Here is a 115,343-nt window from a genome sequence, read left to right on the forward strand (position 1 = left end):
CCATGGCAACGGGTTCGCGGTGAACCCCGGGGGCAAGAGCGCCAACCAGGCGGTGGCTGCCAGCAAGCTCGGCGGCAAGGTCAGCCTGATTGGCGCGGTGGGCGAGGACCCCAACGGCACCATGCTCCTGGACTCGACCGCCAGCGCCGGAGTGGACGTGTCCCGCGTCCGACGCTCCGATGCAGCTACCGGCGTCGCGGTCATTTCCGTCGACGCGCGCGGCGAGAACAGCATCATCATCTCCGCCGGAGCCAACGGGACGCTGCGGCCAGCGGACGTGGAGGCTGCTGCTTTCGCCGACGCTGCCGTCGTCTGCCTGTGCCTGGAAGTGGGGATGGATACCGTGGTGGCCGCCGCGCAGGCAGGGCACGACGCCGGAGCCACGGTTCTGCTGAACCTCTCACCGTACGCTGAGGTGCCCGAGGTTCTGGCCGGCCTGAGCGACGTTCTGCTAGTGAATGCGCACGAGGCCGCGATGTTCCTTGGCTCGGAGGCTGACATTCCCGATCCCGACGCCGAAGCTGAGGAATGGGAGCCGGTCCGGGCCCAGTTCGCGGACCGTGGACTGCAGCGTGTGCTCGTGACGCTGGGCGCGCAGGGCTCCGTGGTCTTGGACTCGCTCGCCCGTGGAGCGGAGGACCAGATCACGCGCATCTCCCCCACCAGGGTGGACGCCGTGGACACGACGGGCGCCGGAGATGCGTTCACCGGTGCTGTTGCTGCCCGGCTGGCCGCAGGTGATTCGCTGGCCGACGCGGCTGCGTTTGCCTCGGTGGCCGCCGCCCTGGCCGCAACGAAGAAGGGCACGCAGGCCGCATATGCGAGCCGCGAAGAAGTCGAGGCTGCGCGGGCGTCCTAAGCGGCACGGCACCCAACCAGGGGACAGCACGCGCTCTCATGAGCCTTCATTGGAGCGTGCACTGTCCCCTCTTTGGGTTCAGAGGACATACGGGCTGCCTTGGGTTAAGCGGACTTGCGGGCTGCGCGCTCCACGGCTTTGCGGGACAGCGCTCCGTGGCCGGCCATGAGGCGCGGCACCACGAGATAGACGGCCGTGGGGACAACGAATGCGGTCAGCACGAGCGCGCGCAGAACGGGATGCCAAGGCTCCATGATCGGGCCGAGCAGCAGCATTCCTACAGATACAAGCGGAAATATGGCGATCCAGGTAATGAGCGCCCGCATGTGAACGGAGGGCCCCTGCGGGCGGGCTGCGGCCGGGGCCACGGGGGCAGTTGTTTCGGCGGCGACTTCGGTCGTCATCAGATTCTCCAACCAGATAGTTGCAATTGACTTGAGATCACAATAGCCGGACCTTGGAACAATTACAACTACTTAGTTGGAAACTGCTAATATGACCCTATGGCATGGGACACGGAACGAACCAAGGCACTGCTGCTGGAAGCGGCAACCACCGAGTTCTGCACACGTGGACTGGCCGGCGCCCGCATCGACAGGATCGCGTCCGAGGCCGGCGTCAACAAAGAGCGGATCTACCAGTACTTCGGGAACAAGAACGGGCTGTTCGACGCCGTGATTGTCGCGGCGCTCAGCTCCCTCATGGACGAAGTACCCATCGAGGGCAACGGCCCCGAAGCCATGGCGGACTATGCGGGCCGGCTCTTCGACCATCACCAGGAAGACGCAACGGCCCCCCGTTTGCTGTTCTGGGAAGGCCTGGAACGGGGGTCCGACGTGGTTGGCCTGCCCAAACGCATGGCCAACTGCGCATCGAAGGTCAACAGCACCATCGCAGCCCTGCCCGGAATCTCCCGGGAAGACGCGGGAGACCTCCTCATCACCATCGTGAGCCTCTGCGATTCCGCACCGGTGTTGCCGGCCTTGGACGGACTCATGGCCGGCAATGACCCCGGCCGCATCCAAAGGCGACGCGCCGCCGTCGTGCGCACCGTCTATCTGGCCGCAGCAGCGCTGGCCGCCGAAGCCACAGCAGCCGCAACCGCCTGATCGAAGCGGTGCAGAACCTCCCCCTGTGACAGCTTTGACAGCAAAAGTGACTCACTTGTGAAGTTGCCCCTAGCCAAGAGGGGGTGCCATCAACCATGCTTGCTCCATGTACTCAACGACGAGCCCATACCGCATCATCACGGTCTGCACCGGAAACATCTGCCGGTCGCCCATGGCAGCGCTCATGCTGGCCGAAGCCTTCACTGCGGAAGGGCTCGGCAAGCTTGTAGTGGTGGATTCAGCGGGCACTACGGGCTACGAGGTCGGCCACCCCATCGACCCACGCGCCGCCCGCGTCCTGACAGCCCAGCACATCGCCTCCGAGGACCACGTGGCCCGGGAATGGCGGCACGAATGGTTCGCCGGGCGGGACCTGATCCTGGCCCTGGACGTTGACCACTTCGGCTGGCTCCAGGAAGGCGCCCCTGACCGCGCCTCACTGGAAAAGGTCCGCATGCTGCGAAGCTTCGACCCCCAAGTGGCCGACCGCAGCTCCCTGGACCTTGGCATCGAGGACCCCTGGTACGGCGGGCACACGGACTTCGACAACACCTGGACGCTCATCAAATCGGCCATCCCGGGAATCGTGGAACACGCCAAAGCAGCCATCGCCTCCGGAGACACCGAAGCAGGCCAGGAGCACCAGCAGGTAACCTCTATGACATGACCCCTGCACCCGTGATCATCGCTGTTGACGGCAGGTCCGGCGCAGGCAAAACCACACTGGCCGTCGAGCTGGCGGCCCGGCTTCGGCAACACCATAAAGTTTCGCTCTTCCACCTCGAGGACATCTATCCGGGGTGGAACGGCCTGCGCACCGGCATCGAGCGTTACGTGGCCACCGTGCTCACCCCGCTCAGCCAGGGAACGGCCGCAGAATGGGTCAGCTGGGACTGGGAACGGCACTACGACGGCGGGTTGAACGTCACGCTGCCCGCGGAAATCGTCATCGTGGAGGGCGTGGGATCCGCCGCCGACGCCGCCCGCCCCATGCTGGACGCCGTGGTGTGGGTGGAAGCGCCGGGTGACGATCGCCGTCGTCGAGCCCTGACGCGCGACGGAAGCACCTACGAACCCTACTGGGACACCTGGGCTGCGCAGGAAGAAGAGTGGCTCTCGGACGACTCCGTCATCGCCGAAGCCGACATCCACGTCCAAAATCCCGCCAACGGCAGCGCGCCGGACCACGTTCTCCAGGCACTCATGTACCTGCCGGCGCTGGCAGCCATCCTCTCCCCCGAACTGAGCGCACGGCGCGGGCTGCAGTTGCGGTCCGAGCGCCTGGAGGCGACGCCGGACGCCGCACGCCTTTTCGAAACCCTCTACGGGCAGTCGCGGAACGCCGTGTGGCTCGACTCGTCCAACGCGGCCGCAGTGGCCGGCCGCTCCCAAGCCGCGGCCCGCAGCCGCTTCAGCATCCTGGCCGACGACGGCGGCACTTTCGGCCAGACGGTATCGCACCGTTCCGGGGTCACCACCGTCACGGCAGGGTCAGCGTCTGTGACCACATCCGGCCCCTTCTTCCGGTGGCTGGACTCGGTCTGGGGCAGACGGGCGGTCCGCGCGCCCCGCGGATACGACGGCCAATTCACGCTCGGCTGGCTGGGATACCTGGGCTACGAACTCAAGCGCGAAACCGGCGGCAACGATGTCCGATCCGACACCCCGGACGCCGCACTCCTCTTCGCGGGCCGGGCCGTGGTGCTGGACCACCGCGAACAGACAGTATGGCTGCTGGCCCTGGACGCCCCCGACGCGGACGAGTGGCTGCGCGAGGCGCGGGCCGCCGTCGTCGGGTCTTCCGGTGCCGCTTCTCCAGGCGCGGATGCCGCCCCCACGGCAACCGTCCCCGAATTCGTCAGCCGCGATTCCGCCACCGACTACAAACGCAAAATCGCCGACTCCCAGCACCAAATCGGCGAGGGCAACTCCTACGAAATCTGCCTGACCACCACGCTGGAAGCACCCGCGGGGAACTTCGACGCGTGGACCAGCTACCTTGCACTGCGACGCCGGAACCCGGCCCCGTTCGCCAGTTACCTGCGGTTCGGGGAGCTGGAGGTCGCCAGCACCTCACCTGAGCGGTTCCTGCGGATCCTGTCCGACGGCGGCATGTGCGCCGAGCCGATCAAGGGCACCAGGGGCCGGTCTGCCGACCCTGACGCGGACGCAGCCCTGCGGCAGGACCTCGAGACATCGCTGAAGGACCGCGCCGAAAACATCATGATCGTGGACCTGCTCCGCAACGATCTCAGCCACTTCGCCATCCCCGGTTCGGTGACGGTGAGCAGGCTGTGCGCCATCGAAAGCTACGCGACCGTCCACCAGATGGTGAGCACCGTGGACGCACATCTGCGGCCAGGCGCTCCCCGGGCAGAAGCAGTAGCCGCCGCGTTCCCGGCAGGATCCATGACCGGGGCGCCCAAGATCAGCACGATGGACATCCTCGACCAACTCGAAGCAGGGCCGCGCGGCATCTACTCCGGCGCCATCGGCTACTTCTCCCTGAACGCCGCCACCGACCTCGCGGTGGTCATCCGCACCTTGGTGGCCAATCCCGACGGCGGCAGGGGGCGTACCCTCACGCTCGGCGTAGGCGGCGCCATCACCTCGGACTCCGTGGCCGACGACGAGTACGAGGAAATAAGGACCAAGGCCTTCGGGGTGCTCTCAACCCTCGGCGCCGGCTTCCCCGACTGAATCCCCGGTGAGGACTACTGGAGCGTTGCCGTCAATCTGGCCACGTTATCCACATACTTGGCCAACGGGGGCCGGTCCATCCAGTCGTCCAGCATAAGCTCACGGGATACCTCGCGGTACGTGGATTCCACGGCCCGCATGAGGTTCACGGTCTCGGAGCCCAGCAGCATCACCGAGACCTCCATGTTGAGGGAGAAGGAGCGCATGTCCATGTTGCTGGAACCAAGAACCGCCACCTCGTCATCAATGGTGAAATGCTTGGCATGGAGGACGTATGGCGCGCGGTAGAGATAGATGCGCACCCCTGCATTCAGCAGTGCCTCGTAGTAGGAGCGCTGGGCATGGTGCACCAGGAACTGGTCGCCCTTCTCCGAGACGAACAACTCCACGTCCACCCCCCGCTGGGCGGCAGTGGTGATGGCGTACAGCAAGGAATCATCGGGGACGAAGTACGGGCTGCAGATTGAAATCCGGTGCTGCGCCGAGTAGATCAACGTGTTGAAGAGCCGCAGGTTGTTCTCTGTCGCGAACCCCGGGCCGCTGGGCACAACCTGTGCGGTGACCTGGCCGGGGGACGGCAACGCCGGCAGGCGCAGCTGGTCCTCCAGGGACTCGTCCGTTTCGCTGAGCCAGTCCGTCGCGAAGACCACGTTGAGGGTGGGGACGATCGGGCCTTCAAGCCTGGACATGAGCTCAACCCATTTGCGTCCCACCTTGTGGTGCTTGGGGTTGTTGTAGGACGGCTCAATGAGGTTCTGCGAACCGGTGAAGGCCACCTGTCCGTCGATCACCATGATCTTGCGGTGGTTCCTCAAGTCCGGACGCCGCCATTGGCCGTGGATGGGCAGCAGGGGCAGCATGCGCTTCCACTGGATCTTGCCCGCTTTGAGCCTGCGGATCAGGCGGCGGTAGCCCTTGACGCGCAACGTTCCAATGTGGTCGAAGAGGAGCCGCACAGTGACGCCCCGCTCAGCCGCTTTCTCCAGCTCAGTCAGGAGCTCATCAGTCACGGAGTCACTGCTCATGATGTAGAACTCGGCGTTGATGTAGTTCTTGGCGTCCCTGACGGCCTCGGCCATGGCCTTAATGGACTCGTGGTAGCCGGGGATCAGCTCCACCTTGTTGCCATCCACCATGGGCAGCGAGCCCAGCCTGTGGTTAAGCTCCCCGGCCGACTTCACCCACTCGGGTCCGGAGTAGACGCTCACCGGATCCGAAAGATCGGAGGTCACGGCACGGACGCGGCGGTTGACTTCTTCCTGCTGCTCCCGCCTGCGCTTGGAAAGTTTGAAATTGCCAAACAACAGGAACAGGACGAAGCCCACGGATGGGATGAGGAACACAGCCAAAAGCCATGCCATGGCCGTCGTGGGACGGCGATTGCCGGGAATGATACCCAGCAGGACGATCCGCATGATGACTTCCGCGATGGCCCACGCACCCAGCAACCAGGTCCACTCCTGGCCAAACGGAAAAGGAAAGAGCACCTGACAAACCCCCACGGTTCATGGACAACAGTGACCACAGCCTATCCGGCAAAGTCATCAGCGGTGGCCCCGCACTAAGCTGGGAGCATGACTTCAGCAGCCCCCACGGTCCTCGTTTTCCTGGACCCCGCCTTCGAAAACGGCCGAATTGCCGATTCCAGCCAACCGCAGCTCATGGCCACGGACCTGGGAGCTACACGCGGAGATGGCGTGTTCGAATCACTCCTGGCTGTCCAGGGCCGGCCCCGGAAAGTCCAGGCACACCTGAACAGGCTGGCGGGTTCTGCAGCAGCTTTGGACCTGACGCTGCCCGATCAGGACGCCTGGCGGCGGGCCATCGAAACGGCCATCACGGAATTCCGCAGCACCCACCCTGCGCCCACGCCTGAGGAGGACGAGGTTGTGGTCAAACTCATCGTCACCCGCGGTGTTGAAGGTGCGGCGAGCCCCACGTGCTGGGTACAGGCTTCGCCCTCACCCGCGGGCAGTCGCCGGCAGCGCGAGACGGGCATCGACGTCGTGCTTCTGGACCGCGGCTTCGACACCGAAGCCGGCGAGCGCGCACCATGGCTGTTGCTCGGTGCCAAAACACTTTCCTATGCCGTCAACATGGCCGCACTGCGCTACGCGCATAAGCAAGGCGCCGACGACGCGATCTTCACCTCGACCGACGGCCGCGTCCTGGAAGGGCCGACGTCCACCGTGCTGCTGGCGCACCTTGAAGAAATGGATGACGGCGCTGGTTCCGTCAGGACTGTTCGCCGCCTGATTACACCGCAGCTGGACAGCGGCATCCTTCCGGGAACCTCGCAGGGCGCGCTGTTCGCTGCGGCCAAGGCCGCCGGCTGGGAACTTGGCTACGGTCCGCTGGAGCCGCAAGACTTGTTCGACGCCGACGCCGTGTGGCTCATCTCGAGTATTCGCTTGATCGCTCCGGTGAACCACATCAACGGCAAGGAAGTCGGCACACCCGCCATCCGAAAGCAGCTCACAGCCGAGCTGAACGAATTGTTCGCGGGTATCGAATAGCGGACCGCGCCGGGGCATACGCCAAGGATGCTCCGCTTGGAACCTAGCAGGTCGCAAGTAGAGTAATTGCTCGCATGACTCAATGATAAGGAACTCTTGGCCTCAGCCATGAGCAAATTGTGCGTCCAATCGCATTTCTTATCCTCCTTGAAATGGTCATTCGTCATGTGATGAATCTTGTTCTCGTGTTAGTTGGATCACGTCCGACTGCCACTACTTCAGACTTTGCTGGCTAACTTCCCGGAGGGAATATGGGACTCAGCTCCCCCACAAAAGCCGAAGCATCGGCAACCGAGGCGCAGTCCGCAACTGCCGCCTCACCATCAGGACTCCGCCGGTCCATGGAGGCCCGGCACCTGGTCATGATCGCCATGGGCGGTGTCATCGGTTCAGGCCTCTTCGTCAGTTCCGGCTACACCATCGCCACCGCCGGCCCCCTGGGCGCGGTGCTTGCCTTCCTGATCGGCGCTGTCGTGGTGTATCTCGTGATGGCCTGCCTCGGGGAACTCGCTGTAGCGTTTCCTGTTTCGGGCGCATTCCACATCTATGCCGCCCGCACCATCGGACCCGCCACGGGCTTTGCCACGGCGTGGCTGTACTGGCTCTGCTGGGCTGTGGCCCTTGGTTCTGAATTCACTGCGGCCGGGCTGCTCATGCAACGGTGGTTCCCGGGCGTGGATGTCTGGATCTGGTGTTTCGTTTTCGCAACAGTCCTCTTCACCCTGAACGCCATCTCATCTCGCGTCTTTGGGGAATCGGAGTTCTGGTTCGCGCTCATCAAGGTCGCCGCCGTCGTCGGCCTCATCATCCTGGGCGGCGCCGCGCTTACCGGATTCCACCCCCTTGCAACGGGCGACTACCCCACGTTTGGCGAGAACTTCAGCACCCCTGACGGGCTCTTCCCGAACGGCTTCACGGGAGTCTTTGTCACGTGCCTGGCCGTCTTCTATGCGTTCTCCGGTTCCGAACTGATCGGTGTTGCAGCTGGTGAGACCACCAACCCCGGCGCGAACATCCCCAAGGCAATGCGTACCACAGTGATCCGCCTGATGATCTTCTTCGTTGGTGCCATCACGGTGATCGCGGCAACCATCCCGTACGAAAAAGTCAGCGTGGACGAGAGCCCGTTCGTCACCGTCTTCTCCATGCTCGGCATCCCGTACGCGGCGGACATCATGAACTTCGTGATCATCACGGCGTTGCTTTCCGCCGGAAACTGCGGACTCTTCTCCTGTGCCCGCATGCTGTTCTCGCTGGCCGACGAAGGCCACGCACCCCAGGTCTTCAAGAAGCTCACCAAGCGCGGCATCCCGCTGGTTGCCCTCTGCGTGAGCATGCTCGGCGGTCTCGCCTCGCTGATCAGCAGCGTCGTTGCGCCGGCTACCGTTTACCTGGTGCTCGTTTCCGTGGCCGGCTTTGCGACGGTGGGTGTGTGGATGTCGATCGTGGCTTCACACTTCATCTACCGGAGGACGTTCGTGAGGAACGGTGGCGACGTCAACACTCTGCCGTACAAAGCGCCGCTGTTCCCGCTGGTGCCGATCCTCGCATTCGCCTTGTGCGTTGTGTCGTTGATCGGCATCGCGTTCGATCCCAACCAAGTGGCGGCCCTCCTGTTCGGAGTGCCCTTCGTGGGTGCCTGCTACGCGTTCTTCTACTTCAAGTACGGACGCCGCCGCTCGCTCAAAAAGGCCGTCAACTCCTAGCGCCGCGGTTTCCTGACCCTGTGGGGATGCAGATCAGCCCTTGGACAACTCTTTCGGTTGCCCAGGGGCTGATCTGTCGTGGAAGGTCGACGGCGGACCTCACCCCGCCTGCGCACAATCACTCTCCGCGGCTGATGGCCTTGGGTCTACTTCTTGTTTGCCCGCACCGGGTGCTCGCTCAGAATTGACAGCCTGTTGAAAGCGTTGATTCCAATCGCCGCCATGCAGAGGACACTGATCTGTTCGTCACTGTAGTGCTGACGCGCCACGGCAAACAGTTCCGGGCTGGGACGGGAGGTACTCATGCGGGTAATCTGCTCCGCGATCTCCATGGCGACGACCTCGCTGGGTTCGAACAACTGCACTTCCTTGTACACAGCCACCAATGACAGGCGCTGCTCCGTCTCGCCGTACTTCAGTGCCCGACGGTGGTGGAGATCCAAACAGAACGCGCACCCGTTGATCTGCGAACACAGGTAATTGATTAGTTCGAGGGTCCGGCGCGGGATCCCTAGCCGGTCAGCTTCGTCAACGAGTTGCTGCGAATAGTGGCTGAGCGTCGCGTAGAGGTCCGGTTGCTGCTTATCGAGATAACCGGCCAGCCGCGGTTTTGTTTCCTGTTCAGGCATGTTTGGAGCTTAACGCACCGCGCTCGGAGAGCTTAAGTGAGCAAGCGTCACAGCCAAGCACGCGGAACGTGAGCAAGCGTCACCGCCAAGCACGCGGGATGTGAGCAAGCGTCACAGCCAAGCACGCGGAACGTGAGCGAGCGTCACAGCCAAGCATGCGGAACGTGAGGGAGGGTCACTCCGGGGTGTCGGCGGCCAGGCGGATGCCGTTCTCGGCCAGCCATACGGGATTGTAGGCCTTGCTCAGGTAGTTGGTGCCGGCGTCGGGCGCTATGGCTACCACCACCGAACCGTGAGGCGCGGCGCGGGCCACGCGCACTGCTGCCGCGACAGCGAGACCGGACGACGGCCCCAGCGCGAGCCCTTCTTCGTCAAGAAGCCGATGGACCGTGCTGTAGACCTCGTCGTTGGGGATCCGGAGGAAGCGGTCAACGATGGAGCGGTCGAAGATCTTGGGCCATTCTGACTGCGGCCAGGAGTTGCCGACGCCGTCCACCAGGATTTCGCCGGGATGACCCCCGCTGTACGCGGATCCGTAGGGGTCGGCACCCACCACTTCAACGTGCCCTCCCGGCCTTGAGGCTGCCACCTGTTCCTTCAAGTAACGCCCGTTGCCGCTGATGGTGCCGCCCGTACCGATGCCGGCCACGAAATGCGTCACCAGCCCACCCGTCTGTTCCCAGATCTCCGGCCCCGTGGTCTCGTAATGTGCCAATGGATTGGCCGGATTGTCGAACTGCATGGGCCGCCAGGCGCCGGGTGTTTCGGCGGTAATCCGGGCGGCCACGGCTCGCGCGTTCTCCGGAGACTCGGACGGCGCGTTCCAATCCGTCAGGATCACCCGCGCGCCATAGTTGTGCAGCGCAGCGAGTTTTTCCTCGGAAATGGTGTCGCCCGTGACCACCACCACCGGGTGGCCCGTGAGGTGCCCGATCAGCGCCAGCCCGATCCCGGTGTTACCGGACGTGCTCTCCACAATGGTGGCCCCCGGCCTCAGCTCCCCCGAGCGCTCGGCCGCCCGCACCATACTTAGTGCCGTGCGGTCCTTGATGGAACCACCGGGGTTCTCGGACTCCAGCTTGACGTGGATGACACTGCCGAGCCCGCGGCTGAAGTTCTCCAGCTTGACCAGCGGAGTGTTCCCCACCTTTTCCAGGACCGAGGCGTCGAGACCATCAAGACCCCCGGGCAGTGCATGCAACCCATGCTTACGGGTGGCCGTGCTCATGGCGTCGCCTCCTCTGTTTCAGTGAAAAGCTGATCCACGGCTTCGCGCAGCACCGTCCGCGAGCGCTCCACCAGGTCCGGCGCCGACGGCCGGTCCGCCAACACATCAGCAAGCCGGCCCGCCACCAGCCCGGTCCCGTTGCCGAGCGGCTGTGCAGCTTCGGCTTCCAGCAGGAGGTAGGAAGCCGTGAGGGACTCGATGGCCAGGAGCTTCTCCGCGGCATCAATCGACTTCTCCAGCTGTTGCAAGGCCAGCGGAGCAAGCGTCGAGTGGTCCTCGATGTCGGCTGAGAGCGTGGGCGCGCCGAGGGTTGCCGGCGCTGCCAGGAATTTGAGTTCGGCCAACAGTCCGGCCGCGGAATACCAGAGCAGCCCGGGCAGCTCCTCCTGAATCAAGGCAGACGCCGCACCGGGCGCGGAGGACGCCGCTGCCAGGTGCCTCGCCCGGATGGCCCGCTGCGGTGGATACAGCTTGGCGATCCGCCGCTCGCTGGAAATCCCCACGTGCGCCAATCCCAACCGCAGGCTTTCGAAGGACAACGCCAGCTGCATGGGTTGGAAGTTCCCGCCGGACACCATCGTTCCCGACTCCACATCGACCAACGGGTTGTCTCCCCGGCCGTTCAGCTCCACTTCCAGGCCCGAACGCAACTGCGCCACCAAGAACCGGAACGCCCCGTGGGTCTGCGGTGCAGCCCGGAAGGACAACGCGTCCTGTACCGACGCTTCCCTGCGGACATCCTCCAGCCAGCCACCGCTGAGAAGCCGTCGAACAGCGGCGGCCGAGTCCCGCTGGCCGTCAACCGCCTTGGCCGCTTGGATGGCCGGCGAAAAGGGACTGAGGTTTCCGCCGCCGTCGTACCTTGCGATCGCCTCCAGCGACAATGAAAGCGCGACGTCGGCGAGCCGGGCCAGGTGCTGCAGGCGCACCAAGGCGAGGGCTCCCGCGCCCACGGAGTAGGCATTGGCGCTCACCAGGGCCAAGGCCTCTCCGGCAGCAGGTTGCAGGGCTTGCAGGCCGGCGTCCGCGAGGGCTTTGGCGCCGGGCACCAGCATGCCGGAGGCGTCGAACGCTTCCCCCTCGCCCAGGGCTACGGCAGCGACGGCGGCCAGCTGGGTCAGGTCGGAGGAACCCACGGACCCTTCGCGCGGGATGGCGGGGTAGACGCCGCGGTTGAGCAGTTCGGCATAGAACCCGGCGGTCCCGGCACGAACCCCGGAGCCGCCCCGGCTGAACCCGACAAGCCGGGCCAGGATCACTGCGCGCGCTGCGGCACGATCCAGATACGGGCCTACGCCGCTGTTGTGATACCTGATGACCTGCACCTGGTAGGCGAGGAGGGACTTCTCCTCCACAGCAGTGTCCCGGCCTGACCCTAGAAGGGTATTCAGGCCGTAGACCCGTTGACCGGAGGCGGCCGCCTCCTCGACGATCTCCCTTCCCCGTCCGATCAAATTCAACGCATCTTGGTTGAGTTCCACGTGAAACGTCGGATCCGCAGCCGCTTCCGCCACAGCCAACGCGGAAACGGGGCCCGTCCCGATGGTGAAAATGCCCATTAGAAATCCAGCAGGTTTTGGCGGAATCCGCCGTTGCCGTAACTCTTCCTCAACAGGCCGCGGCGGCGGAGTTCCGGGGTCAGCTTGTCCAGCACACCGTGCACTGTCACCGGATCAACGAAGCCGGAGAACAGGAAGCCGTCGCCCCCTACGGCCGCGCCGGTCTCCTCCAGGTAATCCGCAATTTCTCCCACCGTGCCGATGATCGAATCCCCGGCACCACCGCTGCGTGCCTGCAGGATTTCACGCAGAGTGGACCCGGGAGGGGCCGCCTTGGCGAAGTGCTCCAAGGTGCCCTGGTTGCTGTTGGTGCTCAACTCCGGAAGCGGGGCATCGAGGTCGAACTTTTTGAAGTCGATCACGGACAGGTAGGAGATGGAGTTGAGCTGGCTGTCGATGTCACGCTGCGTCAATTCCCGGCGCTGCGCCCGTAGCTCCTCGGCCTCGGCTGTGGAACCCACCACGGTGGGCTTCAGCACGAAAAGCACCTTCACGTCGTCGGGATTCCGGCCGGCTTTCGCCGCCTCGGCCCGGATCGAATCCCGGTAGGCCTTCATACCGTCAACGCCGCGGGCGAGCGCAATTGCCACATCCGCGTGACCGCCGGCAAACGCTTTGCCCCGGGGAGAGGCGCCCGCTTGGACAAGCACGGGTTCCTCGGGCAACGGTGCCGTGTTCAGCGGCCCACGGACCTTGAAGAAGTCCCCGTCGTGGTTGATCGGATGCACTTTGGTATGGTCCGCAAACACCCCGGCTGAAACGTCCTCAAGTACAGCGTCGGCCTCCCAGCTTCGCCAAAGCCGCCTGACGACGTCGACGAATTCCTCCGCTTTTTCGTACCGGAGGTCGTGTTCGATCTGCTGGTCCAAGCCGTAGTTCTGCGCGGCGAGATCGCTGCCCGAGGTGACCACATTCCATCCGAGCTGCCCCTCGGAGAAGTGCTGCAGGGTAGCGAGGAGCCGGGCCGCGGTGAAGGGCGGGTAGAAGGAAGCGCTGACCGTGGGAACGATCCCCAGGTGCTCCGTGGCGGAAAGCAAGTACGGGACCAACGCCAAAGGATCGTGTTTCGGCGCAAAGGAAGCATGGGCCAGCGAAACCTCGGCAGTACCGCCATAGGTGTCCGGGACGGTCAGGGAATCCTCGATGATGAACAGGTCCAGCCCGGACAGCTCGAACGCGCGCACGGCCTCCTGGTACAGGGCGGGCTTCTTCCAGTCGTACCCCAGGCTGTAGCCCGGAGTGCCCCAGCCCTGCACCCCGAAACCGTGCCCCACGAACCAACCAAAATGCAGCATGGGCTTGAGTGTAGAACTGCTCTGTCCGTTCACCGCGACCTGATTTCATACGAAGTTACAGGGGGTCGTACTGCGTCAATTATGCTCCCGGGACGTCTTAATTGGACCCGTACTCCAGTACCGTCCGGTTACGCAACATGACGACGGCCGCCGTGCGGGCCGTCGTCGTGAATGCTACGTTTTTCTTGAGTAATGAGAACCAGCGCAAAGCCCTGACTTGCTGGTCGGCAACCCTCTCTCCGGCGGGGTGCCTCAGGTGACTACTCGGCGTATCGACAACTCGAACTGCAAGCGTGACTGAGGAGCACCAGCAATGCCTGAACCCACTGAAGAAAAACTCTCTTACCGCCTGATAACAGGCCCGGATACCCGCGACTTTTGTGAGCGGATCACCAACGCCCTGGCGGATGGGTACGTACTGCACGGCAGCCCCGCCGCCACGTTCAACGGAACCGACGTGATCGTCGCGCAGGCCGTCGTCCTGCCCGCCGCGATTGCCAGCGCCGATGCCGCAGTCGCCAACGCCGTTGATGAACTGGATACCGACGACGAAGAAGCATTCGAGGGCCACGCATGAGCTACGCAGGTGACCTGACCCCGCAAGACGCGTGGGCCAAGCTTGAACAGGGCGCCATCCTGGTGGACGTCCGCACCGAGGGCGAATGGGCCCACATCGGAATCCCCGACACGAAAGCCACCGAGAACGATCCCCTGTTCATCCAGTGGAACCTCGCCGGCGGCATCCCGAACTCCCGCTTCATCGAGGACCTGCAACAACAGGCGCCCGAGGACGACGGCGTGGAGCTCGTCTTCATCTGCCGCTCCGGCCAGCGCTCCATCGCCGCCGCCATCGCCGCCACGCAGGCAGGCTTCACCGCCTACAACGTCCTTGAAGGCTTTGAGGGCGAACCCGACCGTTACGGCGAACGCACCGTCAATGGTTGGAAGAACCGTGGCCTGCCAACGAATCTGGGGACCGAGTAAGTGACTTTCAATCCTGACGCCGCCGGCTGGAGCCCCGACACCCAGGCCGTTCGCGGTGGACTTGACCGTACCAACTTCCAGGAAACGGCCGAACCCGTCTTCCTGAACTCCGGCTTCGTTTACGAATCCGCCGCCGCGGCAGAACGCGCCTTCACCGGCGAGGACGAACGCTTCGTCTACTCCCGCTACGGCAACCCGTCCGTGGCCACCTTCCAGGAGCGGCTGCGCCTCCTCGAAGGTACCGAGGCTTGCTTCGCGACGGCGTCCGGCATGTCCGCCGTGTTCACCGCACTGGGTGCCCTGCTGGCTGCCGGTGACCGCGTGGTTGCTGCCCGTTCCCTCTTCGGCTCCTGCTTCGTGATCCTCAACGAGATCCTTCCGCGCTGGGGCGTGGAGACGGTGTTTGTGGACGGACCGGACCTTGACCAGTGGCGTGAGGCTCTCTCCGAGCCGACCACCGCCGTCTTCTTCGAGTCACCGTCCAACCCGATGCAGGAAATCGTGGACATCCAGGCTGTCAGCGAACTGGCGCATGCCGCTGGGGCGACTGTCGTCGTCGACAACGTCTTTGCCACTCCCCTGCTGCAGCGCTGTGGCGAGCTGGGCGCCGACGTGATTGTGTACTCAGGCACCAAGCACATCGACGGCCAGGGACGCGTCCTCGGTGGCGCGATCCTGGGCACCAAGGAGTTCATCGATGGACCGGTGAAGCAGCTCATGCGCCACACGGGGCCATCGCTTTCGGCTTTCAACGCCTGGGTGTTGACCAAGGGCCTGGAAACCATCGGGCTCCGAGTCAACCACAGCTCGGCATCGGCCCTGAAGATCGCGGAATGGTTGGAGCAGCAACCCGCCATCAGCTGGGTCAAGTACCCCTTGCTGAAGTCGCACCCGCAGTACGAGCTCGCCGCGAAGCAGATGAAAGCCGGCGGCACAGTGCTCACGTTCGAGCTCTCGCCGTCCGCCGGCCGCTCCGCGAAAGAAGCCGCGTTCGCGCTGCTTGATGGATTGCGTGTCATCGACATCTCCAACAACCTTGGTGACTCCAAGTCGCTGATCACCCACCCTGCCACCACCACCCACCGGGCCATGGGTCCGGAGGGCCGGGCGGCGATCGGGCTGTCCGATGGCGTGGTGCGCTTGTCGGTGGGGCTGGAGGACGTGGACGATCTCATCCTGGATCTGGAGAAGGCCCTCAAACAGGTCTAACCTTGCTGGCATGAGGCATCCATACCGCCGGGCGGGGGCTGTCATCGTTGCGGGATCGGTGGTGTGGTTGGCCGGGATTTCACCGGGATCCCGCGTGTACCTCATGCACGACCCCGCAGAGCGCCTGCGTTTGCTGCTTGCCAGCGAGCGCGGATGGGTGATCGGCCACCACGCGGCCGCTGCAGGAACCGTCGCAGTCCCGGTGGGCTTCATGGCGTTCTCGAAAGCACAACCGGCAGGGACCTCCAAAGCGTGGGTGTCCGCGGCAGCAACAGCGCTGCTCGCGGGCGCACCATTCTTCGTCTACAGCTTGTCGCGGCGGGCCTCGGACCTTGAGCGTTTCGCTTATTTTCGGGGATCCAATGCACCGTTCCTCGCCTACTCATGGCTGCATGTGCTGGGCTTGGCTGCATTGGGCGGCAGCCTGCTGAAGTCCCCCGCCAAACGATGGGCGGGGATGACGGCAGCAGGGATGGCCGTGGTTTCCGGGACCGTCCTGGCGACCACCAAGGACATCCCGCCCCTGGTTTTCTACCTCACCGAAGGAGCCGTCGGAGCGTACCTGATGGCGTGGCCGGAACCCGGGGACATCGGGGATAGCGAGAACATCGGAGACATCGAGGGCTAAGGCCGCCGCACCCTGGTCAGCAGCGGGACCGGGTCCTTGAACGCGACCGGGTCCTTGAACGCGCCCGTCGCGGTGCCACGAACAGTCACCTTCGCAGCGTGCGAGACCACGGCGGCAAGGGCTTCGGAGCCGGGCGGGTTCGCGCCGTCGCGATGCCTGGCGCTGTATCGTGCCGCTGCGTCCCGTTGTTCGAGCGCTCCGTTGCCGCGCTCCAGAATTCCGGCAATGCCCGCCTTGACCAGCGCCAATTCACCTTGGTCATCCAGTACCGGGCTGAGATAGTCAACCAACGCCCACACGACATCAGCGGCAGGCTGGGGCCGGAAATCGCCGAAGTCCAGGAGGTCTCCCCGCAAACCGGAATTACTGGCCCTCCAACCCGCCATCCGCAGCAGGGCGGTCGGCACCGGGGTGGGATCAACGCCGTCGAGCATTTCCAAGGAGGCCGTCTCCACCAAAGCCCGCACCAGCACCGCGATCAGCGCCGCGTCCTCCGCGCGGAGGCAGACGTCGGCGACCCGGACCTCTACGGTGGGCTGGTTCCTGGCGATCCGGGCATCGAAGTAGATCATCCCCTCATCCAGGACTACACCGGTATCAAGCAAGCGCTGCACCACGCGTCGATAAGCCGTGAGCGAGCCAAAAAGCGATGACGGCCCGGACGTGGGCCACCGGTTCCATGCCTGCGTGCGGTAGCTGTCGAACCCGGTCGGAAGCCCGCGCCAGTAGGGCGAATTGGCCGAGAGCGCGGTGAGTACCGCGAGTTTGTCCCGGATGTGGTCCAGCACCACCACGCCTTCCTCCGGGGACTCCACTGAAGTGTGCACGTGGAAACCGCACGTCAACTGCTCGGTGGCGATGATGCCGAAGTGGTCCAGCATCGCGGCGTACCGGGGATCCGGGGTGGTGTGCGTGTTCGAGGCCAATGGTGAAGTGGCGATCGCTGCAACCCTTGCGCCGTGCCGCCGGGCAGCTTCATCGGCCATGGCGCGGCCCCGGCGAATCTGCTGCAGGAGTTCGGCATAGCTGTGACACGGCCTCGTTTGGGTTTCGATTTGCTCCAGCTTGAGCTCCTGGCTCAGTCCGGTCTCCGTGGCAGGTTCCTCGTAGCCGGCCAGAAGCGCGTCCGCGAGAGCCAAGGGCATGCCCGTCACCGGATCAACGATGAGCAGTTCTTCCTCGACCCCGAAAGTCCGCATGCTCCATTCTGCGTCACGGGTGGCCTCCAGAACACAGGGTGGGACTGGCAGTTTGGCCTGCGGCAAAGAGATTCTGCTGGATCATCGCCCTTGGAAACGGAGAGGACCCGCGGATTAGCCGGCCAAGCAAGCTGGCCGGGGCCGATGATCCAGCAGATTTGTCCACATAGGCGAAGTTTCCGGGCTGGGGAGGGACCAGTCCGTGGCTGACTGAAGGCATGAACGCATTCGAATTCTTGTCGTCAGTAGGTGGAGTAGCCAAGGTAGGGCTGCTTAAGGCCCACGGGCACACCCCGGCGGACCTAAGGAAGCTCGAGGGGGCCTATCAACCGCGGCACGGCATATGGGCTCTGCCCTCCGCAGATACGGAGTTTGTCTCTGCCCTCGTAAACAACGGACTTCTGACATGCGCAAGCGCAGCTGTCCGCTATGGCCTCTGGCTTAAAGACAAACCGGGAAGACTGCATCTGGCAACCAAGCACAACAGAGGCCGGGGGTTTATCCGGCACGGAGGTCTCAGGCTGGGCTCGGAGTCCTACGTTCCAGTTGCATCGCTGGAAGACACTGTCATTCACGCTCTCACGTGCCTGCCGGACGTCGACGCCATTGCCGTGGCCCAGTCCGCTATGAAAAACCGTGGAGTTCCCCGTGACGTCCTGGAGGGCGAGCTGCGGGCCAACTACTTCGGGAATGCGAGGAAACGACTGCGCAAGGCCGACGGTTTGTCTGAATCCGTCCCGGAGATCAGTGCCCGCCTGCTTTTTGAGGCGGCGGGACTCTCCTTTGAACGGCAGGTCCAAATCCCAGGAGTGGGCCGGGTGGACACCCTGATTGACGGCTGGCTGATTGTGGAGGTCAATGGCTATCAGTTCCACAGTTCACGGGAAGCCTGGAGAAAGGACATGGGCAGGTTGAACGCGGCGCAGGCAATGGGTTACCGCGTCCTGAGCTTCGCCCCCGAGCACATCTGGAACTCGCCGGAGCTGGTCTTGGGCCAGATCCGGGCGTGCCTTGGGCTCGGAAGGCCGCGGGGTAGGCGGTGACAGAGTATTTGCTGGATCATCGCCCGAAGCAGCAGCCGGAAGGCCCGTAATTCCGGGCTTTCCCGTTGCTGCGAGCTCCGATGATCCAGCAAAAATACGTCACCATCAGTCCTGGAAGTACTCCACCTTCGCGCCGATGGTGTTCAGTCGTTCGGCCAGGTCCTCGTAACCGCGCTCAATCACGTAGATGTTGCGCAGCTCGGAGGTACCCCTGGCCGCAAGCATCGCCAGGAGAAGGCAGGCAGCGGGGCGCAGGGCCGGAGGGCAACCAACTTCTGCCGCACGCCACTTCGTTGGTCCGTTGACGTAGATCCGGTGCGGGTCCAGGAGCTGAACCTGGGCGCCGAGCTTGTTGAGTTCTGTCAGGTAGATGGCCCGGTTTTCGTAGACCCAGTCATGGATCATGGTCTGTCCTTCGGCGTTGCCGGCAATCACGGCGAAGAAGGGCAGGTTGTCGATGTTCAGGCCCGGGAATGGCATGGGGTGGATCTTGTCCTGCGGCGCATGCAGCTCCGAGGGCTTGGTTGTCACGTCCACCAGGCGCGTGCGGCCGTTGCGGGCCATGTATTCGCCGGAGATCTCGAGCTTCTGGCCCATCTGCTCCAGTGTGGCCAGCTCGATCTCCATGAACTCGATGGGAACCCGGCGGATGGTGACTTCCGAGTTGGTCACGATTCCGGCAGTGATCAGGCTCATGGCTTCGATGGGATCTTCGGACGGGAAGTATTCAATGTCCACGTCGATGGCCGGCCGCCCGGCGATCTTCAACGTGGTGGTGCCCACACCCTGGATATCCACGCCAAGGCCCTGCAGATAGAAGCAGAGGTCCTGGACCATGTAGTTGGGGCTGGCGTTGCGGATGACCGTGGTGCCTTCGCGGTGCGCGGCTGCCATGATGGCGTTCTCCGTGACGGTGTCGCCGCGTTCGGTCAGTACGAACGAACGGTGGTGTCCGTCGGCGGCGGGCGCCGTGACGGAGTAGAAACCGGACTTCGCCTCAACCTCGAGGCCGAACTGGCGCAGCGCCTGCATGTGGGGCTCAACGGTGCGGGTTCCGAGATCGCATCCGCCGGCGTAGGGAAGAAGGTATTCACTGGTCTCGTCAAGGAGCGGTCCCAGCAGCATGATCACGCTGCGGGTCCGGCGGGCGGCGTCCACATCCATTGATTCGAGGTCAAGGACCTCGGGCCTGCGGATGCGCAGATCGCTTCCGTTAAGCCAGGTGCATTCCACGCCGATGGATGTCAGCACTTCGACGATCCTGTTGACCTCTTCGATACGTGCCAGGCGGCGCAGCGTGGTGGTGCCGCGGTTGATCAAGCTCGCGCACAGCAGGGCCACACCGGCGTTCTTGCTGCTGTTGACGTCCACCTCTCCGGAGAGCGTACGGCCGCCTTCCACCCGCAAGTGGGTCATTTGGGGTTTGCCCACCTTGACGATGGACCGTCCGAAGATCGCTTCGAGGCGTTCGATCATCCGGAGGCTCAGGTTCTGCTTGCCCTGTTCCATCCGGGCGATGGCGCTCTGGCTGGTTCCCAGCTCAGTAGCCAGCTGCCCCTGCGTCCAGCCCTTTTCGCCGCGGGCGTTGCGGAGCAGGAGGCCTACGTGTTCTGCGGTCGGTTGCGTCATAACCAAGAAATATCACAAGTGAGTTAGAAGTAGCTAGCAAAACACCGTTTAGGCGGCAAACGTCACACCCTACCCGTATTGTGCGATATATAGCCCGACGCCGGCACTCGCCTCATCGGGGCCGCTCACTGCGGCGGCGGGTTCAGTTCCCTATGCCCGCCAGTACCCCAAAGCGTCAATCCGATGCTTATCCACCCCGAGTTCCTTCTTCAGGTGCTTCACGATGGCACGGGTGCTGGATGCCTCGCATGCGACCCAGAAGAAGTCATCCGTCGCTGACACGGCCTGTGGTGCCAGCCCCGCGCAGACTTCCTCAACCAGTGAGGCGCCGTCGCGTTTGCGCGGAATCCAGGTGACGACGTCGTCGCCGGACGTTCGGACGGCGAGCGTGGTGTCGGCGTCGTGCTGGTATTCGAGCCAGGCGGTAACCGGTGTGCCGTGCGGTCCCCGCGCGTCCAGGAGCGAGTTGATGGCCGGAAGTGAGGCAGGATCGCCGACCACCCAGATGCGGCGCGGCGCGGGCTGCGGGAACGCGAAGGAGCTGCCTTGGACTGTGGCGTCGATGGTGTCGCCGGCCTGGACGGTGCGGGCCCAATCAGCTGCCACCCCGCGGTGCATGGCGAAGTCCATGCTGAACGTGCCAGCCTCCGGATCCGCGTTGACCAGGGTGTAGGCGCGCTGGTGGGCCTTGCCGGAGTCGTTGAACCAGAGGCGGATCCACATGGTCGGGTGCAGGCCGCTGGCCTTGAGGAGCCCGCCGTCGCGCACGTGCACGCGAAGGAAGTCGGGGGTGATTTCTTCCCGGGCGGTGACCTGCAGGGTGAAATCCTTGGCGCCCATGACTTTCAGGACGACACCTTCCCAATTGCGCTTCAAGCAGCACTCCTTCACGAATGGCCCACGATTTGTGCCCGGGGCCAAAGCCATTTATCTTGAACTTAAGTAAGCCTATCCTAAGCTCGAAAGCGGCCCGACATCATGACGCCTGCCCCGACGCAACAATCCGCCCCGGCAGGCGGCACCGGAACCTACCGCGACACCTGGGGAATCCCGCACCTGTGGGCTGACTCCGCGGACGAACTCGCTTTCCTGCAGGGCCGGAACGCCGCGACGGACCGGTCCTGGCAGATCGAACTGGAGCGCTGGCGTTCGGAAGGCCGTGTCGCTGAAATGCTGGGACCCGACGCCGTGGTCTGGGACCGGTTCGCCCGGCAGGCCCGGCTCAATGACACCGCGCGCCGCTGCTTCGACAAACTCCCCCACGAAACGCAACGCTGGTGCGGACAGTACGTTGCCGGCATCAACCAGGCCCTCGCCGACGGCCTTCGCCGCGGTCCCGAGTTCGACGAAGCCCGCTGCGCCCCTGAGCCCTGGCTTCCGTGGACACCGCTGGGAGTCTTCCTGGTGCACCACATCCTCTTCTCCACCTTTCCCAACAAGTTGTTCCGCGCCCATGTCGCGCGGACGCTCGGGGAAGATGCAGTGGACCTGTTCAGCATCGAAGCTCCAGTCTGGTCCGGCAGCAACGCCTGGGCCGCCCACGGTTCCACGACTGCGAGCGGCCTGCCCTTGATCGCCGGAGACCCGCACCGCCTTATGGAACTGCCCGGCGTGTACCAGCAGGTGCGGCTGGCCTGCCCCGAATTCGACGTCGCAGGCTTAGCGTTCCCCGGAGTGCCAGGGCTGCCGCACTTCGCCCACACAGGCCATGCCGCCTGGGCCGTCACGAATGCGATGGCCGACTACCAGGACCTCTTTCTGGAAGAACTCCGCCGGATCACCGACAGCAATGGCGAACGCATCGAGGCGCACGGAGCGGAAGGTTGGGAACCCGCCGTCGTCAGTACCGAGACCATCAGCGTCCGCGGTGGCGACGCGGTGACCGTTGAGGTGATCGAGACTGCCCGCGGCCCCGTCATTTCGGAAATGCCCGACGGCGGTGCGCTGAGCCTGCGTTTTCCCGCGCGGGTTGAGGGGCGGCTGGGTTTTGAGGCCCTCCTGCCGCTGTTGAGGAGCCGGAGCGTCGCTGACGTTGAAGCTGCATTCGATGCCTGGGTGGAGCCCGTCAACAGTGTGGTGGCGGCGGATTCATCCGGGGCCGTGAGGCATTTCGTCGCCGGACTGGTTCCGCAGCGCAACCCGGCGAACCGTCGGCTGCCCACACCGGCCTTGTCACCACGCCATGCCTGGGAAGGACCTTATGTTGCGCTGCCCCGCACCGAGGTCCGGCAGTTTGCCGTCAGCGCGAACGATCGGGCAGCCGGTGGTGGGGACGCCGTGGCTATGGAATTCGCCCCCTCATACCGGGCGCTGCGCATCCAACAATTGCTGGAGTCCGCGCCGGCAGGGACGCTGTCCGGCGACACCATGCAGGGAATCCATACCGACACGTTGCTCGGTCCGTGGCCGTTCTTCCGGAAGATCCTGGCTGCACTGGAGACAACCGGGCTGTCCGACGAGGCTAGGAAACTACGATCACAGTTGTTGGCGTGGGATGGCCGGATGGACGCCGGCAGCCATCCCGCGGCCGTTTTCGCTGCCTGGCGCGGTGCATTGGTCCAGCGCCTCGGACGGCACGCCGCTCTTGCTCCCCTGAACACCCCGAGCGGCTATTCCCCCTTGTTTGGCCCGTGGTTGTCCGTGGCATCGCGCATCGGCTTCGCACTGGAGACCCTGCTGGCCCGCGGCTCCGAACTTGGCATCGCCGTTTCCGTGGAGGCAGTGGCGGGGTTGGAAGCCACAGCATTGGAAGAAGCCCTGCTGGACGGCGCGTCCTGGGGTGACCGGCATACCTTGCTGGCAGTCCACCTGCTCCCCGAAACCCTTGCCGCTGCGGCGCCCACGGCCGCCCTCAGTGGAGACACCGGCTGCGTGCTGAGCACCGAAAGCCTCCCTGGAGTGGACGACCGAAGCTTCCGCGGACCTGTGGCCCGTTACGTCTGGGACCTGGACTGCCGGGAGAACAGCCGGTGGATTGTGCCTTTCGGCGCCGCCGGATCGCCCGGCCACAGCCACTTCGCGGACCAGCTCCCGCTCTGGAGCGAAGGCCGGATGGTCCCTGTAACCACGGACTGGTCCGCCCTGGCCAAAGACCCGAACTGACACCAGATACCCGCCTACCGAAGGAACACATGAGCACCGCCACCCAGGACTTCTCCGTCCGCACCACCGTCTACTCCGAGAACCTCGAAGGCTGGGGTGAATTGCGCCTTGTCCCGCTGGTCCCCAGCGAAGACATCGGGCTCATCTTCGAATGGGTCAAGCAACCCCGCGCCAGGTTCTGGGGCATGACGGAGAAGTCCCAAGAGGAAGTGCTGGAAATCTACGGGTTCCTTGACTCACTGGACACGCACCACGCTTTCCTGGCCCTCCTCGACGGCGAGCCCCTGGCCCTGTTCCAGACATACGAACCACTGCACGATCCCGTGGGCGAGGCCTACCCCGCCCGCGAGGCGGACATCGGGATGCATCTGCTGCTGGCACCGGCAACGCGCCCCATTCCGCACTTCACGCCCAGGCTCGGCACCTCCCTTATCAGGTACATGTTCTCGCTCCCGGGCAAGGACCGGATCATCGTGGAGCCAGACTCACGCAACGCCAAAGCCCTGCGCCGGCTTGAAGCGACGTGCTTCGAACTCGGCCCGATCATCCAGCTCGAGGAGAAGGAGGCCCAGCTCGGCTTCCTCACCCGCGCAGATTTCGACGAAATCCAGGAGCTACCGGCCCGCTAACGCCACACGAAGCTCCACGTTCCGGCGCCCAAAGCCGTGAGGACGGCGCCTCCGGCTATGGCCACGCCGCCAAGTACCACCCAGACGTCCATCAGCGAGTACGTGGACTCACGCGCCCACGTCCGTTGTCCCCCGCCGAAACCGCGGGCTTCCATGGTCACGGCCAACCGCGAAGCCCGCCGGACGGCCTGGACCAGCAGCCCGAAGCTCTGTCCGAGCGTCGCTTTGAGGCGCTGGATCGGGCTTCCCTGCGAGCCGACACCGCGGGCGCGCCGGGCCATGCCGATGGTCTGCCACTCCTCCGCCATGAGGCCCACCAGCCGCATGGCGGCAAGGGAACCGAGGACAAATCGGTGCGGCAGCTTTGCCTTCTGCGCAAGTGCATCCGCCAGGTCCGTCGGGTCGGTGCAGGACATCAGCAGGATCGCGGGGAGGGCGATCGCCAAACCGCGCAGCATGAAGCCGAGCCCCAGCTCAAGGGAACCTTCACTGATGGACCAGAGTCCGACGTCGAGCAGTACTGCGCCGCTGTCAGCGGCCACAATCGCGGTACTCCAGCCACCGATCGCCGCCGCTATGATCAGCGGCCAGGCACGCTGCCAGAGAAGGCGGAGGGTGAGGCCGGCCAAGGGGAAGAGCGCCAATTCCGCGATGAGAGCCGTGGACGCGGAAACCCAGTCGATGGACAGGGCCAGCACCAGGGAGATAAGGAAGACGGCCACGAACTTCGCCAACGGGTTTGCCCGGGTCAGGAGCGCGTGGTTGCCGCGCAGGTTCAGTGCGTCCCTCATGCCGCACCCGCTTCCTGAGGCGCCGTCTCACCTTGGGATACCGGCCCGAGCGGCAGTTCCGTCCCGCCCAGTACGGCACTGAATTCCTGGTCGTGGGTCACGGAAACCACGGCGGTACCGGCGTCCAGCAACTCCGAGAGGAACGAGGCCAGCTCGGCCCAGGTGTTGGCGTCCTGTCCGAAGGTGGGCTCATCGAGGACAAGTACCTTCGGGTGCGCCGCCAACACCGTAGCCACTGAAAGCCTGCGCTTCTCACCGCCGGACAGTGTGTAGGGATTGGCGTCCACCAGATGGGAGAGCCTCAGCCGCTCCACCAATTCGTCCACGCGTTCCCCGCCGTAGCCCAGGTGCCTGGGGCCGAACATGAGCTCATCCAGGACCTTGCCCGTGACGAACTGGTGCTCCGGTTCCTGGAAGACCGTGCCGATCCTGGAGATGAGCTGATCGGCCTTCCATTTGTACGGGTCGATGCCCGCCCCCTCCGAAAGGTCGACGCCGGCGCTCACCATGCCGTCCACCGGCGCCAGAAGGCCGGCCAACGTCAGCGCAAAAGTGGACTTCCCGGCACCATTGGGCCCGGTAATGGTCAACGCCTGCCCAGCACGGACCTGGGCGGTGATGTCCCTCTGCACCGGAACCGGAGGGATGGTTCGGAAGCCCTTGCGCCTGGGCTTTTCCCGGGACACGGCCAGGTCCTGCGCTGCGAGGAGGAGTTCGTTTGTCCCGGACGTCCGGGCGCGCGCCCTTGTGGCGGGAACGTAGCCGGGAACCCACACGCCCGCCGTCATCAGCATGGAGCGCGCCTGGGTGAGGACCTGCTCCGGCGGGCCATCCAGGAGGACTCCCGGGGTGCCTGACTGCGGGCCTGCGGTACCGGGCTGCAGGACCACGATCCTGTCCACCAGATCCTTCCACACGGACACCCTGTGCTCCACCACCACCAGCGTGGCGCCGGTCTTGTCCAGGCAGCGGGCCACGGCGTCGCGGACCTCGAGGACCCCTGCAGGATCGAGGTTGGCCGTGGGTTCGTCCAGCAGGATCAAGCCTGGCCGCATCGCCAAAATCCCGGCCAGCGCGAGGCGCTGCTTCTGTCCCCCGGAAAGTGCCGCCGTCGGGTGGTCCAATGCCAAACCGCCGCCTGATGCGGTACGCAAGCCGACGTCGTCGAGCGCTTCATGCACCCGGGACCAGATCTCCTCGCGCGGCACGGCAAGGTTCTCGGCGCCGAAGGCGACGTCGTCGCCCACCCGGGAGAGAACCACCTGCGTTTCGGGATCCTGCTGCATCAGCCCGGCGCGGCCACGCTGCTCGCGGGAAGTGACGCCGTCGATCAGCAGCGAACCGGTCTCATCAGAGTCGTCTTCCTCGTCACCCAGCACCCCGGCGAGGGCGTGCAGGAGCGTGGACTTGCCGGCCCCCGAAGGGCCCAGCAACAGGACGCGTTCCCCCGGTTCAATGCGGAGGTCAAGGCCCTGGATGGCAGGCTGGGCCCGGCCGGCATGCCGCCATCCCCACCCCTCGGCGGAGATGGCGGCAGGCCGGACCGTGCCGCTGTGTGTGGCAGGCATCAGTTGAAGACTGGCTCCGAAGCGGCCTTCCGCGACGCGAAGGAACTCAGGACACCCGTCGTGGCCAGACCGCGGGTGGCGATCCAGGACAGGCCGCCGGCGATCACTGCACCGGAGATGGTGGTGAAAGTGATGTACGTCAGCTTGTCGATGGCCTCGTAGGCGATATTCCAGCCCCAGGGCAGGAAGGAGTCGTTCAGGCCACAGAAGAGGCCCGCGCCTGCGCCCGCGAGGAGTGCGGTGGGCAGGTTGAACTTCTTGTAGCGGAACGCGGCGAAGATCAGCTCGGCGCCAAGGCCCTGCAGGACGCCGGAGATGAGCACCGTGGTGCCGTACTGCGAACCCATGATGAGCTCACCCGTGGCTGCGACGGCCTCGCAGAAAAGAGCTGCGCCGGGCTTTCGGATAATGAGCATGCCCAGGACTGCGGGGATCATCCAGCCACCGGCGATCAGGCCGGTCAGGGGCGGGTATGCCGCATTCATGGGGATGGATACCAGTGCCGCGCCCTGGGACCAGGCCCAGAAGATCACGCCGCCGGCGATGGCGATGAGGGCCGCCACCACGATGTCTACAACACGCCAGCTATAACTGGTCTTCTTCACGTTTACCGTGGTCATTTTTCTGCCTCCTGAGGTTACAGGAGGGGAAAGTGCTCCCCGGAATCCGCCTGGCTTGCGCCGTCCGGCTCCGGACACTCTGAGAAGCTCGACTCCCTTGCGCCGGTACTAACCGGATCAGGTTCGAGGGTCTGCGGCTGTCCGCACTCTCAGCGCCCTCGCGTCTCCTGCATCGCTGCAAGGTCCGACGGCGGCGCTCCCCTGTCGTTATCAAATCTGCCCTGATGGGCGGGTTCAGTTTACACCTCCGCGTACGGCCGGCTCTGGGCCGCGGTCACAATCCTGTTGCGAGGCCCACTCTGCACCCCATCCCCGCGCCTAAGCACGCACACCAGGCCCCACAACAACAGGAGTGCATTGCGAGGCCCACTCTGCGCCCCATCCCCGCGCCTAAACACGCACAGCAGGCCCCACAACAAACGAGGGTGCGTTGCGAGGCCCACTCTGCACCCCATCCCCGCGCCTAAACACGCACAGCAGGCCCCACAACGCACCTGCAAGAATGGCCTGATGACGGATCTTCCAGGCTCCCACGCACCCGTGGCCGAGCCACGCCTCGCTGCCAGCGTGATTCTGCTCCGCGACTCCCCCTCGGGGCTTGAGGCATTTGTCCAGCACAGAGTCAGCACCATGGACTTCGCGGCAGGAATGGTGGTCTTTCCGGGCGGCCGGGTGGACGCTGTGGATCAGTCCGGCTGGGACTACCCCGGGGAACTGTTGCGCAGCCATGCGTTGTCCTGGGCGCAGAGTTCGATTTCGGCGGACACAGCGTTGGCGGAGAGCAACGCGGGAATGGTGCTCACGGCAGCAATCCGCGAAGTCCAGGAAGAAGCCGGGCTGGGCATCGAGCCCGGAGACCTGCGCCCCTGGGCCAACTGGATCACGCCCATAGACATGCCCAAGCGCTTCGACACCTACTTCTATGTGGCCAAGCCTGCACCGGAAGCGCAGCCCCGGCATCAAACCACGGAGGCTTGGCAGTCGCTGTGGATGCCGGTGTCCGGAATCCTGGAAGCGGAAGCCGCAGGGCAGTTGAAGCTGATGCCACCCACCTACTATCTGCTGAAGGAAATCGCTGTCCTCGATTCCGTAGAGGCAGTGTGGTCCGCCGAGCACCCGGTCGTCCCGGTTCTGGCTCCGGTCGGGTCCTTGGCAGCGTTTCTCAAGGAGCGGGAAAACCGCGGGTAGCCGTGCCGTGCAGCTAGGCTGGTGGCATGAACCTCTTTTTCAAGCTGCTGGGCGCCGGGGTAAGCCTCGGTGCAGGCTTTGTCGGTACCAAACTCGTCAACAAAGGCTGGGAAAAGGCCACGGGCAACAAGCCGCCCACAGGCAACGATGACATGGAGACGAGCCTCCGCTCGGCTCTGACCTTCGCGCTGATTTCCGCTTTCGTGAGCACGCTGATCCAGGTCCTTGCCAGCCGCGGCACCCAGCGGGCGATTGCCCGCTTCGCGAAATCCCAGGACATCGTCTAAGCATCACGCAACAAGCAACGCGGGGTCACTTATGGCCCATCCCCATGGGGGTAATGGGCCATAAGTGACCCCGCGTTGCTTTAAGGTTCCGCGTTGCCTTAAGGTTCGGAGGGCTCCTGGCCGGCGGCGGCCCTTTGGACCACGGCTTCGAGTTCGTCCTTGGTGAGCTTCTCGCGGTGCCCGTGTTTGGTCCGGTACGCGGAGCGCCCCACCATGTGGGCGGACACCGGCGCCGTGAGAAGCTGGAAAATCCACGCCACCAGCAGGACGGGCCACACCCACCAAGTACGCATCTGCAGGCCGATCGCTGCGAGCATCAGGAACAAGCCCAACACCTGCGGCTTGGTGGCTGCGTGCATGCGGCTCATGAGGTCCGGGAACCTCAGCAGGCCGATCGCGGCACCCAAAGACATCAGGGCGCCCACTATGAGGAACACCGCGGTCACCATGTCGATGACCAGGTCCACTCCGGTGGCGTCAGGACTCATTGCTTTGCTCCCTTCGCTCGGCCACGAACCGGGCAACCGTCACTGAGCCGATGAAACCGATCACCGCGAGGGCCACCAGCAGCATCAGGTTGTTGAGGTGTTGGTTCACGGCCATGTCGATGGCGAGGGCAGCACCAAGGATGGCCAGCAGGACATCGGAGGCAAGGACGCGGTCCAGCAAAGATGGCCCAATCGCGATGCGCACGATCGCACCTGCAGCGGCGAGGCTGAGGATCACCGCCGTGGCCACCAGAACAAATTCCTTCACAGCGTTGCCCCTTCCATGCCGGGCCGGGCTTCTGCTTTCAGGGCCTCGACTTCTTCCCGCGTTCCCATGATGCGGATCAGCCCTGCCTCAATGTTCTGCGTCTCCCGGCGGATCTTGTCGATGTCCGCTTCTTCGTAGATGTTCAGCGCGTGCAGGTAGAGCGTGGAGGTGGAGCGGTCCACCTCCACCACCAGCGAGCCGGGGATCAGCGAGATGACATGCCCTGTAGCCGTCACCATGAGGTCCGAGTGGCTTCGCAACGGAACAGCGACGACGGCGCTGCGCACCTTGGGTCCCTTGACCACCGCCAGGTACAGCACCAGGAAGCTCGCTGCCACCACTTTCGCGACGAACATCAGGGCGAACGGAACAGCACGCAGGACATTGAACCTGCCGCTGAGCTCCACAGGCGGGAGGTAGAAGAACTTGGCCACCAGCACGGCGATCAACGCGCCAAAAAGCAGGTTGCCCGGACTGAAGTCACGCCACAGCGCACCCCATACGATGACCAGCCAGATGAGCAGCGGCAGTTCCGTGCGGAACGAGATCGGCTTGCGGCTCATTTCGTACCGCCATTCTGCGCCAGCGGGGGCACCTCGACAGAGTCACCCAGTACCGAGTGGATGTAGGCCGAGCGGTCCAGCATGATCTCCGCGGAACCGTCCGCGACCTGGAAGAGCGGACCGGCGAACACCGTCAGCGCCACCCCGAACACCACCAGTGCCGCAGTGGAACCCACCATGGTCCGCGGCAGCACTCCGACGTTGCCGGGGGTCATCAACACGGGATCCGGATATTCGGCATCCTCGGGTTTGCGCCAGAACGCCCTGTTCCACACACGGGCTATTGCCAGCAACGTCAGCAGGCTGGTGACCACGCCGCCCACTACCAGCACGATCGCCAGTGGGGTTCCGAGCTCCACGCCGGCCTGCAGAAGACCCAGCTTCCCAAGGAAGCCTGAGAACGGAGGAATGCCCGCCAGGTTCATGGCCGGTACGAAGAACAGCAACGCCAGCAACGGCGACAGCTTGGCCAGGCCGCCCAAGCGGTCAATGGAGGAGCTGCCACCCCGGCGTTCTATGAGTCCGGTGACCAGGAACAAGCTGGTCTGCACGGTGATGTGGTGGGCAACGTAGAACACTGCCGCACCCAGTCCCGCTACGGAGCTCATGGCCAGCCCGAACACCATGTACCCGATGTGGCTGATCAGCGTGAAGGACAGCAGACGTTTGATGTCGCTCTGGGCAAGGGCACCCAGAATACCGACAACCATGGTGAGTAGCGCCACCACCATCAGGGGAACGTTGAGGGTATCCCCGGGGAACAAAAGGGTCTCCGTCCGCACCATGGCGTAGACGCCCACTTTGGTCAGCAACCCGGCGAACACCGCAGTGACGGGGGCCGGTGCCGTGGGATAGGAGTCAGGAAGCCAGAAGGACAGGGGAAACACGGCGGCCTTGATCCCAAAGGCGACCAGGAGCATCACATGCAGCAGGTTCTGCGTGCCTTGGTCCAGCTCTGCCAGCTTGATGGCCAGATCCGCCATGGTGATGGTGCCGGTGGCCCCGTAAATCATGGCGATGGCGATAAGGAACAGGACAGATGACACTACGGAGACCACCACATACGTGACGCCGGCACGGATACGCGGACCCGTCCCGCCGAGGGTCATGAGCACGTAGCTTGCTGTCAGCAGGATCTCGAAGCCGACGTAGAGGTTGAAAAGGTCCCCGGTGAGGAAGGCGTTGGAGACTCCCGCCACCAGGATCAGGTACGTGGGGTGGAAGATCGACACGGGAGCTTCGTGGTCGCCGTCGGCCATGCCCTGGCCGGTGGCGTAGACCAGAACCGCCAGGCTCACCACTGTGGACACCACCAGCATGAGCGAGGAGAACTGGTCCACCACCAGGACCACACCCCATGGCGGCAGCCAACCGCCCAGGGTGACGGAGGTTGTGCCCCCGGACCAGACAGAGAAGAGCAGGAGGCATTCCAGCAGCAACGTGGTGCTGAGGATGCCGATGCTGACCAACCGTTGGGCGCTCTGGTGCCGGATCAGGAGGAACGCCAGCGCGGCGCCCAGGATGGGGAGGAGGACAGCCAGCGGCGACAGGTTTGCGAGGTTCACGCGCTGCCTCCTTCCTGCGTTGATGAAGTGTTGGGGGTTTCTGTGGCTTCCGGGTGGTTCCTGTCCGAGGTGCTGGACGGGGTGACCGCGAACTCCGAGGTTTCCAAGGGCACGATTGCGTCGTCCTCGGCGTCGAAGCTGGGGGTCTTTGCCACGCGGACGTCTTCGAGGTCGTCCTGGATTTCGTCCTGGCGGGCCAGCACCCAGGTGCGGTAGATGATGCCGAGCATGAATGCCGTGACCGCGAACGAAATGACAATCGAGGTCAGGATCAGTGCCTGCGGAAGCGGATCACTGTAGGAATCCGGATTGGTTTCCTTAGTGAAGAAGGGCGCCAGGCCGGCATACCCTCCGGTGCTCAGGATCAGGATGTTGGTGGCGTTGGCCAACAGCATCAGCCCGAGCAGCACGCGGGTGAGGCTGCGTTCCAGGATCAGGTAGATTCCGCAGGCGTACAGGACGCCCATGACGATCAGCAGGGTCAGGTTGATGCTCATGCCGTACCTTTCCCGGACGCGACGGATTGGGCAGCTTCCTGGGCCAGCCCGGCTTCCTGCGACACCCCGGCCTGCTCGGCTGCCTCTTCCTCGGTGAGGGGCGCGCCCTTGCCTTCAAAATGTTCGTCGATCTCGGCACCAAGGCTGCGGAGGACGTCCAACGCCAATCCCACCACCACGATGTACACGCCGATATCGAAAATGGTGGACGTGACGAACTTGACGTCTCCGAAGACGGGCAGCCAGAACTCGATGATCGCGCTCTGGAAGACCTGTCCGCCCAGGAACAACGGGACAAAACCGGACGCTGCCGCCGTCGCAAGTCCCGTTCCCAAAAGTGTTCCGGCGCTGACTGTCGCAGCTTCGCTCAACTCGAACCGTCCGCCGGCCAGGTAGCGGATGGTCAGAGCGAGCCCGGCGGTCAGGCCGCCGGCGAACCCGCCGCCCGGCAGGTTGTGTCCTGCGAGGAGGAGGTAGATCGAGAAGACAATCATCGAGTGGAAGATGAGCCTGGTGACGACTTCGAAAATGATCGAACGCCGCTCGGGGGCCAGGGTACGGCCCGCCACGAGCCAGGCGTCGCGGGTAACATCCGTGAACTTCTTGGCGACGGCGAGCGTGGCGCCGGCCCGGGAATCACGTTCGACGCCGGTACGGCGCCCCACGCTGCCTTCCGGTACGGCCTCGGAGGTCTTGATGCGGTCACCGCGGCTCCGGACAAAGATCAAGCTCGCCACACCCGTGGCGGCGATCGCCAAGACCGAGATTTCGCCGAAGGTATCCCAGGCGCGGATGTCCACGAGGGTCACGTTGACCACGTTCAGCCCGCCGCCGCCTTCGTAGGCCAGGCGCGGGAAGTCCAGGGAAACCGGAGTAGCAACGCGGGCCCCCATCGCGTAGATGGCAACGAAGATCATGGTGATGCCGAAAGCCGCACCGATGATCACGCGGATCACCCTGAGCCGGCCGCCTGTCCTGTCACGCAATTCCGCAGGAAGGCTCCGCATCGCGAGCACGAAGGCCACCAGCACGATGGTCTCCACCAGCATCTGCGTCAAAGCCAGATCGGGGGCACCCTGAAGGGCAAACATGAGGGCAATGCCGTAACCGGTGACCGACACCATGAGCACGGCGAGGAAGCGCTTGTTGGCCCGAACTGCGGCCAGCGCCCCCACGACGATTCCGGCTCCTGCCACCAGCTGCAGGGGTGAGTTGGGGTCGATGAAGTAGATGCCGTCAGGCAGCGGTTTGTTGGCCATGAGCATGGCAGTCAAGGGAACCGCGAAGGCGACAGTCAGGATTACCGCCAGGTAGAAGTACAGCGAACCACGTTGCGTGCGGCCCGTGACCCAGACGGCCACATCGTCCAAGGCACCAATGGTGTTTTGGTACGCGCGATCGCCATCCACCCAGTCGGGCACCAGGCCCTGGGCGCGGGCAACGAGGTTCCGTCCGTAGAACATGGCCGCACCCAGCACGAAAGTGACCGCGGTCAGGCCCAAAGCAGGCGTCAACCCGTGCCACAAAGCCAGGTGTCCGGCGTCGACGGCGTCCGGTCCGCCGGCGAACAGCGCGGCGTAAGGCTGGATCCAGGTGTCCACCGGCGCGGGCCACAGCCCGTACACGATGGTGAGCAAGCTCAGGATGGCGGGGGCGGCGAGGAAGGCGGGCTTGATCGGTTTGAACGGGGTGGGCTCCACGCCGGGCTTGACGGCGAACGCTCCCCACATGAACCGGGCACTGTAGGCGAAGGTGAGGATCGAGCCGATGACAAGGCCCACCAGGATCCAGATCCCCCAGGCAGGGGCGTCGTGGCCGGTTCCGTAGTGAACGAACGCTTCGAAGACCGACTCTTTCGCGACGAAACCTGCCAGCGGAGGAACACCGGCCATGGATGCGGCGGCGATCGCTGCAACCACGGCCAGGGCGCGGGACGAGCGGAAGACGCCGGAGAGCTTGCGGATGTCGCGCGTTCCGGATTGGTGGTCGATGATGCCCACCACCAGGAACAACGCAGCCTTGAACAGGCCGTGCGCCAGCAGCAGCCCCAACCCGGCCAGCGCGGCGTCGGGCCGGCCCAGCCCCACCACCATGGTCAGGAAACCGAGCTGGCTGACGGTGCCGTAAGCAAGGATGAGTTTGATGTCGGTCTGCCGCAGCGCGCGGTAGCCGCCAACAAGCATGGTGGCCAAACCAAGTCCCAGCACCACCGGCAGCCAGAATTCCGAGGCAGCAAAACCCGGAGCGAGCCTCGCAACGATGTAGATACCGGCCTTCACCATGGCCGCCGCATGCAGGTAGGCGCTGACCGGCGTCGGAGCCGCCATCGCGCCGGGGAGCCAGAAGTGGAACGGGACCAGTGCGGATTTGGTGATGGCACCCACCAGGATCAGTACGACGGCGGTGGTCACGGCGCCCTGCATGGGTCCGCTCATGAGCGTCCCGGCTTGGTCCAGAATGGCGGAAATGCGGTAAGTGCCTGCGGCCTGGCCCACGATGATCAGGCCTACGAGCATCGCCAGGCCACCAGCGGTGGTGACCATCAGCGCTTGAAGGGCTGACCGGCGGGCTGCCAAACGGGTGCGGGCGTAGCCGATGAGCAGGTAGGACAGGATGGTGGTGAGTTCCCAGAAGATGAACAGCATCAGCAGGTCATCGGAGGTCACAAGGCCAAACATGGCGCCGGCAAAGGCCAGGAGCTGGGCACCAAAACCGCCCAGTCCAGGATCCTTGTTCTTGAAATAGCGGGCACAGTAAACCAGCACCAGCGAACCGACACCCAGAATCAGCAGGGACATGACCCACGCCAAGGGATCCATGCGGAAGGCGAGCTCAAGCTGCAGACTCGGAATCCACGGCAGGATTTCCTCTATGCCGCCACCGGAATATACGGGGCCGTACTGGAGGACCAACCAGACGAAAGCGGCTGCGGGGACGGCGGCCAGCACGTAGAACGCATTTCGTCCAAGTGAGCGGAAGATCAAGGGCGCCACAGTTGCCGCTGCAAAGGTGATGGCGAGAACTGTGATCACTGTTTTCTCCGCAAAGTCAGGAACGAATTGTCAAAAGTTGGAGCAGGCGGTCATACGTTGGGTTCGGTTTACCTAGTTTATCAAGGGGCCAGGACAGTTTTTGGCCACTTTCCCGCTCCGCCCGCTGTTCATCGGGGGTTGTTCACAACGCGGTCTGTCATCCGCGCGCGGCGTTCCCTGCACCTATAGCATTCACACTATGAACGCGGCCGCAGTTCCCGAAGCCTCCCACCCGACATCCGCGCTCGCCACGGGTCCCGTCGCCTCAAAAAAGGGGCAAATCCTGGCGTGGGCTTCCTGGGACTGGGGTTCGGCTGCCTTTAACGCGGTCATGACGACGTTTGTTTTCACGGTTTACCTCACGTCCAATGCGTTCGGCGAAGAAGACGCCGCATCTGCCGCTTTGGGTGCCGCGCTGGCCATTGCCGGCCTGGCCATCGCGTTAGTGGCACCGGTCACCGGGCAGCGTTCCGACGCCGGGGGCAGGCGGAAACTCTGGCTTGGAGTCAACACTGCCGCGACGGCGCTGCTCACGGGACTGTGCTTCTTCGTCTTCCCGCGGCCGGAATTCCTGCTCCTGGGTGTCTGCCTGATCGCCCTGGGCAATGTGTTCTTCGAGTTTGCCGGCGTGAACTACAACGCCATGTTGGCCCAGATCTCAACACCCAGGAACATTGGCAAGGTCAGCGGCTTCGGCTGGGGCATGGGTTACCTCGGCGGAATCGTGGCGCTTCTGCTGGTCCTGCAGCTCTTTGTCCAGCCTTCCTTCGACTGGTTCGGAGCCTCCACCCAGGACTCGCTCAACATACGGTTGGTCGCCGTTTTCTCAGCCCTGTGGTTCTTTATCTTCGCCCTGCCCGTGATGTTTGCCGTCCCTGAGGTATCCGTGAAGAAGGACACCTCATCCTTGGGCTTCTTCGCCTCCTACAGATTGCTGATCCGGCGTATCGGGGCCATCTACAAGACCAGTCCGCACACCATCTACTTCCTTCTGTCCAGCGCCATCTTCCGCGACGGGCTGGCCGCCGTGTTCACCTTTGGCGGCGTCATCGCGGCGGGAACCTTTGGTTTCGAGCTCAAAGAAGTCATCTTCTTCGCCATCTTTGGCAACGTAGTGGCGGCTGTTGGCGCTGTGATCGGCGGCTTCCTGGACGACAGGATCGGCCCCAAGGCTGTCATCATCCTGTCCCTGATAGGGCTGCTGACCGCGGGAACCTTCATCCTGGTCCTCGGCAACGAAGACTATGTCTTCTTCGGCAACGCGTGGCCCGGTTCTGCAACGTTCTGGGTCTTCGGGCTTCTGCTCTGCCTTTTCGTAGGTCCCGCCCAGTCCTCTTCCAGGGCCTACCTTGCCAGGCTTGCCCCGGCCGGAGAATCGGGCGAATTGTTCGGCCTGTACGCCACAACGGGAAGGGCCGTCAGTTTCCTCGCCCCCACCCTGTTCACGCTGTGCATCACCATCGCCTCGCCGCTCGTTGCCGCCGGGGAGGCACAACGTTGGGGCATCCTCGGGATCATGGTTGTGCTCCTGGCCGGTCTCCTGGTGATCCTGCCCGTGAAGCCACCGGCCAAAGTGGAAATAGCCGTAGTACCAGAGCGTTAACTACATAGGGCCGGTTGGGCGTCAACAACGTACCGGACCGGTTCAACAGAGTTTAGGGTGGAGCTATGAACGTGGATGAGACCGAACTTCCGGGCCTTGGCATCCGGAAGGACTTCGTGACGGCCTCCGGCCGCCGTATTGGCGTGGTGGAACTGCGCGAGGGCGAAACCGAGCTTTTCGTCTCGACGTGGGATGACCCGGATACGTGCCAGGCCTCCATCCCGTTGACGGCGGATGAAGCCTCGACTTTGGGGAACCTCCTGGGCGGACAGCACATCGCCATGCGCCTGGCCGAGGCGCACCGCGAGGTCCCCGGTATCGTCACACGACAGTTTTCCATTACGGCTGATTCTCCATTCGTGAACCAGGCCATGGGCAAGGCCCAAATCCGCACACGCAGTGGCGTCTCCATCGTGGCGATCATGCGCGAAGGTGAGGTCGTCCCCTCGCCGGCGCCCGACGTCGTACTTCACACCGGTGATCTGCTCGTAGCGGTCGGCACCCAGGAAGGACTTGACTCGGCAGCCGACATCCTCCGCAACGGCTGACCGCTATGGATCCGCTCGCACTAGCCCTCATTGAACTGGGGGCCGTCGTGTTCTGCCTCGGCCTCCTGGCTCGGTTAGCGGGCAAAATCGGCATGTCCCCCATTCCCCTCTATCTCGTGGGTGGCTTGGCCTTCGGTGCCGGGGGCTTGGTCAAGCTGGATGGCATGCACGAGTTCGCGCATCTCTCAGGCGAGATGGGCGTCATCCTGCTGCTGCTTATGCTCGGCTTGGAATACACCGCCTCAGAGCTGGTAACCGGCCTTCGCCGGTCCTGGCAAGCAGGGGTCATGGACTTCGTGCTCAACTTCTTACCGGGCGCAGGCCTTGCCGTCCTGCTGGGGTGGGGTCTTGTAGGGGCCATCGTCATGGGCGGTGTCACCTACATTTCGTCTTCCGGCATCGCCGCGAAGGTCATTACCGACCTGGGCCGAATCGGTAACCGCGAAACGCCTGTGGTGCTTTCCATCCTGGTTTTCGAAGACCTCGCGATGGCCATCTACCTGCCCATTCTCACCGCCATCCTTGCCGGCGTCGGGTTCCTGGGCGGACTGCAGACGGTGGGGATTGCACTGGCAGTGGTCACGGTAGTGCTGGTGATCGCCCTCAAGCACGGGCATCGGGTCTCGCAGGCTATCCACAGCGAAAACTCCGAGGTCTTCCTGCTCAATGTCCTGGGACTCGCCCTGTTGGTGGCCGGAATCGCATCGGCCCTTCAGGTATCCGCAGCCGTGGGAGCGTTCATGTTGGGCATCGCCATATCCGGCGCTACCGCCCACAACGCCACCCGCATCCTTGAACCATTGCGCGACCTTTTCGCTGCGATCTTCTTTGTGGCGTTCGGCCTCAACACGGACCCCACCTCAATTCCCCCTGTGCTGGGCTGGGCCCTCCTCCTGGCGGTGCTGACTGCCGCCACCAAGATGCTCACGGGGATCTGGGCTGCCAAAAGGGCCGGTATCGCGATGCCCGGCCGCTTCCGTGCGGGCGCTGCGCTTATTGCCCGTGGTGAGTTCTCCATCGTCATCGCCGGCTTGGCCGTCGCCTCCGGGGCGGTTCCTGGAGAACTCGCCGCACTGGCCACGGCCTACGTCCTCATCATGGCCATCGTAGGTCCGTTGGCCGCCCGCTTCGTGGAACCCGTAGTCAAGGCCATCCGCAGAACCCCGAAAGCTCCACCCCGGACCACGGACCGCGCACCGGCGTAACGTCGCCACCCCCTCGCCTCCACCGGGGGGCGACATCCCACCCCAAAACCCTCACCGAGGGGCGACATCCCACCCCAAACCCCTCTGGGAAAGCCTCGAGAGCTACCTCCTCGATGCCCACCCACCCTTTATGAGAGCCTCCCGAATAAGACGGGCAACTCCGTCGTAGCCGTGCTCTTGGACATGACTGGCAGTAATGACGACAGAGATCCATCCGTTTGCAGCGAGTGCCGCCTCCCTCCGTAAGTCGGATTCCTGTTGGGCGGCGCTGAGGTGATGCACGCCGTCGTAATTCACCGCAACCTTGTATTCCGGAAAGGCGAGATCCGGCCACGCAACCTCGCGGCCCCACGCATCCAACACCACGTAACTCAACGTCGGTTCCGGCAGGAAATTGCGGCCGATGGCCAGGCGGAGACGCGTCTCCGGGGCTGAATCTGCGCCAACGCGCGCGAGTTCCAGCGCGGCCCGGGCCTTCCGGATGCCTCGTGCGCCCGCATGTCTGCCTACTTGATTCCTCAGATCCTGTATTGAGCAGAATGGAATCCGATTGTGTCCAAAGCTTCTGGTCTGGCTGCAGATGAAATGGTCGGCCGCTGCCACCAGGTCTTCGAACGGCAACACAGCGGCGAGATCCAGCCATGTCCGGGAAGGACTCGTCAGCGGAATGCCGTCCTTGAAGGCGACATCGAACTCGCCGAGCACGATCCGATGTCCGCGAACCCCCTTTCGCTGCGGCCTGAAAGCGCCGTCCGTCCGGGTCAGATGAATCAGGAAATCCTGCTGCCGATCCCACGGCAGCGGGCACCCCCACAGCATCGCGGCCGTTTCATGGCAGCAAATCGCGCCATCGCTCACTGCTGTCAGGAGCCGCGCGGTGTGTGCGGGGTCTTGCTCCTCGCCCCAGGGAACACGGATGCCCCTGCTGGCGACCTGGAGATCGCTGTTCCAGGCACGATGATCCGGAAGGCCGGCCGCACGTTGCTCGGCCAGGGTGAACGAGCGACCTTGGAGATGGGGCGGAAGCGGCGGAGACAACCTCATCAGCCATTGTTTGCACGCCTTGGGATGCCTTGGTCGTCCTTTGGGCGGTTACCCACAGTGTGGAGGAATAGTGCCGCACTCAGCGCGCGCCGAGGAGCAAGATCTCAACCGAAAACGCCCCTCCCAAAGAGCCGAAAGCTCACCCCTCAGCGCAAAAGGGGGCACCCAAAGAGCCGAAAGCTCACCCCTCAGCGCAAAAGGGGGCACCCAAAGAGCCGAAAGCTCACCCCTCAGCGCAACAGGGAGCCACCCAAAGAGCCGAAAGCTCACCCCTCGGCGCAAAAGGGAGCCACCCAAAGAGCCGAAAGCTCACCCCTCAGCGCAACAGGGGGGGGCTAGATGGACGTCCGGTGGAAGTTCTGGTGGCTGCGGCTGGCGGTCGGGCCGCGCTGTCCTTGGTAGCGGTTGCCGTATTCGCCGGAGCCGTAAGGGTGCTCAGCCGAGGAAGTGAGGCGGAAGAAGCACAGCTGGCCAATCTTCATGCCCGGCCAGAGCTTGATGGGGAGCGTGGCCACGTTGGAGAGCTCCAGCGTCACGTGTCCGGAGAATCCCGGATCGATGAACCCTGCCGTCGAGTGCGTCAGCAAGCCGAGGCGCCCGAGGGAGGACTTGCCTTCCAGGCGTGCGGCAATGTCATCGGCCAGGCTGACGGTCTCGTAGGTCGAACCCAGGACGAATTCTCCAGGGTGCAGGATGAAGGGTTCGTCACCTTCCACCTCCACGAGCCTGGTCAGCTCGGGCTGCTCCTCGGCGGGATCGATGTGCGCGTATTTGTGGTTGTCGAAGAGCCGGAAGAACCGGTCGATACGCACGTCCACGGAAGACGGCTGCACCATCGCGGGATCGTACGGCTCAAGAACAATCCGTTGGGAGTCTATTTCGGCACGTATGTCGCGGTCAGAGATCAGCACGTCATCAAAAATACCCCAAATACCGAACGCATTGTCCGGACAGCCTCATGGGACTATAGTTCCCGGACAGGTAAAGCCGCGCCCGTACTTGGGGGCAACGAGCATCCGCGGGGTAATTGTGAACAAACTGGCAGCGCCTGCCGCCATTGTGCTGGCTGGCGCGCTGGCGCTTTGCATGGCCGCATCAAGCCAGATCCTGCCGGCAACGGAGGCGGTTCCCGGCGCAAGCACCACAGCATCGTCCAGTGTCCCGTCCGGGTTGTCGGCACCTGAGGAAAGCCCGACGGCGGCTCCCGCACCTGAAGTGGCGACCCCCGCCGTCGATGGGTCCTCCAGTTCCGCAACGCCTGCAGCGCCAGCAACGCTGACACCTCCTCCCGCGCGGGATCCTGCCTCGGATGGCGGGCCGATCGCCGTCGATCCGGTTTTCGAGACACCGCCTCCCGTGCCGGAAATCGGACCGTCATGGGGACCGGACAATCCCTCGGATCCCAGCCCGAGCGCCACTGGTACCACGACCCCGCCGGTCGAAACGCGGCCGACGTCGGAAGAGACGGCAGACAGTGGCGCCGCCGCAACGACGCCGACGGCCGAGGCCGCAGGGCCCTCGCCAACAGCCGCGCCAACACCAACAGCCACGCCAACGCCAACACCAACGCCAACGCCGACGCCGACACCATCGTCAACGCCAACGCAAACCCCCTCGGCCGATCCGGGCGCGACCCCCGTCACCGACTCCCCCAGCCCGTTCCCCGGCAAGGCTCCGGGCCACGACCCCAATCTCCAAGACGGCGCTTTGGCGCTCCTCCCCGACAACAACAGCGCAGCGATCCTCACGGTGTTCAATGCGATCAACAGCTACCGCGCATCGTTGGGCCTCGCTCCGGTGAAGTACCACGCCACGGTTGCCAACCTGGCGCAGGAGTGGTCAAACAACATCGCTACCCGTGAGGTGATCCAGCACCGGCCCAACTTCTGGACGGACCCGCGGGCGATGAATCCGAACAATGGAGCGGGGGAGGTCATTGCAGTCCGCTGGGACCGCGACGCGGCGCAACTTGTGGAGTGGTGGAAGGGCTCCCCGGGCCACGATGCTTTGCTGCGGGACCCCAGGTTCAATGTGATGGGTATCGGCATCACCTACACGGACGGCAACTGGCAGACGACGCCCAACCGGTACACGCTGTGGGGCGTGGTCAACTTCTTCGGCTACACAACGTTGCCCGCCGGAACCACCACCAGCCCGGGTGGAACGGTGACACCACCCACTGACCCTGTGGCGGTGTGCGAACCAGGGTCCAAGCACCAACCCCCAACGGTCGATTTGAGTGCCGCGGCAATCAGCAGTGCTGCCGACCTGGTGTCCATCGCCGCCGACGGTTCCGTCGTTGCGTACCCGTCCTGGGGTAACGGCAGATTTGGCCTGGGCAAGCGGATTGGTGCCGGATTCGTGGGCCTCAAGGAGCTGTTTGTGGTGGACTGGGACCGCGATGGGGTCTTCGACCTGCTCTATCAACGGCTGGACGGGGCGCTCCTGGTGTATCCGGGCCTTCAAACGGGCGGTTTCAAGGATCCGGTGGTCTTGGGCCAGGGCTGGGGAACCTTGAACATTTCGGTGGGCACGTGGTGCGCCAACAACCGGCTTCCCCAGATCGTCGCCATGGACCAGGGCGGCAACCTGTATCTGTACAAGAACACGGGCTTGGCCTACATCCGCAGCCAGTCTGCGATTGGCACCGGCAACCCGTCTGTCCGGGTGACCATGGTGGATTACAACGCCGATGGCTTCCAGGACCTGCTCAGCACCGAGCCGAACGGCACCTTGCGCCTGTACCGGGGCAGCGGCCTGGGTACACCGAAACAGGAATCACGCCCCGTAGTGGGCAGCGCGTGGACGGATTACACAGGGTTGCGGGCTTTGAGTGGGCTCACGGGACCGGGCTCGGTAGGCGTGGCCGGCTTGGACCGCAATGGCATGGTGGAGTACTGGGACCTGACCTCGGGACGCCTCACTACGCCGGTGACGATTGGCAATGGTTGGGCCGGGCTGAGGTTCGCCAGCTAGGAGCTGGATTCGATCGCGGCCTTCAGCCGTTCCAACTGGCCGACTTCAACCTCCAGGGCCTTCTGGATCATCCCGTTCATGAGCTTGCGCAGACCTTTGGGATGGTATTCAAGGGCAAAGCGCAGCCGGGTGGTATCGCCTTCGGTGCTGAGATAGTAGCCACCGGTGGGCCGGGCGGGTCCCGCTACGACGGCGTACCGGACTTCCGCGCCGGGGCGGGCCTCGGTGATGGTGAAATCGGCTGCGATGGGCCGGCCACCAGGTCCGGCGACGGTCTGCTGGTACAACGCACCCTTTTGGCCGCGAACGCCTGATCGAAGCGCGATGCTTCGCACGTCTGAACGCCAGAGTGAGTTGTTCATCCCGTCCATGAGGAAACCGTAAACGGTCATGGCGTCCCGACTGATCACCACTTCATTGGCTGCGAATGCCACGGAAAACCTCTCTCGGCCTACGGTTCAAATGTCGTAGCCGGGTTCCCCATACGCAGCAGCTAACAAGTTCAGAATAGTCAGCCCGGTGCGGTGACGACACACGACTTCCGAGCCTTGACCGAATGGTTACCTGCCGATTTTTTCCCGCGCACTGCTGACACGCCTTCCATGGCCGGGTAGAGTGCCAGCCGCTGGACAATTCCACTGGGGGGCGTCATGCAGGTTCAAGACCGACCGGGAACACCAAGAAACGCCCGACGCCGGGTGGCGGCTTGCGCTGTATTCCTCGCCCTGGTGCTGGCGGCCGCCCTCGCTCCCGCGGCCGACGCGGCAGCCCCGGCCAGCGCGGCACCCACGGCTCAGGCGACCCGGTACGTTTCCGAAGCCGGAGTCACGGCCCACCGCGCCGCCGTCGTCAACGCCGCCGCCGTAAAAGCGCAGGTGCCTTCGACCGCCAATCCGCTGCCTGGCCTCGATCCCGCGGGTGATCCTGCCAACTTGTCCGTCCTTGTGAACAAGTCCCGCCCCCTGAACCCTGCCACCTATGCCCCGGCAGATCTGGTGAACGCGCGTGGCTCGGGACAGTATCTCCGGGCCGAAGCTGCAGCGTGGCTCAACGGGCTTTTCCAGGGTGCGGCGGATGCCGGGACCGGCGGGCTGGCAGTCGTGAGTGGCTATCGTTCTTACGCCCAGCAACAACAGGTGTACTCCTCCTATGTGAACCTTTACGGCCAGGCGCAGGCGGACCTGATCTCGGCAAGGCCGGGCTACAGTGAGCACCAAACCGGCCTTGCCGTGGATGTCGGAAATGCCAACGGTTCGTGTGGGCTCAGCACCTGCTTTGGTGACACTGCCGCCGGCATGTGGGTGGCAGCGAACGCATACAAATACGGTTTCATCGTCCGGTACCCCAACGGCTACACCAACATCACCGGGTACAGCTACGAACCGTGGCACCTGCGCTACGTCGGAGTGGATCTGGCAACGGATATGAAGCGCCGTGGCTTTGCCACTTTGGAACAATATTTCTCCGGAAACCCCAGCGTCCATGCCAGCATCACCTCGGGCGCGGACCTGGTGGCCGCGGACGCTGCCGGGCGGCTGCTTCGCTACCCCGCGCTGCCGAGCGGCGGCTACGGCGTTCCTGTACAGATTGGCTCCAACTGGACGGGGCTGAAGCAGGCGTTCGTGGTGGATTGGGATTCGGACGGCGTCTATGACCTTCTGGCGCAATGGAACAACGGCACCCTGGGCCTGTTCAAGGGATGGCCCGGCGGCGCTTTCTCGACCCAGATCGTGGTGGGCACGGGAGACTGGGACGCTATGACCATCACTGTGGGCAAGTGGTCCAGCGACCAGGGTTACCCGGGCGTCGTGGGGTATTTCCCTGACGGCGGCCTGCGCTACTACCCCAACACCTCGGGCCGGGCGTTGACTTACCGGGTGGACATCGGAACCGGCTGGGCGGGACTGGGGCTGACCATGGCCGATTGGGACGCGGACGGCGCCAACGACATCCTGGCCACCACATCCTCCGGACTTCTGCTCAGTTACCCAGGCAATGGAGTTGGCGGCTTCAAAGGTCAGCCAAGCATCATCGGCTCGGGGTGGGGAACCATGAAGGCCTTGGTGCCTGGCTTCGGCTTGTCAGGTCCAGGTACACGCAGCATTACCGCCCAGACCGTGGACGGGTATTTGGTGGACTACGGATTGGGACTCGGAGTCTGGGGTCCGCAACGCCAAGTGGGCAACGGCTGGGGCTCAATGAAGCTGTTCAAATGAGGACCTGCCGGGGCACGTTCGGCCGGACGGAGTGGCTGTCCTGGGCGGCGCCGCAACTGCGCTAAGCTAGGACTCGCCCGATTGATTTCCGTCGGGCAGCGCGGGCGTAGCTCAATGGTAGAGCGCTAGCTTCCCAAGCTCGATACGCGGGTTCGATTCCCGTCGCCCGCTCAGCGAACCCCGGATCCTTCTGGATCCGGGGTTCATTTTTCGTGACAATAAGGCCCGACGGCGGCTCCCGCCGCAGCGCGCCCGTGCGGGCAGCTCCGGGGCACCGGAACCCGGGTAGGTGTATCGTCAGGAGTCAGGAGCCATTTCGGTTCCGCTCTAGGGAGCAATCATGGGCGACAAATCACCGCGCCAAACCGCATCAAAGAAATCCAGTAAATCCATCAAGGAAAAACGTGCGGACAAGAGGGCTTCCGAGTCCTCCGCCACCGAGGCCGCAAAGCCTTCCACCGGCAACAAGAAGTGACCGCGGCCAACGGCCAGCTGAGCATAGGCGTCCTCGCTACCTCGCTGAAGCCGAACGAGCGGCGCCTCCCCATCCACCCGCAGCATTTGGAGCGCATAGCCCCGGAAGTGCGCCGGCAACTCCGTTTCGAACATGGCTACGGCGAGCGTTTCGGTGTCCCGGACAGCAAGCTCGAATCGTTGGTGGGCGGACTCGGCACTCGCCAGGAACTGCTCGCCAACAGCGACGTCATCCTCCTGCCCAAGCCGCAGGCCCAGGATCTCGCTGAACTCCGCGACGGCCAGACGCTCTGGGGTTGGCCCCACTGCGTGCAGGACCGGGCCATCACTCAATTGGCCATCGACAAGAAGCTCACACTCATCGCCTTCGAGGCCATGAACCATTGGGCCGGCGATGGCGGTTTTGGCCTGCACGTTTTCCACAAGAACAACGAGCTCGCCGGGTACTGCTCGGTACTGCATGCATTGGCTTTGACCGGTTCAACCGGTGACTATGGCCGCCGGCTCAGTGCTGTGGTGATCGGTTTCGGTGCCACTGCCCGCGGTGCCGTCACAGCCCTGAATGCCCACGGCGTCCATGACGTCCAGGTTCTGACCAACCGGGGCGTTGCCGCCGTCGGGTCCCCCATCCATTCGGTGCGGATCGTGCAGTTCGACCACGACAGCAAGGCTCCGTTCCTCAGCGAGGTCATCACGGACAACGGGCGCAAGCCCTTGGCTCCGTTCCTGGCCGCGGCGGACATCGTGGTCAATTGCACCCTGCAGGACCCGAACGCTCCACTGACATACTTGCGGACCGAAGACCTGACGGAGTTCCAGCCGGACAGTCTGATCGTCGACGTTTCCTGCGATGAAGGCATGGGATTCAGCTGGGCGCGGACCACCACGTTCGACGAGCCGATGTTCCGCGTCGGCGGTCACGTCAACTACTACGCGGTGGACCACAGCCCGTCCTATCTTTGGAACTCGGCCAGCTGGGAAATCAGCGAGGCCCTGCTGCCCTTCCTGGACACTGTGGTGGCGGGCCCGGACGGGTGGGATGCCAACGAGACCATCTCGCGTGCCATCGAAATCCGCGACGGCGTCATCCGCAATCCGGACATCCTTGAGTTCCAGGGCCGCTCCCCGGAGTACCCGCACCTGCCGGTGGCCCAGCTTCTGGCACGATAGCCCCACGCAGATGAAGCGCCCCCGGTTGCCGGGGGCGCTTCATCTACTTAAGCCGTCTTCTTAGGCCGTCTGCGGTTCCTGCACGATCCGCAGGACCCGCCGCCTGTCGCGCAAGTCCACCTTGATGTGCAGGGAGGACTTCCTGGCAAGTACGACGGCGACCACAGCCGCTGCGATGGCCGGAACCCCGCCGGCCACGAGGATGGCCAGATGCGGGCCGAGGTGCTCGGCGAGCCAGCCCATCATGGGACCACCGATGGCCTGCCCGCCGATGAGCACCACAAGGTAGAGGCTCATGACGCGGCCCCGGATGCTCATGTTGGAGCTGGTCTGCACCATTTGGTTGGCAGCGGTGAGGAACATGAGGCACCAGAATCCTGCGAAGACCATGGTGACGCTGAACCACACCATGGACGGCATGAGCGAGGACACGCAAAGCATCAATCCGTACAACCCGGCGGAGGTCACAACCGAGCGCAACCGCAGCTGCCTCCGACGGGTGGATGCGACCGCACCTGTCAGTGCACCAAGCGCAACCATGGCGTTCAGCAGGCCGTAGCCTCCGGCACCGGCGTCGTACACGTGGTCCGCGAAGGCGGCCAGAAGCACTGGCAGGCTCATGGCGAAAACCGCTACGAAACCGGCCATCAACCACGGCCAGTAGATGGTGGGTTTGCTGAGCGCATAGTTGAGGCCTTCGCGCAGCATGCCCTTCTTGCGCGGCGTGGGCCGGCTCAGATGCAGCTGGTCCTTGCGCAGCAACAGCAACATGGTCACGGTGGAGCAGCAGGCCACAGCATTGGCAGCGAAGGCCCAACCGGCGCCCACGGCAGTGAGCAGCACTCCCGCCAGCGCCGGGCCGATCAAGCCGCCGAGCTGGAAGGTCGTGGAGTTCACGCTGATGGCGTTCCGCAGGTACTTGGGTCCGACGAGTTCGTTGACGAACACCTGGCGGGCCGGCTGGTCAAGGACCGTGACGAAGCCAAGCGCCAGTGCGATGACGTAGACGTGCCAGACCTCGACGCGCTGGCTCAGGGAAAGTACGGCCAGCAGGGCCGCCAGGACCGCTGCTGCCGACTGGCAGATGATGAGGATCTTTCGCTTGGCGAAGCGGTCGGCAATCATGCCGCCCCACGGGCCAAGGAAAAGTGAAGGCATGAACTGCAGGGCCACAGTGATACCGACGGCGGTGACGGACCCGGAAAGCTGGAGCACCATCCAGTCCTGCGCGATGCGTTGCATCCAGATGGCGATCACCGCGATGAAGTGGCCGATCGCGAAGATCCTGAAGTTGGGGACCTTCAAGGAGATGAAGGTATGCCGCCAGGGCAGCTTCTCACTCACGACGGCGAGTGGCTGGGTGACGGTGTCCGGCTGGTTTGCGTCCGGCGAGGGACGAGCGGACAGGGAATCGATGACGGGCTGGCTGACATTTGCCGCTGAAGGCGGTGGGGGTGCCAAAAGTAGTCCTCGGATGGGAGTTTCGGTGGGATGCGTTTAACGCTATGGTTGCCAGCAGCAATTATGGAAGCGTATTGCGCCTATAACTAGCATTGCGGAACGCAATGAGCGGCTTGCAGTGCCAGGGAAAGCGGCGCGATACTCCGGCCCGGCGCTGACCTGCGCTTAGAGGAGTTCCGTGTTCGATCCCGTCCAGCTCCGCTCCTTTTTGGCTGTCGCAGAGACCCTGAGTTTCACCAAGGCCGCAGAACGGCTTGGGCTTGCCCAACCGACGGTGAGCCAGCACGTGCGCAAGCTGGAAGCCGCCGCCAAGCGTGTCCTCGTAGCCCGCGACACCCGCGAAGTGAGACTCACTGACAACGGTGACGCGATGGCCGGGTTTGCCCGCAGCATCCTTGCGGCCCACGATTCCGCCGCGCGCTACTTTTCCGGCTCGGCCATGCGTGGGCGTCTCCGCTTCGGCACGGCCGACGACCTCGCCATCACCGGCCTGCCCCGGATCCTTCGCGAATTCCGGCAGCTGTACCCGCAGATCAACCTCGAACTCACTGTCAGCCAAAGCGATCAGCTCTATAAACGCCTCAACGCCGGGCAACTGGACCTGGTGTTCGTCAAATGGGTGGCCGGGGCGAAGGAAGGCACCGTCGTCCGGCATGACAACTTCGCCTGGGTCGGCGTGGAGCAGACTGTCCTTGAACCGGGCGCGCCGGTCCCCCTCATCGCCTATCCGGCACCGAGCCTCAGCCGGAAACTTGCCATCGACGCCCTGGAGGCCGAAGGCCGTACCTGGCGGATCACGTGCAGCACCAAGCAGATCAGTGGCGTACTGGCGGCAGTCAGGGCAGGCATCGGCGTTGCCGTGATGCCGGCGTCGCTGGTTCCGGAAGACCTGAAAGTCATCACCCAACGCTTCGGCCTGCCACAGGTTGGCGACGTCGACTTCACTCTGATCCGCAACCCGCTCGCCAACGCGGAGGTCATCGACGCCCTCACCCAGGCGATCATGGGGCGGACATTGAGCAAATCGAACTAGTGGCCGGACCGGTTCGCCCGGCTCCGGCCCCGGCGCCCGTTCCACCACCCCACTACCCTCAGGTCGTCCAGTCCGAAGCGGCCTTCCGGCACGGCAGCCCGGATGCGTTCGTCGTCGAAGGGAAGCCTGGGACGCAGCTCCACCGGAAGCCACGGTGCGTACGGTGAAGGCTCGCTGACCCCCTCGGCGAGCATCTGCGCCTGGGCTTTTGCCACGAGTGGTACCACCATGATCCACTCGGTCAGTTGCGCCAGAGCGCGGATCGACCAGATCGGGGCGCGGACGTAGACGGGGTAGCCACCGGCCACCCGGGCGATCCTGCGGACAGCCGTTCCAAGCTCAAGCTCTTCGGCTCCGACGACGGCGACGGTCGGGGTGGGCACGCGACCTTCAAGGGCTGCGATCAGGGTATCGACAGCCTCTTCCACAGGGAGGGGCCGGACAGTCCGCTCCCGGAAGCCGACCGTTGCGAAGACAGGAAAGCTGCGTACAGCACGCGTTACATGGTCAACCATGTGGTCGCCGTTGCCGTAGATCATCCCTGCCTTGATGATCGTGTACTCGATGCCCGACTGCCGCAGGAGCTCCTCGGCAGCCCATTTGGTCTCGTGGTAGGCCGACCCACAATCCGGACGGGCCCGGAGGAAGCTCAGCATGACGATTCTTTGGACGCCCGCCCTCCGGGCGGCTTCAATGACTGCCTTGGTTCCTTCAATGTGGACACGCTGAAAGGTCTGGTCACCTATTTCCCGGTTGATCCCCGCGCAGTGGGCCACGACGTCGCACCCCGCGAAGGCCTCTGCCAAGGCATCGACGTCAGTAATTGCGGTCCCCGTCCGCCGCGAAATGATGACGGTGTCCGGCCTGTCGAGCCGCTCCGCGAGGTGACGCCCCACAAAGCCGGTACCGCCGGTAATGGCCACACGCATATTCTTGCTCCTTCGCTTATTAGCAATGAAGCTAAACTGTATATAGCTATTGTGCTATATTGCAAACATGGCAGATGCAGCATCGGATATCTTCGCAGCCTTGGCACACCCCACCAGGCGGCAGATCCTTCAAGACCTCAAGGACGGCGAGTTGGCCGCCGGCGAGATCGCTGCGCGGTTCAACGCCACAGGACCCACCATCTCCCGGCATTTGAGCGTGCTGCGCCAGGCCGGACTGGTCACGGAACGGCGGGATGCCAACCGCATTCTCTACTCGCTCGTGGGCGAGCGCCTCGCACTGTCAGTGGGAGACTTCCTTTCCACGGTCTGCCCCGAGCAGATCGTGCTGCGGGAGGTCCGGAAACGGAACCCTGCCCGCCCCTCGACCAGGACGCCGAAAGGGGCCACGACCTCCGAGGCCTGAACTCCGGCCGTAGTACGCTCACCCAATGACCCATGCCAAGCTCACTCAGCCGTCATCAAGCTTCCACGCCTCCTGGCTGGAAAGTTACGACGAGTGGGGAACCCTCGACCAGGACGGTTCTGCAGCATTCCTAGCCGCACGGTACGACCTCGACCTCCGCGAAGAGGGCCATTTCTCGCAGTGGGTGGACCTGCTCCATCAAATGCCCAGGGCGGATTTTTCACCGCCCGAAGGGCTGGCAAACCAGACCACCATTTGGGTCACCGACGATACGGACTATTTGGGCGCTGCCAGCCTGAGGCATTCCCTGGCCAGCGAATACCTGACAGAAGTCGGCGGGCACATTGGGTATGGCATCAGGCCAAGCGCAAGGGGGCGTGGCTTGGCCAGGATTGCCCTTGCCGGAGCCATGGACGAGGGTCGAACCCTCGGACTCGAGCGGGTGCTGGTGACCTGCAAGCAACCCAACGTGGCCTCGGCGCGCACCATTGAGGCATGCGGCGGAGTTTTGGAGAGTGTCCGCCCTCCCGAGAGCTTCGCCCCCGAACTTGCTGTTACGGAACCGATCCGGCGTTATTGGCTGCATTTGTGAGGGACGGCCCGGCTCTCAACACGCGACAATGCTTACCGGGTAAGCGCATTCCCGGTATCGTGGAGCCATGACCAACCACCCCATACTGGCTGACCTCACGCCTGGCATCTGTTCCGTGACCCTGCGATCCTTCGGGATCGACGAGGTAGTCCGGATTTCCGCCGAGGCGGGCTTGGCCGGGATCGAGTGGGGCACTGACGTACATGTCAGCGACACCGGGTCGGCACTGTACGCCAAGGCCGCGACAGAAACCGCCGGCATGACGGTCCTGTCGCTTGGCTCTTACTATCGATGCGGCGCCTTCGGGGATTTCGGGTCCATTCTCGACCTCGCCGATGCCGCAGGCGCTCCGCGGGTGCGGGTGTGGGCCGGGGAAATCGGCTCTGCTGGTGCCGGCCGGGAGCACTGGGACTCGGTAGTCCGCGACACGCAGCGCATTGCCGACCTCGCCGCGAAACGCGGTGTCACCATCGCTTTCGAATACCACGGCAACACCCTCACAGACTCTTCCGCCACCACCTTGGAGCTGCTGAAGCGTGTAGACCACGCCAGCGTCGGCACTTACTGGCAACCCGCCGTCGGACTTTCCGACGAGCAGGCGCTGGAGTCCCTCCACGAAGTCCTCCCCCACGTCGTGGGCGTGCATTGCTTCTCCTGGGGCCCGGCGGCCGAACGCTTTCCGTTGCGGAACCGGTCGCTGCTCTGGCGATCGGTCGCCGACATCCTGCGCGGCAACGGCAAAGACCTGGACATCATGCTTGAGTTCGTCGTCGACGATCTGCCTGACAACGTGCTCAGCGACGCCGCGACCCTGCACACCATCACCCTGGCCGAAGACTAGCCGTCGCTAGGCAAGCCATTCCAGGCGCCGGAGCCAGTCAGCGCAGAGTCCGGTCCATTGCCCGGCGCCGGGCGCCCCATCCGCCAGGCCCAGCCCATGGGCGCCACTGGGGAATACCTGGAGTTCCACCGGAACACCGGCACGTCCAAGCGCAGCCGCGTAGGAGAGGCTGTGACTGAGCGGTACGACGTCGTCGTCGGCAGTGTGCCAAAGGAAAGCGGGCGGAGTGGCGGCGTCGACGCTCAGTTCCGCTGACAACGCACGCCGGGCATCGACGTCCGCACCCGTTCCGGCGAGGTTGTCCACAGACCCCTGGTGCACCGCGTCCACAAAGGAAATCACGGGATAGCAGAGAATGCTGAGGTCAGGCACAGCAGCGGAAGCGTCCACCGCAGGATCGCCGGTAGCCACCTGCGCCGACAAAGTGGCAGCAAGGTGGCCGCCGGCCGAAAAACCCAGAACCCCTACCCGGCCAGGATCCATCTCCAGCCCATGCGCCCCCTCACGAATCCACGTCATGGCCTGTTTGGCGGCCAAGAGCGGGGCCGGATGCCGGTGCGGCGCGACCGGATAGCGCAGCACAAAGGCGTGGATCCCCAGAGAGGCCAGCCATTCGGCCACGGGTTCGGCTTCATGGTCGGCCTGCCTCGCGTAGCCGCCTCCCGGCAGCACCAGAACGGCAGGCGCACGCGCGCCGGAATGCCCGGCGACTCCGGAACGCCCGACGGCGGGAATCACCGTCAGCGCGGCGGGCACCTGTTCCGCTGGAACCGTCATGGTTGGGATTCCACCGGGGTTTCCGTACTCCGGCGAAGTTTCACCGTGCCGGAGATGGGAGCTGTATCGGGATCTCCGGCTGCGAGGCGGCCAATATCCTCCAGCGGAAGATGGACCGTGGACAAGGCGGGCCGGAAGTCCCGCAGCGTTTCAATGTCATCGAAACCGGCAACCGTGGCATCTCGGGGAATCCATACCCCTTCAGGGCGCAGGGCCGCGGTAACCCCAATGGCCATGACGTCATTCACGGCGAAGATGCAGAGCCTCTCCGGGGACCCTTTGATTCGTTCCGCAAGCGCCTGCCCGGCCTCGAACCCGCCGGCACGGTTGAAGCCGGTGCGGATGACCTCGGCAGCCGGCCGTCCGGCGTCGGCCAGTCCGCGCTGGAATCCGCGCACACGGTCATCGGAGGTGTAGAGCCCCGCAGGACCCGCAATGATCACGAAACCGCCGTCATGGGTGGCGGCCAGTTGCCCGGCCAGGCCGGCAGCGAGTTCCTCGTTGGGAACTTCCACCACGTGGTACCCCTCGGCCGCACTGGCTCCGACCACAGGATGGCCCACTACCCCAACGTGCCCACCGTTGCGGCAGTACCGGTCCAGCTCAGCGGCGAGTTCGGCATTGCCCTGTTTGTCTTCCGCACGCTCCGAGCGTGAACCGGCAATCACGATTGAGTCGGCGCGGCGGGCGGCAAATGCGGCCACCGCTTCTTTTTCCTCCGCGGGAGTCCCCGAGGTGCTGGCCAGCAACACCATACGGTTCTGCCGGCGCGCAGCTTCCTGGACGCCGCGCGCGATGGCCGAGAAGTAGGGATCGGCAATGTCGTGCACCACCAGGCCGATCAGCCCTGAGCTCGACTTGGCGAGGCCCTGGGCCTGGGCGTTGGGAACATAACCGAGTTTGTCGGCGGCTTCCCGCACACGCTCCGCAATATCCTCGGCAGGCTTGCGCGAGGACCCGTTGAGGACCCGGGAGGCCGTTGCCAGGGAAACCCCGGCCAATCGGGCGACTTCGCTGAGTGTGCTGGCGGCCACGGGGAGACTCCTCTTCGTCAAGCGCCGGACTGGCGCTAAGGAAATTATGGCAGTTCTTCACAGAAAGCGGGAAAGCGCTTGCCAAACCTCCGTGCATTGGTGCATGATCGATGGCAACGGGAATGCGCTTTCCCATCATATCGAGCAAGCACCGGCTTCCACACAGCGACCGGCACACAAGGCACTGGAGAAAACATGGGTTTCGAAACAAAGACGATCCGCATCGCCATGAACGGCATCACTGGACGCATGGGCTACCGCCAGCACCTGCTGCGCTCCATCCTCCCCATCCGTGACGCAGGCGGCTTCACCCTTGAGGACGGCACCAAAGTCCAGGTCGAGCCCATCCTGGTAGGCCGCAACGAGGCCAAGATCCGCGAGCTGGCCGAACTCCACAAGGTTTCCGAATGGACCACGGACCTGGACTCAGTCATCGCCGATCCCACCGTTGACATCATCTTTGACGCCTCCATGACCAGCCTCCGCGCCGCCACGCTGAAGAAGGCCATGCGCGCCGGCAAGCACATCTTCACCGAGAAGCCCACGGCCGAGACCCTCCAGGAAGCCATCGAACTTGCACAGATCGGCAAGGAAGCCGGAGTCACCGCCGGCGTCGTTCACGACAAGCTGTACCTCCCCGGCCTGGTGAAACTCCGCCGCTTGGTCGATGAAGGCTTCTTCGGCCGTATCCTCTCCATCCGTGGTGAATTCGGCTACTGGGTCTTCGAAGGCGACGTGCAGGCTGCCCAGCGCCCGTCCTGGAACTACCGCAAGGAGGACGGCGGTGGAATGACCACGGACATGTTCTGCCACTGGAACTACGTCCTTGAAGGCATCATCGGCAAGGTCAAGAGCGTCAACGCCAAGACCGCCACGCACATCCCCGCCCGCTGGGACGAAGCCGGCAAGGAATACAAGGCAACCGCTGACGACGCTTCCTACGGCATCTTCGAGCTCGAAACCCCGGGTGGCGACGACGTCATCGGACAGATCAACTCCTCGTGGGCCGTCCGCGTCTACCGCGACGAACTGGTGGAGTTTCAAATCGATGGTACGCACGGTTCCGCCGTCGCCGGTTTGAACAAGTGCGTTGCGCAGCAGCGCGCCCACACCCCCAAGCCCGTCTGGAACCCGGACCTTCCCGTCACCGAATCGTTCCGCAGCCAATGGCAGGAAGTCCCCGCCAACGCTGAGCTGGACAACGGCTTCAAGCTGCAGTGGGAAGAATTCCTGCGCGACGTCGTCGCGGGCCGCGAACACCGTTTCGGCTTGCTCTCCGCCGCCCGCGGCGTGCAGCTTGCCGAGCTCGGCCTGCAGTCCTCGGCTGAGCGCCGCACCATCGACATCCCGGAGATCACCCTCTAATGACGTCACTGATTCTTCCCACTGACGACGGCGGAACCCGCGAGTACCGCCTCCAGCCCGCCACGGCGTGGGTCAAGCCGACCGCGCCGTTGACTGCCCGCCGCGCCTACGCCGCAGCGCACGTCATCCCCGAGGTAGCTGCAGACAACACCCCCGGCGCTCCGGCGCAGCTCGACTGGGATGCCACCCTGGCTTACCGCCACGAGCTGTGGAGCTACGGCCTGGGCGTCGCCGATGCCATGGACACCGCGCAGCGCGGCATGGGCCTCGACTGGGCCGCAACCCAGCAGCTCATCAAGCGCACGGGCGCCGAGGCCGCTTCCGTGGTGGCAGCCGGTGACGCAGCCATCGCCGGCAAGTCCGTCCGCGACCTCGTCTCCTGCGGTGCGGGCACCGACCAGCTGGACATCGCTGCACTCCCCGAAGGCGCAGCAGGAATCCAGGCCGTCATCGACGCCTACCGCGAGCAGATCGCCGTCGTCAGTGAAGCCGGCCCCAAGGTCATCCTCATGGCGTCCCGCGCGCTGGCCAAGGTTGCCAACGGCGCCGATGACTACCTGCACGTCTACTCGACGCTGCTTCAGGAAGTCGATCAGCCGGTCATCCTGCACTGGCTCGGCACCATGTTCGATCCCGCATTGGCAGGCTACTGGGGTTCCGACGACGTCTCTGTTGCCACCGAGACGTTCCTCAGCCTTATCCGTGAGCACTCGGACAAGGTTGACGGCGTCAAGGTTTCGCTGCTGGACGCTTCCCACGAAGTCGCCCTCCGCGCCGCCCTGCCTTCCGGTGTGCGCTTGTACACCGGCGACGACTTCAACTACCCGGAACTGATCGACGGCGACCAGACGCACCATTCGGACGCACTGCTGGGCATCTTCGCGGCCATCTACCCTGCCGCTTCAGTCGCCTTGCAGAAGTACGACGCCGGCCAAGGTGCTGAAGGGCGCGCGATCCTGGACTCCACCCGTGAGCTCGGGAAGCACATCTTCAGCGCACCGACGTTCTACTACAAGACAGGCATCGCGTTCATGTCGTGGCTCAACGGCAAGCAGCCCGGCTTCCAGATGGTCGGCGGCCTGCACTCGGGCCGTTCGGTCCTGCATCTGGCCAAGACCTTCGAACTGGCCGACCAGGCGGGGCTGTTGAAGGACCCCTCGCTGGCCGCATTCCGGATGTCCGACTTCCTGCGGATCAACGGGGTGGGCGCATGAGCGACTTGTCACGGCTATCCCTGAACAGTGCAACCACCAAGAAGTGGACCCTGGCCGAAGCTGTGGATGGTTGCGCCCGCGCCGGCATCCCCGCGATCGGTCCGTGGCGTGACCGCGTGGCCGAGGCGGGCTTGGACAAGGCTGCCAAGCTCATCAAGGACGCCGGCCTCCGGGTGTCCTCGTTGTGCCGGGGTGGTTTCCTGACCGCTGCCGACCCCGAGGGCCAGGCAGCCGCACTGGCTGACAACTTCGAGGCCGTCCGGGAGGCCGTTGCCCTGGACACCCAGGAGTTGTTCCTGGTGGTTGGCGGACTCGCTCCCGGCGAGAAGGACGTCGTCGCTGCCCGCCAGCGCGTCGCCGACCGCCTTGAGGAACTGGTTCCTTTCGCCTCCGAAAACGGTGTCCGTTTGGTGCTGGAACCCCTGCACCCGATGTACGCCGCTGACCGCGCACTCATCTCCACCCTTGGCCAGGCACTGGACCTCGCCGCGCCGTACGACGCGAAAGCGGTCGGCGTCGCCGTCGACACCTTCCACGTCTGGTGGGATCCGGAGCTGAAGGCGCAGATCGACCGCGCCGGGCGCGAAAGCCGCATCGCCTCTTACCAGGTGTGCGACTTTAACCTGCCGATCGCTGCGGATGCGCTGTTGTCCCGCGGCATGATGGGCGACGGCGTCATCGACTTCGCCACCATCGGCACCTGGGTCAGGGACGCCGGCTACAAGGGCGACATCGAGGTTGAGATCTTCAACCAGGAAATCTGGGATGCCGACGGGGACATCACCCTGGAAACCATGAAGCAGCGCTACGCGGAGCTCGTCCTCCCCTACGCGTAACCACGTGATCCTCCCGCGGATGCCCTAAGCTCCGCGGGAGGACCACTCCAAAAACGAGCGGGCTCCTGCCAAGGTCACGGCCGGAGCCCGCTTTTTCGCACGGCAGGGTGGTGAGGCTAGGCGAAAAAAGCCCGATCCCTCAACCGGTTTCCACGCGGGTCTTCCGCAACCCGATCAAGGTGACCGAACCGCCGTCGTGCCCCTGCAGTTCGAGCCTGATGTTCGGCGAATCCTCCTGCGGTTCCACTGTGCTGACCTGGAAGACTTCACCGCCGATCCGCAAGCGGTCGCCGCTCTTGACGGCCTTGAGCTTCTTGTCCTTGCCCGGGGTCATGGTCGCTCCCACTATTTGTCTTTCCTGGCGTCATCGCCGTGGGTTTCGCGGAGCTCCTCGCCGCGGCGCACCACTTCCTCTTCCTTTTCCTGCTGCTTGTCGCTGCGCTTGGTATCACGCGGAGGCAACTGGAGGCTTTCTTCTGCTTCAATGCCACCTTGGAGTTGGCGGCCGCGTTCCATTTCGGCATCGAACTCGGCGCCGAACAGCAACGACATGTTCAGGATCCACAGCCACAGCAGCATGATGATGACGCCGGCCAAGGCGCCGTAGGTCTTGTTGTAGTTGCTGAAGTTGGCCACGTAGAAACCGAAGCCCAGCGATGCCAGGGCGAAAATGACCAGCGCGATGAGCGAACCCATGCTCATCCAGCGGAACTTGGGTTGCTTGACGTTGGGGGTGAAGTAGTAGAGGACAGCAATGATGGCCACCACGATCACGATGAGTACCGGCCACTTGGCAATGTTCCACACGGTCAGGAAAGCCTCGGACAAGCCGATTGCCCCACCGATGGCCTCCGCCACCGGGCCGCTGAGGACGAGCATGGCAGCCACCAGCGCAGCGCCCAACACAGCCACGATGGTGACGGCGAGCATGGTGCCGCGCAACTTCACGAAACCGCGGCCTTCGTCCACTTCATAGACGCGGTTCATTGCCCGGCTGAAGGCCGTGGTGTATCCGGAGGCGGACCAGAGGGCCACCAGGATGCCGAAGACCAGGGCGAAACCTGCTGCGTTGGAGCGGGTGAGCTCCTCAATGGGCTGGCGCATGGCGTCGACACCCGGACCCGGCGCGAATTGCTGGACGATATCAAGGATGGCCGAGGTGGTCTTGCCGGCATCGCCAAAGAGCCCCAGCAGGGAAACCAACGCCAGGAGCGCGGGGAAGAGGGAGAGCACAGCGTAGTAGGTCAGGCCGGCAGCCGCGTCCGGGCACTGGTCCTTGCTGAACTCACGCAGAGTGCGCTTGGCGATGTAGGTCCACGTGGGCTTGGCGAGGTCGTTGGGACTGTCCGGCTTCCGCGAGTCTTCCGGAGAGGGCGCGGTCCTCGCTTTGGTGGTGCTGGTGTGGGCTGAGTCTTGTGTGGTCATGGGGCACTCGTCCGTGGGTAGTTTGCGCGAACAGCTGACCCATCAATAGTAAGCATACTGATGATTACTATGGAAGAACCCCGCCGGACTTACCGGCGATTCAGGCCAGTTTGCTCGCCAGCAGGAACTCGAAAGGTGACTCTATGACAGAGCGGATAACTTGGCCCGCGGCCCCAAGGAGTGTCCCGGAGTGCTCCAAACGGGAGACCGTCAGGTTCTCCGGAGCCAGCAACCCCGGCGCGTAGCGCTCCAGGCTTTCCAGCAGTGACGGCCGGATCCACTCCCCCAGTACGGCGAAATGCCCGCCAAGGACCACAGCTTCAATGTCCATCAATCTCGAGGCCGAGGCGAGGGCGACGCCCAGGGAGCGACCGGCGTCGTGAACCGCCTTTGCGGCCGCGGGTTCCTGCGCAGCCAGCGCCGCCAACAGCAGCCCGGTCCGCTCGCCCAGTGTGCCTTCGGCGACGCCCGCGGCCTCGAATATGGCCTCCTGGCCCGCGAACGTCTCCAGACAACCCCACCCGCCACAGGAGCAGTGAGGGCCTTCCGGATGCACCACGATATGGCCCAGCTCGCCGGCAGACCCACCTGGGCCCGTATACAGCTCAGATCCGATGATGATGCCGCCACCGACGCCCACCTCACCTGAAACGTAGAGGAAGTCGGGCCGCCCGCCGCCATACCAAAGCTCACCGAGGGCAGCACTGTTGGCCTCGTTGGACAGCTTGACGCCAAGCGGCGCACCCTCCAGCAGCGATTGCGGATGCAGCTGCTCGTCCTCCCAATGAAGGTTGGGAGCGGACAGCACCGTGTCGCTCTTGGAGTCCACCAGCCCGGGCACGGCCAGGCCACCGCCCAGGATGGCAATGTCCTCTGCCGCCGCCACGGCCTTCGCTTCGGCAGCCAAGCCTGCAAGCTGTTTCATGACCTGAGCTGGCGGCATCCCGCGGTTCCGGGACTCGACGGCCGAATGGAAACGCAGGTTTCCGGCAAGGTCCACCAGGCCCACGGCAAGGTAATCAACGTTGATCTCCATGCCCACAACGCCGCGTCGGGAGTTAAGCTCCAGGCCCTGGCCGGGCCGCCCCCGCTCCCCGTCGCGGTACAGACCTACCTCGGATACCAGGCCGGACTCCACGAGGTCGGCCACCAGGCTGGATACCGCGGCCTTGGTGAGCCCGGTGCCGGCGGCGAGCTGCGCGCGGCTGGGCTTGGCGTCGACGGTTTTGGCGATCGAATCCAGCACCAATGAGAGGTTTCGACGGCGGACGTCACCCACGCGTCCGGGCGCGGTTGGCTCATTCATCAGCAGGGACCTCCTCGCAGATTCAAAAATTCTTGTGGACTTCCATTGACCATGATCCATCATGGCCCATATAGTTCAGATTGAAAACTAATTGGAATGTCTTTTTCCACCTCATTCCCATTGCCTTGCAAAGGAGCAATCATGACCCCGCAGCCCACCCCTGCAGACAAGTTCACCTTCGGCCTCTGGACCGTCGGTTGGACCGGCGCCGATCCCTTCGGCGTGGCAACCCGCCAGGCTCTGGATCCCGTGGACGCCGTTCACAAGCTCAGCGAACTCGGCGCCTACGGCATCACTTTCCACGACAACGACCTCATTCCTTTCGATGCGAGCGCCTCCGAGCGCGATCTCATCCTTAAGAACTTCAAGGCAGCCCTGGCCGAGACCGGCCTGAAGACGCCCATGGTTACCACCAACCTCTTCAGCCACCCGGTCTTCAAGGACGGCGGCTTCACCTCCAACGACCGCTCCATCCGTCGCTTCGCCCTGAGCAAGATCCTCCGCAACATCGACCTCGCCGCTGAACTTGGCGCAGAGACCTTCGTGATGTGGGGCGGCCGCGAAGGCAGCGAATATGACGGTTCCAAGGACCTCTCCGCAGCGCTGGACCGCATGAAGGAAGGCGTGGATACCGCCGCCGGGTACATCAAGGAGAAGGGTTACGGCCTGCGGATCGCCCTGGAACCGAAGCCGAACGAACCCCGCGGTGACATCTTCCTCCCCACCGTCGGCCACGGCCTGGCGTTCATCGCGCAGCTGGAACACGGCGACATCGTGGGCCTCAACCCGGAAACGGGCCACGAGCAGATGGCCGGGCTGAACTTCACCCACGGCATCGCCCAGGCACTGTGGGCTGACAAGCTCTTCCACATCGACCTCAACGGCCAGCGCGGCATCAAGTACGACCAGGACCTCGTCTTCGGACACGGCGATCTCACCAGCGCGTTCTTCACCGTCGATCTCCTGGAGAACGGTTTCCCCAACGGCGGACCGAAGTACACCGGCCCCCGCCACTTCGACTACAAGCCTTCCCGCACCGACGGCTACGACGGTGTCTGGGAATCGGCCAAGTCCAACATGTCCATGTACCTGCTGCTGAAGGAACGCGCACTGGCCTTCCGCGCAGATCCCGAAGTCCAGGAAGCACTGACAACCTCGGGCGTGTTCGAACTCGGCGAAAGCACGCTGGGCGCCGGCGAAAGCACTGCGGACCTGCTTGCTGACGCCAGCGCATTCGACACGTTCGACGCCGACAAGGCCGCCGAACGCTCGTTCGCCTTCGTCCGCCTCAACCAGCTGGCCATCGAGCACCTCCTCGGCGCCCGCTAAACCTCTCCAACCCACCGCAACCCCGCCGCCGGGCTTGTTCCAGGATTTCCTGGGCAAGCCCGGCGCGGTTCGCCAAAGGAACAACGCATGCCTCTCGTAGCCGGGATCGACAGCTCCACCCAGTCCTGCAAAGTGGTCATCCGGGACTCAGCCACCGGCGCCCTGGTCCGCCAGGGCCGGGCTTCCCACCCCGACGGCACCGAGGTCCACCCGGATCATTGGTGGACAGCCCTGCAGGAAGCCATCGCGGCGGCGGGCGGCCTGGACGACGTCGATGCCGTCTCCGTTGGCGGACAGCAGCACGGCATGGTGTGCCTGGACGAAACCGGAGAGGTGGTCCGTCCCGCACTGTTGTGGAACGATACCCGCTCCTCGCGGGATGCCGAGGAGCTGATTCTCGACGCCGGACAGGGTGATCCTGCTGCCGGATCCGCGTACTGGGCGAGCAGCACGGGGACAGTTCCGGTGGCATCCCTGACCGCCACCAAGCTACGTTGGCTGGCACGGAACGAACCCGAAAATGCCCGGCGGACGGCTGCGGTGTGCCTTCCCCATGACTGGCTGTCCTGGCGCCTGGCCGGCCATGGTCCGGGAACGGGACCGGAATCCTTGGAACTCCTGCGCACCGATCGCTCCGATGCATCGGGCACCGGGTATTACTCCGCAACCAACGGCGGGTATCTTCCGGAGGTCCTGGAGAGCACCCTGGGGCATCTGCCCATCCTGCCAGGGGTAGTCGGCCCGTTGGAGGCGGCCGGCAAGACCCCGTCCGGCGCCCTGATTGGTCCGGGAGCCGGCGACAACGCGGCGGCGGGACTCGGCGTGAGCGCCGCCGTCGGGGATGTTGTTATTTCGATCGGAACATCCGGCACTGTCTTCGCGGTTTCGGATGTTCCGTCCGAGGATGCCAGCGGATTGGTGGCCGGCTTCGCCGACGCCACAGGGAACTTCCTTCCGCTGGCCTGCACACTCAATGCCACGCGGATCTTCGATGCCACAGCGGCGCTGCTGGGCGTGAGCCTGACAGAGCTCGGCGAACTTGCACTGTCCGCCCCGGAGGGCGCCGACGGATTGACGCTCATCCCCTATTTCGAGGGCGAACGGACCCCAAACCTTCCTGACGCCACCGGTTCGCTCCACGGCCTCACCCTGTCCAATTACAAGCCCGCCAACCTTGCCCGGGCTGCGGTGGAAGGCGTTATCGGTTCATTGGCTGACGGCCTGTCCGCACTTCAGGCCCAGGGCGTTGAGGCCCGGCGCATCATCCTTGTAGGCGGCGGCGCCCAATCCGAAGCCGTCCAACAGGTGGCGGCCTCGGCCTTCGGCCTGCCCGTGTTTGTTCCCCGGCCCGGTGAATACGTGGCCGACGGCGCTGCGCGGCAAGCCGCGGGTGTCCTCACGGGCCAGCTGCCCGAATGGCCCTTGGACGGCCTGACCGTGAACCGCGGCGATAGTGCTGGCGTGGCCCCCTTCCTGGAAAGGTACCGCCATTACGCCACCAAGGCTGCCATCGGCTGATCACGGTTGCCGGTGCTCTATCGTGACAGGGTGAGCTCTGAACAATCTGCATCAGCCCGCCCGCCTGTCATGGAGGACGTCGCCCGCGTGGCCGGGGTTTCCCACCAGACCGTCTCCCGCGTCCTGAACAACCACCCGAATGTGAGTTCCAAGACGCGCGAACGCGTGGAGCAAGCCATCACCGAGCTCGGCTACCGGCGCAACACGGCAGCCCGCAGCCTGGTGACCCGGCGGTCCCAAACCATTGGAGTCCTGGGCAGCGAGCTGGCGCAGTACGGGCCGTCCCACACCCTCCTGGGCGTGCAGCAGGCGGCGAGGGACGCCGGCTATTTCGTCAGCGTGGCCGGTTTGCGGGAAGTCACACCGGAGACCATCAAGGACGCCATTGCGCATTTCATGGACCAAGGCGTGGATGGCATCGTGGTGACGGTCCCCCACCCCGGCACGTTCGACGTCCTCCGGGACATCACCGCCCAAGTCCCACTGGTGGCCGTGGGGTCGATCGGGGACGAGCACCTCAGTGGGGCAACCGTTGACCAGCGCCAAGGGGCACAGCTGGCCGTTCAACACCTGCTGGAACTTGGACACCAGGAGATCGGCCACTTGTCCGGGCCGGTGGACTGGATTGACGCTGCAGCGCGCATCGAGGGCTGGCAGGATGCACTGGCCCAGGCAGGACTTGAGCCCGCCGCACTGATCGAGGGCGATTGGAGCGCCGAATGCGGGTACAGGGAAGGCCTGAAGATCTCCGCCGACCGTTCCATGACGGCCCTCTTCGTAGCCAATGACCAGATGGCGCTCGGCGTGCTCCGCGCCTTCAACGAAACCGGCGTACGGGTACCGGATGACATCAGCGTGGTGGGCTTTGATGACCAACCGGAGTCGGCCTATTTCATCCCGCCGCTGACCACCGTTGCCCAGGATTTCGAAGAGCTCGGCCAACGATGCATTGATCTGCTGCTGGATCGCATCGAAGGCGGATCCACCGGAATGGCAGCTACGGTAGCTCCCCGCCTCATGGTCCGGTCCACCACGGCTGCACTCCGCAACTAGCGCAGACAGGGTCAGCCGGCCCCTCTCCTGAAGACCCAAAGCGCACTTACCGGTCCCCGCTTTGGCTTGCTCTTGACATCAATGTTGTGAGCGCTAACAATTGCATCAGACCTTCTTCACTTTCCACCCCGACCCCCGGCAATGAGGCCCTGGCCAGCCGGATGGAGACCCCCATGAATACCTCTGAAAACCGTCCGCTCGATGAGCAGTTCGTCATCGGCGTGGACTACGGCACCCTGTCCGGCCGCGCCGTTGTGGTGCGCGTATCGGATGGCGCCGAGCTCGGAAACGACGTGTTCGAATACCCGCACGCCGTCGTGACGGAAAACCTTCCCGGCAGCGGCCGCCGCCTGCCCGCCGACTGGGCTCTCCAGGTCCCCAACGACTACCGCGACGTCCTGCGCAACGCCGTACCGGCCGCCGTCGCCGATGCCGGCATCAACCCGGACAACGTGGTGGGCATAGCCACTGACTTCACCGCCTGCACCATGGTTCCGACGACGGCGGACGGCACCCCGCTGAACGAACTGGAACGCTTCGCGGACCGCCCCCACGCGTTCGTGAAACTGTGGCGGCACCACGCCGCGCAGCCGCAGGCGGACCGCATCAACGAACTCGCCGAAGAGCGTGGCGAGGCCTGGCTTCCGCGTTACGGCGGCCTGATCTCCTCCGAGTGGGAATTCGCCAAGGGCCTGCAGCTCCTTGAGGAAGACCCCGATGTCTACGGCGCCATGGACCACTGGGTGGAGGCGGCCGACTGGATCGTCTGGCAGCTCTGCGGCAACTACGTCCGTAACGCCTGCACCGCCGGATACAAGGGCATCTTCCAGGACGGCAAGTACCCCTCCGAAGATTTCCTGGCAGCGCTGAACCCCGACTTCAAGGACTTTGTCAGCAGCAAACTGGAGCACACCATCGGTCGCTTGGGAGATGCCGCGGGCTACCTTACCGAGGAAGCCGCGGGATGGACCGGGCTGCCGGCAGGAATCGCGGTGGCCGTGGGCAATGTGGACGCCCACGTCAGCGCCCCGGCTGCCAACGCCGTTGAACCCGGCCAGCTCGTCGCCATCATGGGCACCTCGACCTGCCACGTGATGAACGGCGACGTGCTGCGCGAGGTCCCCGGCATGTGTGGCGTGGTTGACGGCGGCATCGTGGACGGACTGTGGGGATACGAGGCAGGCCAATCCGGAGTCGGCGACATCTTTGGCTGGTTCACCAAGAACGGTGTTCCCCCCGAGTACCACCAGGCTGCAGCAGAAAAAGGCCTGGGGATCCACGAGTACCTCACTGAGTTGGCAGAGAAGCAGGCCATCGGCGAGCACGGCCTGATCGCCCTGGACTGGCACTCGGGAAACCGCTCCGTGCTGGTGGACCATGAGCTTTCCGGCGTGGTGGTGGGCCAGACCCTGGCCACCAAGCCGGAGGACAGCTACCGGGCCTTGCTGGAGGCCACCGCTTTCGGCACAAGGACCATCGTGGACGCCTTCCGCGATTCCGGTGTGCCGGTCAAGGAGTTCATCGTGGCCGGCGGCCTCTTGAAGAACAAATTCCTGATGCAGGTCTACGCCGACATCACTGGCCTGCAGCTCTCCACCATCGGATCCGAACAGGGTCCAGCGCTTGGCTCAGCAATCCACGCGGCAGTGGCAGCCGGCAAGTACAAGGACATCCGCGAAGCAGCCGCTTCCATGGCCGCCGCTCCCGGCGCCGTCTACACGCCCATCCCGGAGAACGTCGCCGCGTACGAGGTGCTCTTCCAGGAGTACAAGACCCTCCACGACTACTTCGGCCGGGGAAGCAACAACGTCATGCACCGTCTCAAGGCGATCCAACGCCAGGCGCAGGGCACCAGCGAGGTGGCCGAACCGGCGTCGAACTCCTCCTCCGATGCTGCAGAGCGGGTGTCCGCATGAGCAACCTCCTTGACACCATCGCCAAAGTCCGCGAGGAAGTCTGCGGGCTCCATGCCGAACTGACCCGCTACGAACTGGTGGTCTGGACCGCCGGCAACGTCTCCGGCCGCATCCCCGGGCACGACCTGATGGTCATCAAGCCGTCGGGCGTTTCCTACGATGACCTCAGGCCGGAGCTCATGGTGGTCACCGATCTTTTCGGCACGCCCGTCCGGGGCATGAACACCGGCAGCGGCGGGACAGTTGACTGGGGCAACCCGGACCTCTCACCGTCCTCGGATACCGCTGCGCACGCCTACGTTTACCGGCACATGCCCGAGGTCGGCGGCGTGGTGCACACCCACTCAACCTATGCCACGGCCTGGGCAGCCAGGGGCGAGGAAATCCCTTGCGTGCTCACCATGATGGGCGATGAATTCGGCGGACCGATCCCTGTCGGACCGTTCGCGCTGATCGGCGACGACTCCATCGGCCAGGGCATCGTTGAGACGCTGAAGAACTCCAACTCACCGGCAGTGCTGATGCAGAACCATGGCCCGTTCACCATCGGCAAATCCGCCCGCGAGGCCGTCAAAGCCGCTGTGATGTGCGAGGAAGTGGCCAGGACCGTCCACATTTCGCGCCAGCTCGGGGAGCCGCTGCCCATTGACCAGGCCAAGATCGAGTCCCTGTACGACCGCTACCAGAACGTTTACGGCCGCTGAGGCGGCCCAGCCAACAAGCCCACGCTTACGTCAAAGCCACCCAGGAGCCCACGAAAATGCCCACCGCCAACAACGCCTCCGCCAACTCCACATCGCTTGACCGGTACGAGGTCTGGTTCCTCACCGGCAGCCAGCACCTCTACGGTGAGGACGTCCTCAAGCAGGTCGCCGCGCAGTCGCAGGAGATTGCCAACGTCCTGAACGCTGCCGGCGATGTCCCCGTGAAGCTCGTCTGGAAGCCGGTCCTCACGGACAGCGATGCAATCCGCCGCACCGCACTGGAAGCAAACTCGAATGACTCCGTGATCGGCGTGACCGCCTGGATGCACACCTTCAGCCCTGCCAAGATGTGGATCCAGGGCCTGGACGCGCTCCGCAAGCCGTTGCTGCACCTGCACACCCAGGCCAACCGCGACCTCCCCTGGGCGGACATCGATTTCGACTTCATGAACCTCAACCAGGCAGCCCACGGCGACCGCGAGTTCGGGTACATCCAGTCGCGCCTCGGCGTGCCGCGGAAGACCGTCGTGGGGCATGTCAGCAACCCTGAGGTCGCCCGCCAAGTGGGTGCGTGGCAGCGCGCCTCGGCGGGCTGGGCCGCCGTCCGCACGCTGAAGCTGACCCGCTTTGGCGACAACATGCGCAATGTCGCCGTCACCGAAGGCGACAAGACCGAAGCCGAGCTGCGCTTCGGCGTCTCGGTCAACACCTGGTCCGTCAACGACCTGGCCGATGCCGTCCACGGCGCTGAAGAGTCCGACGTCGACGCCCTGGTTGCGGAGTATGAGCGCCTTTACGAGGTGGTTGACGAGCTGAAGGCAGGCGGCGCCCGCCACGAGTCGCTGCGGTACAGCGCCCGCATCGAACTGGGGTTGCGCAGCTTCCTCGAAGCCAACGGTTCCGCAGCGTTCACCACCTCGTTCGAGGACCTCGGCGAGCTGCGCCAGCTCCCCGGCATGGCTGTCCAGCGCCTCATGGCTGACGGCTACGGCTTCGGCGCAGAGGGCGACTGGAAAACCGCCATCCTGGTGCGGGCTGCCAAGGTCATGGGCGGCGAGCTGCCCGGCGGCGCCTCGCTCATGGAGGACTACACCTACCACCTGGAACCCGGCTCGGAGAAGATCCTGGGCGCCCACATGCTGGAGGTTTGCCCTTCACTGACCGCCAGGAAGCCGCGCGTCGAGATCCACCCGCTGGGCATCGGCGGCAAGGAAGATCCCGTCCGCATGGTCTTCGACACCGACGCCGGACCCGGCGTCGTGGTAGCGCTGTCCGATATGCGCGACCGGTTCCGCTTGGTCGCGAACGTGGTGGACGTCGTCGACCTTGACCAGCCGCTGCCCAACCTTCCGGTGGCCCGCGCGCTCTGGGAGCCGAAGCCCGACTTCGCTACCTCGGCCGCCGCGTGGCTGACTGCCGGCGCTGCGCACCACACGGTATTGTCCACGCAGGTGGGCCTGGACGTGTTCGAGGACTTCGCCGAAATCGCAAAGACCGAACTTCTCACCATTGACGAGGACACCACCATCAAGCAGTTCAAGAAGGAACTCGCCTGGAACGCCGCCTACTACAAACTGGCCGGCGGCCTGTGAGCGCTGAATACACGCTGACCGCCGGCGGTTACACGGCTGTTGTGGCCGCACGCGCCGCAGCGTTGCGTGTCCTGCAGTTCGAGGGCCGGGACCTGGTGGTTCCCTTCCCGGAAGGCGGCCCGATCCCGGACTACCGTGGCATCATCGCCGCGCCGTGGCCCAACAGGATCGCTGATGGCAAGTACAGTTTCGACGGCGTCGAGCATCAGTTGCCGGTTAACGAACCCGAGCGGGAAACAGCGCTGCATGGCCTCGCCTTTGTGCTCGATTGGGCCCTGTTGGAGTCCGACGCCGCTTCGCTCACCCTCACCTGCACCGTGGGACCAAGCGAGGGCTACCCGTTCGTACTGGAGCTCGCGGCACGATATGAGCTGGACGGGAAGGGCCTGCGCACCACCATGAACGCACGCAACGTGGCCGACGTCGCTGCACCCTACGGCGTCTGCCCCCACCCGTACCTGGTGGCAGGTCCGTCGCCACTGGATGAATGGGTTCTTGAGTTCGCCGCAGACTCGTTCCTCGAGGTGACACCTGACAGGCTCCTGCCGGTGGGTCTTGCCCCCACGGAGGGCCACGCTTTCGATTTCCGCACCGCCCGGACCATCGGCAGCACAGAGATCGATCATGCCTTCACGGACCTCTCCTTCGACGGCGGGCTGGCGCGGCTGTCACTGCGCGACCCGGCGGGCACCGGAGTCGGTATGTCCGGTGTTGGTATGTCATGGGACGAAAGCTGCAAGTGGCTGCAGATCCATACCGCCGACAAGCCAGACCCCCTGCCCAACCGGCTGGGCCTGGCGGCGGAGCCCATGACGTGTCCACCCGATGCCTTCAACAGCGGCACGGACCTGGTCCGGCTTGAACCCGGCGCCGAACACACGGCGTCCTGGAGCATCTACGCGCTATAGCTGCAACGAGCCCGGCCCCGCACGGAAACACTCCGTGCGGGCCGGGCTCTTTCGTCGACCAACCGGGAAGGACTCCGGCTTCGCTACCGGACCGAGGGGACGTGTTGCAGGAGCCGCACGTCCGCGTAACCGTCCTCGACGTCGATGCTTGGCTCGTCGAAGACCCGCACCTGGTGGTCACCGGCGTCCCAGGGTGTCCACCCCGGCTGGCCATCCCGGATGAAGGCCACCGCCGCTCCGTGCACGTCCGCAGCCAAAGCCGCGGGCGGTTCGTCGCCGGCTATCGCGGCCACACGTTCGGCAGAGGTCACATCAAAGAAGAACGGGATGTCGAAGCAATGGCCGGCATCCCCGGTGACCGGTGACCGCCAAGCAAAGCGGTAAACCCACGTGGGTGCCGCCGAGCCGGCACGGGCCTCGGCAACGTTCAGAGTAGGCGTGCGGAAAATCCTGTCGGAAACATATTGGCCAGCCAAGACCTCGCTCGGAAGCCCCCGGTGGCTTGCCAAGTAGGCTTCGGCTATCTCCGGCGAGGCACCCAACCTTTCCAGCAGGGCCGCGTCCGGTTCCTTGGGCAACAACGGGCCGGCACCCGCCGTCGACATGTTGAACTCATGGTCAGTGCAGCCCACCAACAGAGCCTTGTCCGAACCGTTCCCCAGGCGCATGGCCTCAACCGTTGGCCCCGGAATCAGAACGCCGTCAACCACCGGTCCAAACACCAGGCCGTCCCGCATGAGGTCAGCGAGCGACGCGATGGGGTCTGCATGTTGGGGCGTCCCACCCATCCCCGCTACTTCAGCCTGCAGTTCAAGGACGCGTTCCTCGGAAAGTGCCGACAAGCCGGCGCGCGTCGCTTCGACTCCCCCCAACTGGGCCAGGCGGCGGCCGGCGGCCTCCGCCTGGCCCAGCGTCCTCTCGGTGGGGACTCCGGAGAGTGAAATGACCCTCTCGAACAGTGCCTGGGCACGAGACACCGTGAGTAAAGTCATCACTGCTCCCCCTCCAGCGGACTGACCCGCAATCGTCACGCGGGAGGGGTCCCCACCGAAAGCTTCAATGTTGTCGCGGACCCATTCAAGGGCGAGGATCCAGTCCAGAACGCCCCTGTTGTTGGGTGCGTCCGGAATCCAGCCGAATCCGTCGAATCCCAGGCGATAGGAGATGCTGACGGTCACCACACCGTCCCGGTTGAACGAAACACCGTCGTACCAGGGGCTCGCCGGCGAGCCGGCGATGAAGCCGCCACCATGGATCCAGACCAGCACAGGGAGGCCACCGTCCGGGTTCCTGGAAGGGCTTGGCGTGAAGACGTTCAGGTTGAGGATGGAGTCGCCGGGAATGGAGGGCTCCGGAGTGATGATCAGCTCCGAGTCCGGAAGTCTCCGCTGCGGCGTGGCTCCATAGTCGAGGGCATCCCTGACGCCCTCCCACGGCTGGTGCGGCACGGGCTCAGCGAAACGAAGGTCGCCAATGGGTGGTTCGGCATACGGTATTCCGAGGAAGGCTGCGGAGCCTTCCCGCCAGCGGCCACGTACGGCTCCTGCCGTCGTCGGGACTTCTGCGAACTCCTGGGAAAGTGACGGGGTCATGCGGTGGGGCTCCTATCGGACGCTTTTGATGGGGACAAGCACGACGGCGGCGATCGCCACCGCTGCCATGCCGAAAATGAAGAGGGCGGGGTATCCGCCAAAAGAACTGATCAGCACGCTGGCAACAACCGGACTCATTGCCTGCGGGATGTTGGTGGCGATGTTGAGAATTCCGAGATCCTTTGCGGCGGCAGTACCGCCACCGGGGAGGACTTCGGTCATCAGGGCCGTGTCGCAGGCCATGTAGAGTCCGAAGCCGAATCCGTTGACGACGCCCATGGCGATCATGCCGGTGATGTCCGGCATGATCACCGGCATCAACAGCCCCAGCACCATCAAGGCGGACGCTACGTAGACGAACACCTTGCGCTTGCCGATGCGGTCACTCCACCAGCCACCCAGCGAAACGGAGATCAGGGTGCTGCCGAGGCCGGCCAGGCTCAGCAGGCCAATGCTGGCGTTGGCTTCTGCGAGCGCCAGGCCGACGTAGTCCGTCAGGATGTACAGCTGGAAAGTGAAGACCACGAAGTAGCCAAGGGTGAAGAGGAAGCGGGCCGCGAAGGCCCACGCAAAGTCGGGGTGCTGCCGGGGGCTGATGACGAATCCTGCGAGGAACTGCTTCCACTGGAACGGGGGATGCGTCACGTTCCTGCTGGGGAAGTCGCGGTGCAGCAGGACAAACAGCAGCGCGGCCACCAGTACTGCAATGCCGAACACCGTATAGCCCAGGCCTACATTGCCGGCGAGGTTGCCTGCCAGGATCACACCGGCAGTGGAGCCGGCCATCGTGCCCACACCGACCATGGACGAGGCGATCCCCCGGCGTTCCCGGGGAAACCTGTCCGGGACAATCGCAGAGAACGGGCCCTGCAAAGCATTCAGCGACACCTGGATGATCACCCAAAAGCACACTATCCAGAAGATCGATTCGAGGCCGCCGAGTCCCATGAGGAACACCGCGCCAATCGCGGCTCCAATAAGCATCCAGGGCGCCCGCCTGCCGAGCCTGCTCCGTGTCCGGTCACTGAGCGCCCCCACAACGGGTTGGGCGAACAGCGTGAAGAAGAACGAGACCGTGGAAATGGTGGCGAAGTTGGCTACCTTGTTGGCCTCGTCGATGGCGGCCACCTGGTTTGGCAGAAGCACTGCGATGAGTCCGGAGTAGGTGGCGAACAGGACCATGGAGGTGATGGCCAGCGACGGCAACAGGCCCCTGCCGGCCGGCCGGCTTGTTGCTGTTGCGGGCGAAGGTTCATCGCTGATCGGAGCGAACGGGGAGGGCTGCACGGAGCCGGTGACCTGCGCAGACTCTGCAGTCTGCGCAGACGGGGGCATGGAATTGATCTCAGGCAGGGGTGTGGACACGGCTCTCCTCATTGAGAAAGTTACGGCGGGATCATCGAAAACCGATGATCACTTGGGATTGAGTATGCGCCGCATCCATAAATAATTCAAGGGTTAAATTAAACGCACCTCGAGCGGCTCCCGGAGCAACCGTTTTCTCGATTCCCGGATGGCTCCGAGGAGCGTCGCGTCGTTCTCCAGTTGCCCGGCCCGGATAGTGGGCAGGTAGCTGTCCGGCGAAGGAGAGATCGGTGCGTGCTCGGCGAAGGAGCGGGCTATCCGGTCAGCCAGCACGGACCAATATCCGCCCAGCACCACCGTCTGGGGGTCGAGGGTACGGCTGATGACGTGAAGGGCCCAGGCAACCCAGTCCGCCGCGGCGTCGAAAGCCTCGACTGCGCGCGCGTCGCCGCGTGCAATCCGTTCGGTCAGCTCCCCTAAGGCACTGCCCAGGCCCAAGGATTCCAGTTCTTCGCCCAGCCCGGCAGATTTCAGGACAACGTCAGGTCCGGCGACCAGGACCAGGCAACCGCGTTGCCCGCAGACACAGCGTTCCCCTTGATGGTCCATGGGAAGGTGTCCGAAGCCGCCCGCCAGGCTATGGGCTCCCGTGAGGAGCCGGCCGTCGAGAATGACCGCCCCTCCGATTCCTGAATTGCTCTTCAGATAGACCATGTCCTTGACGCCGGGGAGCAGATCGAATTCAGCCATGGCCGCGAATCCGGCGTCCGAATGCAGGGAGAGGCTCTCCGGTAATCCAGGGACCCGCTTTCGAAGCCCATCAAGGACATCCACTTCGCCCCAGCCCATGTCCGAATCGCCGAAGACCATAGGCGGATTACCAAGCACCGGTGCAAAGACCACCACCGTCACATCCACCACGCGGCGGCCCATTCCCCCGGCCGCTGCCACAGCACGCTCCAGCACTGCCGCCAAGACGTCCAACACAGGCTCCGGGTCCCCCATGGGCCGTCCGTGATGTTCCGAATGGCGGAACAAGACGTCTCCGGCCAAGGAGGCAAGCACTGCGGTGGCCTCATCGGCGTCCAGTTGAAGGGCCACCAGGGCTACGTCATCGGCGGCCAATTCCAGGAGTGTCTGCGGCCGGCCTTTTCCGCCTGCAGAGACCGGTTCCACTTCCCGGATAGTCCCGGCCTCCACCAGCAGCCTGGTCAACGCTGTCACTGCGCCGCGCGTCAACCCCGTGCCGTCGGCAATCTGGCTGCGGGAACTGGGACCGTGCTCCACGAGGTGTCCAGCCACCAGTTCGAGGTTATGTCGGCGCACGTCACCGCTGACGAGCGAACTGGCGGATTCAAGCCCCGGCGCCCCGGAGCCACGTACGTGGTTGACCATGACGCTAGCCTGTCACACGAACGGCAAGCTCCGCCCGGCACAACCGGCTGGCAACAGATGCCGCCCTGAACGTTCAAAACGGCATCTGCTGCGACCTGCCTGGGTGGTCAGGCGATCAGCCGTGCCGCCCCGGTGTTGATGGAAGATGCGGGGAAGCCGTTGTTGACCACGATCTTCTCCAGGCTGCCGTCCTTCCGCAGCCCGTCAACATAAGCGTTCAGGGCTGCCAGTAGTCCTGCGTTGTCCTTGGTGACCGGGAGGCAGGTCTGGGGAGGTTCGAGGGAGGCCTTGATGGCACTGTCCGGCTCCATGACCTCGACCTTCAAGCCATTGCTGTTGTTGTGGGCCTCACCGAATCCATCAATCCCAACATCGATCCGGCCGGACTTCAGGTCCTGGAACAGGTCCACAGGGGCCTTGTAGAGCTGGAGGTCGCCACCCAGGTAGTTCTTGGCATCGTCCACCCAGACATTGCCATTGACCGTGCCGACCTTCTTGCCCTTCAGGTCAGAGGCCTTTGTCAGGCCATCCTTGGAAATCAGGACCATCTGGTCGGTGTAGATGGGGTCGGTCAGAGCCAGGATTTCCGCGCGTGCCGCCGAACGCCACCAACCACCGGTTGCGATGTCGGCGCGTCCGCCCTGGACCGTCGGAATGACGGCTGCAGCCGCAGCTGAAACCGTGGCGATGTCCAGGCACTCCTTCTTGGCGAAGCCCATGAGGATATCGCCGTCTACCCCGCCGAGTTCATTGCCTTTGAAAGTCACATACGGCGGCGCCTCATACACGGCCACCGTCAGGGTTCCCTTCTTCATGGTGTTGAACTGGGAGGCGGGCTTGCAGTCGGCTGCAGTCTTGGACCCTGCGGCTTCGGTGCTGCCGCCACAGCCGCTGAGAGCAGCGGCCAGCGTCACGGCGGCCACGGCCGACGCGATCATTCGTAGTTTCATGGTGGCTCCTTTGCCTAATCGGCGCGTCAACGGTGACGCGCCAAACGATGCTCAACGAAATTGCTCAGGGAACTCGCGGGAATGGTGATCAGGGCGTACATCAGGCCCGCGAGGGTAAGGATGCTCAGGTAGCGGAAAGTGATGGAGCCGATGGAGTAGGCCTGGCTCATCAATTCCGGCATGGCAATGGTGTAGGCCAGGGAGGTTGCCTGGAACACCATGATCGCGAATCCCATGAGCGGCGGGATGGCGATTCTGACTCCTTGTGGAATCACAACAAAACGCAGGATGTCGCGCCGGGCCATTCCCAGTGCATGCGCTGCTTCCACCTCGCCGCCGGGAACAGCCTGCAGGCCCCCACGAAGGATCTCGCTGGTGTAAGCGGCCGTAGTGAATGCCAGCGCCAACGATGCAGCCACGAAGGACGTCAGCGTCATGCCGGCACTGGGAAGGCCGAAGTAGAACAACTGCAGCACCACCAGGGCGGGTGTTCCACGGCCTATTTCGATCACAGTGATGGTGATCATCCGTAGGACTTTGTTCCGGGAACCGGCACCCAGGGCCAGGAGCAATCCGGCGGGCAGGCCGATCAGCAACGTGACGAGGGTGAGTTGGAGGCTGACGCCCAGCCCGCCAAGCAGGTCCGGGAAATAGTCCACCCAATCGTTGAAGAATGTCATCGCGCAACCCGCTTCCGGAGCCTGCTGTCCAGCTGCCGGGTGGCCCAGGCGCAGGGAATGGTCATGGCGACATACAGTCCGGCCGCGTAGAGGAACGGAACAATGGCGTCACCACTGACCGTGGACTCATGGCTGGCCCAGTAGATGGTGTCCTGCACCCCGATGACTGATGCCACGGAGGAGTCCTTCAACAAACCAATGGCGAAGGTGGCAGCCGCCGGGATCGAAACGCGAAGGACCTGCGGCCCGATAACGGTGGCCAATGTCGCGCCCCGGGAGAGTCCCAATGCGGCACTGGCTTCCCACTGGCCTTCATGGATGGCGGTCAGGCCGCCGCGGTAGATCTCCGCCATGTAGGCCGAAGCCACCAGCCCGAACCCGATGACGGCAGCGGCGAAGGAGCTCAGTTCGATCACGCCGGTTCCGATGCCGAAGTAGATGATGAACAACCACGCCAGCGGAGGGATGCCCCTCAGCAACTCGATGACGGCGCGGGAAATGAACCGGACCGCTGGTATCCGGGACCGGCGGGCAAGCGCCAAGGGAATTCCTCCGATGGCTCCCAGCAGGAATGATGAGAGGGTCAGCAGGAGGGTCATGGTGACGCCCTGCGAAACCACGGCCAAGGCCTCCACCTCAGCGCTCCAGGACGGCGCGGAGGAACTTCCGCGTTCGGTCCATGGTGGGGGCCGTGAAGACGACGGCGGGATCGCCTTCCTCGAGGATGGCGCCTTCGGCCATGACCACCACCCTGTCGGAGACATCCTTGGCGAACTGCATCTCGTGGGTGACCACCACCATGGTCATCCCTTCGGCAGCAAGCTCACGCATGACGGCAAGGACTTCGAGCCCCACCTCGGGGTCCAGTGCCGACGTGGGCTCGTCGAAGAGCATCACCCGGGGGTCCAGGGCCAATGCCCGTGCAATGGCGATCCGCTGCTGCTGTCCGCCCGAGCACCGGCTGGGATACTGCCGGGCTTTGTCCGCGAGCCCCACCCGCTCAAGCAGTGCCAGCGAGCGCGCGTCGGCGTCCTTGGTGCTGCGGCCGAGGACGCGTTCCTGTGGAAGCGAGATGTTCCGCAGCACGGTCATGTGCGGGAACAGGTTGAACGACTGGAACACCATGCCCACATTGCGGCGCAGGCGGACCAGGTCCTTGTGGCTGATCTGGTGTCCGGCGTCCACATGGTTTCCTTCCACCGTGATCCGGCCGCTATCCGGAACCTCCAGCAGGTTGATGCATCGCAGCAGCGTGCTCTTGCCGGCTCCGCTGGGTCCGATGATGGCGATCACCTCGCCCTCCCGCACGGACAATGACACGTCGTTGATCACCGTATGGTCCCCATACCGTTTGGTGACGGACTCAAGCGATATGGCGATCGGGTCCTGCCGGGTGGCTTCTTGCATGACTGACTCGTTCCTGACTTGTGTCATCGGCTCAAAGCCGGGCCGACAGGCGCCGGAGCCTCGCCGACGTCGAAACCCTTGCCAAGGGCGTTCAGCGCGAAGGAGGCAATATCGAGGATGGGCACACTGGTGTATTTGCGGATTTCCTGGCGGAATTCGGGCAGCAGGGTGCATTCAAGGACCAGCACGCCGATGTTCTCCAAGCGCCCTCCCGGCTCGAACTCCCGCTTCACTACGGAGGCAACGCCTTCCTTGAGCATCTCCTGGTCCCAGCCATTGCCCAGTGCGTGGTCGTTGGTCAGCATGGTTGCCCAGCCCGGTTCGCTTTCCATGCCGGCAATGACAATCCGCGGGGACAACGCGTGGTCGGCCAGCAACTTGGCAGCCAGAGTTTCCGAGACAGTCAGCACACCGATGTCTTTGCTGCTGAGCACCGAGGCGATGGGCAGCAGGTCCAGGCCGCTGGTGATCACGTTGGCCGTCCGGCGCTCGTCCTTGCGGGCGTAGAAGAAGAAACCGCAGTCGGTGATGACCAGCGGACAGTGGGCCAGCTTTTCGCTGGCGGCCCAAAAAGCGTCGATGGCTTCCGGCTCTCCGGCAACCAAGGGCTCAACCCGGGCTCCGCGCGCCACGGCGTAGGCCACGGGGAGGCCCTGCCAGCTGGCGGGATTCTCGAAGAAACCCACGGGGTTGTTGCTGATGCCTGGCGCATCCGGGGTGAGGCATTCGATGTAGTCCACGGGGTAGGAATCGAGGTCGCACAGGATGACGCCAAGTTGGGGCTTGATGTCAGGCATTGGGTGACTCCCCCGCAACCGGAACGTCGAGCGTTGCCTGGGTGCCGTCGTCGAACGCTTCCACGCGGGTGGCTGCACTGCCGACAATGGCGACGGCGTTGACCTCCACGCGGATGCCGGGCAGGTTCAGTTCCTCGCCGATGAGGATGCCCGTTGCCGTGGGGCCGGGGGCCGGGAAGTAGCTGAAACGGATGTCGTAGGTCCGCTGCCATTCTTCGTAGCTGAGCTCGCCGGCGTAGAAGGTGTTGAACTGGACGACGTCGCCCATGGTGCCGCCGAGGCTTTCGATGACCCGCTTCAGGGACTCCATGACGTTCTTGCACTGGGCAACGATGTCGCCGGGGTTGTTGACGTTTCCGTCCGCGTCGAGGTCTTCCTGGCCGCCCACGTAAATCATGTCGCCCACGCGGATGCCGTGGCTGTGGTTGATCTTGAAGTGGCCCGGCACCTGCCAGTGTCCGGGAACCTCTGCGAAGCGTCGTTCGAGGGTGGTCATTTTTTCGTTCTCCTTTGTGGTGATCGTCACTGATCACTTCAAGCATGGAACGAAAAACAGGGGTCGGGACGGCCCGCAGAACGACGTTTGCTGGCGCTGGCCCAAGAGATTCTTGGACTGCCGTCCAGGGCCCGACGGCGGTACGCGGCTCAGGCGGCTGCGGCACCCAGGAGGCTGTGGATTTCGTCCAGGACAGCCTTGACGATGGGCCGCCTGGCATCACTGCTGCGCGTCACTGTCAGGACGCGCCTTTGGATGTGCGGCTTGTCGAACGCATGGATTCCCACGGGCGCCACAGTGCTGTCCACGGAGAGCGGAGGGAGCAGGGAGATGCCCCGGCCCCGGGAAATGGACTCCACCAGCAGCAGCAGATCGTCCACTACCCAGCGGATGTTGGGCTCGAAACCCTCATTCCGGCAGGCGTAGCGGACTGCCTGGCCGCATGCTCCCGCGTCCGGGGTCAGCACCCAGGCCTCATTCCTGAGGTCCGACAACTTGAGCCTGGGCGGGACCTCGTAGTCCGGCGGCGTGACCAGCACCAGCGGCTCGCTGAGCACTTCCCTGGTGACCAGATAGTCCGGAAATGCCATGGGCACGTTGTCGTAGAGGTCGACAATCGCGATGTCCAGGGCGCCGTTCAGCAACTGCTCGATGCTGTCGACCGGTTCAACCACGTTGACGGTCAGTTCGACGTCGGGAACGGTCACCTCGAGTTTCTCGGCGACCGGCAGGAGCACTGTCCGGGCGAGGGAGGGAATGGAACCGATGCGGACCCTGCCCGAAAGATCGCCGCTGAGCTGGTCCATTTCGGCGCGGGTTGCTTCCAGAAGGCGAACCACGGCCCGGGCGTGCTCCACTAGGATTTCGCCGGCACCGGTCAGCCCGACGCCCCGCGATGAACGGTCGAGGAGCTGGACCCCGGTTTCCCGTTCGAGAATGCTGATCTGCTGCGAAACGGCCGAAGACGTAATGCCCAGGACACGTGCCGCACCGGCCAGGGACCCTTGCCGGGCCACCTCGTTGAGAAGGCGCAGCCGGGGCACGTCCGGAAGAGGTTTTTCGGTCATGAAACATTCTTGCACGATTAGCTATTCTTAAGGCAGATCTGGATGTATCTTAAGTTAAACCACGAGCCGCCGAGTGGACGACGACGTCCGCAGCAGGCCCCCATCCCCTGAAAGGACGCCACGTGGACATCATGGAGACGTACCCGTCCAAACTCGCGCTTACCGGCATACTCGGCGCCCCCGAATCCGTTGCACCAAGCATCACCAACACCATCGAGGACCTTGGCACGGACCTTCGCGAGCTCAGCCACGGAATCCACGGCATCGCAGAGGTCGGCTTCGAAGAGCGCCTCTCGGTCGCTTTCGCCGCCGAATTCCTCAGGTATCGGGGCTATCCCGTACAGGTGGGCCGATACGGCCTCCGCACCTCACTTCGGGCCGAGGCGGGATCCGGATCCCCGAAAGTGGCTGTCCTGGCCGAATACGATGCCCTTCCCGGCGTTGGCCATGGCTGCGGACACAACGTCATCTGCGCTGCCGCTGTCGGAGCGTTCCTCGGAGTTGCCGCCCAGGTGGAAAAGCTCGGCGGCTCAGTGGTGCTCCTCGGCACGCCTGCCGAAGAAAACGGAAACGGCAAGGAACTCATGGCCCGGGCGGGCGCCTTCGACGACATTGACGCGGTGGTGATGCTGCACCCGTTCACCGGCGAGTACGAGGTCGCCTCGTTTGCCTCCCTGGCGGTCCGCGACGTGGAGGTCACCTTCCATGGCGTTGCGGCCCACGCTTCGTCGGCCCCGCACATGGGCCGCAATGCCCTCGATGCCGTCGTGGCCGCCTACCAAGGCATCGCAGCACTCAGGCAGCACATCCCCGCCACGGACCGCCTCCACTGCATCATCACGGAGGGCGGATCAGCGGTGAACGTCGTCCCCCACCTGGCGGGCGCCGTCGTCGAAATCCGCTCCCTGGACCCGGCCGGGCTTGTGGACATTTCACAGAAAGTGCAGGACATCCTGGAGGGCGCAGCACAGATGACCGGCACGCGGCTGGAGACCACCTGGGACCCGTTCCCCGCCTACCTCCCCGTCCGCAGCAATGACGCCTTGGCCACGCGCTACCACGGGCACATGGCTGCGCGCGGCCGGGCCATCACCCTTGAGACCGAACTGGTGGGCGGCGGCTGGTCCACCGACCTGGGAAACCTGAGCCTGCGGATCCCCTCGATCCATCCCACGGTGAGCATTTCCCGCGAAACTGCGGTCATGCACACGGTGGAGTTCGGCCAGCATTCCATCAGCCCCGCCGGTGATGCGGCCGTCGTGGACGGCGCAGTGGGGCTGGCGCTGACTGCGGCCGACTATCTGGCCGACGCGCGGCTCCGGGAGCAGGTCCGCCTGGACTTCGAAGCGGCCGGCGGCGCCGTGGACGTGGAGCGGCTGCTCACGCCGCCTGCAGGGAAGTAGCACGGCCATGCTGAATCCCGTCCATTTGCGCACCCTCACTGTGGTGCTCAGAACAGGCTCCTTCGCTGACGCCGCGCGCGAGATCGGCTACACCGGATCAGCCGTTTCGCAGCAAGTGGCGGCCTTGGAACGCGCAGTGCAGGCACCCTTGGTGGAGCGTGACGCCCAAAGCATCCGCCCCACCGAGGCAGCAAAGTTCCTGGCGGCCCGGGCACATGACATCATCAACGCCCTGGGCAACCTGGAAGACGACATGAAGGGTTTCAGCAAGGGCGACTACGGCCTCATGCGCCTGGGCAGCTTCAGCACAGCAAGCCAACGGCTCCTCCCCGACGGCCTGGCCTCGTACCTGCGCAGACATCCCAACTCCAGCGTGGACCTGGAAGAGGGCGGCCCCGCCGAGCTCGCGGGCATGGTCCGGGACTCCACGCTCGATGTCGCCGTGGTGTTCCATTACGACCTCGTCCCCCAACAATGGCCGTCGAACGTGGCGGCAACACCACTCCTTGCGGAGGAACTGCTGCTTCTGCTCCCTGAGTCCCATCGCCTGGCCGGCGCGGAGAACATCACCCTGCAGGACCTTGAGCGGGAACTTTGGGTCTCGACAAAAGAGGACTCCTCCGGCGACGCCTGCCTCAGGCACCTGTGCGCAAGCGGCGGATTCACACCGCGCATTCCGGTGCGCAGCAACAACTACGACGCCCTCCGCGGCATGGTCCGCTCCGGGCTGGGCATAGCGCTGGTTCCGGCCATGGACCACGTACCCACGGACCGGATCGTGGCGACGGGCATCTCCGGCTGTACGGCCCGGCGCCACATCTCAGCACTCAGGCAGAAGTCGCAGGCCGGCGTTTCCATCACGAGTTTCCTGCAGTGCCTGGGCCGTGCTGCGGACAAGCTGGCCGCGTCCCATAGCGGCATCGTCCGTCAGACGAAGCAGCCCGACGCGGTGGCGCCGATGGGCTACCTTGCCGGGCTCCGCGCGTCGTAATCCTGCCAGCTGAACCCTAGTTGGGCGAGCCGGCCGTACTCTGGCGCACTACGAGCTCAGGGGTGAACACGACGGCGCGATGCTTGGTTCCACCGTTTTCCTGCTCTTCGGCGAGGAGCTCGATCGCTGTCCGCCCCAGGGCTTCGGTGGGCTGTCGGATGGAGGACAAAGGAACGACGGCGGAAATGGCGAAATCGATGTCGTCGTACCCGATCAGCGCAATGTCATCCGGGATGCGGACGGTGCGGAGCATGGTCAACGACTGCATGACGCCGAGTGCCAGGAGATCGTTGGAGCAGAAGACGGCCTCGGGCCTGTCAGCGGGATCGCGCTCCACCAGCGCGTTTCCCACTTGCCGGCCGGCCAGGACAGTCTGTCCCGCGGAGTCGAGTACCTCCATGGTCGCCTCCGGGACTTCCGCCACAGCACGCTGCGCGCCCTCAAGCCTGCTGGATACCTGGCGGATGGAGGGGCTTCCAACGAAGGCCAGACGACGGCGACCCAGGTCCAGCAAGTGCCGGGCCGCGAGATAGCCGCCTTCCTGGTCGTCCACGGAGACTGAGCTGCAGCGTTCCGTGTCGGCGAGCTGATCCACCAGGACAGTGGGGACTCCGCGCTCCCTGAGGGTATCGATCCGCGCTTCGACGTCCCCGACGGGTGACAGGAGCAGGCCCTGGACACGCTGCTCCTGGAAGAGATCCATGTAATGCGCTTCGCGGGTTGCGTCCTGGCCGCTGTCGCCCACCAGCACCACGCTGCCCAGGGCGGTTGCGGCATCTTCGGCAGCACGGGCCACGGAAGAGAAGAAGGGGTTTCCGACGTCGAGGACGATAAGCCCGATGGTCCGGCTTTGACCGGCGCGGAGTTGGCGGGCGGCGTCATTGCGCACGAAGCCAAGTTCGGCGATGGATTTGAGGACGCGTTCTTTGGTCTTTTGGGAAACCCTGTCCGGATAATTCAGCACATTGGAGACAGTTCCCACGGCAACTTGTGCGTGGTTGGCGACGTCCTTGATGCTCGCTGTTTGGGACATGCTTTCCGTTCTCGCTGGTCGAAAATCAAGGACGCTGGAAACGCCTTGACACCCCCCGCTTGCCGAGGGTAATTTGAATCGTAACAAATGAAACGATTCAAAGACGATTAACCCGGAGAACCGCATGAGGGTATGTTTCCGCTCTTCCGTCCAAGCGGAACTGATGGACGAATACAAGCGCCGCCACGCCGCCGTCTGGCCTGAAATGTTGACGGCCCTGAAGGACGCAGGGTGGAACAACTACTCGCTGTTCCTGGCACCCGACGGTCAACTGATCGGTTACCTGGAATGCGAAGACTACGCGGCAGCACAGGCCCGCATGGCCCTCACGGACGTCAATAACCGCTGGCAAGCGGAAATGGCCACCCTGTTCGCGAACAGCAACCTCCCTCCGGACCAGGGTTTCGAAGTCATCGAAGAAGTTTTCAACCTTGAAGACCAACTGGCCGACGCCGGCAACGTCACAAACGAGGCCACGCCAGTACATACAGACACCACCATCGGACACCAGAAGGAACAATCATGAACACCACAGAATCGGCCCTGGGCCGCCTGGGAGAACTGGCCATTGAAGTGCCGTCCTGGGCCTACGGCAATTCCGGGACCCGGTTCAAGGTCTTCGGCACCCCGGGCACGCCGCGCACCGTGCAGGAAAAGATCGCCGACGCCGCGAAGGTCCACGAGCTCACCGGCCTGGCTCCCACCGTGGCGCTGCACATTCCGTGGGACAAGGTTGATGACTACGCTGCCCTGCGCGGGTACGCCGAGGGCCTCGGGGTGGGGCTGGGCACCATCAACTCCAACACGTTCCAGGATGACGAATACAAGTTCGGCTCGCTGACCTCGTCCAACGGGTCCGTTCGCCGCCGCGCGATTGACCACCACCTGGAGTGCATCGAGATCATGCACGCCACGGGTTCGCGCGATCTGAAGATCTGGCTTGCCGATGGCACCAACTACCCGGGCCAGGACGATATCCGCGGCCGCCAGGACCGCCTGGCGGAGTCCCTCCAGGAAATCTACGCGGGCCTCGGTGACGAGCAGCGCCTGGTCCTTGAGTACAAGTTCTTCGAGCCGGCTTTCTATCACACCGATGTTCCGGACTGGGGTACCTCCTACGCTCAGACCCTGGCCCTTGGTGAGAAGGCCTTTGTCTGCCTGGACACCGGCCACCACGCCCCGGGCACCAACATCGAGTTCATCGTGATGCAGCTCCTTCGCCTGGGCAAGCTGGGTTCCTTCGACTTCAACTCCCGCTTCTACGCCGATGACGACCTGATTGTGGGCGCGGCGGATCCGTTCCAGCTGTTCCGCATCATGCACGAGGTCATTCGTGGCGGCGGTTTCGGAAAAGAATCCGGCGTCGCCCTGATGCTGGACCAGTGCCACAACCTGGAAGAGAAGATCCCGGGCCAGATCCGCTCGGTGCTGAACGTCCAGGAAATGACGGCCCGCGCCCTGCTGGTGGACACCGCCGCACTCAGCGAAGCCCAGCGCGCCGGGGACGTCCTGGCCGCCAACGGCATCTTCAACGATGCCTTCTACACCGATGTCCGCCCGGTCCTGGCCGAGTGGCGCGAATCCCGCGGCCTGCCCGCCGACCCGATGGCCGCTTACAAGGCCAGCGGATACCAGAAGAAGATCAACGAGGACCGCGCAGGCGGCCAGCAAGCCGGATGGGGCGCCTAAGCATGACTACCAACACCACTGTTGAAGAACTGATTTCCCGTTCCAACCGCCTCGGTGCGGACAAGAGGAACACCAACTTCGCCGGCGGCAACACCTCCGTCAAGGGCACAGAGAAGGACCCGGTCACGGGTCAGGACGTAGAGCTTCTTTGGGTCAAGGGCTCCGGCGGCGACCTCGGCACCCTGAAAGCGGAGAACCTCGCAGTACTCCGGCTGGACCGGCTGCAGGCACTGAAGTCCGTTTACCCCGGCGTCGAGCGCGAAGACGAAATGGTGGCCGCCTTCGATTACTGCCTCCACGGCAAGGGCGGCGCCGCGCCGTCGATCGATACCGCCATGCACGGCCTGGTGGACGCCGCCCACGTTGACCACCTTCACCCGGACTCGGGCATCGCGATCGCAACCGCCGTTGACGGCGAAGCCCTGACTTCCAAGGTCTTTGGCGACAAGGTGGTGTGGGTGCCGTGGCGTCGTCCCGGTTTCCAGCTGGGCCTGGACATCGCCGCGATCAAGGAAGCCAACCCGCAGGCCATCGGCACCATCCTGGGCGGCCACGGCATCACCGCCTGGGGTGCCACCAGCGAAGAGGCCGAGGCCAACTCGCTGTGGATCATCGATCAGGCGGAGAACTACATCAAGGACAACGGCAAGGCCGAGCCCTTCGGTGCCCCGCTCCCCGGCTACGGCGCCCTCCCCGAAGCTGAGCGCAGGGCCAAGGCTGCGGCCCTCGCTCCGGTGATCCGCGGCCTGGCCTCCACTGACAAACCGCAGCTGGGGCACTTCAGCGATGACGCCGTCGTGCTTGATTTCCTTGCCTCGGAAGAGCACCCGCGCCTGGGCGCGCTGGGCACCTCCTGCCCGGACCACTTCCTCCGCACCAAGGTCAAGCCGCTGGTGCTGGACCTGCCGGCCGATGCCTCGATCGAAGACTCCGTGGCGCGCCTCAAGGAACTGCACGCCGCCTACCGCGAGGACTACCAGGCTTACTACGACCGGCACGCTGACGCTGATTCACCGGCGCTCCGTGGCGCGGACCCGGCGATCGTGTTGGTCCCGGGCGTGGGTATGTTCTCCTTCGGCAAGGACAAGCAGACCGCACGCGTCGCCGGCGAGTTCTACATCAACGCCATCAACGTGATGCGCGGCGCCGAGGCCATCTCCACCTACGCCCCGATCGAGGAATCCGAGAAATTCCGCATCGAGTACTGGGCCCTGGAGGAAGCCAAGCTCGCCAGGATGCCCAAGCCCAAGTCCCACGCCACCCGCATCGCGCTGGTGACCGGTGCGGCGTCGGGCATCGGCAAGGCGATCGCCACCCGCTTGGCGTCCGACGGCGCGTGCGTGGTGATTGCCGACCTGAACCTTGAGAACGCGCAAAAGGTCGCCGAGGAACTGGGCGGTCCGGACGTCGCCATCGGCGTCCAGGCCGACGTGACCGACGAAGCCCAGATCGCTGCCGCGATCCAGGAGGCCGTGCTCGCGTTCGGCGGCCTGGACCTGGTGGTCAACAACGCCGGCCTTTCCATTTCCAAGCCGCTGCTGGAAACCACCGAGAAGGACTGGGACCTCCAGCACAACGTCATGGCCAAGGGCTCGTTCCTGGTGTCCAAGGCCGCGGCAAAGGTCATGATCGACCAAGGCATGGGCGGGGACATCATCTACATCTCCTCCAAGAACTCCGTGTTCGCCGGCCCGAACAACATCGCGTACTCCGCCACCAAGGCAGACCAAGCCCACCAGGTCCGCCTGCTCGCCGCCGAACTGGGCGATCACGGTATCCGCGTCAACGGCATCAACCCCGACGGCGTGGTCCGGGGCTCCGGCATCTTCGCCGGCGGCTGGGGCGCAAAGCGAGCAGCCGTGTACGGCGTGGACGAGCAGGAACTGGGCAAGTACTACGCCCAACGCACGCTCCTCAAGCGCGAAGTCCTGCCCGAACACGTCGCCAACGCCGCGTCCGTGCTCACCAGCAACGAGCTCTCCCACACCACCGGCCTGCACATTCCCGTGGACGCCGGCGTGGCAGCAGCCTTCCTCCGCTAGGAGCACCAGTGACCACCGGAACCACCACGGACACCGCCCCGGCACACGCCGGGGCGGTGTCCTCACCGCAGACAGACCAGGTTTTCGCAGCCATCGACATCGGCGCTTCCTCCGGCCGCGTCATGCTGGGCCGCGTCTCCCCCGCCACAGGAGTCTCCCTTGAGACGATCCACCGCTTCCCCAACGGAGTCATAGAGCTCGACGGCGGCCTCCGCTGGGATTTCGACGCCCTGTTCGCTGAGGTGCTCAAGGGGCTGGCAGCCGCGGCGACCGTGGCCCGGGGGAACGGCGAGCGCATCGTGAGCATCGGCATCGACACCTGGGCCGTTGACTACGGCTTGGTGAACAAAGCCGGCGAACTGACCGCGCAGCCCTACAGCTACCGCGACGAACGCAGCCGGGCCGCTGTGGAGCGCGTCCATGCGGCCGTTTCCCCGGAAAAGCTCTATGCCGCCACGGGATTGCAGTATTTGCAGTTCAACACCCTGTATCAACTGGCCGCGGAGCCGAACCTTGAAGGGCTGCAAGCTCTCCTGATCCCCGATCTGATTGCTTTCCTGCTGACGGGTGAGCGCCGGACGGAAGCCACCAATGCCTCCACCACCGGGCTCTTCGACGCCGTCGCCGGAGAGTGGGCCACGGAATTCCTGGACGCCCTCCGCCTGCCCCGCAACGTCTTCCCTCCGCTGATCCAACCCGGCGAAACGGTGGGAACGCTCTTGCCGGAGATCCTTGACCGGACGGGCCTTCCGGCGGACACGAAAGTGGTGGCCGTCGGTTCGCACGACACCGCATCCGCCGTCGCCGCAGTTCCCGCTGCGGACCAGGATTTCGCCTACATCTCCTCGGGCACGTGGTCCTTGGTAGGCGTCGAGCTCCCCCAGCCGGTCCTCAGCGAAACCAGCCGGAAAGCCAACTTCACCAACGAACGCGGCGTGGACGGCACCATCCGGTATCTCCGCAACGTCGGTGGCCTGTGGCTGCTCAGCGAATGCCAAAGGGCGTGGGCCGCCGAGGGCCACACGCAAGCGCTCACCGCCTTGCTGGATTCCGCGGCGGCACTGCCTGCCGGTGGGCCCCGGATCAACGCCGACGACCCCCGCTTCACAGCACCGGACAACATGCCGGACCGGATCCGCGCAGCCGTGCGCAACACCGGTGCGGTACTCCCGGACCGGCCTGCCGCCGTCGTGCGTTGCATCATGGACAGCCTCGCTGCCGGTTACGCCCGCACGCTGGCCGACGCCGAACGGCTCACGGGGCGAAGCACCAGCGTGGTGCACATTGTGGGCGGCGGCTCGCAGAACCGGCTCCTGTGCCGGCTCACTGCTGACGCAACGGGCAAACAGGTGGTCGCGGGGCCGGTCGAAGCAACAGCGCTGGGCAATGTGCTGGTGCAGGCGAGGGCCGCAGGCTTGGTCAAGGGTGGCTTGGCTGAGCTGCGCGCACTCGTGGCCGCGGGAACGGAACTGCTGCGATACGAGCCGGCCGGCGCCTTGCAGTCCAGCCGGTCCTGACCCTCTTTGAACCGGATGCGGCCGGGGATCAACCAAGTGAGGTTGATCCGCGGCCATCCTGCATTTGAACAAGGTCAGGAAGCAACAGGCCCCGGTCTCGTGGTTGTGAATCTCCCGCTCTACGGCAGGCTCCGAGTCTGGTACGTCACAGCGCCGGGTGAGGGTCCCGCGCTAAACTGGTCCCACTATGATCCGCACAATGTTCAAGTCCAAGATCCACCGTGCAACGGTGACCCATGCCGACCTCCACTACGTCGGTTCGGTCACTGTCGACCTGGACCTGCTGGATGCGGCCGACATCCTTCCCGGCGAACTCGTGTCCATTGTTGACGTCACCAACGGCGCCCGGCTGGAGACTTACACCATCGCCGGCGAGCGCGGGTCCGGCGTGATCGGCATCAACGGCGCGGCCGCGCACATGGTCCACGTCGGCGATACCGTCATCCTCATCACCTATGCGGAAATGACTACGGAAGAGGCCCGGGCCTACGAACCCAGGGTGGTTCATGTCGGCAAGGACAACAAGATCCTGCAGCTTGGCAACGACCCCGCCGAGGGCCACACCCCCGGGCTCATGCGCCCGCCGCACGCGCTCAGCAACGCAGCGCACCTCAGCTAGGTTCCCACAGCAACGCCCGACGCCGGCGCTCACCCGGGTGCCGGCGTCGGGCGCGTTCAGGGTCCAAATATCGGGACGGTCGCCTGAAAACGCTTACTCACGCGGCTGTTCTGGCTAGGCTGTAGTTCGTGATCCAACAAATCCCCGCCGGCACGCCCTCATGATCGGCGTCCTGTCCGGGTTTTTCGTTGTCTGGGCCATCATCCTGGTGGGCATGTTCGTTGGCCGTCGCGGCATCCTCGGTGACAACGCCCGCTCCGTGTTAAGTTCCCTGACGTTCTTCGTGGCCAGTCCCGCGCTCCTCTTTGAGACCTTGAGCAAGGCGAAACTGCATGATGTTTTCGCCGCTCCGTTGCTGGTCACGGCCGTCGGGGCCGTCATCACCGGCCTGCTGTTCTTCCTGATCGTGAAGCTCTGGTTGAAGCGCAGCATGCCCGAAGCGCTCATGTCTTCCATGAGTGCGTCGCTGGCCAATTCAGCCAACCTGGGGATCCCCATCGCCGTGTTCGTCCTGGGCGATGCGAGCTATGTGGCTCCGCTGTTGATCTTCCAGTTGGCGTTTTTCACCCCCATGTACCTGATGGCCCTCGATGCCAGTACCAGTTCACATCGGACCACCCCCCTGCGCTTCGTCCTGATGATCGTGCGGAACCCCATGATCGTGGGCTCAGCATTGGGCCTTCTGGTGGCGGGCACCGGTTTCCAGGTGCCAACGCTTATTCTCGAGCCGATCCACCTCATTGGCGGGGCCGCGATTCCTGCGATGCTGATGGCGTTCGGGATGAGCCTGAACGGTTCCAGGCCCCTGCAGAAGTCCGCAGGACGCCGGCTCGACACCCTGTTGGCCAGCGGCTTCAAACTGGTCGTGCACCCGTTGGTGGCTTATCTTTTCGCCCGCTTCGCCCTCGGGATGGACGGCCATGCGCTGTTCGCGGTGGTGGTGACCGCGGCGCTGCCCACAGCCCAGAACGTGTTCGTGGCCGCCAACCGTTACCAGGCGGGAATTACCGTCGCCAAGGACACCGTGCTCATCACCACGATCGTGGCAGTGCCGGCGATGATCGCCGTCGCACTGCTGCTTACCTGACCCAACCAGCGTTACTCCACGTCGGCGCTGGCCAGGTAGTGGTCCAGGAGCTGCGCGCAGCGGATGAAGCCGAGGTGTGAGTAGGCCTGGGGATGGTTGCCGAGGTGCGTTTCCGTGCCCGGATCGTACTCCTCGGGCAGCAGCCCGGTGGGACCGAACAGGGCCACCAACTGGTTGAACAGTTCCAGCGCATCGTCCAGTCGCCCCACCGCGAGGTACGCCTCAATCAGCCAGGTGGTGCAAATGTGGAAGCCGCCCTCCAGACCCGGCAAACCGTCGTCGTACCTGTACCGGAAGACGGTAGGGCCGACGCGCAGCTCCCGCTCCACCGCAGTCACGGTATCCAGGAACCGCTGGTCCTGGACGTCCAGGAGGCCGGACAGTCCGACGTGGAGAACTGCGGCGTCGAGGTCCGGGCTGTCGTAGGCCACGGTGTAGGACCGCGCCGACGAATCCCAGCCCTCGCGAAGGACTTCTTCACGAATCGTCGCGGCCGTAGGTGCCCAGTCCGCGTGCGGCGTCCGGCCGTGCAGGGCAGCAGCACGCAGCGCCCGGTCCAGCGTGACCCAGCACATGACCTTGGTATAGACGTGGTGGCGAGGCGGGCGGCGCGCTTCCCAGATCCCGTGGTCGGGCTCATGCCAGCGGGCCAGCACCGCATGCGCCATTTGCTCCATCAGGAACCAGTGCTCGTCCGGCAGGAATCCGCGCCGCTCCGACAGATCATGGATCAGCTCGGCGATGGGGCCGAACACGTCCAGTTGCACCTGGTGGTCCGCTGCGTTCCCGATCCGTACAGGCCTGGACCCCGCGTACCCCGGCAGGCTCTCCACGATGGCCTCCGTAGACAACGGTGAGCCCGTCACCGAGTAAAGGGGGTGCAGCCATTCCGGGCCGGGGGCGTTGTCCAAGATGCGGCCCAGCCACCGCAGGAACCCGTCCGCTTCCTCCGTGGATCCCAAGGACACCAGCGAGTTCACGGTCATGGATCCGTCGCGCAGCCAGCAGTACCGGTAATCCCAGTTCCGGGTTCCGCCGATTCCTTCCGGCAGGGACGTGGTGGGCGCAGCCAGCACGGCACCGGTGGGCTCGTGGACCAGCGACTTGAGGACCAGCGCGGAGCGCCGCACCAGTGACGTTTTGATGGTGGGCAGCTGCAGCGCTTTTACCCACTCACGCGCAACCTGCCCGACGGCGGCACGACGGTGGGGCTCGCCGGCCGGGTCCGGGGGCGGCGGCTCGGTATCCCCACAGCGCATATTGAGGACCACAGGCCCGTCGCTGAGGGCGACTTCAGCTGTGGCAGTGGCGTAGCGGCCGTCGCTGGTGATGGAGAAGGCGACCCCGGGAGCGGACAGGATGATCGGATCCGAGGTACCAAGGATATGGACCTCGTCGCCGCGGATTTCCATGCTGAACGGTGCGTTGGCATAGTCGGGGCGCGGAGCGAAGACCACGCGGGCCGACCCCGTTCCGGACAACACCCGGACCAGGCTGGTGATCCCCTCCGGGGCGGGTTCCAGGTAGTCCGTCACGGTAACGTCTGCCCAACGGGTTTCCACGATCATGGTGTTGTCCACGTAGCGCTGGGCCAGCACCTGTGACGGTTTCGCCGGTTCGATACTAAAGTGGCCGGCGGGGTCGCCGCCGAGGATATGGGCGAACAGAGAGCCCGAATCGGGCAACGGGTGGCTCATCCAGCAGACCTTGGCATCCGGCGTAAGCAAGGCCGTGGAGCTTCCGTTGCCGATCATCGAGTGTCGTTCCAGGCCCACCGCGTCTTCGCCGAAGAGCCATGCCCGCCGCAGCTCGAACAGCAAGGCCAGCACGTGCGCAAAGGCTTCCGGATCCGGAAGGGTGTGTGCCGCCGTCGTGCTTCCGGGCCCCACATGCAAACCGAGGTCCGGCCCCCGCAAAGTGGCCAGCGCTTTTTCGTCGCTCTCGGCATCGCCCGCATACAGTGCCGCGCTGACGCCCAACCGGGCGCGGAGCTGCTCCAGGGCTTGGCCCTTCGCCGGCTCCTCCACCGTGAGGTCCAGCACCGTTCCGTCGATGATGAAGTAGAGGCCGAATTCGATCGCGATCTTCTGCGAGGCGTACACCGCCCGGTCCACAACCTCGGGCGTGGCCGGCCGGGTGTGGACAGCAACGCCTACGGGCTTTCGGACAACGCTGATGCCCTTCTCGAATCCCACGGCCTCGGTCAACGCCGTAGCTACCTGTTGGAGCAACTGCTCCGTGGCGAGGGAAAGCGTGTAGGCGTAGCCCATGTCGAACTCCACCCCGTGGGAACCCACCAAATGGACCTCGGCCGGAAGCCGGGACACTGCTGCCAGGTCCCGCAAAGACCTGCCGGAAATGATGGCTGCGTGGGTGTTCGGGAGGGCTGCGAGAGCCCGGAGCGCCACCGCTGCGCTGTCCAAGGGCAGCGTCTCGGTGGATACTCCCTCCGCCGAGCAGAGCGTCCCGCCGTAGTTGCAGGCCACCAGGAGGCCGGGAACCCTGGCCAGGACCTTAAGCTCCGCGAACAGCTCAGGGGTGATGCCGTTGTGCGCGTCGGATTGAAGGACCGTCCGGAGGAGGCCAAGCGGGAGCGATTTCATCAGCAGCGCGGAGTCGGCGACTGATTGATTCAAGTGCGTGGGCATGGCGGATCCTTCCGAAGCGGATAACTACAGTCTCCGCCCGGACGGTTTCGCTTGACTACCTAGTAGATTGCAAACGAGTAAAGCTTTTCCTTGGATTTATGCGGGTGTTTACGCCGGTACCAGGCCAGCTACCTCGGCAAGCAGCTCCACGGACCGCAAACGCTCCGCAGTGCCGATGCTCTGGTGGGCCACGATCAATTCGTCGGCGTCTGCGAACCGGGCGAACTCGTCCAGGTACTCGCGGACAACGTCCTTGGTGCCGACGGCCGAGAACTTCATCATCTGGGCGATGTGCTGGCCCTGCGGGGAGTCGAGGACCATATCCGCTTCGTCATCCGTGAACTCGCGTCCGCCACCGAAGAACAGGGAGACCCGTGCACGCTTCACTGCCAGGTTGATGGCTTGCGCCTCGGCATTGGTGTCCGCCGCCGTGACGTTCACTCCCGCGATCACGTACGGCTCGGACAACTGTTCCGAGGGCTTGAACTCACGCCGGTAAACAGCCACGGCGTCCTGCAGCGCGGCCGGGGCGAAGTGTGAAGCGAAGGCGTACGGCAAACCCAGCTGGGCGGCCAGCTGCGCGCCGAAGAGCGAGGAACCCAGAATGTACAGCGGCACGTTGGTGCCCTTGCCTGGCGTTGCTTCGACACCCTGGATGCGGGTGGGGCCCGTGAGGTAGCCCTGCAGTTCCAGGACGTCCTGCGGGAACCTGTCGGAAGATGTGTGGTCACGGCGCAGCGCACGCATGGTGTTCTGGTCGCTGCCGGGGGCACGTCCCAAACCGAGGTCGATGCGTCCCGGGTGGAGCGTCTCCAAGGTGCCGAACTGTTCGGCGATGGTCAACGGCGAGTGGTTGGGCAGCATCACACCGCCGGCGCCCAGGCGGATGGTGTTGGTGTGCGCGGCGACGTGGGCGATCAGCACGCTCGTGGCCGACGACGCGATGGCGGACATGTTGTGGTGCTCGGCGTACCAGACCCGACGGTAGCCAAGCTCTTCGGCCTTCTGCGCCATGGCGACACTGCCCGCAAGGCTCTCCGCCACCGTCTGGCCCTTCCCGATGGTTGCCAGGTCGAGGATGGAAAGAGGAACAGTCACGGTGAAGCCTTTCGGTACGTTTCGCGGCGCCCGCTTCTGCTTTCCGGGCACTCTAGCGACAACGACGGCGGCACCCGGCTTATTTCTGTGAGTTGCGTCGCGTGCTGTTCGGGCCCGGCCTTTGTGACCCTGTTCGACGCCTGATTAACTGCCGTGAACCCCTGTATCCCAGGGTTTCGGAGCGCTTTGACCACCCTCGCAGGCCTGCCGGATAGTTGCAGCCACGACTACGCATCAGAGCCCTTCGAGGAGAACCCATGGCACGTTTTACCGCCGCATCCGGCATCACCGCGGCGCTGGCCGCCACCGCACTGCTGGGGTTGACGGCATGCTCGGATCCAGGAGCCACGGCAGCCGCGTCAGCGCCGGCGTCGAACGCTTCATCCAGCGCAACCAAACAATTCAACCTGACCCCGCAGCAGGACCGCATCAAAGTGGCCGTGGATTCCGCTGCGGCAGCCTTGGTCCCCGACGCCATCAAAGCCGACGGCAAACTGACCGTGGTGACCACAGGCGGCACTCCCCCATTGAGCACGTTCGCCACTGACAACAAGACGCTGATCGGCAGCGAAGTGGATATCGCCTATGCTGTGGGCGAGACCCTGGGATTGCAGGTCGAGGTGCTGCCGGTTGCGTGGGCCGACTGGCCGCTGGGTGTCGAATCCGGAAAGTACGAGGCCGTCCTCTCCAACGTCACGGTCACCGAGGCCCGTAAGGAAAAGTTCGACTTCGCCACCTACCGCAACGACCTCCTGGGCTTCTACGCCAAGGCCGACTCCGACATCTCAACAGTGAAGGAACCCAAGGACGTCGCAGGCAAGCGCATCATCGTCGGCTCGGGCACCAACCAGGAAGCAATCCTGGTGCGCTGGGACGATGAGAACAAGAAGAACGGACTGAAGCCGGTTGAGTTCCAGTATTACGACGACGACTCCGCCTCCCAGCTCGCCCTCCAGTCCGGACGTGCGGACCTGACATTCGGACCCAACGCCTCCGCCGCGTACAAGGCTGCCAAGGACGGCAAAACCAAGGAGGTGGGCACCCTTGAGGGAGGCTGGCCCCTGAAGGCCGAAATTGCTTTCACCACCCAGAAGGGCAACGGCTTGGCCGTCGCCGCGCAGGCTGCCCTCAATACCCTCATCAAGGACGGCAACTACGGCAAGATCCTGGACCGCTGGGGACTGTCCTCCGAGGCCATCCCGGCATCCGAGCTGAACCCGGCAGGCCTGCCCAAGAAGTAGTACCCCACCCAAGCAGGGGACAGCACATGTCGCGATGACCGCTCGAAGGAGCGTTTGCTGTCCCCTGCTTTGGTGCGCCTAGAAGTGGGCGGGATCCGTGTTGGCGCCGCAGAGAACAACCGCCACGGTCTCGCCGTCGTTCGGTGTGTACGCCCCTGAAAGCAGGGCCGCGTACGCCGCGGCAGCGCCGTGTTCCACCACGATCCTGTGCTTCTCCCACAAGGCACGCCGGGCGTCGACGATGTCCTGGTCCGTGACCAGGACGCTCTCTACCCCGGTCCGGCGGGCGACCCCGAAACCGATCTCGCCGATCCGCCGGGCACCCAGGGAATCGGCGGCAATGCCGGAGACAGCCACATCTACCGGCTCGCCCTGGGCCAGCGCGGTGTGCAGCGTGGGAACCGTCTCCGGTTCGACGCCCACCACATGGGCCCTCCCCTCAACGGCTGCGGCAATGCCGCCCATCAACCCGCCCCCACCTACGGCAACCAGGATGGTATCGACGTCGGGCAGTTCATCCAGCAACTCAAGTCCGACGCCACCGGCACCCGCCACGATCTCCGGCTGGTCGTACGCGTGGCAATAGACAGCGCCTTTTTCCTCCGCGAACTTCACGGCGGCGGCGTAGGCCTCGGCGTACTCGGCACCGCCTTGGACTACGGTGGCCCCAACGGCGTACAGCTTGTGGACCTTGTTCGCCGGAGCCGATTCGGGGACGAACACGGTGGCGGGAACGCCGAGCTTCGCTGCGGCAAATGCGTTCGCCAGGCCGGCGTTTCCACCGGAAGCCACCACGATGCCGACGCCGGGATCCAATTCACCGTTCTCCCTGGCGGTGAGCAGCCGGTTGAAGGCACCGCGGGCCTTGAACGAGCCCGTGTGCTGCATGTACTCGCACTTGAACCACAAGTGGTACGGCTCCTGGTTCCCGCTTTCAGCAAGGGGCGTGTGCCGCACCCAGCCCGATGTCCGGGCGTATGCTGCTTCTACTTCTTCGCGTGTGACCATTGTGGCTGCACCTTTCGTCAGCTTTCATCCTATGGTTCGGCCGTCCCGCATAGGCTTGATCCATGCCTGACTTTGTCCTCCGCCCCGCCGTAGCCACCGATGCCGCCTGGATTGCCGAGCTTCGCGCCGTGGTGATGCGGCCGGACCTGGAACGCCTCGGACGCTTCGACCCCGTGCGCGTCCGCGAGCGCTTCCTTGCCGCCTTCGAGCCGGAGCAAACCTACGTCATCCATAGCGACGGCGTCGACGCCGGAGTGATCGCGGTCAGGCCCGAAGCGGACGCCCGGTGGATAGAACATTTCTTCATTGCCCCGGCACATCAGGGCAAGGGCCTTGGCGGGGCCGTTCTCCGGCATGTGATGGGCGCATCGGTGGACGAACGCCCCTTCCGCCTGGACGTGCTCCAGGGAAGCCCGGCCCGGCGTCTTTACGAACGGCACGGCTTCGTCCTGGAATCCGAGGACCCCGTCGACGTGTTCATGGTGGCCCCGGGCAACAGCTGACCACGCCTCCCCGGAATGCGGTAACCTCAGCACACACCACGCGGCCATGACGCGATACTTTCCGGGGGGAAAAATGGGGAACTTTCGAGCGCGCTTGTTGATTCGATCGCGTCTGCTAAGACGTGCAACCACTACTGCAATGGCAACGGGTCTCCTGGCATCCGGGCTGGTGGGCGCCGGACCAGCCCTTGCCGACTACCAGCCAACTCCGTACATCGACGGCGTTCCGTACGTTGGGTCCGAGATGCGCCGCCAGTACAACTACGATTACTGGGGTTGCAGGAACCCCGACGGTTCCAGCGACGGCATCACCCTGGAGTGGCTGCGCGACGGTGAGACCCTACCCCAGGAACGCCAGGGAGAAACCCTGAAGGTCCTGCCCGAAGACCAGGGCTCCAGGATCTCGTTGCGTGTCCATCCGTTGACTCCCGGTGAGCCCGGCTGCCCCACAGGCACGCAATTGAGTGCGGAAACCGCGCCGATCAAAGCGTCCAACCGGGCAATGGGCTGGACAGGCAGGGGCAACTTCGAACCCCTGGCCCGGACCGCCGACGGCCGGCTGATCCTGTACCCGCGGACCTACACGTATTACAAGGGCGCCTGCGAGGGACCCTGCCCCGCGTACTGGGGAACATGGGACGAACCCCGGCAGGTAGGGGCGGGCTGGAACATGTTCAACGTTGTCTTCTCGCCCGGCGACTTTGACGGCGACGGATTCAATGACCTCCTTGCCAGGAACTCAGCGGGCCAGCTGTTCCTCTACCCGGGGGACGGCGACGGCGGCTGGCTTCCTGCCCGCCAAGTGGGCGCCGGTTGGAACATTTTCGACTCGATCGTGGGTCCCGGGGACTTCAACGGCGACGGCCACAACGATGTCCTTGCCCGGAATCCCGCGGGCGATCTGTTCCTGTACCCCGGAGATGGCGAGGGCGGGTGGCTGGCGCCCGGCAAGGTGGGCTGGGGCTGGCAGGTCATGAACAAGATCATCACCAGCGGCGACATGAACGGCGACGGCACAGTGGAGATCTTCGGCCGCGACCACAGCGGCGGCCTCCAGCTGTACCCCACCGACGGCCAGGGCGGCTGGGGTGTTCCCGCGTTCATGGGCAGCGGCTGGAACACGTTCCGGGATGTGTCGGGCCTGGGCAGCTTCGCTCATCAGAAGTACAACAACCTGGTTGCCATCAACCAGAACGGCGATCTTGTCCTGTACTCCACAGGCGCTGCCACCACAGGGCTTTATGGTCCGTATGGCCCGGTCGGCAACGGCTGGGACGTGTTCCGGGAACTGCTCTAGCGGTCCATTAGAGGGACTGCCCCCACACCGTCAGCTGGAGCTTCACCGTCGCGCGGGCATCATCCCCGCCCTCCGATGCGGAATTCTGCTGGATCATTGCCAGAAGCAGGCGGAACACGCCCCGCGTTTCCGGGGTTTTTCGCCGGCGCCAACGGAATGATCCAGCAGAATCTGCACGCTTCATCAGGAACGCACGGGCGTTTCCAGGCCCAGGTTTTCGCGGAGCGTGGTGCCCCGGTACTCCGTGGGGTACACGCCACGGTCCTGGAGCTCGGGCACAAGGTGGTTCACGATCTCGTCCAGGCCGGTGGGGATGAGCCATGGCGAAATGTTGAAGCCGTCCACGGCGCCAACCCTGGCGTATTCCGCGAGGTGGTCGGCGACGGCGGTGTAGGAACCGGTAAAGGTGGCATCGATGCGTGCCGTCTTTGAGGTGACGAACTGCCGGATGCTCAAGCCCTTGTCCTTGGCCTCGGCCCTCCACTGATCGGCAAGTTGCCGTGCCTTGGCACCGTGGAATCCGCTGCCACGGGTTTCGGACGTTTCCTCCACCACGGGATCGATCTCCGGGAGGGGACCATCGGGATCGTAGGAGGAAAGCTCGCGGCCCCAGAACTGTTCCAGGTAGGCAATCGCCTGCTGGGGTCCGATCTGCAGGCTCCGGACCCAGGCCTTTTTCTCCTGGGCTTCCTGGTCCGTGGCGGCAAGGATGAATTCGCTGGCAGGCATGATCTGCACCGCGTTCGCACCCCGTCCGGCAGCTACGGAGCGGGAAACGATGTCGCGCCGGAACTCGACGGCGTCGTCGAACTTGGGGTGCGCGGAGAAGATGACGTCCGCTTGCCGGGCAGCGAAGTCGCGGCCCTCGGGTGAGTCGCCGGCCTGGAACAGCACGGGCCGGTACTGGGCACTGCGGGGCAAGCGCGGGGTGACATCCACGGTGTAGTGCTGCCCTTGGTGCACCACCCGGCGTGCGGGGCCGGTGGGCGTGTCCCAGGAGTCCCAGATCCGCTTGGCGGTTTCGACGAAGGCCTCGGCGTGCTTGTAGCGATCGGCGTGGTCAAGGTAGCCGCCACGGCGGAAGTTTGCCCCGGTCCAGGCGTTGTCCGTCGTCACCACGTTCCAGGCTGCCCGCCCGCCGGAGATGAGGTCCAGCGAGGACAAGCGGTGTGCAAGGTCTGCGGGGTCGTTGTAGGTAGTGTTCTGCGTAGCCACCAGGCCGATGTTCTTCGTCACGGACGCCAAAGCAGCGAGCATGGTCTGGGCATCGGGCCGTCCGGCGACATCCAGGGCATGCGGGCGCCCGAGGTGTTCGCGGAGCCGCAGCCCTTCCCCCAGGAAGAACGCGGCGAACTTGCCACGCTCAGCCGTTTGCACGATGTGGCGGAACGATTCGAAGTCGGTCTGCGAACCGGATTCGGCCGCTTTCCAGATGGTGCCGGAGTTGACGCCCTGGAAGAAGATACCGAACTGGATCCGGCCGCTCGGCTGGAAGATATCGCGTGTCATGCTGGTCCCTGCTTTCCTGCGGCGACGGCCGCGGCAGATGTCGAATAGCGGCTTTGGGGGCGCTCCAGGCCGAGTACATCGCGGAACGTCCCATCCAGGACGGGCGGCCGCAATGAACCGCGGCGCCGGAGCTCCGGGAGGGCCAGCCGTGACAGTTCCTCCAGTTCCACCTCCAGGGCCGCGGGGTGGAGGCGGACTCCGTCGGCCTCGGCGAGCAGCACCTCAAGGAGCTCGATGAGTCCATCGGCGGGGCCGGTGTAACGCGCCCGTTCGCTGTCGGACAGGGCCGCCTCGGGTGAGGCCACCGGGCGTGAGGCCGCGCTTTGCCCGCGTGCGTCCAGGATGACGTCGAGCTCCGCCACGATCGCCACCGAGCCGCCCAGCCGTGAGCGGACATCCCGGATTTCGGCAGTCAGCAGCTCGGGCGTCGGCGCGGACACCAGGACAGCGTCCACCGCCTCAACCGGAACCTGGCCTTCGCCCACCAGCTTCGCAGCTGCCAGCACGGGCAACTGGCCTTGCAGGGGCCTGGGGATGATGGACGGTCCCTTCACGGAATACGGCGTGCTGCTGAAGTCAACCGGGGTTTCAAAGTCCACGTAGTGAAGCTTGTCGACGTCCAGGTAGCGCCCCGTGGCGACATCGCGGATCACGGCGTCGTCTTCCCAGGAATCCCAGAGCCGGCGGCCCGTTTCGATCGAGGCGGCAGCTTCCTGTGCAAGAGCGTTACCCGTGACAAAGGAACGTCCGACGGCGGCCGCGGCCTCGGGCGACTCCGCCGCCGTGGCAATCCACCCGGCCCTGCCGCCGGAAACGTAGTCCAGGCTGGCAAGCTGTGTGGAAATGTGGAACGGCTCCGTATATACAGTGTCCACCTCGGGGACCACGGCGATGCTCCGTGTGATTGGTCCGGCAAAGGCCGCCCGTTGCAGGGCGTTCGCGCGACCGGCTTCCGGGGTGTCCTTGAAGGTTGCCGCGTGGAAGCCCGCGGACTCGGCGTCGAGGACGGCGCGGGCAAGGTTTGCGTACCCGGCACCATCGAGTTCAATGGCCAGGAACCCGGCCTTCTTGGCAATGCTCACTTCTGGTCCTGACGTTCGTAGGGAATCTTCTCGCCCGCTTCAATGGCCACCGGGAGCCGGTTTTCGGCGGGAGGCAGCGGGCAGGTCGCAAGGTCGGTGTAGGCGCACGGCAGGTTCACGGCCCGGTTGAAATCGAGCCGCACCGAGCCATCTGCGGCGGGAACCACGGACAGCGAGCGGTTGGCCGCGTAGGTGGTCTTGCCGGAGGTCTGGTCGGTGAAAAGCACGGACAGGGAACCCGGGGCATGCCCGTTGAAGGCTGTCAGCGCGAGTTCCTCGCCGGCCAGCTTGAAGCGGATCTCGCCCGGGGCTTCGTACACGTGCTGGATGCCTTCGACGGCGGCACCCACCGTGGTGGGCCGCGGGACCTCGAACGGGACAAAGGTACCGGCCACGGCGAAGGCAGCATTGGGCGTGTACGCCGGAGTGCCCTGGTACTGACGCAGGAGCGCGTTTTCCGGGTTTCGGGGACGCACGATGTACTCGCCGCCGCGCTTGGCAACCTCGATCACGGTGTCTCCTGATACCAGGTTGATGCCGCCGCGTTCCTCAATGGGTCCCAGCTCGAGGACGGTCCCGTTGTTCAGCTCGACACCGTCCTGCTGCAGGCTTTCGCCCGGTTCCAGGACGACACGCACGACGTCGGCGTCCACACTCCAGGTGCCGGGGGCACCTTCCAGCCGGGTCGCGTCGCCGGTCAGCCAGTGCAGGTGGGTCACGGCGAGGAAGCCGTGCGGGTGGGCACGGTGACGCTCATGGGCGTCGTGCCATTCCTGCCATTCCTCGTCAAAGGCTTCGAGGCCGGAGGCGGTGTTCGTGGCGCTGTCAGTTTGCGTAGACATGGGCGTTGTCCGTCCTGTTGAAGGCGTGGTCTGCGGTTACGGTTGCTGCGGCGTCGGGTTCGGTGGCGCCGGCGAATTCCGGGCGGCCGCCGAAGGGATCGTCGGATTCCCACAGGGTTGTCGGTGCGGACGCCCGGACTGCGGGAATGACGTCCAGGGCGAAGCGTTCCAGTATCTCCAGCTGCTGTTCGAACGGCAGTGTGGTGGGCAGGGAGATCGACTGGAGATCGTGGTTGTACAGCGAGTGGTAGCTGAGGATCTTGTCGATTACCTGCTCCGGGCTGCCTACCAGGGCCGGTCCCTCTGCCACGGCGTGGTGGATATCCCGGAACGGTGTGTTGTTGCCCGGAACGTTGCGCCCGGCAGTGAGTCCTTCGTAAACCGGGCCGTATTGTCGGATGGCTTCCTGGGTGGTGTCCGCGATGAACACACCGCCGGCACCGCTGCCCGAGCCGAGGTACTGATGCCGGGGATCGTGCCCGTGGCGCTCGTACTCTTCGCGGTAATGGTCGATCAGGACTTTGTAGTTCCCGCGCGGCTGGATGGCGTTGGCCGTGAACAGGGGATCGCCCCATTTGGCGGCGAGCGCAGCGGACGTCAGGGTTGTAGCCGAGCCGTGCCAAATCCGGGGCGACCCCGCGAAGGGGCGGGGCGTCGTCGTGGTTGGCTCGGTCAGCGCGGGCCGGAAGCGGCCCGACCACGTGACGCTTTCCTTGCGCCACAGCGTACGCAGCAGCGCGTACTTTTCCGCGAGCAGGTCCCACTGGTCATCGAGGGACAGCCCGAACAGCGGGTACTGCAGGACCTCGTTGCCCTTGCCGATCACAAGCTCCAGGCGTCCGCGGCTCAGTTGGTCGATAGTGGCGTAGTCTTCCGCCACCCGCACGGGATCCAGCACGGAGAGTACGGTGACGCCGGTCTGGAGGCGGATCCGGGTGGTGACGGCGGCAATCGCGGCGAGGACCGTCGTCGGGGATGACGAGACGAACTCGCCGGCGTGGCGCTCTCCCACGGAGAAGCTGTCGAAACCGAGTTCCTCCGCGCGGCGAGCCGTCTCCACCACCTGGTTGAGCCGATCAGCAGTGGAGACGATCTCCCCCGTCACCGGATTCTTCAGGTGCGGGATGATGTCGAGGACCTGGAACTTCACTTTCCCGTCCCAAAAGTGGCTTCCGTGACGGTCTTCGACTCCGGCACGGCTTCTTCGGAAAGTCCCCAGCGTTCCAGGACCTTGCCGTACGAGCCGTCCTTGATGGTGGAGTTCAGGGCTTCGGTGATGGCCGGAGCCAGGCCGTTGCCCTTGAGGGTGGTGGCTGCCACCAACGTTTCGGAGGGCCATCCGGCGTTGACCTTGCCAACCACTTTGAGGTCGTCGCGGGTGTTCTCGCGATAGGTCACCGAGGGGTAAGGAGCGAGGTTCAGGTCGGTGCGGCCGGACGACAACGCCAGGATGGTGTCGGCGTCGGAGGAGTAGTACTGAAGGGTGGCGGGAGCCTTGCCCTTCGCTTCGAGCTCCTTGTTCCAAGCCAGCAGGATCTTCTCCTGGTTGGTGCCGGAGCCCACGGAGATCTTCAGGCCGGAGATGTCATCCGAGCCCTTGATGTCGTAGCTGGAGCTCTTCTTCGCTTCGAAGCCCATGAACGCGGCACGGTAGGTGGAGAAGTCGAACAGCTTCACGCGGGCGGCGTTGATGCCCACGTTGGAGAAGACGGCCTCGAAGTCACCGGACTGGGTCTTGAGCGGCCAGTTCTCCCACGACGTCACCTGCAGGTCCAGGTCCAGGCCGAGCTTGTCGGCGACGAGCTGGGCGATATCCACTTCCACGCCGATCGGCGTTTTGTCGTCGGTGGCGTGGAAGGACAGCGGTATGGAGCCGGCTGTGGTGGCAACGGTCAGCTTGCCGTCCTTCGCGATGGCTGCGGGTACCGCTGCGGCCGCCGTCGTGTCCTTCTCACCCCGGATCCGGTTCTGGTCCACGGAGGTGTTGTAGACGATTCCGTTCTTGGCGGCTTCGGATTCGGGCTTTGCTGCCGACGCTCCAGGATCGGAGCACCCCGCCAGCGCAGGAAGCACGACGGCGGGAAGTACAGCAAGTGCCAGGAGCCGGCTTTTAGTTGAGCGCGGTTTTGTTTCATGAGCGGCGAAGCCGTGGGCGGTGCGAAGCATGGAGGGTGTCCTAGATGTTGAAAGCTGGTTCGATGACTTTGGAGAAGAAGCTCCGGGTGCGTTCCTCACGGGGGTTGGCGAAGATGTCCTGGGGTGTGCCGGACTCGACGATCAGGCCATCGTCCATGAACACCACGGTGTCCGCGACGTCCCGGGCAAAGCCCATCTCGTGGGTCACGACGATGAGCGTGGTTCCGGACGTGGCGAGTTCCCGGATAACGTCGAGGACCTCGTTGACCAGCTCCGGGTCCAACGCGGACGTCGGCTCGTCGAAGAGCAGGATCTTGGGATCGAGTGCCAACGCCCGGGCGATGGCAACGCGCTGCTGCTGGCCGCCGGAAAGCTGGCGGGGGTAGGCGTCGGCGCGGTCTTTCAAGCCCACCCGGTCCAGGAGCTCCAAACCGCGCTTCCGGGCCTCGGCCTTGGAACGCTTCTGGGCCACGATCGGCGCTTCGATGACGTTCTCCAGTGCCGTGAGGTGCGGGAAGAGGTTGAAACTCTGGAACACCATGCCGATGTTGGTGCGCTGCTTGAGGATGTCCTTCTCACGGAGCTCATGGAGCTTGTTGCCGCGGACCTCATAACCCACCAGTTCGCCATCGATGGTGATGTAGCCGCCGTCCACCTTTTCCAGGTGGTTGATGGTCCGGAGCAGGGTGGACTTGCCCGAACCGGAGGGGCCCACGATCACCGCGACGCCGCCCGGCGGAACCGACAGTGACACGCCTTTGAGGACCTCGGTGGCGCCGAAGGACTTACGGACGTTGGTGATATCCACCTGTCCGCGGGTCGCTTGCCGGTCAGCAGAGGCGGGCCGGGCCGCCGTCGTGCCAGCTGACGCGGCAGCCGACGTTTCAGCCGGAGCCTCGTCCGCGGCCTGTGCTGTCGTCTTGGATTCTTTGCGTGCGGCGACGGTGCTCATCGGGCGTCCTTCGTGGGAGAGGCAGCAACATGGGTAGCGAAGAATTTCCGCGCTTTCTGCAGCGGGGTAAGCGGCAGGTTCCGGACGGCACCCTTGGAGAAGTGGCGTTCGATGTAGTACTGGAAAACGCTCAGCACCGAGGTGATCACGACGTACCAGAGCGTCGCCACGAGGAGCAGCGGCAGCACCTGCTGGGTCCGGTTGTAGATGACCTGGACTGTGTAGAACAGCTCGGAGTAGGCCAGGACGTAAACGATCGACGTGCCCTTGACCAGGCCGATGATCTCGTTGAAGGCGTTGGGCAGGATGGCACGCATGGCTTGCGGCAGCACGATCCTGGTGTTCCGTTGCCACGCGGGAATGCCCAGCGCGGAGGCCGCTTCCAGCTGGCCCTGGTCCACGGAGAGGATGCCGCCGCGGATGATCTCCGCGGAGTAGGCAGCCTGGTTCAAGGTGAGCCCCAGGACTGCTGCAGCGAACTGGCTGATCAGCGTAGTGGTCTGGGCCTCGAAGAAGCGGACGTCCGTGAACGGGATGCCCAAGCTGATCTTCTCGTAAAGGTAGCCAAGGTTGTACCAGAGCAGCAGTTGGACCAGCAGCGGAGTCGACCTGAAGATCCACGAAAAGGTCCACGAGACGGAAACCAACAGCGGGGACGCCGACAACCGCATCAGGGCGAGGATGAACCCTAGGACGAATCCCAAGACGCCTGAGATGGCCGTGAGCTTGAGGGTTTCCACCAGGCCGTTGACTACGGATTGTGCCGTGAACCATTGGGCCACCACGCCCCACTCCCAGCGGGGGTTGGTCACAAGGGACCATGCGATGGCGGCCACGCCGGCGGCCACCACCACTGTGCCCACCCAACGCCAGGGATGACGGGCAGGAACCAGCTTGTACTCGGAATAATCCGGGGTGGGCGGTGCAGTGTCCGCCGTGGCAGGCGGTGCGATTGCACTCATGCGCCACCTCATTTCAGATCGGTTGTTGTCTATCGGATGGCTGCCAATCTATGGGCGTGCGAAACCCCGCAGCAAGGCGGGAATTTGCACTTCTTCACTGGACTTCGCGGAGCTTCGCCGGGGTTCTCACGGCGTCACAATCATCGTCATGCAGGGCCATATGAGTCGCTTCGTTGCGTGGGTTGACGGTGCGTGACGCATGGTGAACGGCGGTTACCGGCGCCTCGACCCATGCACCCAAAGCTCCCTAGATTGGGCATCACCAACCACTGCATTCCAGGAGATCCCATGCCGTCACGAGTTCCCGCCATCGCCTTCATTGGCGGCGGCCCGCGCACGGCCGGCGTCCTGGAACGGTTGGCCGCCAACCGGCCCGGCCTGTTCGAGGGTCCCCTTCACCTCCACGTCATTGAGCCCTACCAGCCAGGCTCCGGGCGGATCTGGCGCTATGACCAGAGTCCGGGGTTGCTGCTGAACTCCACCGCAGCCGATGTCACCATGTTTACTGACGAGTCCGTGACGTGCGAGGGGCCGTCCGTACAAGGACCGGGACTGTCCGCCTGGGCCGCCGGAGTACTTGATGGCAGCATCCGTGATGTTCCTCCTCTGGAACCGCACCTGCTCGCCCAGCTGCGCTCGCTGACCCCGGCGTCGTTCCCCACCCGGCAGCTCCAGAGCAAATATCTGGAGTGGTTCTTCGGCCGCGCCGTCAGCGCACTGGGCCCCGAAACAACGGTGACGGTGCACCGCGACACCGCCACCGGCGTAGAACGTTCCGGCGCTGACAGGCACAGCGTGCGGCTGGCCTCCGGCGGCGAGGTTGTTGCCGACGTCGTGGTGTACTCGCTGGGCCACACGGATTCCCTTGTTGACCGCGAGTCTGCCCGCCACAGCGACTTCGCTGCCCGGCACGGCGGCTTCCACGCCCCGCCGTCGTACACCACGGATGTCGACTACTCCGGGATCGAGGCCGGTCAGGACGTGATCGTCTCCGGCATGGGACTGGCGTTCGTGGACTTGCTGGTGCTGCTGTTCGAGGGCCGCGGGGGCCGCTTTGAAGAACGGCCCGACGGCGAACTCGAGTACGTGCCTTCCGGCGCCGAACCGCGGCTCTGGGCGGGGTCGCGACGCGGCGTGCCCTACCACTCCAAGATCTCCTCGACCCTGCGCAGTCCTGTGGAGCATCCGCGGTACTTCACCGCCGAAGCCATCGGCGCCCTGCTGGCCGGGCATCACGAGCTGGATTTCCGTACCCAGCTGTGGCCGCTGATCGCCAAGGACGCAGGTTACGCCTACTACCGCGAGCTCTTCACCGGCTACCCTGAGCGGGTCCTGGGCACCTGGGCCGCCTTTGAAGCCCGGTTCGATGCTCTCGACTGGTACAGCCCGCAGCGCGAAGAACTTGTGGCGGTCTCCGTGCGGGACGCTGCCCTGCACCTCGACTTCGAAAAACTGGACCACCCGCTCAGTGGCTGCGCGTTCGCCGATCACGACTCGGTACAGCGTTCGGTGGCCGCCTATATCCAGCGGGACCTGGACCTTCGGACCGGCCCGGACCATTCCGAGACCCTGGCCCTGTTCACCGCATTATTGTTCGTCTACATGGACCTTGGCCGGCTGGTCCCGCAGGAGCGGCTGAACGCACGGTCCCAGCAGTCCATCCATGGGTGGTGGCACGGCTTCTTCAGCTTCGTGGACTCAGGGCCGCCGTCGCACCGGCTCCGGGAGATGCTCGCGCTGCACAGGGCCGGGTACTTGAAATTCCTGGGCCCCGGCATGTGGGTACGGGCCGATGATTCCATGGGCCGCTTCGTGGCGGGGTCCTTCCAGTCGCCCGTGGTGGTGGATGCATCCGCCTACATCGAGGCGCGCCTGCCTTCCGCTTCCGTGGAACGTTCGGCGAATCCCGCTTTGGCGGACCTGCACGACGCCGGATGGGGCACCGAGCAGCGGCTGCTCACTTCCGAGGGCCCACACTCCACCGGGAAACTCCTGATCTCCGGGAATTACGAGGTATTGTCCCCTGTTGGTACACCACAGAATGGTTTGTTTGCCGTGGGGCCGTGGACCTCGGGCTGGGGTGCCGGAGCCTTTGCACGCCCCAGCACCAACGCAGCCCCGTTCCGGGAGAACGACGCCCTCGCGCGCAGGATCCTGGCCACGGTTGCTGCCACGTTGGAGGGAGCCGGCGCGAGTGCCCCGGCCTCGGTTCCAGCGCCCCATCCCAACTAGGGGACAGCAAGAACCGCCATGACAGCAGCTGCTGTCCCCCACTCGGGTTCCACCTACGAAAGGCCAGACATGACAACAACGCCAACCCTGCCGACGTCGGGCCTTACCGTCCTCAGCCTGCCCATGCGCGATCCCCGCGTCCGCCCGCTCCTGGACGAGCTCGCCGTCGAATACAACACCCGATACGGTGACCTGTTCAGCAGCGAGGGCGCAGCCGAGGAATTGAACCGCTACCCCGCCGAGGAATTCGCGCCGCCGCACGGAGCGCTCATCATCATCCAGGAAAACGGTGAATCCGTGGCCGGTGGCGCCTTCCGCCGCTACGACGAGCACACGGCCGAGCTCAAGCGGATCTGGACCCACTCCGCCCACCGCAGGCGCGGACTGGCTCGCCTGGTCCTGGCCGAACTCGAAAACGAAGCCCGTCGGCGCGGCTACCGGAAGCTGTACCTGACCACCGGTCCACGCCAGCCCGAGGCGAAGAATCTGTACCTCGCCACGGGTTACAAAGCCCTGTTCGACCTCGCCGCGGACCCCGAAGACATCAAGCATTTGGCCTTCAGCAAGGATCTTGCCAAGCCCAGCTATGCTATGCGCATGGCCAACGAACCCAAAGCAACAACTGCTGAGAAACTCGCCACCATCCAGCAGGGGTACACCCTGCAAGGTGCCACCATCGAGCTGGGTGCCGCGATCGTGGACGGTGAAGTCCACAAGGAAGCCCAGGTCCGCCTGCCCCTCGCCATGATGAACCGCCACGGCCTTGTGGCAGGCGCTACCGGCACCGGCAAGACGGTGACGCTGCACATGATCGCCGAACAACTCTCGACGGCGGGCGTCCCGGTTTTCCTCGCGGACATCAAGGGTGATCTGTCCGGATTGGCGACGCCGGCCACCGGCAGTGAAAAGCTGACGGCACGTACGTCCTCGCTCGGCCAGGACTGGCAGGCCAAAAACTTCCCGGTCGAGTTCCTTTCGCTCGGCGGAGACGGCAACGGCATTCCGGTCCGGGCCACCATTACCTCGTTCGGGCCCATCCTGCTCTCCCGCATCATGGACCTCAACGACACGCAGGAGTCCAGCCTCCAGCTGATCTTCCACTTCGCGGACCAGAAGAACCTTGAACTGATCGACCTCAAGGACCTCCGCGCCGTGATCCAGTTCCTGACCTCGGACGAAGGAAAGGCCGAACTCGCCGAACTGGGCGGGTTGTCGAAGGCCACCGCCGGTGTCATCCTCCGCGAGCTGGTCGGCTTGGAAGCGCAGGGCATGGAGAAGTTCTTCGGCGAACCCGAGTTCGACACCGCCGAACTGCTCCGCACAGCACCCGACGGCCGCGGTGTCATCAGCTGCCTGGAACTGCCCACGCTCCAGACCAAGCCCCTCCTGTTTTCCACGTTCCTCATGTGGCTCTTGGCGGACCTGTTCGAGGACCTCCCCGAAGCCGGCGACCTCGACAAACCCAAGCTCGTGTTCTTCCTGGACGAGGCCCACCTGCTGTTCAACGACGCCTCCAAAGCCTTCCTCGACGCCATCACCACCACCGTCCGGCTGATCCGTTCCAAGGGCGTGGGTATCTTCTTCGTCACCCAGACCCCCAAGGATGTCCCGGCCGATGTCCTGGGCCAGCTGGCCAACCGCGTGCAGCACGCCCTGCGCGCCTTCACCCCCGAGGACGCCAAAGCCTTGAAGGCCACCGTGTCCACCTTCCCTGTCAGTGACTACGACCTCGAAGAGACCCTGACGTCAGCCGGCATTGGCGAGGCCGTCATCACCGTCATGAACGAAAAGGGCGCCCCCACGCCTGTGGCGCTGACCCGGCTCCGTGCCCCCGAGTCGGTCATGGGCCCCAGCGCCGACGATCTCATCAAGAGCACCGTCGCCGCGTCCCCGCTCCTGGCGAAGTACGGGACAGCCGTGGACAACCTCTCGGCCTACGAGAAACTCAATGGCCGGGCAGCCGCACCGACAGGCGATGCCGCACCGGGGCTGCCGCCCGTGCCATCTTCCGGTACGCCCGTTGGAACATCCCAAGCGGACATAGACGCCGAAGCCCGCCGCATCGAGGAAGAGATCCTGGGACGGCCCAGTTCACGGCCGTCCACTTCGACCACCGACTCCTACCCGGCGCCACCCGCTCCCCAGCCTGTCCCCCAGCAAGCACCACCACAGGACAGCGGCATGTTCGGCGACATCGCCGGAGCCCTTGGCGGCGCACTGGGCGGTGGCCTCAAGAGCATGGTCCGATCCATGGGAACGCAGCTGGGCCGGGACCTCATGCGCGGAGTTTTTGGCACGTCCTCACGTCGCCGGCGCTAGCTTCGCCAGCCTGGTTGAACCCCGACGCCGGGTGGCAGCGACGCCTGCTGCCGCCCGCCGTCGGGCTTCTCCAGACGGCTGATAAAACGTCATAACGGGTACCTCCTGCACGGCGTGGGCTGTTGCGGCAGGTAACGTAAAGGGCGTGCAGTTGAGTCAAGCGTTCGTCAAGACCGCAGCCGGATGGCTGCTCGGTCTGATGCTTGCTGTCGTCGGCGCGATCGTCTGCATCAACCTGGTGGGCTCTTCCGTGGCCAGTCCGCAGCAGCCCGTCAAGGAGTATCTGCAGGCGCTCCAGGACGGCAAAGGCGAAGAAGCCCTGGGCCTCCTGCGGGCCAAAGTGCCCAGCGCCAACGCGGCCATGCTCGACGGCACGGCCCTCCAAACCGCCGCTTCCAAGCTGTCGGACGTCCATGTGGGGAATCCCGAATCCCGCAGTGCAAACCGGGTAGCCGTTCCCGTGGACTACACCTTGGACGGCAGCCGGCTCCACACGGAATTCCTCATGGAACGAACCGGTACGCAGTGGCTGTTCTTCGGGAAGTGGGCGTTCGTGCCCACCACCCTGCCCACCATTGATGTGACCGTGGTGAACTCCAGCGAAGCCACCCTCAACGGCGTTCCCGTCAACATGCCCAACGGCCGCAACACGTTTGCCGTGTTCTTCCCGGGCAAATACGAGGCCAGCCTTAACGGTACTTATTTCGAAGCTCCCGCAACCTCCGCGCTCGTCACAACGCGCGACGGCGGACAGGCACCCCTGAACCTGCAGACCCGGTCCACCAAAGCCATGAACGATGCCGTGGCCGGCAAAGTGCGCGAATTCCTGGACACCTGCGCAGCCCAGGCCACCGAACAGCAGCGCCTGCAGCCCGACTGCCCGTTCTACCACGTCAGCAATGCCCGGGTAGTGGACGGCACCATCAAGTGGGCCATCACGGAGTATCCCAAGATCACCATTGAACCGTTCAGCGGCAAATGGGTTGTTGCTCCGTTGAACGGCAAGGCTACGCTGACCGCCCGGGAGGTCAACCTGTTCACGGGACTCGTGAACGACCTCAACGTGGAGCACGACTTCAGCTTCACCACCCAGTTGGATGTCAGCGGCGACACTGTGACGGTTACACCCCTGCTGACGTTCTAGCCTGCGGGAAAAACCCTTTTGTACTGCTTTTTGGTACTGCAGGGCTGGTTTTTGGTACTGCAGGGCTGGCGCCGCCAGCGTAGTGGCACGCGGCCTTTGGGGATCAGGCCCCGGTGAAAACAGAACGGCCCGCCTCCTGCCCGGTGTGGGAGGAGACGGGCCAGCTGCGTGGGGTTTAGTCCATGCCGCGGAGGTCCAGCACGAGCTCAGACTCCCCGTCGGCCTGCAGGACCACCGGAATGCCCCAATCCTGCTGGTACAGGTGGCAAGCGGCGTGGTCCGGGATTTCGCCGTCTTCGGTTTCCGGTCCATCACAGGCGGCCGCGCGGGCCGTGATGTGCAGGATTCCTTCGGGGACATCCGCCGACAATTCAAGCGTGCGCAGGAGACCCACCGAGGTCCCGCCTCCGGAAACCAGGAGCTCGGGCGGTGTGGAGGAAATCTTCATCTGGGTGGGATCGCCCCAGCGGTCATCAAGCTTTTGACCGGTGGGAGCCTTGAAGCGAACGGCCAGCTCAAGGGTTCCGGGCGTGACCGGGCTCTTGGGGCGGTGCGTCTGCGATGCGCCCTCGTCCACCTGTTGGGCTTCCTTGGGGATCGGTACCAGGACCAGCTGGTGCTTGTTCGATTCCACCACTACCAGCAACGGATCGCTGCCTTCCACCTGGACCACCACGACGTCGCTCGGCTCAGCGAGGCCCCGGGCCAGGGTGGAGACGGACTTGGTGGCGGGGTCGTAGCGGCGCACAGCCCCGTTGTAGGTATCGGCGATGGCCACGGAATTGTCCGGCAGCACAGTTACGCCCAAAGGGTGCTGCAAGCGGGCTTCGGCGGCTTCCCCATCACGGAAGCCGAAATCGAACAGGCCCTTGCCCACTGCGGTTTCCACGGTCACGCCGGAATCGCTGACCACCAGGCGGCGCAAGGACGATGTCTCCGAGTCAGCTACCCAGATGTTGTCTTCGCCGTCGATTGCCAGGCCGGAGGATTGTGCGAACCAGGCTTCCTCGGCTTTGCCGTCCAGCAAACCTTCAAGACCGGAGCCGGCCAGGATGGAGACCTCATTGGCCAGGGGGTCGAAAGCGAAAATCTGGTGTGTGCCGGCCATGGCGATGACCACCTTCTGCAGCTTTTCGCTCCAGACCACATCCCAGGGCGAGGAAAGGGACACTTCCGTGCCGCGCCCGAGAGCACCAACATCCAGGGCGTCCCCGGCGAAGTCAGCCGGACCGTCGTCGTGGTGTTCAGACCAAGTACCGGCGCCGGAGTCGGTGACACGGGCGGGGCCGGTGTCCAGGAGCCGCTGCACTCCGTTGCCTGCGATCGTCTGGACGTATCCCGAGCTGAGGGTCACGCCGCGGAGGCGGTGGTTGACGGTGTCGGCCACCACGGCGTCGTAGCCGAGCTTCCAGGCCAGCTCCGACGGCAAAAGGGTGACGCCCTGGGGTTCGTTGAACCGGGCAATTTCCGATTGCCCGTCCAGGTAGCCCTTGGTGCCGGACCCGATGATCCGCTCCACGGTCTCCAGATCCGGGCGCAACTCCACCAAACGGTGATGGCCGGAATCCACCACCAGGTAGTTTCCGTTGGCGAGCTGGGTCGCCTTACCGGGGAACCGCAGAGTGCCCGACGTCGGCACAGGGGCTACGTATGGACCGTCACCGCGGTGGAGGGTCCCCTTGGCTTCATGTTCAGCGACGAGTTCTTCGAGCAGGACGGCGAGGCCGTCTGCGTGGCCCTCGCCGGAAAGGTGGGCCACGATGTAGCCCTCGGGGTCCACTACCACCAGCGTGGGCCAGGCACGGGCGGTGTACGCCTTCCAGGTGGCCAGTTCGGGGTCATCCAGCACAGGGTGGTGGATTTCGTAGCGTTCGACGGCTGATGCCAAAGCGACAGGATCTGCCTCGTGTTCGAACTTGGGCGAATGCACGCCAACGGTTACCAGGACGTCCGAGTACTTTTCTTCCAACGGACGCAGCTCGTCGAGAACGTGCAGGCAGTTGATGCAGCAGAAGGTCCAGAAGTCGAGAAGCACGATCTTGCCGCGCAGGGACTCGAGGTCCAAGGACTTCCCACCGGTGTTGAGCCAGCCGCGGCCCTCGAGTTCGGAGGCCCGGACCCGGTGTTGGGTACGTACGGTTTCGCTCATCAGCGTCCTTCCAGCTTGGTGTTCGGGTCGGTGTGCCCGGAATTGTCGTTCGTGGGGCGCTCGGCCGGGGCTGTTGTGGTTGCCCTGGCAGTGCGGCTTGCAAGCTTGGCATCACGTTCAGCCAGCCGGGCAAACATATCGTTGTAAGCACTGAGATCGGCGTCGTTATTCCTGTCGGCCGCACGATCCACCCGGCGCTTCTCCCGTTCGTCGGACCGGGACCACATCACTGCCACGCCGATGGCCACCAGCAGCGTGGGGATTTCGCCGATGCCCCAGGCAACGGCGCCGCCCAATTGTTGGTCTCCCAAGGCCGAGGGGCCCCAGGCGCGGCCGAGGTTGCCGAAGTAGTCCGCAGCGAGCAGGCCGGTGCCACCCATGATGGATACGCCAAAGAACGCGTGGAAGCCCATGGTTGCCAGAAGGAGCAGCAGCCGCATCGGATACGGTGCACGGCGTGGCAAAGGATCGCTGCCGATCATGCTCAGGACAAAGATGTACCCGGTCAGCAGGAAGTGAAGGTTCATCAACTCATGGCCCACGTGCTCACGCATGGCCAGACCAAAAAGGTCCGAGTAGTAGAACAAGACGATGGAACCCGCGAAGTTTGCCGCCGCGAACAGGGGGTGCGTGACCACTTGGGAGAACCTGGAGTGTACAAACAGGAGCAGCCATTCCCGGAGGCCACGGGAGCCATGGGTACCTTCACCCCGGGACGGCAGGGCCCGAAGGGCCAGCGTCACCGGAGCGCCGAGAACCAGGAAGATGGGAGCCACCATAGTGAGGGCCATATGGTCCACCATGTGCGCAGAGAACAACACCCGGCCGTAGACAGCGGGCGGGCCGGACGTGATGTAGGTCAGGACCACCAGGCCGATCATCCAGTTCACCGTCCGGAAAACGGACCACTGGTCGCCACGGCGCCGGACCTTGACGATGCCCATGATGTAGGAGACGGCGCCAAACAACGCCACGCCTACCCACAGCCAGTCAAAGCGCCATTCGGTCAGCCAGCGCGAAGGGGTGAGTTCCGGCGGCAGCTCGTATCCGGAAAGGATGAACGACGGCGACGCGTCCGGGGCGTAGGTGGTGGGCTGCGGCGGAGCCGAGCGACCCAACGCGACGGCGAGTCCCGACGTCGCGCCCATCACCAGCAGCTCAACCAGAACCAGCTGCCACAGCACCCGGCGCGCAGACATGGAGCCGTTCTTGCCGAGCTGCGGGATAACCCATTGGCGGTGCATGAAGCCGATACCGCCCAGCACCAACGTGGCGAGGGCCTTGGCCACAATGAGTTGACCGTAAGAGGAGCCGAAGAGGTCGGCCGGGTTGGTGACCCGGATGGCAGCGTTAATGACACCGGAAGCGAACACCAGGACGAAAGCGAAACCTGCCAGGGACGAGAATCGCCGAAGGGTCTGCTCCGTAATGTCCGGGGTCCCCTTCGTCCGGGAACCGGTGAGGATTCCGGACAGGACCGCCAGCATGATGATGCCGCCAACCCAGGTGGAGACGCCCACCAGGTGGAGGCCAAGGGAGTTGATGGCGCCCTCGTGATCGCTTGAACTGGAGGAGTGGCCGATGAGCGCCGTTGGAATCAGCCCGATCAGCGCGAGCACAAGCGTGAACGCCAGGCCCGTCAGGGACCGGACCCCGAACAGGGCTGTAGTGACCACGGCGGCAATAATGGTGACGGCCAGCCAGGCTTTGCCGGTTTCGATGTCCGTCATGAAGTAGACCAGCGAACGGGTGAACTCCGCGTCCCCGGAAAGCGGCTGTCCGGCGACGTCCGAATAGGTCAGGACCAGTACGGCGACTGCGGACAGTGTCCACGCAGCGCCAGCGGCGGCGGCAACCGCGAGGGCCCGGGCAAATGCCGGATGCTCGACGGCGTCGGCGTCTTTCTCGCGGGACCGGGAGCCACCGAGGTTCTTCGGCAGGATGCCCACGGCAAAGATCAGGCCGCCAATCACCGTGGCCACCGACACGTTGTGGATGGCTTTGGCAAACGGAAGGCCCCACCTGACCAGGGCGCCGGGATCTGAAACCTGGCGGGCCGCCGACGCGCCGGAGAAGATCAATGCCCCCGCAAGGGCGACGATCAGGACCGCCAGGCCCGCCAATTGCCAAGGAAGGGAAATCCCCGCGACTGTGGACCCTCCACGCGCTCCCGGCTTGGGAGGAGTCGAAGGGACAGTTGCGGAATTTCTTGCTGATGGCACTTATCCATTGTCCGCTACCTGTCGCCGGGCTGCGAATCGACAGGGCGCTATGTGCATTAACCCAAAGAAGAAGGGGCGGCAACCATCAGGTTGCCGCCCCTTCAAGGCCTATGCCGAAGAAGTTACTTCTTCTTGGCGACAGCTGCCTTCAGCTTGGAGCCAGCGGTCAGCTTGACGCTGTGGCCGGCTGCGATCTGGATGGTTTCGCCGGTCTGCGGGTTGCGGCCGGTGCGAGCTGCACGGTCGGTGCGCTCAACGGCGAGCCAGCCCGGGATGGTGATCTTCTCGCCGGCGGCGACAGAAGTCTCGAAAACTTCGAACAGTGCATCGAGCACGGAGTTGACTGCTGCCTGGCTGGTGCCAGCCTTGCCTGCTACCTCTGCAACGAGTTCACTACGGTTCTTAGCCATTTACGTCCTCCTGGACTCATACGTTTTTGAGCTTTCAAGCGGAATGCGAGCAAGCCACTGTTCGAAAACTTACCAGCTTGCGATGCCATGGCCAGCAAATTCCGCGTGTTTCCGCGCCTTTTTGACCAAAATCACCGGAATTTCGGGGTTTTTTGGAGCCATTTAAGCCCTTGGCGTACCCTGCGTCCTTGCCGCTGCTCCTGCGCCGTGCCGGTCAGAACAGGATGCGCTGGAACAAAACGTGGTCCTGCCACTCGCCAGCGATCTGAAGATAGGACGGCGCTACGCCGATCCGGTCAAAGCCGCAGCGCCCCAGGACAGCCTGCGAGGGGGCGTTGTGGAGCAGGGTTGCGGCCTGGATCCTGTGGAGGTCAAGTTCCTGTGTGGCCATATCGACGACGGCGGCTACCGCACCTGACGCGGCGCCCCTGCCTGTACAGTCCTGGTCGATCCAATAGCCAAGGTTGGCATTCCGGAAGGGACCTCGGACGATGCCGGTCAATGTAATCATCCCGTAAACGCCCCGGTCGCCGGTGATGACCCAGGGCACTTCGCTGCCGGCCGCGTACTGGTCGATCTTGGCGCGAATGACGGCTTCCTGGCCATGCTCGGTGAAGAATCCGTCGTCGCGGGTGGGCTCCCAAGGCGCCAGATGTCCGCGATTACGCAGGTACGCGCCAGCCAAATCCGCGGCGTCTGAAAGCTCAAGTGGACGAAGAAGCAACTGGTCACCACTATGGCCTTGGCCGATGGGCACACTTCGCACGAGATTCATCCCAAGACTCTACCGCCGGCTCCTTGGCCAATTGCGCAGGTGGCCGCGGAGTGATAGCTTTCGGGTGATCGTGAACAATCGGCAGGAGGTGAGACCCATGTACGCAGTATCCACCGTGGGCGCTCCCTGCATTCCACGATCCCGCGACTAAGCTGGTCGCTATCAGGAGCGCCCGTCACGCACATCGCGAAAGGCGTTCACTTGAACACTTCCTCATCTTCACCTTTTAGCAACAGTTCGACGGCGGCATCCGGCCGCGCGGGCACCGTCCAGTCCCAAGTTGAGTCCGGCTCCGCCGTCCAGCAACCGCCCAACAGGCAGCGGGCATTGGTCCTTGGCGGCGGCGGCTCCACAGGCAAC

104 protein-coding genes, 1 tRNA gene and 2 riboswitches (2 of these 107 running past the window's edge) are annotated in these 115,343 nt (G+C 64.5%); of the genes, 52 read left to right on the forward strand and 53 right to left on the reverse strand.

The window, feature by feature from the left end:
• Positions 1–859: the 3' portion of a ribokinase gene (locus PV760_RS08205; RefSeq protein ID WP_354627534.1), read on the forward strand. Its footprint begins 107 nt before the window's first position; 859 of the gene's 966 nt are visible here — the last part of the coding sequence; its start codon lies off the left edge, out of view; its stop codon occupies positions 857–859.
• 104 nt (positions 860–963) lie between these two features.
• On the opposite strand, the gene PV760_RS08210 is transcribed toward PV760_RS08205, so the two are convergent.
• Entirely contained in the window at positions 964–1,263 is a 300-nt protein-coding gene (locus tag PV760_RS08210) for a putative antibiotic biosynthesis monooxygenase (RefSeq protein ID WP_018778211.1), read from the reverse strand.
• 99 nt (positions 1,264–1,362) lie between these two features.
• Between PV760_RS08210 and PV760_RS08215 the strand changes: the two genes are divergently transcribed.
• The 3 genes from PV760_RS08215 (at position 1,363) to pabB (ending at position 4,668) form a co-directional block, all read left to right on the forward strand.
• Entirely contained in the window at positions 1,363–1,968 is a 606-nt protein-coding gene (locus PV760_RS08215; RefSeq protein ID WP_039243075.1) for a TetR/AcrR family transcriptional regulator, read from the forward strand.
• 106 nt (positions 1,969–2,074) lie between these two features.
• Positions 2,075–2,635 (forward strand): low molecular weight protein-tyrosine-phosphatase, encoded by a 561-nt coding sequence (locus PV760_RS08220; RefSeq protein WP_354627535.1) that lies wholly within the window; start codon positions 2,075–2,077, stop codon positions 2,633–2,635.
• Positions 2,632–4,668: an aminodeoxychorismate synthase component I gene (gene pabB / locus PV760_RS08225; RefSeq protein WP_354627536.1), complete on the forward strand. Its 2,037-nt coding sequence runs from the start codon at positions 2,632–2,634 to the stop codon at positions 4,666–4,668. Before PV760_RS08220 ends, pabB begins: the two co-directional genes overlap by 4 nt.
• Before the next feature lie 14 nt (positions 4,669–4,682).
• Here the strand turns inward: pabB and cls are convergent, their stop codons facing one another.
• A complete protein-coding gene (gene cls, locus PV760_RS08230; protein ID WP_018778206.1) occupies positions 4,683–6,155 on the reverse strand; it encodes a cardiolipin synthase in 1,473 nt (490 codons plus the stop codon).
• An 87-nt stretch (positions 6,156–6,242) separates the two neighbouring features.
• On the opposite strand from cls, the gene PV760_RS08235 reads away from it, so the two are divergent.
• Positions 6,243–7,184, forward strand: a complete 942-nt coding sequence (locus tag PV760_RS08235) for an aminodeoxychorismate lyase (RefSeq protein WP_354627537.1) — start codon at positions 6,243–6,245, stop codon at positions 7,182–7,184.
• A gap of 251 nt (positions 7,185–7,435) precedes the next feature.
• Entirely contained in the window at positions 7,436–8,890 is a 1,455-nt protein-coding gene (locus PV760_RS08240) for an amino acid permease (RefSeq protein ID WP_354627538.1), read from the forward strand.
• A 146-nt stretch (positions 8,891–9,036) separates the two neighbouring features.
• Here PV760_RS08240 and PV760_RS08245 read toward each other — a convergent pair whose 3' ends face one another.
• The 4 genes from PV760_RS08245 to PV760_RS08260 form a co-directional block, all read right to left on the reverse strand.
• On the reverse strand, positions 9,037–9,519 hold the full coding sequence (locus PV760_RS08245; RefSeq protein ID WP_018778203.1) for a carboxymuconolactone decarboxylase family protein: 483 nt from the start codon (positions 9,517–9,519) through the stop codon (positions 9,037–9,039).
• 175 nt (positions 9,520–9,694) lie between these two features.
• On the reverse strand, positions 9,695–10,747 hold the full coding sequence (locus PV760_RS08250; RefSeq protein ID WP_354627539.1) for a PLP-dependent cysteine synthase family protein: 1,053 nt from the start codon (positions 10,745–10,747) through the stop codon (positions 9,695–9,697).
• Positions 10,744–12,306, reverse strand: coding sequence for an aromatic amino acid ammonia-lyase (locus tag PV760_RS08255; protein WP_354627540.1), 1,563 nt, complete (start codon positions 12,304–12,306; stop codon positions 10,744–10,746). The genes PV760_RS08250 and PV760_RS08255 overlap by 4 nt, the downstream gene beginning before the upstream one ends.
• On the reverse strand, positions 12,306–13,634 hold the full coding sequence (locus PV760_RS08260; RefSeq protein WP_018778200.1) for an NtaA/DmoA family FMN-dependent monooxygenase: 1,329 nt from the start codon (positions 13,632–13,634) through the stop codon (positions 12,306–12,308). Before PV760_RS08260 ends, PV760_RS08255 begins: the two co-directional genes overlap by 1 nt.
• A gap of 155 nt (positions 13,635–13,789) precedes the next feature.
• A riboswitch (SAM riboswitch) is annotated at positions 13,790–13,901 on the forward strand.
• A gap of 13 nt (positions 13,902–13,914) precedes the next feature.
• On the opposite strand from PV760_RS08260, the gene PV760_RS08265 reads away from it, so the two are divergent.
• From PV760_RS08265 to PV760_RS08280, 4 genes are read left to right on the forward strand one after another with little or no spacing between them, the layout of a single operon-like run.
• A complete protein-coding gene (locus tag PV760_RS08265; RefSeq protein WP_018778199.1) occupies positions 13,915–14,178 on the forward strand; it encodes a DUF1737 domain-containing protein in 264 nt (87 codons plus the stop codon).
• Positions 14,175–14,585: a rhodanese-like domain-containing protein gene (locus tag PV760_RS08270; protein ID WP_039243084.1), complete on the forward strand. Its 411-nt coding sequence runs from the start codon at positions 14,175–14,177 to the stop codon at positions 14,583–14,585. Before PV760_RS08265 ends, PV760_RS08270 begins: the two co-directional genes overlap by 4 nt.
• Positions 14,586–15,794, forward strand: a complete 1,209-nt coding sequence (locus tag PV760_RS08275; RefSeq protein ID WP_079581891.1) for an O-succinylhomoserine sulfhydrylase — start codon at positions 14,586–14,588, stop codon at positions 15,792–15,794.
• Positions 15,795–15,804: 10 nt separating this feature from the next.
• Positions 15,805–16,422 (forward strand): hypothetical protein, encoded by a 618-nt coding sequence (locus PV760_RS08280; RefSeq protein WP_354627541.1) that lies wholly within the window; start codon positions 15,805–15,807, stop codon positions 16,420–16,422.
• On the opposite strand, the gene PV760_RS08285 is transcribed toward PV760_RS08280, so the two are convergent.
• Complete coding sequence (locus PV760_RS08285) at positions 16,419–17,621, reverse strand: glutamate--cysteine ligase 2 (protein WP_079581889.1); 1,203 nt, start codon at positions 17,619–17,621, stop codon at positions 16,419–16,421. The genes PV760_RS08280 and PV760_RS08285 overlap by 4 nt on opposite strands.
• 218 nt (positions 17,622–17,839) lie before the next feature.
• On the opposite strand from PV760_RS08285, the gene PV760_RS08290 reads away from it, so the two are divergent.
• Entirely contained in the window at positions 17,840–18,664 is an 825-nt protein-coding gene (locus PV760_RS08290) for an endonuclease domain-containing protein (protein ID WP_354627542.1), read from the forward strand.
• A 105-nt stretch (positions 18,665–18,769) separates the two neighbouring features.
• Here PV760_RS08290 and PV760_RS08295 read toward each other — a convergent pair whose 3' ends face one another.
• Positions 18,770–20,293 carry a UDP-N-acetylglucosamine 1-carboxyvinyltransferase gene (locus PV760_RS08295; RefSeq protein ID WP_354627543.1) on the reverse strand — a complete coding sequence of 508 codons (1,524 nt, stop codon included), beginning with the start codon at positions 20,291–20,293 and terminating at the stop codon, positions 18,770–18,772.
• Positions 20,294–20,443: 150 nt separating this feature from the next.
• Positions 20,444–21,169, reverse strand: a complete 726-nt coding sequence (locus PV760_RS08300; protein WP_193590115.1) for a siderophore-interacting protein — start codon at positions 21,167–21,169, stop codon at positions 20,444–20,446.
• Positions 21,170–21,271: 102 nt separating this feature from the next.
• Between PV760_RS08300 and PV760_RS08305 the strand changes: the two genes are divergently transcribed.
• The gene (locus tag PV760_RS08305; protein WP_354627544.1) at positions 21,272–23,395 is read left to right on the forward strand and encodes a penicillin acylase family protein; all 2,124 of its coding nucleotides are present in this window, start codon (positions 21,272–21,274) and stop codon (positions 23,393–23,395) included.
• A 29-nt stretch (positions 23,396–23,424) separates the two neighbouring features.
• Positions 23,425–24,024, forward strand: a complete 600-nt coding sequence (locus PV760_RS08310) for a GNAT family N-acetyltransferase (RefSeq protein ID WP_018778190.1) — start codon at positions 23,425–23,427, stop codon at positions 24,022–24,024.
• Here PV760_RS08310 and PV760_RS08315 read toward each other — a convergent pair.
• From PV760_RS08315 to PV760_RS08325, 3 genes are read right to left on the reverse strand one after another with little or no spacing between them, the layout of a single operon-like run.
• On the reverse strand, positions 24,021–24,815 hold the full coding sequence (locus PV760_RS08315) for an energy-coupling factor transporter transmembrane component T family protein (protein WP_110505173.1): 795 nt from the start codon (positions 24,813–24,815) through the stop codon (positions 24,021–24,023). The genes PV760_RS08310 and PV760_RS08315 overlap by 4 nt on opposite strands.
• On the reverse strand, positions 24,812–26,383 hold the full coding sequence (locus PV760_RS08320; RefSeq protein WP_354627545.1) for an ABC transporter ATP-binding protein: 1,572 nt from the start codon (positions 26,381–26,383) through the stop codon (positions 24,812–24,814). Before PV760_RS08320 ends, PV760_RS08315 begins: the two co-directional genes overlap by 4 nt.
• Positions 26,383–27,003: an ECF transporter S component gene (locus PV760_RS08325; RefSeq protein ID WP_039243096.1), complete on the reverse strand. Its 621-nt coding sequence runs from the start codon at positions 27,001–27,003 to the stop codon at positions 26,383–26,385. Before PV760_RS08325 ends, PV760_RS08320 begins: the two co-directional genes overlap by 1 nt.
• A gap of 76 nt (positions 27,004–27,079) precedes the next feature.
• Positions 27,080–27,216: riboswitch (TPP riboswitch) on the reverse strand.
• Positions 27,217–27,513: 297 nt separating this feature from the next.
• Between PV760_RS08325 and PV760_RS08330 the strand changes: the two genes are divergently transcribed.
• Both PV760_RS08330 and PV760_RS08335 read left to right on the forward strand, forming a co-directional pair.
• The gene (locus PV760_RS08330) at positions 27,514–28,191 is read left to right on the forward strand and encodes an NUDIX hydrolase (RefSeq protein WP_354627546.1); all 678 of its coding nucleotides are present in this window, start codon (positions 27,514–27,516) and stop codon (positions 28,189–28,191) included.
• A 26-nt stretch (positions 28,192–28,217) separates the two neighbouring features.
• Entirely contained in the window at positions 28,218–28,478 is a 261-nt protein-coding gene (locus PV760_RS08335) for a DUF4235 domain-containing protein (RefSeq protein ID WP_018778185.1), read from the forward strand.
• Positions 28,479–28,576: 98 nt separating this feature from the next.
• On the opposite strand, the gene mnhG is transcribed toward PV760_RS08335, so the two are convergent.
• Genes mnhG through PV760_RS08365 form a run of 6 tightly spaced genes read right to left on the reverse strand, consistent with a single transcriptional unit; the run spans position 28,577 to position 34,891 of the window.
• Positions 28,577–28,966, reverse strand: coding sequence for a monovalent cation/H(+) antiporter subunit G (mnhG, locus tag PV760_RS08340; RefSeq protein ID WP_018778184.1), 390 nt, complete (start codon positions 28,964–28,966; stop codon positions 28,577–28,579).
• A complete protein-coding gene (locus PV760_RS08345) occupies positions 28,956–29,234 on the reverse strand; it encodes an MrpF/PhaF family protein (protein WP_018778183.1) in 279 nt (92 codons plus the stop codon). Before PV760_RS08345 ends, mnhG begins: the two co-directional genes overlap by 11 nt.
• The gene (locus PV760_RS08350) at positions 29,231–29,797 is read right to left on the reverse strand and encodes a Na+/H+ antiporter subunit E (protein WP_018778182.1); all 567 of its coding nucleotides are present in this window, start codon (positions 29,795–29,797) and stop codon (positions 29,231–29,233) included. The genes PV760_RS08345 and PV760_RS08350 overlap by 4 nt, the downstream gene beginning before the upstream one ends.
• Positions 29,794–31,362, reverse strand: coding sequence for a Na+/H+ antiporter subunit D (locus PV760_RS08355; protein ID WP_354627547.1), 1,569 nt, complete (start codon positions 31,360–31,362; stop codon positions 29,794–29,796). The genes PV760_RS08350 and PV760_RS08355 overlap by 4 nt, the downstream gene beginning before the upstream one ends.
• Positions 31,359–31,859 carry a Na(+)/H(+) antiporter subunit C gene (locus tag PV760_RS08360; protein WP_018778180.1) on the reverse strand — a complete coding sequence of 167 codons (501 nt, stop codon included), beginning with the start codon at positions 31,857–31,859 and terminating at the stop codon, positions 31,359–31,361. The genes PV760_RS08355 and PV760_RS08360 overlap by 4 nt, the downstream gene beginning before the upstream one ends.
• Positions 31,856–34,891 carry a Na+/H+ antiporter subunit A gene (locus PV760_RS08365; RefSeq protein ID WP_354627548.1) on the reverse strand — a complete coding sequence of 1,012 codons (3,036 nt, stop codon included), beginning with the start codon at positions 34,889–34,891 and terminating at the stop codon, positions 31,856–31,858. The genes PV760_RS08360 and PV760_RS08365 overlap by 4 nt, the downstream gene beginning before the upstream one ends.
• A gap of 199 nt (positions 34,892–35,090) precedes the next feature.
• Here PV760_RS08365 and PV760_RS08370 point away from each other — a divergent pair, with 199 nt between their 5' ends.
• The 3 genes from PV760_RS08370 to PV760_RS08380 all read left to right on the forward strand — a co-directional run bounded on the left by PV760_RS08370 (position 35,091) and on the right by PV760_RS08380 (position 38,247).
• Entirely contained in the window at positions 35,091–36,494 is a 1,404-nt protein-coding gene (locus tag PV760_RS08370; protein ID WP_354627549.1) for an MFS transporter, read from the forward strand.
• Positions 36,495–36,559: 65 nt separating this feature from the next.
• Positions 36,560–37,042: a cation:proton antiporter regulatory subunit gene (locus PV760_RS08375; protein ID WP_018778177.1), complete on the forward strand. Its 483-nt coding sequence runs from the start codon at positions 36,560–36,562 to the stop codon at positions 37,040–37,042.
• 5 nt (positions 37,043–37,047) lie between these two features.
• Complete coding sequence (locus PV760_RS08380; protein WP_039243100.1) at positions 37,048–38,247, forward strand: cation:proton antiporter; 1,200 nt, start codon at positions 37,048–37,050, stop codon at positions 38,245–38,247.
• A gap of 102 nt (positions 38,248–38,349) precedes the next feature.
• Here the strand turns inward: PV760_RS08380 and PV760_RS08385 are convergent, their stop codons facing one another.
• Entirely contained in the window at positions 38,350–39,291 is a 942-nt protein-coding gene (locus PV760_RS08385) for an endonuclease domain-containing protein (RefSeq protein WP_354627550.1), read from the reverse strand.
• 335 nt (positions 39,292–39,626) lie between these two features.
• Complete coding sequence (gene dcd, locus PV760_RS08390; RefSeq protein WP_011776299.1) at positions 39,627–40,202, reverse strand: dCTP deaminase; 576 nt, start codon at positions 40,200–40,202, stop codon at positions 39,627–39,629.
• Between the two features lie 118 nt (positions 40,203–40,320).
• On the opposite strand from dcd, the gene PV760_RS08395 reads away from it, so the two are divergent.
• The gene (locus tag PV760_RS08395; RefSeq protein ID WP_354627551.1) at positions 40,321–42,267 is read left to right on the forward strand and encodes a CAP domain-containing protein; all 1,947 of its coding nucleotides are present in this window, start codon (positions 40,321–40,323) and stop codon (positions 42,265–42,267) included.
• On the opposite strand, the gene PV760_RS08400 is transcribed toward PV760_RS08395, so the two are convergent.
• Complete coding sequence (locus PV760_RS08400; protein ID WP_018778172.1) at positions 42,264–42,701, reverse strand: SRPBCC family protein; 438 nt, start codon at positions 42,699–42,701, stop codon at positions 42,264–42,266. The genes PV760_RS08395 and PV760_RS08400 overlap by 4 nt on opposite strands.
• Before the next feature lie 216 nt (positions 42,702–42,917).
• Between PV760_RS08400 and PV760_RS08405 the strand changes: the two genes are divergently transcribed.
• From PV760_RS08405 to PV760_RS08420, 4 genes are all read left to right on the forward strand, one after another.
• A complete protein-coding gene (locus tag PV760_RS08405; RefSeq protein ID WP_079581878.1) occupies positions 42,918–44,483 on the forward strand; it encodes a M15 family metallopeptidase in 1,566 nt (521 codons plus the stop codon).
• Positions 44,484–44,583: 100 nt separating this feature from the next.
• Positions 44,584–44,654, forward strand: a tRNA-Gly gene (locus tag PV760_RS08410).
• A gap of 169 nt (positions 44,655–44,823) precedes the next feature.
• On the forward strand, positions 44,824–44,958 hold the full coding sequence (locus tag PV760_RS08415) for a hypothetical protein (protein ID WP_011776304.1): 135 nt from the start codon (positions 44,824–44,826) through the stop codon (positions 44,956–44,958).
• The gene (locus PV760_RS08420) at positions 44,955–46,127 is read left to right on the forward strand and encodes a N(5)-(carboxyethyl)ornithine synthase (RefSeq protein WP_055972877.1); all 1,173 of its coding nucleotides are present in this window, start codon (positions 44,955–44,957) and stop codon (positions 46,125–46,127) included. Before PV760_RS08415 ends, PV760_RS08420 begins: the two co-directional genes overlap by 4 nt.
• Positions 46,128–46,187: 60 nt before the next feature.
• Here PV760_RS08420 and PV760_RS08425 read toward each other — a convergent pair whose 3' ends face one another.
• Entirely contained in the window at positions 46,188–47,588 is a 1,401-nt protein-coding gene (locus PV760_RS08425) for an MFS transporter (protein ID WP_354627552.1), read from the reverse strand.
• A 178-nt stretch (positions 47,589–47,766) separates the two neighbouring features.
• Here PV760_RS08425 and PV760_RS08430 point away from each other — a divergent pair, with 178 nt between their 5' ends.
• Complete coding sequence (locus PV760_RS08430) at positions 47,767–48,621, forward strand: LysR substrate-binding domain-containing protein (protein WP_018778168.1); 855 nt, start codon at positions 47,767–47,769, stop codon at positions 48,619–48,621.
• On the opposite strand, the gene PV760_RS08435 is transcribed toward PV760_RS08430, so the two are convergent.
• Positions 48,618–49,550, reverse strand: a complete 933-nt coding sequence (locus PV760_RS08435) for an SDR family oxidoreductase (RefSeq protein WP_354627553.1) — start codon at positions 49,548–49,550, stop codon at positions 48,618–48,620. The genes PV760_RS08430 and PV760_RS08435 overlap by 4 nt on opposite strands.
• Positions 49,551–49,617: 67 nt before the next feature.
• Here PV760_RS08435 and PV760_RS08440 point away from each other — a divergent pair, with 67 nt between their 5' ends.
• The 3 genes from PV760_RS08440 (at position 49,618) to PV760_RS08450 (ending at position 51,407) form a co-directional block, all read left to right on the forward strand.
• Positions 49,618–49,974 (forward strand): metalloregulator ArsR/SmtB family transcription factor, encoded by a 357-nt coding sequence (locus PV760_RS08440; RefSeq protein WP_018778166.1) that lies wholly within the window; start codon positions 49,618–49,620, stop codon positions 49,972–49,974.
• Between the two features lie 25 nt (positions 49,975–49,999).
• Positions 50,000–50,566, forward strand: a complete 567-nt coding sequence (locus PV760_RS08445; protein ID WP_354627554.1) for a GNAT family N-acetyltransferase — start codon at positions 50,000–50,002, stop codon at positions 50,564–50,566.
• Positions 50,567–50,633: 67 nt separating this feature from the next.
• A complete protein-coding gene (locus PV760_RS08450; RefSeq protein ID WP_354627555.1) occupies positions 50,634–51,407 on the forward strand; it encodes a sugar phosphate isomerase/epimerase family protein in 774 nt (257 codons plus the stop codon).
• 6 nt (positions 51,408–51,413) lie between these two features.
• Here PV760_RS08450 and PV760_RS08455 read toward each other — a convergent pair whose 3' ends face one another.
• Together PV760_RS08455 and PV760_RS08460 are read right to left on the reverse strand one after the other, a co-directional pair.
• Positions 51,414–52,184: an alpha/beta hydrolase gene (locus PV760_RS08455; protein ID WP_354627556.1), complete on the reverse strand. Its 771-nt coding sequence runs from the start codon at positions 52,182–52,184 to the stop codon at positions 51,414–51,416.
• Positions 52,181–53,218 (reverse strand): LacI family DNA-binding transcriptional regulator, encoded by a 1,038-nt coding sequence (locus PV760_RS08460; protein ID WP_018778162.1) that lies wholly within the window; start codon positions 53,216–53,218, stop codon positions 52,181–52,183. Before PV760_RS08460 ends, PV760_RS08455 begins: the two co-directional genes overlap by 4 nt.
• A 195-nt stretch (positions 53,219–53,413) precedes the next feature.
• Here PV760_RS08460 and PV760_RS08465 point away from each other — a divergent pair, with 195 nt between their 5' ends.
• From PV760_RS08465 to PV760_RS08475, 3 genes are read left to right on the forward strand one after another with little or no spacing between them, the layout of a single operon-like run.
• Entirely contained in the window at positions 53,414–54,583 is a 1,170-nt protein-coding gene (locus PV760_RS08465) for a Gfo/Idh/MocA family protein (protein ID WP_018778161.1), read from the forward strand.
• A complete protein-coding gene (locus PV760_RS08470; RefSeq protein ID WP_039243114.1) occupies positions 54,583–55,797 on the forward strand; it encodes a dihydrodipicolinate synthase family protein in 1,215 nt (404 codons plus the stop codon). The genes PV760_RS08465 and PV760_RS08470 overlap by 1 nt, the downstream gene beginning before the upstream one ends.
• Positions 55,794–56,633 carry a sugar phosphate isomerase/epimerase family protein gene (locus PV760_RS08475; RefSeq protein WP_354627557.1) on the forward strand — a complete coding sequence of 280 codons (840 nt, stop codon included), beginning with the start codon at positions 55,794–55,796 and terminating at the stop codon, positions 56,631–56,633. Before PV760_RS08470 ends, PV760_RS08475 begins: the two co-directional genes overlap by 4 nt.
• Before the next feature lie 139 nt (positions 56,634–56,772).
• Here the strand turns inward: PV760_RS08475 and PV760_RS08480 are convergent, their stop codons facing one another.
• From PV760_RS08480 to PV760_RS08490, 3 genes are all read right to left on the reverse strand, one after another.
• Positions 56,773–56,967 carry a hypothetical protein gene (locus tag PV760_RS08480; RefSeq protein ID WP_035733800.1) on the reverse strand — a complete coding sequence of 65 codons (195 nt, stop codon included), beginning with the start codon at positions 56,965–56,967 and terminating at the stop codon, positions 56,773–56,775.
• A gap of 11 nt (positions 56,968–56,978) precedes the next feature.
• Complete coding sequence (locus tag PV760_RS08485) at positions 56,979–58,058, reverse strand: YihY/virulence factor BrkB family protein (protein WP_055972899.1); 1,080 nt, start codon at positions 58,056–58,058, stop codon at positions 56,979–56,981.
• A gap of 100 nt (positions 58,059–58,158) precedes the next feature.
• A complete protein-coding gene (locus tag PV760_RS08490; RefSeq protein ID WP_354627558.1) occupies positions 58,159–59,364 on the reverse strand; it encodes an ROK family transcriptional regulator in 1,206 nt (401 codons plus the stop codon).
• A gap of 141 nt (positions 59,365–59,505) precedes the next feature.
• On the opposite strand from PV760_RS08490, the gene xylA reads away from it, so the two are divergent.
• The 7 genes from xylA (at position 59,506) to PV760_RS08525 (ending at position 68,384) form a co-directional block, all read left to right on the forward strand.
• The gene (xylA, locus tag PV760_RS08495; protein ID WP_354627559.1) at positions 59,506–60,693 is read left to right on the forward strand and encodes a xylose isomerase; all 1,188 of its coding nucleotides are present in this window, start codon (positions 59,506–59,508) and stop codon (positions 60,691–60,693) included.
• 87 nt (positions 60,694–60,780) lie between these two features.
• Positions 60,781–62,211: a xylulokinase gene (locus PV760_RS08500; RefSeq protein WP_354627560.1), complete on the forward strand. Its 1,431-nt coding sequence runs from the start codon at positions 60,781–60,783 to the stop codon at positions 62,209–62,211.
• A 69-nt stretch (positions 62,212–62,280) separates the two neighbouring features.
• On the forward strand, positions 62,281–63,264 hold the full coding sequence (locus tag PV760_RS08505) for a LacI family DNA-binding transcriptional regulator (RefSeq protein WP_354627579.1): 984 nt from the start codon (positions 62,281–62,283) through the stop codon (positions 63,262–63,264).
• A gap of 173 nt (positions 63,265–63,437) precedes the next feature.
• Positions 63,438–65,180 (forward strand): ribulokinase, encoded by a 1,743-nt coding sequence (araB, locus tag PV760_RS08510; protein ID WP_354627561.1) that lies wholly within the window; start codon positions 63,438–63,440, stop codon positions 65,178–65,180.
• Entirely contained in the window at positions 65,177–65,884 is a 708-nt protein-coding gene (locus PV760_RS08515; RefSeq protein ID WP_018778151.1) for an L-ribulose-5-phosphate 4-epimerase, read from the forward strand. Before araB ends, PV760_RS08515 begins: the two co-directional genes overlap by 4 nt.
• Positions 65,885–65,940: 56 nt before the next feature.
• Complete coding sequence (gene araA, locus PV760_RS08520) at positions 65,941–67,476, forward strand: L-arabinose isomerase (RefSeq protein WP_354627562.1); 1,536 nt, start codon at positions 65,941–65,943, stop codon at positions 67,474–67,476.
• Positions 67,473–68,384, forward strand: a complete 912-nt coding sequence (locus tag PV760_RS08525) for an aldose 1-epimerase family protein (protein ID WP_354627563.1) — start codon at positions 67,473–67,475, stop codon at positions 68,382–68,384. The genes araA and PV760_RS08525 overlap by 4 nt, the downstream gene beginning before the upstream one ends.
• Before the next feature lie 83 nt (positions 68,385–68,467).
• On the opposite strand, the gene PV760_RS08530 is transcribed toward PV760_RS08525, so the two are convergent.
• The 10 genes from PV760_RS08530 to PV760_RS08575 form a co-directional block, all read right to left on the reverse strand.
• Entirely contained in the window at positions 68,468–69,976 is a 1,509-nt protein-coding gene (locus PV760_RS08530; RefSeq protein ID WP_354627564.1) for a carboxylesterase/lipase family protein, read from the reverse strand.
• 12 nt (positions 69,977–69,988) lie between these two features.
• Positions 69,989–71,341, reverse strand: a complete 1,353-nt coding sequence (locus PV760_RS08535) for an MFS transporter (protein ID WP_354627565.1) — start codon at positions 71,339–71,341, stop codon at positions 69,989–69,991.
• Between the two features lie 93 nt (positions 71,342–71,434).
• A complete protein-coding gene (locus PV760_RS08540; protein WP_354627566.1) occupies positions 71,435–72,676 on the reverse strand; it encodes an ROK family protein in 1,242 nt (413 codons plus the stop codon).
• 107 nt (positions 72,677–72,783) lie between these two features.
• Positions 72,784–73,626 carry a substrate-binding periplasmic protein gene (locus PV760_RS08545; protein ID WP_026267227.1) on the reverse strand — a complete coding sequence of 281 codons (843 nt, stop codon included), beginning with the start codon at positions 73,624–73,626 and terminating at the stop codon, positions 72,784–72,786.
• A 26-nt stretch (positions 73,627–73,652) separates the two neighbouring features.
• Positions 73,653–74,306, reverse strand: coding sequence for an amino acid ABC transporter permease (locus tag PV760_RS08550; protein ID WP_039243131.1), 654 nt, complete (start codon positions 74,304–74,306; stop codon positions 73,653–73,655).
• Positions 74,303–74,941 (reverse strand): amino acid ABC transporter permease, encoded by a 639-nt coding sequence (locus PV760_RS08555; protein WP_354627567.1) that lies wholly within the window; start codon positions 74,939–74,941, stop codon positions 74,303–74,305. The genes PV760_RS08550 and PV760_RS08555 overlap by 4 nt, the downstream gene beginning before the upstream one ends.
• 1 nt (position 74,942) lies before the next feature.
• A complete protein-coding gene (locus tag PV760_RS08560) occupies positions 74,943–75,713 on the reverse strand; it encodes an amino acid ABC transporter ATP-binding protein (RefSeq protein WP_354627568.1) in 771 nt (256 codons plus the stop codon).
• A 23-nt stretch (positions 75,714–75,736) separates the two neighbouring features.
• Positions 75,737–76,510 carry an aspartate/glutamate racemase family protein gene (locus PV760_RS08565; protein WP_354627569.1) on the reverse strand — a complete coding sequence of 258 codons (774 nt, stop codon included), beginning with the start codon at positions 76,508–76,510 and terminating at the stop codon, positions 75,737–75,739.
• A complete protein-coding gene (locus tag PV760_RS08570; RefSeq protein WP_144027654.1) occupies positions 76,503–77,006 on the reverse strand; it encodes a RidA family protein in 504 nt (167 codons plus the stop codon). Before PV760_RS08570 ends, PV760_RS08565 begins: the two co-directional genes overlap by 8 nt.
• Before the next feature lie 149 nt (positions 77,007–77,155).
• Positions 77,156–78,073 (reverse strand): LysR family transcriptional regulator, encoded by a 918-nt coding sequence (locus PV760_RS08575; RefSeq protein WP_039243135.1) that lies wholly within the window; start codon positions 78,071–78,073, stop codon positions 77,156–77,158.
• Between the two features lie 131 nt (positions 78,074–78,204).
• On the opposite strand from PV760_RS08575, the gene PV760_RS08580 reads away from it, so the two are divergent.
• The gene (locus tag PV760_RS08580) at positions 78,205–79,476 is read left to right on the forward strand and encodes an amidohydrolase (RefSeq protein WP_354627580.1); all 1,272 of its coding nucleotides are present in this window, start codon (positions 78,205–78,207) and stop codon (positions 79,474–79,476) included.
• 7 nt (positions 79,477–79,483) lie between these two features.
• Positions 79,484–80,467, forward strand: a complete 984-nt coding sequence (locus PV760_RS08585; protein ID WP_275776568.1) for a LysR family transcriptional regulator — start codon at positions 79,484–79,486, stop codon at positions 80,465–80,467.
• A 16-nt stretch (positions 80,468–80,483) separates the two neighbouring features.
• Here PV760_RS08585 and PV760_RS08590 read toward each other — a convergent pair whose 3' ends face one another.
• Complete coding sequence (locus PV760_RS08590; RefSeq protein WP_110505137.1) at positions 80,484–81,500, reverse strand: LacI family DNA-binding transcriptional regulator; 1,017 nt, start codon at positions 81,498–81,500, stop codon at positions 80,484–80,486.
• 124 nt (positions 81,501–81,624) lie between these two features.
• Between PV760_RS08590 and PV760_RS08595 the strand changes: the two genes are divergently transcribed.
• The 6 genes from PV760_RS08595 to PV760_RS08620 all read left to right on the forward strand — a co-directional run bounded on the left by PV760_RS08595 (position 81,625) and on the right by PV760_RS08620 (position 88,454).
• Complete coding sequence (locus PV760_RS08595) at positions 81,625–82,026, forward strand: L-rhamnose mutarotase (RefSeq protein WP_039243139.1); 402 nt, start codon at positions 81,625–81,627, stop codon at positions 82,024–82,026.
• Positions 82,023–83,189 (forward strand): L-rhamnose isomerase, encoded by a 1,167-nt coding sequence (gene rhaI, locus PV760_RS08600; protein ID WP_354627570.1) that lies wholly within the window; start codon positions 82,023–82,025, stop codon positions 83,187–83,189. The genes PV760_RS08595 and rhaI overlap by 4 nt, the downstream gene beginning before the upstream one ends.
• A gap of 2 nt (positions 83,190–83,191) precedes the next feature.
• Positions 83,192–85,231, forward strand: coding sequence for a bifunctional aldolase/short-chain dehydrogenase (locus tag PV760_RS08605; protein WP_354627571.1), 2,040 nt, complete (start codon positions 83,192–83,194; stop codon positions 85,229–85,231).
• 8 nt (positions 85,232–85,239) lie between these two features.
• Positions 85,240–86,748: a rhamnulokinase gene (locus tag PV760_RS08610; protein WP_354627572.1), complete on the forward strand. Its 1,509-nt coding sequence runs from the start codon at positions 85,240–85,242 to the stop codon at positions 86,746–86,748.
• A gap of 187 nt (positions 86,749–86,935) precedes the next feature.
• Complete coding sequence (panD, locus tag PV760_RS08615; RefSeq protein WP_026267226.1) at positions 86,936–87,367, forward strand: aspartate 1-decarboxylase; 432 nt, start codon at positions 86,936–86,938, stop codon at positions 87,365–87,367.
• A 160-nt stretch (positions 87,368–87,527) separates the two neighbouring features.
• A complete protein-coding gene (locus tag PV760_RS08620; protein WP_018778130.1) occupies positions 87,528–88,454 on the forward strand; it encodes an AEC family transporter in 927 nt (308 codons plus the stop codon).
• An 11-nt stretch (positions 88,455–88,465) separates the two neighbouring features.
• Here PV760_RS08620 and PV760_RS08625 read toward each other — a convergent pair whose 3' ends face one another.
• Together PV760_RS08625 and PV760_RS08630 are read right to left on the reverse strand one after the other, a co-directional pair.
• A complete protein-coding gene (locus tag PV760_RS08625; protein ID WP_039243144.1) occupies positions 88,466–91,102 on the reverse strand; it encodes a trehalase-like domain-containing protein in 2,637 nt (878 codons plus the stop codon).
• A 108-nt stretch (positions 91,103–91,210) separates the two neighbouring features.
• On the reverse strand, positions 91,211–92,200 hold the full coding sequence (locus tag PV760_RS08630) for an LLM class flavin-dependent oxidoreductase (RefSeq protein WP_026267225.1): 990 nt from the start codon (positions 92,198–92,200) through the stop codon (positions 91,211–91,213).
• Between the two features lie 257 nt (positions 92,201–92,457).
• On the opposite strand from PV760_RS08630, the gene PV760_RS08635 reads away from it, so the two are divergent.
• Positions 92,458–93,441, forward strand: coding sequence for an ABC transporter substrate-binding protein (locus PV760_RS08635; protein WP_354627573.1), 984 nt, complete (start codon positions 92,458–92,460; stop codon positions 93,439–93,441).
• A gap of 78 nt (positions 93,442–93,519) precedes the next feature.
• Here the strand turns inward: PV760_RS08635 and PV760_RS08640 are convergent, their stop codons facing one another.
• Positions 93,520–94,449 carry a threonine/serine dehydratase gene (locus PV760_RS08640; protein WP_079581858.1) on the reverse strand — a complete coding sequence of 310 codons (930 nt, stop codon included), beginning with the start codon at positions 94,447–94,449 and terminating at the stop codon, positions 93,520–93,522.
• Positions 94,450–94,511: 62 nt separating this feature from the next.
• Here PV760_RS08640 and PV760_RS08645 point away from each other — a divergent pair, with 62 nt between their 5' ends.
• Both PV760_RS08645 and PV760_RS08650 read left to right on the forward strand, forming a co-directional pair.
• A complete protein-coding gene (locus PV760_RS08645) occupies positions 94,512–94,952 on the forward strand; it encodes a GNAT family N-acetyltransferase (RefSeq protein ID WP_064722454.1) in 441 nt (146 codons plus the stop codon).
• A 139-nt stretch (positions 94,953–95,091) separates the two neighbouring features.
• Positions 95,092–96,249: an FG-GAP repeat domain-containing protein gene (locus PV760_RS08650; RefSeq protein WP_354627574.1), complete on the forward strand. Its 1,158-nt coding sequence runs from the start codon at positions 95,092–95,094 to the stop codon at positions 96,247–96,249.
• Positions 96,250–96,432: 183 nt separating this feature from the next.
• Here the strand turns inward: PV760_RS08650 and PV760_RS08655 are convergent, their stop codons facing one another.
• Genes PV760_RS08655 through PV760_RS08685 form a run of 7 tightly spaced genes read right to left on the reverse strand, consistent with a single transcriptional unit; the run spans position 96,433 to position 103,732 of the window.
• Complete coding sequence (locus PV760_RS08655) at positions 96,433–97,758, reverse strand: NtaA/DmoA family FMN-dependent monooxygenase (RefSeq protein ID WP_275776585.1); 1,326 nt, start codon at positions 97,756–97,758, stop codon at positions 96,433–96,435.
• Positions 97,755–98,840, reverse strand: coding sequence for an LLM class flavin-dependent oxidoreductase (locus PV760_RS08660; protein ID WP_354627575.1), 1,086 nt, complete (start codon positions 98,838–98,840; stop codon positions 97,755–97,757). The genes PV760_RS08655 and PV760_RS08660 overlap by 4 nt, the downstream gene beginning before the upstream one ends.
• Positions 98,837–99,682 carry a DUF1684 domain-containing protein gene (locus PV760_RS08665; protein WP_018778120.1) on the reverse strand — a complete coding sequence of 282 codons (846 nt, stop codon included), beginning with the start codon at positions 99,680–99,682 and terminating at the stop codon, positions 98,837–98,839. Before PV760_RS08665 ends, PV760_RS08660 begins: the two co-directional genes overlap by 4 nt.
• The gene (locus PV760_RS08670) at positions 99,666–100,832 is read right to left on the reverse strand and encodes an LLM class flavin-dependent oxidoreductase (RefSeq protein ID WP_018778119.1); all 1,167 of its coding nucleotides are present in this window, start codon (positions 100,830–100,832) and stop codon (positions 99,666–99,668) included. The genes PV760_RS08665 and PV760_RS08670 overlap by 17 nt, the downstream gene beginning before the upstream one ends.
• Complete coding sequence (locus PV760_RS08675; RefSeq protein ID WP_055972966.1) at positions 100,829–101,848, reverse strand: ABC transporter substrate-binding protein; 1,020 nt, start codon at positions 101,846–101,848, stop codon at positions 100,829–100,831. The genes PV760_RS08670 and PV760_RS08675 overlap by 4 nt, the downstream gene beginning before the upstream one ends.
• 10 nt (positions 101,849–101,858) lie before the next feature.
• Complete coding sequence (locus PV760_RS08680; RefSeq protein ID WP_018778117.1) at positions 101,859–102,770, reverse strand: amino acid ABC transporter ATP-binding protein; 912 nt, start codon at positions 102,768–102,770, stop codon at positions 101,859–101,861.
• A complete protein-coding gene (locus PV760_RS08685) occupies positions 102,767–103,732 on the reverse strand; it encodes an amino acid ABC transporter permease (protein WP_200942052.1) in 966 nt (321 codons plus the stop codon). The genes PV760_RS08680 and PV760_RS08685 overlap by 4 nt, the downstream gene beginning before the upstream one ends.
• Positions 103,733–104,020: 288 nt before the next feature.
• On the opposite strand from PV760_RS08685, the gene PV760_RS08690 reads away from it, so the two are divergent.
• The 3 genes from PV760_RS08690 to PV760_RS08705 all read left to right on the forward strand — a co-directional run bounded on the left by PV760_RS08690 (position 104,021) and on the right by PV760_RS08705 (position 109,427).
• Positions 104,021–105,964, forward strand: a complete 1,944-nt coding sequence (locus tag PV760_RS08690) for an FAD/NAD(P)-binding protein (protein WP_354627576.1) — start codon at positions 104,021–104,023, stop codon at positions 105,962–105,964.
• A gap of 123 nt (positions 105,965–106,087) precedes the next feature.
• A complete protein-coding gene (locus PV760_RS08700) occupies positions 106,088–108,283 on the forward strand; it encodes a GNAT family N-acetyltransferase (protein ID WP_502921433.1) in 2,196 nt (731 codons plus the stop codon).
• Positions 108,284–108,434: 151 nt separating this feature from the next.
• Positions 108,435–109,427, forward strand: a complete 993-nt coding sequence (locus PV760_RS08705; RefSeq protein ID WP_179128412.1) for a hypothetical protein — start codon at positions 108,435–108,437, stop codon at positions 109,425–109,427.
• Between the two features lie 175 nt (positions 109,428–109,602).
• Here the strand turns inward: PV760_RS08705 and PV760_RS08710 are convergent, their stop codons facing one another.
• The 4 genes from PV760_RS08710 to PV760_RS08725 all read right to left on the reverse strand — a co-directional run bounded on the left by PV760_RS08710 (position 109,603) and on the right by PV760_RS08725 (position 114,983).
• The gene (locus PV760_RS08710; RefSeq protein ID WP_018778111.1) at positions 109,603–111,576 is read right to left on the reverse strand and encodes an NHL domain-containing thioredoxin family protein; all 1,974 of its coding nucleotides are present in this window, start codon (positions 111,574–111,576) and stop codon (positions 109,603–109,605) included.
• Positions 111,576–113,798: a bifunctional copper resistance protein CopD/cytochrome c oxidase assembly protein gene (locus PV760_RS08715; protein ID WP_055972984.1), complete on the reverse strand. Its 2,223-nt coding sequence runs from the start codon at positions 113,796–113,798 to the stop codon at positions 111,576–111,578. The genes PV760_RS08710 and PV760_RS08715 overlap by 1 nt, the downstream gene beginning before the upstream one ends.
• Before the next feature lie 122 nt (positions 113,799–113,920).
• A complete protein-coding gene (locus PV760_RS08720) occupies positions 113,921–114,208 on the reverse strand; it encodes an HU family DNA-binding protein (RefSeq protein WP_011776355.1) in 288 nt (95 codons plus the stop codon).
• A gap of 214 nt (positions 114,209–114,422) precedes the next feature.
• Positions 114,423–114,983, reverse strand: coding sequence for a GNAT family N-acetyltransferase (locus PV760_RS08725; protein WP_354627577.1), 561 nt, complete (start codon positions 114,981–114,983; stop codon positions 114,423–114,425).
• A gap of 201 nt (positions 114,984–115,184) precedes the next feature.
• Here PV760_RS08725 and PV760_RS08730 point away from each other — a divergent pair, with 201 nt between their 5' ends.
• Positions 115,185–115,343, forward strand: partial view of a patatin-like phospholipase family protein gene (locus PV760_RS08730; protein ID WP_354627578.1) — the start only. It continues 894 nt past the right edge of the window; only the first 159 of its 1,053 coding nucleotides appear in the window; it begins with the start codon at positions 115,185–115,187; its stop codon lies beyond the right edge, outside the window.

Source organism: Paenarthrobacter sp. CC6, assembly GCF_040560085.1.
Taxonomy (GTDB): domain Bacteria; phylum Actinomycetota; class Actinomycetes; order Actinomycetales; family Micrococcaceae; genus Arthrobacter; species Arthrobacter nicotinovorans.

Coding starts and splice junctions, on each gene's coding strand:
- PV760_RS08500 (WP_354627560.1), top strand. CDS start 60,781: ATGCCTCTCGTAGCCGGGATCGACAGCTCCACCCAGTCCTGCAAAGTG.
- PV760_RS08335 (WP_018778185.1), top strand. CDS start 28,218: ATGAACCTCTTTTTCAAGCTGCTGGGCGCCGGGGTAAGCCTCGGTGCA.
- PV760_RS08590 (WP_110505137.1), bottom strand. CDS start 81,500: ATGTCCCAAACAGCGAGCATCAAGGACGTCGCCAACCACGCACAAGTT.
- PV760_RS08280 (WP_354627541.1), top strand. CDS start 15,805: ATGAGGCATCCATACCGCCGGGCGGGGGCTGTCATCGTTGCGGGATCG.
- PV760_RS08530 (WP_354627564.1), bottom strand. CDS start 69,976: ATGACCCCGTCACTTTCCCAGGAGTTCGCAGAAGTCCCGACGACGGCA.
- PV760_RS08435 (WP_354627553.1), bottom strand. CDS start 49,550: ATGCGTGTGGCCATTACCGGCGGTACCGGCTTTGTGGGGCGTCACCTC.
- PV760_RS08560 (WP_354627568.1), bottom strand. CDS start 75,713: ATGCAAGAAGCCACCCGGCAGGACCCGATCGCCATATCGCTTGAGTCC.
- PV760_RS08250 (WP_354627539.1), bottom strand. CDS start 10,747: ATGAGCACGGCCACCCGTAAGCATGGGTTGCATGCACTGCCCGGGGGT.
- PV760_RS08680 (WP_018778117.1), bottom strand. CDS start 102,770: ATGAGCACCGTCGCCGCACGCAAAGAATCCAAGACGACAGCACAGGCC.
- PV760_RS08380 (WP_039243100.1), top strand. CDS start 37,048: ATGGATCCGCTCGCACTAGCCCTCATTGAACTGGGGGCCGTCGTGTTC.
- PV760_RS08490 (WP_354627558.1), bottom strand. CDS start 59,364: ATGAATGAGCCAACCGCGCCCGGACGCGTGGGTGACGTCCGCCGTCGA.
- xylA (WP_354627559.1), top strand. CDS start 59,506: ATGACCCCGCAGCCCACCCCTGCAGACAAGTTCACCTTCGGCCTCTGG.
- PV760_RS08450 (WP_354627555.1), top strand. CDS start 50,634: ATGACCAACCACCCCATACTGGCTGACCTCACGCCTGGCATCTGTTCC.
- PV760_RS08655 (WP_275776585.1), bottom strand. CDS start 97,758: ATGACACGCGATATCTTCCAGCCGAGCGGCCGGATCCAGTTCGGTATC.
- PV760_RS08675 (WP_055972966.1), bottom strand. CDS start 101,848: ATGCTTCGCACCGCCCACGGCTTCGCCGCTCATGAAACAAAACCGCGC.
- PV760_RS08665 (WP_018778120.1), bottom strand. CDS start 99,682: ATGTCTACGCAAACTGACAGCGCCACGAACACCGCCTCCGGCCTCGAA.
- araA (WP_354627562.1), top strand. CDS start 65,941: ATGCCCACCGCCAACAACGCCTCCGCCAACTCCACATCGCTTGACCGG.
- PV760_RS08505 (WP_354627579.1), top strand. CDS start 62,281: ATGGAGGACGTCGCCCGCGTGGCCGGGGTTTCCCACCAGACCGTCTCC.
- PV760_RS08480 (WP_035733800.1), bottom strand. CDS start 56,967: ATGACCCCGGGCAAGGACAAGAAGCTCAAGGCCGTCAAGAGCGGCGAC.
- PV760_RS08295 (WP_354627543.1), bottom strand. CDS start 20,293: ATGACGCAACCGACCGCAGAACACGTAGGCCTCCTGCTCCGCAACGCC.
- PV760_RS08540 (WP_354627566.1), bottom strand. CDS start 72,676: ATGGTCAACCACGTACGTGGCTCCGGGGCGCCGGGGCTTGAATCCGCC.
- PV760_RS08690 (WP_354627576.1), top strand. CDS start 104,021: ATGCCGTCACGAGTTCCCGCCATCGCCTTCATTGGCGGCGGCCCGCGC.
- PV760_RS08385 (WP_354627550.1), bottom strand. CDS start 39,291: ATGAGGTTGTCTCCGCCGCTTCCGCCCCATCTCCAAGGTCGCTCGTTC.
- PV760_RS08635 (WP_354627573.1), top strand. CDS start 92,458: ATGGCACGTTTTACCGCCGCATCCGGCATCACCGCGGCGCTGGCCGCC.
- PV760_RS08685 (WP_200942052.1), bottom strand. CDS start 103,732: ATGAGTGCAATCGCACCGCCTGCCACGGCGGACACTGCACCGCCCACC.
- PV760_RS08330 (WP_354627546.1), top strand. CDS start 27,514: ATGACGGATCTTCCAGGCTCCCACGCACCCGTGGCCGAGCCACGCCTC.
- PV760_RS08585 (WP_275776568.1), top strand. CDS start 79,484: ATGCTGAATCCCGTCCATTTGCGCACCCTCACTGTGGTGCTCAGAACA.
- PV760_RS08640 (WP_079581858.1), bottom strand. CDS start 94,449: ATGGTCACACGCGAAGAAGTAGAAGCAGCATACGCCCGGACATCGGGC.
- rhaI (WP_354627570.1), top strand. CDS start 82,023: ATGAACACCACAGAATCGGCCCTGGGCCGCCTGGGAGAACTGGCCATT.
- PV760_RS08475 (WP_354627557.1), top strand. CDS start 55,794: ATGAGCGACTTGTCACGGCTATCCCTGAACAGTGCAACCACCAAGAAG.
- PV760_RS08710 (WP_018778111.1), bottom strand. CDS start 111,576: ATGAGCGAAACCGTACGTACCCAACACCGGGTCCGGGCCTCCGAACTC.
- PV760_RS08700 (WP_502921433.1), top strand. CDS start 106,088: ATGCGCGATCCCCGCGTCCGCCCGCTCCTGGACGAGCTCGCCGTCGAA.
- PV760_RS08550 (WP_039243131.1), bottom strand. CDS start 74,306: ATGACATTCTTCAACGATTGGGTGGACTATTTCCCGGACCTGCTTGGC.
- PV760_RS08315 (WP_110505173.1), bottom strand. CDS start 24,815: ATGAGGGACGCACTGAACCTGCGCGGCAACCACGCGCTCCTGACCCGG.
- PV760_RS08270 (WP_039243084.1), top strand. CDS start 14,175: ATGAGCTACGCAGGTGACCTGACCCCGCAAGACGCGTGGGCCAAGCTT.
- PV760_RS08650 (WP_354627574.1), top strand. CDS start 95,092: ATGGCAACGGGTCTCCTGGCATCCGGGCTGGTGGGCGCCGGACCAGCC.
- PV760_RS08455 (WP_354627556.1), bottom strand. CDS start 52,184: ATGACGGTTCCAGCGGAACAGGTGCCCGCCGCGCTGACGGTGATTCCC.
- PV760_RS08625 (WP_039243144.1), bottom strand. CDS start 91,102: ATGCCCACGCACTTGAATCAATCAGTCGCCGACTCCGCGCTGCTGATG.
- araB (WP_354627561.1), top strand. CDS start 63,438: ATGAATACCTCTGAAAACCGTCCGCTCGATGAGCAGTTCGTCATCGGC.
- PV760_RS08220 (WP_354627535.1), top strand. CDS start 2,075: ATGTACTCAACGACGAGCCCATACCGCATCATCACGGTCTGCACCGGA.
- panD (WP_026267226.1), top strand. CDS start 86,936: ATGATCCGCACAATGTTCAAGTCCAAGATCCACCGTGCAACGGTGACC.
- PV760_RS08360 (WP_018778180.1), bottom strand. CDS start 31,859: ATGAGCATCAACCTGACCCTGCTGATCGTCATGGGCGTCCTGTACGCC.
- PV760_RS08725 (WP_354627577.1), bottom strand. CDS start 114,983: ATGAATCTCGTGCGAAGTGTGCCCATCGGCCAAGGCCATAGTGGTGAC.
- PV760_RS08545 (WP_026267227.1), bottom strand. CDS start 73,626: ATGAAACTACGAATGATCGCGTCGGCCGTGGCCGCCGTGACGCTGGCC.
- PV760_RS08415 (WP_011776304.1), top strand. CDS start 44,824: ATGGGCGACAAATCACCGCGCCAAACCGCATCAAAGAAATCCAGTAAA.
- PV760_RS08440 (WP_018778166.1), top strand. CDS start 49,618: ATGGCAGATGCAGCATCGGATATCTTCGCAGCCTTGGCACACCCCACC.
- PV760_RS08570 (WP_144027654.1), bottom strand. CDS start 77,006: ATGACCACCCTCGAACGACGCTTCGCAGAGGTTCCCGGACACTGGCAG.
- PV760_RS08245 (WP_018778203.1), bottom strand. CDS start 9,519: ATGCCTGAACAGGAAACAAAACCGCGGCTGGCCGGTTATCTCGATAAG.
- PV760_RS08485 (WP_055972899.1), bottom strand. CDS start 58,058: ATGACCACACAAGACTCAGCCCACACCAGCACCACCAAAGCGAGGACC.
- PV760_RS08575 (WP_039243135.1), bottom strand. CDS start 78,073: ATGACCGAAAAACCTCTTCCGGACGTGCCCCGGCTGCGCCTTCTCAAC.
- PV760_RS08565 (WP_354627569.1), bottom strand. CDS start 76,510: ATGCCTGACATCAAGCCCCAACTTGGCGTCATCCTGTGCGACCTCGAT.
- PV760_RS08285 (WP_079581889.1), bottom strand. CDS start 17,621: ATGCGGACTTTCGGGGTCGAGGAAGAACTGCTCATCGTTGATCCGGTG.
- PV760_RS08350 (WP_018778182.1), bottom strand. CDS start 29,797: ATGAGCCGCAAGCCGATCTCGTTCCGCACGGAACTGCCGCTGCTCATC.
- PV760_RS08465 (WP_018778161.1), top strand. CDS start 53,414: ATGGGTTTCGAAACAAAGACGATCCGCATCGCCATGAACGGCATCACT.
- PV760_RS08720 (WP_011776355.1), bottom strand. CDS start 114,208: ATGGCTAAGAACCGTAGTGAACTCGTTGCAGAGGTAGCAGGCAAGGCT.
- PV760_RS08405 (WP_079581878.1), top strand. CDS start 42,918: ATGCAGGTTCAAGACCGACCGGGAACACCAAGAAACGCCCGACGCCGG.
- PV760_RS08645 (WP_064722454.1), top strand. CDS start 94,512: ATGCCTGACTTTGTCCTCCGCCCCGCCGTAGCCACCGATGCCGCCTGG.
- mnhG (WP_018778184.1), bottom strand. CDS start 28,966: ATGAGTCCTGACGCCACCGGAGTGGACCTGGTCATCGACATGGTGACC.
- PV760_RS08255 (WP_354627540.1), bottom strand. CDS start 12,306: ATGGGCATTTTCACCATCGGGACGGGCCCCGTTTCCGCGTTGGCTGTG.
- PV760_RS08215 (WP_039243075.1), top strand. CDS start 1,363: ATGGCATGGGACACGGAACGAACCAAGGCACTGCTGCTGGAAGCGGCA.
- PV760_RS08605 (WP_354627571.1), top strand. CDS start 83,192: ATGACTACCAACACCACTGTTGAAGAACTGATTTCCCGTTCCAACCGC.
- PV760_RS08290 (WP_354627542.1), top strand. CDS start 17,840: ATGAACGCATTCGAATTCTTGTCGTCAGTAGGTGGAGTAGCCAAGGTA.
- PV760_RS08470 (WP_039243114.1), top strand. CDS start 54,583: ATGACGTCACTGATTCTTCCCACTGACGACGGCGGAACCCGCGAGTAC.
- PV760_RS08325 (WP_039243096.1), bottom strand. CDS start 27,003: ATGACCACGGTAAACGTGAAGAAGACCAGTTATAGCTGGCGTGTTGTA.
- PV760_RS08305 (WP_354627544.1), top strand. CDS start 21,272: ATGACGCCTGCCCCGACGCAACAATCCGCCCCGGCAGGCGGCACCGGA.
- pabB (WP_354627536.1), top strand. CDS start 2,632: ATGACCCCTGCACCCGTGATCATCGCTGTTGACGGCAGGTCCGGCGCA.
- PV760_RS08370 (WP_354627549.1), top strand. CDS start 35,091: ATGAACGCGGCCGCAGTTCCCGAAGCCTCCCACCCGACATCCGCGCTC.
- PV760_RS08240 (WP_354627538.1), top strand. CDS start 7,436: ATGGGACTCAGCTCCCCCACAAAAGCCGAAGCATCGGCAACCGAGGCG.
- PV760_RS08210 (WP_018778211.1), bottom strand. CDS start 1,263: ATGACGACCGAAGTCGCCGCCGAAACAACTGCCCCCGTGGCCCCGGCC.
- PV760_RS08515 (WP_018778151.1), top strand. CDS start 65,177: ATGAGCAACCTCCTTGACACCATCGCCAAAGTCCGCGAGGAAGTCTGC.
- PV760_RS08595 (WP_039243139.1), top strand. CDS start 81,625: ATGAGGGTATGTTTCCGCTCTTCCGTCCAAGCGGAACTGATGGACGAA.
- PV760_RS08620 (WP_018778130.1), top strand. CDS start 87,528: ATGATCGGCGTCCTGTCCGGGTTTTTCGTTGTCTGGGCCATCATCCTG.
- PV760_RS08375 (WP_018778177.1), top strand. CDS start 36,560: ATGAACGTGGATGAGACCGAACTTCCGGGCCTTGGCATCCGGAAGGAC.
- PV760_RS08320 (WP_354627545.1), bottom strand. CDS start 26,383: ATGCCTGCCACACACAGCGGCACGGTCCGGCCTGCCGCCATCTCCGCC.
- PV760_RS08445 (WP_354627554.1), top strand. CDS start 50,000: ATGACCCATGCCAAGCTCACTCAGCCGTCATCAAGCTTCCACGCCTCC.
- PV760_RS08310 (WP_018778190.1), top strand. CDS start 23,425: ATGAGCACCGCCACCCAGGACTTCTCCGTCCGCACCACCGTCTACTCC.
- PV760_RS08235 (WP_354627537.1), top strand. CDS start 6,243: ATGACTTCAGCAGCCCCCACGGTCCTCGTTTTCCTGGACCCCGCCTTC.
- PV760_RS08265 (WP_018778199.1), top strand. CDS start 13,915: ATGCCTGAACCCACTGAAGAAAAACTCTCTTACCGCCTGATAACAGGC.
- PV760_RS08580 (WP_354627580.1), top strand. CDS start 78,205: ATGGAGACGTACCCGTCCAAACTCGCGCTTACCGGCATACTCGGCGCC.